Consider the following 115343-nt stretch of genomic DNA (forward strand, 5'->3'; position numbering starts at 1 on the left):
CCCATGTCGATCCGGCGCGGCTTGCCGTTGATCATGTAGGGACCGTCCATCAGCTTGAGCATGCGCTCGCCGGTGAAGGGCTCGCCCGTGTGACGCCACGCCTCGTCGACGAGGTTGGTCGGGTGAAGATGGGTATCAATGATCATTGTTCACTCCGTTCAAATTTACGCGGCAAGGACGACGCCGTGCTGGCGCAGATACGCCTCGGCTTCCTCGACGGTCGCCGGTGGCTTCGTCGCTTCCAGCCCGATCATCCGGGCGACGTTGTTGCCGAGGTAATCTTCGAGCGTATCCTCATCGAGGTTCAGGCCCTGCGGCGGCTCGTGGCAGAGGACTTCCAGGAGGTTGATCCACATGCCCGGCTCGTTCGGCGGTGTGTCGGAGCCGAAGAGGATCTTGTGCTTGGGCAGAACCTTGGCGAATTCGACGATGCGCGACTGCAGGCACCAGCCCGATTCCACGTAGACACTCGGGGTGTCGAGTGCCATCTGCATCGGCTCGAAGACGTAGACGCCACCGGTCTGGACGCCGAAATGCGCCAGGATGAAGTTCACTTCCGGGAACTCGCGGATGATCGGGTAGAACTCCGTCGGGATCGAGTACGGACCGTCACCGGTATGAACCTTCACCATCAGGCCGAGGTCGGCGCACTTCTTCATGGCCGGACGCAACCAGTCGAGCGCACGGTCCGGGCGATAAGCGTGCATGTTCGCCTGCAGCTGCACCATCTTGAAATCGAACTCCTTGGCGTAGCGTTCGATCTCTTCGGCGCCGTTCTGGGTGCCGTAGCGCGGGTTGTAGACGAAGCAGCCGAGGAAGCGGTCGGGGTGCTCGGTCACCATCTTTTCCGTGTAGGCCATGTACTGGCGGATGGCGGCCTTGCCTTCAAGATCCATCACCTCGTGGGTGTAGATGGTGTTGCCTTGCGGCGGCTGAATGAAGGCCTTGTCGATCCGGCGCGGCTTGCCGTTCACATAGTACGGGCCATCCATCATCTTCAGCAGTTTGTCGCCGGTGAACGGCGGTCCGTCGTGTCGCCAAGCCAGGTCCACCAGATCGGTGGGATAGCAGCTCAGGTCAATAATCATAGGTTTCTCCTGTCGTAGAGGGTCCGGTCGATGCGGGGCCGCGCGATGAACGCCATGCCGGCCAAAGCCAGGCGTGGATCCGCGATCTCAGGAAATGCCGAAGACGGAGGGAACGGGCCGGCGCATAAGCTCCCAGGGCGGGGCAACCGGGTGTTCCTTTGGTGATCAGCATCGACATCGCAGCCTCATCTTCCAACAGACGGTGAGCAATTGTCGGTGCTTCTACTCGCCTTCAAAGGAACCACTTCGCGCGATTCTTGTCAACGCAAAAAATGAGCTAAGCAATTGTTTTTAAAACGATTTTTGTCATTAGAAGCAACAGCGACCGCCCGCGCTGGAGGGGCGCGGGCGGCTCAGACAGAAAGGCTTACGCAAGCGCCGTCCGGCGTGGAGACTCGCTGCTAAGGCACCAGGCATGCACGCAAGTTTCTGTCGATGCTGTCACGGTCGAGATTGCGGCCAATGAACACGAACTTCGACTTCCGCTTGTCTTCGCCCCAGGCGTGGTCCGGGCGGAAATCGACGAGCTTGTGCACGGCCTGAAGCACGAAGAAGCGGTCGTCGCCGGCAACGGAAACGATGCCCTTCGTGCGGAAAATGTCGTCGCCGTGCTCGCCGAGGTAGCCCTTGAGGAAACCTGCAAGCTTTTCGCCGTCGAAGGCTTCGGGATAGACGAAGGAGTGGGATTTCACCGTCGCGTCATGCTGGTGCGGCCGAAGGGCGGTCGCGTGCTCGCGTCCATGGTCATGATGATGGTGCCCATGGTCGTGATGCGCATGATCGCAACACGGCTCCTTGCAGTCGTGATCATGATGGTGGTCGGCGTCGTGGTCGTCATCCATGTCGATGTCGAGGATTTCCGCCCGCTCGCGCACATAGGACGGCCGGAAGCCCTTGACGCCGAGGATGTTGGAGAGATCCACCTTGCCGTAGCTGGACCTGAGGATGGGTGCTGTCTGGTTTAGCCTGCGCAGAGATGTTTCCAGCGAACCGAGGGCTTCCTCCCCGGCAAGGTCGATCTTGTTGACGAGAATGCGGTCGGCCGCGACGATCTGGTTGACTGCCTGGTTGTCGCTGCCGTCGAGCACGGGATCGTAGAGGTGCTGGTCGATATGCATGGCATCCACCAGCGTCACGACGGCGTCGAGCTCCACTTCGTCGGCGACGCTACGATCAACGAAAAAGGCGGTGGCGACCGGCGTCGGGTCGGCAAGGCCCGAGGTCTCGACGATGATGTGGTCGAACTTGTCCTTGTGGCTCAGGAGCTTCTTCATCACGTCGATCAGATCGTTGCGCACGTCGACGAAGCAGCAGATGCAGCCGTTCTGCATCTGGAAAATTTCTTCGTCCGAGGCGAGCACCAGGTCGCTGTCGACGTCCACCTCGCCGTATTCGTTCTCGATCACCGCGATGCGATGGCCGTGACGTTCGGTGAGGATGTAGTTGAGCAGCGTCGTCTTTCCCGATCCAAGGAACCCGGTGAGGATCGTGATCGGGAGTTTCTGCTGGCTCGCAGGCTCGATATGCATGTTCATGCGCCCTTCTCCCTCAAGGCTTTCAGGATGTCTTCCGGCGTGATCGGATAGTGGTGGAAGCGAACGCCGATGGCGTCGTGGATGGCATTGGCGATGGAGGGGCCGATGGCGATGATCGGATCTTCGCCCACACCCTTGGCGCCCCAGGGACCGCCCGGATCGGGAGCTGCCTCGAGGATGATCGTCTCGATGTCGGGCATGTCCATTGACAGCGGCATCTTGTAGTCGACCAGGCCGGCATTGAGCGAACGCCCGGTTTTCTTGTCGATGACGTAGTCCTCGGTCAGCGTGTGGCCGATGCCCTGCTGGATGCCGCCCTCGATCTGGCCCTGCGCCGCAATTGGATGGATGACGCGTCCGACGTCATGCACCGGCACAACACGCTTGACCTCGACGATGCCCGTTTCGGTGTCGATATCCACCTCGGTGAAATGCGCGGCGAAAGAGTAGGATTTCGTCGGCTCGTAAGTGCCATTGGCGACGATGTTGGCGGCGGGAATGCCACGGGAAGGCCCCATGGCCTCCGACACCGTCATAGAGCGATCTGGCTCGGCAATGAGGAAGACCTTGCCTTCGGAAAGGTCGATCTCTTCCGCCGAGACCTGCAGCTTCATCGCGGCCCTGGCGAGCACGGCTGCGCGCACCTTTTCGGCCGCCATCTTGGCGGCCGTGCCGACCAGGTAGGTCGTGTGGCTGGCAAAGGCCCCGATGTCCCACGGAACCACGTCCGTGTCGCCATGAATGACGCCAACGTCCTCGAAGCGGACCCCGAGCTCTTCGGCAACGATCTGCGCCAGCGCCGTATGGGCTCCGGTGCCAAGCCCGGCAGCGCCAGTCAGCAGCGTCACCGTGCCATCCTCGTTGACCTTGACGGTGGCATTGCCCTGCTCCTTGATGCCTGGATAGGCGGACGAGCCGTGCATTTCGCAGCCGATGCCCCACCCTTTGCGGATATGCGGGCGCTTCGGATCCGGCGTGCGATCCCGGCCCCTCAGCGTCGTCCAGTCGAGCACGTCAATGCCGTGCTTGAGGCAGATTTCAAGCCCGTGACCGATGATGGGGTGGCCGGATGGCGCGATGTCGCCGGCGCGCACCACGTTCTTCAGCTTGAGCTCCGCCGGGTCCATGCCAAGACGTTCAGCCGCTTCGTCCATCTGGATGTCGAGCGCGTAGTAGCTCTGCACCACGCCGTAACCGCGGAAGGCGCCGTTGATCGGGGTGTTGGTGTAGACGCAGCGCCCCTCCAGCCGCACGTTCTCGCAGCGATAGAGCGAGGTGGCGGCGGTGGTTCCGACGATGGTTACGCCCGGACCGTGGGACCCGTAGGCGCCGGAATCGTAGACCAGCTTCATGTCGCGGGCGACGAGCGTGCCGTCGTTCTTGAAGCCCTGCTTCAGCCAGATCTTGCAAGGGTGACGCGACCGGCCGGCGACGAATGTCTCATGGCGGGTGAATTCCATTTTCACCGGGCGGCGGGTTTCCTTGGCCAAAAGCGCGCAGAGAAACTCGTGCTGGAACAGGTCCTGCTTGGCGCCAAAGCCGCCGCCCATATGGTCGACGAGCACGCGCACCTTGGTGAGCGGCAGGCCGAGCACTTCGGCAAGGATGCCGCGGACCATGAACGAGGTCTGGGTAGAGGTCCAGAAGGTCAGCTTGTTCGAGCCGTCCCAGTCGGCGACGCAGACGTTCGGCTCCATGTAGGCCGGATGCGGCCGCCCGCCGGCAAAGGTGCCTTCGAGCACGAAGTCCGCCTCGGCAAAGCCCTTGTCGATGTCGCCGCGGTTGACGCGCACGGGGTCCAGCACCAGGTTGCCGCCGGGGCCGACCTCGTGGATCAGCGGCGCTCCGAGCTGGACCGCATCCTCCGGTTCGAAGACGCCCGGCAGTGCTTCATATTCCACCTCGATCAGGTCGAGCGCCTCGTCGGCGATCTCCTCGCTGATTGCAGCGACGGCGGCGACGCCCTCGCCCCAGAACCGCACCTTGTGGTCGAGAATGTACTGGTCCTTGGTGCAGGAGGCCGAGCGGGGATGCGGCGAGCCGTAGTGCAGGACGCGCGGCACGGTCTCGTGCGTGAGCACGGCCTTGACGCCGGGATAGGCGAGCGCCTTGCTGACGTCGATCGACTTGATGCGCGCATGGGCGATCGCCGCGCGCTTGATCTTGCCGTGCAGCATGCCGGGCAGCTTGATGTCGCCGGTATACTGCGCCTCGCCCGTCACCTTCTCGAGCACGTCGTCGCGCTTGACGCTCTTGCCGACGATCTTGAACTCGCGCTGTTCAATGGGGGTGGTCATGTTCATGGTCTTGTTGCCTCCATCTCGCGCGCGGCCGATTTGATCGCGTCGAATATCTTGGTGTAGCCAGTGCAGCGGCAGATGTTGCCGGAGAGCCCGAAGCGGATGTCCTCGTCGCTCGGGTGCGGATTGTCGTCGAGCAGCTTCTTCGCCATCATCAGGATGCCGGGCGTGCAGAAGCCGCATTGCGAGGCGCCGTGCCGCATGAAGGCATCCTGCAGCGGATGCAGTCGATCGACACCCGGCTGGAGCCCTTCGACCGTCTCGACCGCACGGCCTTCGGCTTCCACGGCAAGCATCAGGCAGGCGTTGACCGGCTCGCCATCGACGAGCACGGTGCAGGCGCCGCAGTCGCCGACATCGCAGCCCTTCTTGGTGCCGGTGAGGCCGACCTCGTCGCGCAGCGCATCGAGCAGGGAGCAGCAGCCATTGACGGCCATCTCGCGCGCCTCGCCATTCACGGTGAATTCGACCATCCGTTTCATGCGAAAGTCTCCAATGCCTGTTTAATGGCGCGACCGGTCAGGACGCCGACCATGTCGCGGCGGTAGTCTGCGCTGGCGCGCACGTTGCTGATCGGCGTGCATTCCTCCATCGCCTTGTCGGCAGCACTCCTGACAGCCTCAGCATCGAGCCTCGTGCCACGCAGCATGGCTTCGGCTTGCGGCGCGCGCAGCACAGTGGCGCCGACCGCACCGAGCGCGATGCGGATGTCGCTGCAGACGCCATCGTCCATCGCCAGGCTGACGGCGACGCCGACAGTGGACAGCTCCATCGCCTTTCGACGGCCGTGCTTGAGATAGGCCTTGCCGGTATTGTCACCCGCCGGCGGCACGGTGATGCCGGTAACGATTTCGCCCTTGGCGAGAACGGTCCTGCCGGGGCCGGTGAAGAACTCGCAGATCGGCACCACACGCATATTGGTGCGGCTGTAGATGTGCACGAAGGCGCCGTCCGCCACCAAGGGCGGAATGGTATCGGCCGACGGCGAGGCGCGACAGATATTGCCGACGACGGTCGCGCGGTTGCGCACCTGGATGGAGCCGAGCGAGGCGAGTGCTGAACGCAGGTTCGGATATCGCTGGCGCACCAGCGACAGGTTCTCCAGCCGTCCGACGGTCACCAGCGCACCGAAGGTTAGGCCGCGCGTCTCGTTATAGGTGATGTCGGACAAACCAGGGATCTGCTTGATGTCGACGACGTTGCGCACGCGGCGCAGCCGTTCGCGGATCTCGACCAAAAGGTCCGTGCCTCCGTTGAACAGGAATGTGTCGTCGCCGAGCTCGGTGAGAAGACGGGAGGCATGCTCCAGCGTTTCCGCCCGATGATAGTCGAAGCGTCTCATGGAATCCTCTTGGGGTTGGGGGCTCCGGCGGCGCGCGGCCGCCGGACTAATGGTGTTCTCTAGGCAGGGTCGGCAGCCGGCGCGCCGTCCGCGAGTTCGGCCTCCTCCGGCTCATTCGCCGGAACGCCGTTGAAGAGAATGTTGAGCAGTGCCGCCGCAAAGGTGCCGACGAGCACGCCGCTGTGCAGGAACTTCTCGATCGCCGCCGGCAACTGATCGAAGATGTTTTCGGCAACGACCGGCACCATGGCGAGGCCGACGCTGACGGCGACGATGTAGAGGTTGCGGCGATTGGCCACGAAATCCACCTTCGACAGGATCTTCACCCCCGTCGCCGACACCATGCCGAACATCACGATTGCCGCACCGCCGACGACATAGCTCGGGATCGATGCGCTGACGAAGGCAACCTTCGGCAGCGAGCCGAGCAGGATCAGGATGGCGCCGCCGGCTGCCACCACGAAGCGGCTGAGCACTCCGGTGATCTGCAGCAGTCCGACGTTCTGCGCATAGGTCGTATAGGTGAAGGTGTTGAGCAGGCCGCCGATGATGTTACCGACACCGTCGGTTCTCAAACCCCGGGTCAGTTCTGCCTCGGTGATCTTGCGTCCGGCCATGTCGCCGACAGCCAGGAACTGGCCGGTCGATTCGATCATCATGACCGTCATGACCGCACAGAGCGACAGGATCGACCAGAACTCGAAGATCGGCCATCCGAAGGCGAGCGGGTGAATGATGCGCACCCAATCGGCTTGCGCCACGCCGTGGAAATCCACCTTGCCGGCAGCGATCGCGACCACGAAGCCGATCCCGATCCCGATCAGCACCGCAAGATTGGCCATGAAGCCCTTGAGAACGCGGGTGAGAAGCAGGATCGACATGAGCACTATGGCAGCCACGGCGAGCGCGAACGGCGCGCCGTAGGCCGGGTTCGGGATCATGCCGTCCGGACCCTTGATCATCGGCTGGCCGCCTGCCGCCCAGTTTACCCCGACGCGCATCAGCGAAAGGCCGATCACCAGCATCACCGTGCCGGTGACAACAGGCGGGAAGAACCGTACCCAGCGGCCGAAGAACGGCGCGACCAGGATCGTGAACACCCCGGAGCCGATGACCGCGCCGATGACGCCCGGCATGCCGAGATCGGGATTGGTACCCGTCGCGATAATCGAGGGTACGGCGGTGAACGAAATCCCCATCATGATCGGCAGGCGAATGCCGATGTTCCAGATGCCGAGCGCCTGGATGAGGGTGACGATGCCACAACAGAAGAGATCCGCGCTGACGAGCATCGCGATCTGTTCCTTGGGCAATTGAAGTGCGCTGCCGACGATGAGCGGCACGGCGACCGCTCCGGCATACATGACGAGAACATGCTGTAGGCCAAGGGCCATCAAACTCGGGATTGGGTAGGTTTTTTCGACAGGATCAGTCGTATCGGGGTTATGCATTCGCTTTCCTCCCAGCGAACAGCTTCCGGCGCGGTGGGAGGGCAACTTCGGCCTCATGATCTGGTCACCGCACGCCGTACAGGGCGGATCATGCGGCTGGCCAAATCAGTAAACAACCGGCATAATCATATTTATTCATATAGTAATTGAATGAATGGACCGGCATGGACATCACGCTAAAACAGCTTCGAGCCTTCGTCACCGTAGCCAATCTGGGGCAGTTCACCCTGGCCGCCGACAGGCTCGGCTCCTCGCAGTCGGCGGTGAGCACGCTGGTTCGGCAGCTGGAGCAGAATTTGAAGCTGCGTCTCTTCGACAGGCATACGCGTCTACTGCGGCTTACGCAGGCGGGCATGGACATCTTGCCGGTTGCCGCACGTGCCGTCGCCGACATCGACGGCATGGTGGAAAGCTCGCGCGAATTGAACGCACTGAGACGTGGAAAGGTTTCGATTGCAGCGGGCACCGTGCAGGCGGCATTGATGCTGCCGCAACTCGTCAACGCTTTCACCCGGCTCTACCCCGATATCACCGTCGCGCTCCATGACGTGGCGGAGATCGCCGTGCTGGAACAAGTGACCAACAGCTCGGTCGACCTTGGCATCGGAACCGTACCGGAGGACGATACCGAGTTGATGGGCACCCGGCTGACAACCGACGAATTCCTTATCGTCCTTCACCCGGACGACCCGCTGGTCAGGCTGCGTGAAATTCGTTGGACCGACCTGGTCGACCGCAAGCTGATCGGTCCGCAGCGCGGCAATCCGATAAGGGACCGCCTCGAAAGCGAGCTGGCGCGCAACGGTATCGTGCTGCCCTTCGACAAAGCGATGCAGGAGGTGGCCTTGCCGCTGACGATTATCGGCATGGTCGAAGGCGGGCTCGGCGTCGCGATCATGACATCGGCGGTCACACGGCTTGCGACGTCCATGGGCCTCGTCGTGCGAACGCCGACCGAACCGCATATCAAGCGCGAAGTCAGCCTGATCCAGAAACGCACGCGCTCCCTCTCTCCGGCCGCCCGGCGGTTTCGCGACTTCCTGCTGAAATCCGTGCACTAGACGTTTCCATGGAAAGACGTCTTGCATGCAGACGCGACCTTGCACTGTTTGACCACGCGCAATTTCCGGCGTTATCTGGGCGCGCTGCTGGACCGCGGAACGGCGGGCAGGCAGGGCGCAGCCTTCGCTGCGCGCGGCGGGCTTTCGGCCGGCCGCCGCTCCCAGCTCAAGCCAAACCAGGAGCACTCATGGCCCATTCCCTGAAGAGCAGCACCGAGACGGCACGGGCAAACCGGCCCGACCTTTCCACCGACGCCATTCGCAGCACCAGGGAAGATCTGGCGGCCTGCTTCCGCATGGCGGCACGCAACGGCTTCGAAGAGGGTATCTGCAACCATTTCTCGGCTGTCGTGCCCGGCCATGACGATCTCTTCATTGTCAATCCCTATGGCTATGCCTTTCGCGAACTGACGGCATCAAAGCTGCTGGTTTGCGATTTTGCCGGCACCGTCATCGACGGTGACGGTGAGCCGGAGGCGACCGCCTTCTACATCCATGCCGAAATCCACCGCCGGCTGCCGCGCGCCAAGGTCGCCTTCCATACGCACATGCCCTGTGCGACCGCCTTGTCCATGACCGAGGGCGCCCCCTTGATCTGGGCCGGCCAGACGGCGCTGAAATTCTACGGTCGCACCGCTGTCGACGAAAACTATAACGGCCTTGCGCTCGACCATCGGGAAGGCGCCCGCATTGCGGCAGCAGCAGGCGACGCCGATATCGTTTTCCTGAAACACCACGGCGTGCTGGTCCTGGCGCCGACGGTCGCCGAAGCCTGGGACGATCTCTACTATCTGGAACGGGCGGCCGAAGTGCAGGTGCTTGCGATGTCCACCGGTCGGGAAGTCCTGCCGGTCGCCCCGGAGATCGCCGAGGCCGCTTACCGGCAGATGCGTGAAGGCGATCCTCAGTCGGCACGGGCCCATCTTGCCGCCATCCGCCGGCAACTCGACGCTGAAGAACCGCAATACAGGCACTGAATGCGAACCGGGCCGATGCCGAAAGCCAATCGCATCGGCCCGTGCCAGATATCGCTCAACCAGTTGATCAGGCGTCTCTTTCCCTGACGTTGGCCATGCTCGAACGGTGCCCTGTGATCGGCAATTAATACGATCCATTTATCAAACAATTGAAATAATGAATTTGTTTGAATTAAAAGCACGTGCTTAGTCTTTCACCATAACAACAAGGTGGGGACGACATGGTACGTGAAAATCCAGCTGCGTTGCTAGCAAGACTGATCCCCGGTCAGTCCTTTGCTCTCACGGGCGGAACCGTGATCCACGACGATGGCTCGCAGTCGGCAAGCGACATTATCGTCGGCACCGACGGGCGTATCACCGTCGTCGAGCCCTTTCTCGACACCGGTTCCTGCGGCGCCTGCATCGACATTTCCGGCATGCTCGTTTCGCCGGGTTTCGTCGACGCGCACCAGCATCTCGACAAGACGGGAGTGCTGCGGTTTACGCCAAATCCCTCCGGCACGCTCCAGGGCGCCCGCGAAGCCTTTGCGAAATACGCCCGCACCGCCGGCCCCGACGACATTCACAAGCGCGCGACGCGCACGATCGGGCGATGTCTTTCGCGCGGCACCACCGCGATCCGCAGCCACATCAACGTCGACAAGGATGCCGGTTTCCATGGCATCGAGACGCTGGCCGCCATTCGCGATGCCGAAAAGCACCACATCACGCTTCAGCTCGTCGCCTTCATGACGCCGCATCCGGGCCAGGACTTCGAGTGGCTCGGCAACAACATCGACGGCGCCGTTGCGCTCGCCGATGCCGTCGGCGGAACGCCCGCCGTTTCCGAGGACCCGCCGCGCTACCTCGACATCCTGTTTTCCGCCGCCGTGAAATCCGGCAAGCCGGTCGACCTGCATCTCGACGAACACCTCAATGCCGGCGTGCATCTCATCGATGCCGCACTCGATCGCGTCGAGCGGTTCGGCATGCAGGGGCGCACAGTCTTCAGCCACGTCTCGGTGTTGAGCGCCTTGCCGCGCCGGGAATTCCAGCGGATAGCCGAGCGCCTGGACAAACTGAATGTCGGCGTGGTGACGCTGCCGGCCGCAAATCTCTATCTACAGGGCCGCGATTACGAGATGCTGCCGCCGCGCGGGTTGACGCGTGTCGCCGAACTCCATCGCGCCGGCATCACCATCGCCACCGCCTCGGACAATATTCAGGATCCGTTCGTTCCGACCGGCTCGGGCGACATGCTGGAAATCGCCCGCTGGACACTGCTTGCAGGCCATCTGCGCGGGGACGAGCTCTCAGCCGCGCATAGCATGATCACGACGGCCCCTGCCCGACTGATGGGGCTTGGCAAGGACTACGGTTTCAGACCCGGCGCGCGCGCCGACTTCGTCATTACCGACTGCATCGATTCCGACACGCTGATTGCCGGCGGGCCGGATCGGGCTTTCGTCCTTTCGAACGGGCGCCTGGTCTCGCAGAGCACTACTCAAAATATCCGCCTGAAGGAGGACGCATAAAGGGAACGACTGCTCCGGGGGGATTGGGACTTCAATCTAATGGGAGGAATGAAATGATCACTGAAATTTCGCGTCGTTTGCTGCTTGCGTCCACGCTCGGAATGGCCCTTGCCGGAACCCTCTGGCTCGACCATGCGCGGGCCGAAGACTTCAAGATGGGCCTGCTGGTGCCCGGCAGCGTTTCCGAAGAAGGATGGAACCGGATTGGCTACAACGCGCTGAAAGGCGTTGAGGAACAACTTGGCGCCAAGATCAGCTATGTCGAGCTGCAGCAGAACCCGGCCTCCTTCGAAAAGGCCTTTCGAGATTATGCGAGCCAGGGCTACAAGGTCATCCTTGGCCACGGCTTTGAGTTCCAGGACGCCGCACGGGACGTCGCGATCGACTATCCGGACACCTATTTCCTGGTTTCGTCGAGCGCGATCCACGAAGGCAACGTCATCGGACTCAACACCGATACCAGCCAGCCCTTCTACCTGATGGGCGTGATCGCTGCGAAAATGGGCGGCAAGGCCGGCCTTGTCGGCGGCATGGAAATCCCGCCGATCCAGCAGGCTTTCACCGGCTTCAAGAACGGTGCCAAGAGCGTCAATCCGAATTTCCCGATCAGCGAAGCCTATATCGGCAACTTCACCGATACGACGGCCGCCAAGGAAGCGGCGCTCAGCATGATCTCGCAAGGTGCTGATTTTGTCGTGCCGAACGCTTCGGGCGCAACCGTCGGCGGCTACCAGGCGATTGCCGAATCCGGCCCGGACGTACGCTCCTTCTCGATCTTCAGCGATTTCACCGAGGTAGCACCCAACAACATCCTCGGGCTTTACGTCGCCGACTACGCTCAAGGCGTGGTCGAAGTGGTTCGCTCGATCAAGGAAGGCCACCCACCGACGGAGAATGTCGTTTTCGGCCTGAAGGATCCAAAGGTCATCTCGTTTTCCTTCCGCGACGACGGCCCGGTCTCCGTGCCGGAGGATATCCGCGCCGAGGTGAAGGCGATCAGCGCCAAGATCGCCGCCGGCGAGATCAAGACCGGCGCAGAATAGCTGCCTCGGCGCTGCGGCAGGAAATCCGGCCGCAGCCCTTCCCGCGTCACACCAATTTCCGGACACACCCATGGCTGAGATAAACCAGGGAGTGCGTGAGACCGTGAATTCTCAAGCAGCCCAAGCTTTCTACAGGACACTCTCGCAGGCTGCGATCAGCGCCCTGACACCCATCGCGGCGGTTCTCGTCGCCCTCGCCTTCGGCGCCCTCCTGCTCTGGCTCAACGGCTTCAACGGCAGCGACGTCGTCACTGTCATGGTCTTCGGCTCGTTTCAGGACATGCGTTCGGTCGGAGAAATTCTCCTGAAGGCGACACCGCTGATCCTGATAGGCGCAGGTCTCTGCGTCGCCTTCCGCTGTTCGATCTGGAACATCGGCGCCGAAGGTCAGCTGTATGTCGGCGCGATAGCCGCAACTCTTGTCGGCACCAGCATCGACGGCCTTTCGGTCTGGGTGCACGCGCCGCTCGTGATGCTGGCAGGAGCACTGGCGGGCGCTGCCTGGGCCGGCATAGCCGGCTACCTGAAGGTGCGTTTCCAGGCGAGCGAGATCGTCACCACGATCATGCTCAACTACATCGCCCTCATTTTGACGAGCTATCTCGTCACCGGTCCGATGCGCGATGCGAGTGCTGCCTATCCGCAATCGGCAAGGCTGGTGCGCGAAGCCTGGACGCCACGCCTGGTGACCGACCTCAGGCTTCACATCGGCATCCTCGTCGCGGTGGTTCTGGCGGTTGGGCTCTACATTTTCCTGCGAAGAAGCAGCCGCGGCTTTGCGCTGCGCGTCGTCGGCCTCAACCCGCACGCCGCCCGCTATGCCGGCATGAATGTCGCCCGAAACGTGATGATCGCGATGTGCATCAGCGGCGCGATGGCAGGCCTTGCCGGCGCCTTCGAAGTCGCGGGCGTCACCCGTCGGCTCTACCAGAACATTTCGCCGGGTTATGGCTTCGAGGGCATCGCGGTGGCGCTCTTGGCCGGCAACAATCCCTTGGCGGCAATCCTGTCCGGCGGGCTTTTTGCGACGCTTCGCTCCGGCTCGGAAGTCCTCCAGATCACCTCACAGGTCCCGCAGGTCTTGGTGCTGGTCATTCAGGGCATCGTCATCCTCTCGGTCGTCGCCTTCGCCAAGCTGCGCGACATCCTCAGGACTGTGGCTTGAAAGCATGGAAACTCCCGCGGGGCCGTAGACCACCCGCGGGAAAACAAAACTTTGGCGCCATCCCTGGAGGGTCGAACCCATGGACGACATGATTTCTCTCACCTTTCTCGCAGCGCTCGCCAGCGCTGCCTGGAGGCTTGCCACCCCCCTGATATTCGCCTCGATCGGCGAGGTCTTTTCCGAGCGCGCCGGCGTGCTCAACATCGGGCTCGAAGGCACCATGCTCGTCGGCGCCTTCTGCGGCTTCGCCGCGGCCGCGGCCACCGGCAACATTCCGCTCGGACTTTTGGCCGGCGTTGCCGGCGGCATGCTGTTTGGGCTGGTCTTCGCCTTCTTTACGATCACCATCAAGGCGGACCAGATCGTGGTCGGCGCGGCCCTCAACCTGCTCGGCATGGGCCTGACGGCCTTCCTCTTCCGCACCTATTACGTTTCGACCGGCAAGGGCATCGAGATCGCCCAGCCGGTCCACATACCCTGGCTGAGCGACCTGCCCTTTCTCGGCGAGGCGTTCTTCCGCCAGAACCTCATCGTCTATTCGACCGTGCTGGTCGCCATCCTCGCCGCCCTTGTACTCTATCGCACCTCCTTCGGCCTGACGCTGCGCGCCGTCGGCGAGCACCCGAAGGCCGTCGACGTCGCCGGTCGCAGCGTCGTTGGCTACCGCTATGCCGCCGTGCTGGTCGGCACCGGGCTTGCCGGGCTCGGAGGCGCGTTCCTGACGCTCGGCCATTCCAACCAGTTCGTCGAAGGCATCACCTCCGGTCGCGGCTTCATCGCCCTTGCCGTCGTAGTCTTTGCGCGCTGGTCGCCGATCGGGGCTTTCTTCGTCTCGCTGCTATTCGGCCTCTTCTACGCCCTTCAGCTCATGCTCCAGGCGCAGGCGTCCATCGTCGTGCCCTACCAGGTCCTGCAGGCGCTTCCCTACATCATGACGATCGTCACGCTGGTCGCCTTGCGCGGCAAGGGTGCCGCACCCAGCAAGCTTGGCCAGCCCTACGAGATGAGGTGATCGACATGTCGACAAAACCGTTCCTGCGCATCGACAACATCCGTAAACGCTTCGGTCCCATCATCGCCAGCGACGGGGTTTCGCTCGAGATCGAGGAAGGCGAGATCCATTCGCTGCTCGGCGAAAACGGCGCCGGCAAGAGCGTACTGATGAGCATGATATGCGGCATGGTCCGGCCGGATGAGGGCGATATCGTCTACAAGGGGCAATCGGTGCGCTTTACAAGCCCGCGCGACGCGATCCGAGAGCGCATCGGCATGGTGCACCAGCACTTCATGCTGGTTCCGAACCTGACCGTGGCGGAAAACTACATCCTCGGCCAGGGTTCCGCGCTCAGTGTCATTTCCAACATGACCACGGTCCACCGAAAGATCCGCGCGCTTTCCGAGCGCTACGCCCTGGATGTGCGTCCCGAGGCAATCGTTGAAGACCTCTCGGTCGGCGAGCAGCAGCGGGTGGAAATCCTGAAGGTGCTGTTCCACGGTATCGACCTGCTCATCCTCGATGAGCCGACCGCCGTTCTCACCCCGCAAGAGACCGACCGTCTCCTTTCGCTGATGGGCGATCTCGTGAAGGACGGGAAGACCGTCGTCTTCATTTCGCACAAGCTGGACGAGGTCATGCGGGTCAGCAATCGCATCAGCGTCATGCGTGACGGACGCGTCGTCAATACGGTCAAGGTCGGGGAGACGAATGCGCGGGAGCTCGCGCGCATGATGGTCGGTCGTGACGTTCGCATGGAGCTGCCGCGCAGCCCCAAGCCTCCAGGTCGTATCGTGCTTTCGGTGGAAAACCTCACCTGCCGGGCCGAAACCGGTCTTCCGGCCGTGCGCGGCGTGAGCCTCGATGTGCGCGCCGGCGAAATCGTCGGCATCGCCGGCGTTTCCGGCAACGGCCAGACGGAACTCTCGCTCGCGCTTTCCGGCCTGCTGCCGGTCGATTCCGGGCGCGTCATTCTCAACGGAAACGACATAACCGGGCACGACCCCGCTAAGATCAATGCCAGGCGCTTTTCCCACATTCCGGAAGACCGCCACAAACACGGCATCGTCTTACCGCTGTCGCTGAGCGAAAACACCATTCTCCAGCGCTACAACCAAAAGCCGTTCGCGACGGGTGGCATGCTCAACCGCCGGGTCATTGGCGAGCACACCCGCGACCTGATCAAGCGGTTTCGCGTGAGGAGCCGGGACGAGAACCAGCCGATCGCAGCACTTTCAGGCGGCAACCAGCAAAAGCTCGTCGTCGCGCGAGAGCTGGCCCGCGATCCCGATTTCATCCTCGTCAATCAGCTTGCGCGCGGCATCGATATCGGCGCGATGGAATTCGTGATGGAGGAGATGCTGCGCCAGCGCGACAGCGGCCGCGCCATACTGCTGATCTCCACGGAACTCGAGGAACTGTTTGCGATCTGCGACCGCATCCTCGTCATGTTCCACGGCGAGATCCTTGGCGAATTGCCGCCGGACCGCGCCCGTCTCGACGAACTCGGCCTGCTGATGGCCGGCAACAAGGATCAACCGGCACTTGCGGGGTAGACAAGCCGAGGTCTGGCAGGCTTTGATGGGAGCGAGATAACGGGAGGCCGCGCGTCCATGAACATAACCCTGCGGCAACTCAGGGCCTTCATCGCAGTGGCGGAACTCGGACAGTTCAACATCGCCGCGCGCCACCTCCATCTCACTCAGTCTGCGGTCAGCATCCTCATCCGGGATCTGGAACAGGAGATGGGCGTGCGTCTGTTCGACCGGCACACGCGCATGGTCTCCCTTACCCTGGTCGGCCAGGAATTCCTGCCCCAGGCGCGAAAGATCATGAAGGACCTCGAGCTTGCCGTTGGCGACGTGCGCGACAACGCTTCCCTGAAGCGCGGCCAAGTGACTATCGCCGCGGCGATCGTGCTTGCCGCAACGGTCGTGCCGCCGATCATCGCCAGGTTCCTTAACAAGTATCCGGAGATCTCCGTCAACATTCGCGACATGCCCGAAGAGCAGATAACCCCGGCGCTCAAGCGCCACGAGGTCGATATCGCCGTCGGCACCCTTTCGGAGGAAGACCCCGAAATTGCCGCAACCCCGCTGCTGCGCGACAAGCTGATGCTCGTCTGCCGCGAGGATCACCGGTTTGGCGAGCGCAAATCCGTCCGCTGGGCCGAGCTCAAGGACGAGACCCTCATCACGCTTGCCGCCTCCAATCCACTACGCAACATCGTCGAACACAACCTCATCCGCGTCGTCCCGAACTACCGGCCAAAGTACGAAGTGCGTTTTTCGACGACCGCCATCAGCATGATCGCCGCGGGGATGGGCGTCGCTGTTTTGCCGGAAAACTCCGGACAACTCGCCTCTGCCGTTGGAGTGACCACGATCGATCTCATTGATCCGACAGTGATGCGAGACGTCTCCCTATTGCAGAGGCGCCACCACAGCCTTTCCCCGGCCGCTGAGCATCTGAAAGCCGCCTTCGTCGCGAGCGCTGCAAAGCGGACGAAGCTTTGAAGATCGGCGGCCACCGAATCTCCAGACAGATTATGCCGGGATCGACCGCAGGCGCGGAGGCGTGCGCGTTTGGACCAATCACTGGCTGGGGAGAATTCAACACGCGCCCTTTTTTCCACAATCCTAGGAAGTCAATTGGATGGCTCGCGCCGCCGGTCAAGCCCACAATCCCTGGCATTGGTCGTAATGCAGCGCAGTCGATGCTCATTGGATTCCTCCCGTCTAGCAGTGGTTCCGATGGAAGGACAAACTTTGGGCCCGGCCGTCGGTTCCGTGAGGCACGTCTCTCTTCGTGAGTTTCGGAGCGTATTCAGCAGCAAAAGGCCGCCTGCGTACTTCGCGCCATCCTCCCCAGCGTCTGGACCTGCGCGAGGTTGTCCTCGTGATCGCCTGTTTGACAGGCGACAGACGAGGCGGTCGCCGCTGACAGCGAAAACGACGGCCTTGCACGCGGGCCACGGGGCAGCCAGGCATCGCTCAAAAATGAAAGTCGAAAGATAGAATGTGCCGCATGCACGGATGCGACGGCCGCTAGCCCTCGGTCAACGGAATCGTTCTAGTTCGCGCGTGGATTAGACATCGCGGGGCAGGGAAACTGGAGGCTTCGCTCTCAGGCAACAAAAACGCGAGTTTGAAGGCAGACCAGTAGAACAACCTCCTGTCGCGAAAGTCCCTGAGATCTTATTAGTTAGACGTGAAACACACGGCAGAGTCAGGTACAATCTTCTGCGGAGAATTTATGTTCGGGGATTAAGACATGGAGCGCAGATTATCTGCAATCCTGGCCGCCGACGTAGTCGGATACTCCGCACTCATGGAGCAAGACGAAGCCGCAACCTTTGAGCGGCTTCGAACGCGACGAACTGAGCTCTTTGAGCCCGAGATTGCCGGGCATCATGGCCGCGTCTTCAAACTCATGGGTGATGGGCTGCTCGCGGAGTTTGGAAGCGTTGTCGACGCCGTCGAGTGTGCAGTCGCTCTCCAACGCGGAATGGCCGCGCGAAATGCTGCCGTCCCCCTGGAGGAGAGGTTTGACGTGCGGATCGGCATCAATATCGGAGAAGTAATTGTCGACGGCGAGGATCGATACGGCGAAGGTGTGAACATCGCTGCCAGACTGGAGCAACTCGCGCCTGTCGGAGGGATCTGTGTTTCAGGAAAAGTAGCGAAGGAGGTCGAGAAAAAGCTCGCGTTTGGCTTCGACTCCGCAGGGCGGCAGAAGGTCAAGAACATCGAAGAACCTATCGAAGTCTATCACGTGCGCCTCGACGCCCCGCCGCGCCGGCGCAGCCTGCACAAGCGCGGGCCCGGATGGCTCAGGTGGATATTTGGAGTTCCGGCAGCGGTCGGGGCGGCCGTGCTGGCCATATGGGTCGTTTCGTATGGTCCGCAATCGATTTCCTCTGGTGGAACCTCCGCAATCCCGTCTGTTGCCGTACTTCCCTTCAAGGATCTGAGCGCCGACAACAGTCTGGCGTACTTGGGAGAAGGCCTGGCGAACGACGTCATCGCCATCCTGTCGCGCTTTTCTGACATTGCGGTCGTATCGCGAACATCGTCCTTCGCGTACCAAGGCAAGGAAGGCGATATCCGACAGATGGGCAAAGAGCTGGGCGTCGGCTATGTCGTCGAAGGCAGTGTGCGAAAGGAAGGCAACAGGGTTCGCATCATCGCGCAATTGGTCAACGCCAACACGGGCGACCATGTCTGGGCAGACCGCTTCGACAAGGCAGGCTCCGATCCATGGGCGCTCCAAGACGAATTAACCGGAAAGATCGTGGGGGCGATGACGGGTGAATTTGGAGCCATTCGCAAAGCCGATTACACTCAGGCTTGGGGCAAGGACGGTACCAACCTCGCTGAGTACGACTATTACCTGCGCGCGGAAAGCCAGTTAAATCTGTTCACGAAGGAAGGCATCGAGCGATCAGGTGAGATCTGTCGGCAAGGTTTGCAGGAATTTCCAGGCTCGCCGCTTCTGACCGTGGAACTGGGATGGACTCACTGGTTAAACGTTGCGCTGCTGTACAGTGCTGAGCCGCAGATTGACCTGCTGGAAGCGGGGCGACTGGTCAATCAGGTCCTGGCAGACAAAAACCTGAGCCCGCAGGTCACGAGGCTGGCGAACTGGCTCAATGCTTGGCTACTCACACTCAAACGGGATCATGATGGCGCTGTCGCTGCAATGAACAGGGCGCTCGCCGCAGCACCCTACAACGCGTTCACCCTTACTGACGCCGGAAGCATCCTCCTCCAAGCCGGTCAAACAGAAAAGGCGCTCGAGTTGACCGACGCTGCGGCCGCGCGGGACCCCGGCTTGTCCTGGTTCGTCAACTATGTGCGCGGTTTCATCTACATCGTGATGGGCAAAAACGAAGAAGCTGTGGAGGCGTTGAAGTCCACCGAGTTTGCCGACGCTCCGTTGCAACTTGCCATCGCCTATGTGCGTCTCGGACGCGATGCGGAGGCCAGAGCTGCGGTCGTGAAGATGCTGAAGACAGTGCCTACCGCGACGATAGAGTCCTGGCGACAGACTTGGAACTTCCGCGATCCCTCGGTCCTCGAAAGGGGCGCCGCGGACCTTGGCCGTGCCGGGCTTCCAAGTGGCTTGCCCAGATAGCCACCAGCAACACCTTCGACGAGATCCTGCGGCTGACGACCCAAAAATGTTTCTGCTAAGGCAAGAACAGTTGCCGGCCGCCGTCTCCAAGATCCGCTACTTCGACGACAACGAACTCGCCGGTTTGTTGGCGCGGGCGCCTTGGCGTTGCTTGCAGGACTTGCGTTCTGGCGCACACGCCATAGATGCTCTGGAACCGAAATGATAGCGTGGGGTCATGATGTCGAGGATATTTCGTGACCGCTGGACATCCTGGATTGGCAATGGCTCAGAAACAAGCGATGTTCAAATCACCCCCAGAGGAGGCCGGCCCGGTTCTGGCGCGGGAACGCGAGGTCGCCAAAACTGCGGCGATCAACGCCATTCTTATCCGGCCTATTGCTATTCTCCCCGCCAAGCTCGGCGATCCGATCCGGCCGTTCGCGCGCGGGCTCTGGAACGACGTCCGCCCCCTCCTCAAACCGGAGATCAGCGTGACTGCTCTGCGGAAGGCCATGGCGACCTACGTGCACTCGCGGAGCTATCAGATCGCGGTCGCACGAACCGGTTCCCTGCGCCATGACATCAATGGCGAGCCGGTCGAATCGGTCTCGGATGCCGACCGTCTGGCTGCGCAGAAGGCGTACGAGGGCTTCAAGGAACGCGATGGATCCAGCAAACCAGAATCGGCATCGCCAGCCCAACTGTCAAAGACCGAGGCGATCCGCACGCTCTTTTGAGGCGGACGGAAATCTCGCGTTAGACAGATAGAGTAGCTTCTCGCAGCTGCTGGGCGACGAAGACCGCCGGCATTGAGAACCGTTTCAACACGAATATGAATGGGTCGAGCCCGATCGGTTCACAGCTCTCGTCGCGTGGGCGCGACTCTTCGACCATGATCATGCAGCCCTATCGCCTACATCGAACATAGCGACGCGACCCGTAACATTCGGCAGTAATCTGTTTGTTGAAATCTGCCTCACACGCCGCTGGGGACGGATGCTGTCCCGAGCACTGCCGCGAGTACGTTGGCCAGGCGGCGCCCCGCGCTGCCATCCTCATCAAGGCGCGGGTTGTAGATGGTAATCTCTAGACGAGCCCTTGATGATAAGATTGAGCGCCTGCTTCCGATCACGACTTCGTGGTTTCAGCGCCATTGCAAGCGAGCTCATTATCCGCCCTGCAAAGACATTAGGAAGGGCGACCGATGGCGATCACCCGGCGCACGGCCGTTCAGGGGCTTGGCATCGGCGCATTGCTGCCGCTTGCGCCGCGACTGGCCCTTGGCCAGCCGGCCGGCATCCTGACGAGGCCGATTCCGGCAAGCGGAGAGTTATTGCCGGTGATCGGCCTCGGCACCTGGATCACCTTCAATGTCGGCGACGATCCGGTGCTCATGGACGAGTGTGCCGCAGTGATCGCCGCCTTCTTCGATGGCGGCGGCCGCATGATCGATTCCTCGCCGATGTACAGTTCCTCCCAACCAACAATCGGTTACGGTCTGCGCAAGCTCGGCCATCCGAAGCGCCTGTTTTCCGCCGAGAAGGTCTGGATATCGCACCCGGAACAGGGAGGCGCGCAAATCGAGGCATCGCGCGGCTACTGGGGCGTCGACAAGTTCGATCTCGTGCAGGTCCACAATCTCGTCTCCTGGGAAAAACACCTGCCGGCTCTCATCGAAATGAAAGCGGCGGGACGGCTACGTTATGTCGGCATCACGACATCGGAGGGACGAAGGCACCGCGAGATCGAGAGCATCATGGCCAGCCAGCCCATCGATTTTGTCCAGCTCACCTACAACATTCTCGACCGTGAGCCCGAACAGCGCATCCTGCCCTTGGCCCGGGAAAAAGGTATCGCCGTTATCGTCAATCGCCCGTTCAGACAGGGTGACCTGGTCCGGCAATTCGAGGACGGGCCGCTGCCGGACTGGCGCGCCGAGACGGGCGCCCGCAACTGGGCTCAGTTCCTGCTGAAGTTCATCATCTCCCATCCGGCGGTCACCTGCGCCATTCCCGCGACCACCAGGGTTGACCACGTGCGCGAGAACCTTGAGGCCGCAAGCGGCACCCTGCCGGACGAAAAGATGCGCCGGCGCATGATCGACTATGTGGAAGCGCTGTGATCGGCCGCTCGGCTCCAGAGGGGAACTTGGCTGATGTCCGAATGGGGAACCTACACGCTCTCCGACTTGGTGATGTTCTCGCCGCGCGTCTATTTCCGCCTCGTAGAGCGCTACAACCAGCAATTCTGGCCGTTGCAGCTTGTCTGGATCGCCGGCGCAATTCTTATCCTCGCACCGGCAGCGACCGGCGTGCCGCGCGCCCGCGTCGCGGCCTTTCCGCTGCTTGCTGCGGCCTGGTTGTTCTGCGCGTGGCAGTTCTTCTGGGAACGTTACACCGCGATCCATTGGGGCATGTCCTATGCGGCAGGTGCTTTCCTACTGCAGGCCGGATTACTGGCTCTATCGCCAGCCCCAGCACGGCAGACGGATGGGCCCGCAAGCCGGTTGCGGCACCGTGGCGGCATCTGCCTCATGCTTTTCGGTTTGCTCGCCTATCCTTGCCTCGCCTGGCCGGCGGGGCGCTCCCTCGCCTCGGCCGAGATATTCGCGATGATGCCGGATCCCACGGCAACGACGACGCTCGGCACCGTATTGGCAGTGGCAGCCTCCGGAAAGCGGGGTTGGGTACTTCTGCCGATCCCCCTGCTCTGGTGCGCCTTCAGCGGCCTGACTCTCCTTGCACTGGAGGACCCCGGCGCCTGGGCGTCATTAGCCGTCATCGTCGCCACATTCGTACTTCTGCTGGCCGACCGGCGCTGACGACCTTTGGCAACGCCGCGGAAGGGCCATCAGGCTTCCATCCAGCGCTTATATTCCCTCATCTGCCTGGCCGCACCAGTGACCGGGCAATGTCGATGATATCGTCCCGTGATGCGGTCGGATCCTCCTTATTCCAGGCAACTCCAAGCCCGATCTTGAGATCGACGCCGCGCACGGGTTTGAGTTCGAAGCCACGGTTCGGCAGATCCTTCGTCCATTCCGGCGCAAAACCGATCCCGAGACCGGCTGAGACAAGCGACACCAGCGAGAAGGTGTCGTCACAGCTGTAGGCGATGTTGCCGGTCAGCCCATGGGTTTCGAACATCTCGGAGAAGTACCGCTCCGAATACGAGAGGTTCTGACGGGAAAAGGCGATGATCTTCTCTCCCCTCAGATCCTCGATGTCGATCTCGCTTCGAAGGGCAAGCGAGCTCGTCCTTTCAACCGCCAGCAGATAGCGTTCATGCGCGATCGAGAAGAAGCGCAAGGATCCGATGTTTTCGACCGGGCGGATGAAGCCGAGATTGATCTGGCCGTTCTCCAGTCCGCGGATGATGTCTGAGGTCGAGCCGCTTCTGACATGCAGCGCCACATCCGGAAACTTCCGGCCGATTCGGGCGAGAAACCCTGGCAGCACACCGGTGGTCGCCGGATAAACCGTCCCGATCTTGATCGTGCGCGCCGCCTTCCCTGCAGCCGACCGGGCCACGTCCATCGACAGCCCGACATCACCAATGATGCGCACTGCTCGATCGTAGAACACCTCCCCTGCCCGCGTCAGCTCGACCCGCCGCGTCGACCGCTCCAGCAGCCGAACACCCAACTCCTTCTCCAGCGCCTGGATGTGCGCACTCAGCGCCGGCTGCGCGATACACATCCGAGCCGCCGCCCGATTGAAGTGCAGCTCCTCGGCCACCGCAACGAAGAATGAGAGTTGGCGCAGTTCCATGTTGGCTCTCCAGGCAGCACGACACGTCGCTTTCGGCAACGATAGATGCCGCTGCAGAATAAGCGCTCCTCAGAAATATGTTGAATATATTCTATGGATTAACGCCACGCAAGGTGGTGGCGATGCCTTATGGACACCCGCGCGCGCATAGGCTGGAATCTTCGGCGAATTCGGACTTCGAAGAAGATTACGCAGGAGAATTTGGCTGTCGATGCGAATGTGGATCGGACGGCGATCAGTGGCATAGAGCGTAGCGAATACAACCCATCCGTTGACCTTCTGGATCGCTTGGTCGATGCACTCGGGATCGACATCTCGGAGCTATTTGTAATACCAGCGGAATCGGCCCTGCCGCCAGATCCGTTGAAGGCCGGCAGAAAACCGAAATAGCCTCTACTCGAACGGACAAGAGATCCGATCGATACATTATGCGATTATTTTGGCTCGAAAAGTGAACATCACAGCAACAAGGCTTGCAGGGCCCTAGGAAGCACAGTTCTGTCCGGCCCGTAAGCGCGTCGACGCTTAGGTCTGCAAACGACAACATTGCGCCCCCATCTCGGCGTAGAGATAAATTTGGCCTCGGCCCAGCAGCGCAATTCGGCTTCTTACCTGCGGGCGATGCAGCTATGATCGGGTCATGGATACCCGTGATTGCAACAAGATCGCCGCGTGGTTGGCTGAGGCCGGCCTGCTGGGGATTCGAGACGAGGCCTCGTTGACGCAGGCATTCTGCGAACGATGCGTCGAGGCTGGACTGCCGCTCGGCAAAGTCTTCGTGATGATCGACACGCTACATCCGATGTATGAGGCGCGCGCGTATTTTTGGGACGAGGGGCCCGAAAACCCTTTCCGCGAAGAAGAGTATGTCGGCAGTCGTGATCCGGAAGGTACGGCGCAGTGGTCGCGTAGCCCCTTCCTGCAGATGCTGCGCCGGCGCGAGACCTCGCTGCGCTGCCGGCTGGAGCACGGCGAAACCCACGGCTATTCGGCGATCCAGGAATTGTGCGACGCTGGTCAAACTGACTATCTGGCTTTCGTCTACCGTACGCGGCAGGCAGTCCGCGTCGAAGATGTCGATGCATTCTATGCGCGTTTCACCACGGCTCGGCCGGGGGGATTCAGCGACGTTGATGTGGCTTGCCTGGCGCAACTTACGCCGCACCTCGGCCTCGCCATCAGGTCCGCTGCGCAAACCCGGCTGACGAAGACGCTCGCCGAAGCCTATCTCGGCCGCGATGCCGGCCGGCGTGTGCTCAGCGGCGCGATTCGACATGATGCTGTGAGGCGTATCCGGGCCGTGCTCTGGTATTCGGACATCACCGGCTACACCCATCTCTCCGAGTCCGTGCAGGCCGATCAGTTGATCCCTCTGATCAACGACTATGCAGAGGCGGTGATTGGGGCGGTCAAGTCGGCCGGCGGTGATGTCTTGAAGCTGATCGGAGACGGCGTGCTGGCGATGTTTACGAGTTCCCGGCCGGAACATGCGTGCCGAGCGGCCATTGACGCGGAGCACGATCTACGGCTGCGGCTCGGCCAGCTTGCACGCCGCCGCAAAACAGAGGGCCTGCCTGTCGCCGACATCCATCTCGGTCTACATGCGGGCGATGTGTTCTACGGCAACATCGGCACACCCGACCGGCTCGATTTCACTGTTGTTGGCCAGGCAGTCAACGAAGTAAGCCGCATCAGCGATATGTGCCATTCCACAGGGCGAAACATGCTCTGCTCCTCGGAATTCGCCGACCTCCTGCGGGGGGAGGAACGAGACAAGCTCGTTTCCGTCGGGCGATTTGCGTTGAAAGGCGTTGGAAAAGCCAAAGAATTGTTCACGCTCGATCCAAGCCTTGCAGCCGCGGGTACGACACGAAAAAAATGACGACCTCTCGCCGACGGGCATCTGTGGCGAGGCCTTGATGGGTCAAGACCTGTCACTGCGTCTTGCAGCCCGCGACTCGCGGCGAGCCTTGAACGTCCGCTTGATAAGCGCCGAGACCAAAAGCTGACTGTCCGCTGACGGCCCCAATTAAGACGCTCGCCCTTATCCATCGCCTTGAAGAGAGTCGAACCGTAGGCCCGTGCCTGCAGCCCGGCATGAAGGATGGAGCTTTGCAACCCGGGGCTGTTAAAGACTCACGCATGACTACACCCACCTCTTCCTATGACGGCGACCGTTACGCCACGCTCCTTTCCGAGCTTAAGGAGCGAATCCGATCAGCGCGCCTCAAGGCAGCTGTTGCTGTTAACCGAGAACTCATTCTGCTCTACTGGTGCATCGGCCGCGAGATCTTAGCGCGCCAAAACCTCGAGGGATGGGGTACGCGAGTCATCGATCGGCTCGCGGTGGATCTTCGGCGCGATTTCCCTGAAATGACGGGACTTTCGCCACGAAACCTCAAATATATGCGCGCCTTTGCTGAGGCGTTCCCCGACGAGCAAATCGTGCAACAGCTTGTTGCACAATTGCCCTGGGGCCATAACGTCAAACTCGTCGAAGCCCTGAAAAGCGATGAAGAGAAGCTGTGGTATGCGCGCCAAGCCGTGGAACATGGCTGGAGCCGCAACGTTCTCGTGCATCAGATCGAAAGCGGTCTCTACCAGCGGTAAGGAAAGGCGCTGACGAATTTTGGTCGGACATTGCCAGCCCCTCAGTCAGACTTGGCGCAGGAGTTGATCAAAGACCCCTACAGCTTCGATTTCCTCGCTCTCGCGGAGCGCGAACTTGAGCAAGGCCTCATCGAGCACCTACGCTCTTTGATCTTGGAAGCTCGGGAAAGGCTTTGCATTCGTCGGCAGCCAACATCATCTCGAGGTGGGCGGACAGGACTATTATTTGGACCTCCTGTTCTATCATCTGCGGCTGCGCTGTTTCGTTGTCGTCGAGCTCAAGATTGAAGCCGGAGTTCGCCGGAAAGATGAACTTCTATCTTTCTGCGGTTGATGACCAACTGCGAAACGAGTCGGATGCTCCCAGCATCGGGATCATCCTGTGCAAGGGCAAGAATGAGATAATCGTCGAGTACGCTCTTCGGGATTCGGCAAAGCCGATGGGCGTTGCGGAGTACAGGTTGTCCGCCGCCCTTCCCCAACCGTTGCAAACAGAGCTACCGACCGAAGCGGAGCTTGCCCGCGAGTTCCCGTTGATGTCGCTGGTGAAGCTCCGCATCGAAATTGAGCGTGAGATCCGACTGTTGATGGCCAACCAGACCGACAGCGAGCGACCAACGGCTCTTGGCGCCATGCTGGTCGAACTCCAGCGCCTCGGGCTAGCATCACAATCGGCAGACCAATTGCAAGACGCCCTTTACGCGATGAATAGAGCTGCGCACGGTCTGGACGTCGCTCCCGCGGACGCATCGCAAGCGACCCGGGTAGCAGCCTCCTTCCTCGCCGAGCTTCAGATTATCCGCAACGGCCAATCTTCGTGATTGGCAAGGCCCGGCTGACGAGCAGTTCCAGCCGATACATTATGCGATCCTAAACGCACAAAGCCGGAAAAAACAATGCACAAGCTTCCTTTAGCCTCGCCCGCTTCGTGGCTCGCACAGTGGGGTAAACACCTATTGGATCAGCCTGCTGATCAGGGCGATCAGCTCCGTCTGACGCCGCACACCGGTTTTGGCAAAGATCGACCGTAGATGGGTCCTCGCCGTTTCATAGCTAATAGACCTAGCTGCCGCCGATTGTTGCAATGAAAGTCCGCCGGCCAGGTTCATAGTCAGTAAAGTCTCCGCCTGCGTCAAGCCAAGGACCTGGGCGAGCAACACAGGATCTGTTCTGGAGCGGGGGTTGAGATCTTCGATAAGGCAAACCCCGACCGAATGACTGAAAACGTCCGGAAGATTTCCGCCAAGCCGTTGGATCCTGAGGAGCAGCGGTCTTTGTTGCTCTCTTTCGATCAGGATGCGCTGGTTATCCGCGGGCTGCAGCCAGCCGGTACCCAGCACTGCATGCATTCGCTTACGAATCCTCGCTGTTTGCTCGCCATTCCTGCCGCGGAGTTCATTTTGGACGATAGTGAGGTGACCTCTCATGCTCCGGAATGCTTCAGTATTAACCGCTGTCACCTTGCCATGTCTGTTGAAAAAGACAGCGCCAATCACCGCCTTTTCGAATGCTTCGACCATGCCTTCGACCTTGGATGCCGACATGTTTTTCATGATTGTTGCCGAAACCATCAATCGGTCCCGCATTAATCTGAAAACATTCTCATGCTCCGTGCCAAAAGGGTCGTCATCCATCCTTCGGTGCAGGACGAAGCATGTGAGATCGTCCCCATTGTTGAAGCCGACGATACAAGTCCGCCCTAGGCCGAACTTGGATTGGGCGCGATAATATTCCTCAGTCTCGAATTGCGTTCGTGAGGTGTAATGCTGCTCCAAAACCGTTCCACGGGTTGCCAGGATAGGAAATCCCCGAGTCCGCCATTCCCTCTTGTCCCAGCCCCCATCAAAGTAGCCCTCGAGAGCCGGCTTCAGACTTTCAGTAGAAATGAGGCCGCCTGGGAATCTTCCCTTGACGGGCACGATATTGACCCCGAAAGCACTAGTCGCATCTGCCACGTGCTGCAGGATGCCCGGCCAAATAGCAGGGTTGAATGCGGCCTCAAGGGTCCGGTCCAACGCTCGATCAAGCTTATCTAAATCAATCAGCATGAGAAAACGGTCGAAAATCCGAGTGCTTTTGAGTACAATCTATACAAGAAATAAAGAATGAAAAGCGCAACAGAAAGTTCTGAATGTCGGCCTTCATCTGCCTCCCAAATCGACGCAATTCGGCATGCGGCTCTCAATCGCAGCCGCTTTCGTACCGCTGGATAACCACCTTGGCCTCCGATGCGACGTAGCATGGGGTGGCCGGCGGAGCAGAATCCGAACAGTCACCGAACCTCCCGCCACTTTATCGTGCGCTCAATTGCGTTCGCCATGGCGTGGCGAGCCGCTTCAGAAACGCGCCAATCGACAACTTTTTAGAGCATCCTCCAATTGGAGGATATGCAACCACCGCAAGTGCGATCAAAACTGGAGCCGGCTCTACTTACACTCCAACCAGTTGCAGGGATTTAATTTCATGAAAACCGTCAGTTATACAGCTGTTGCTATAACGCTTCTTTTCATCAATACAGCGAGTCCTTCGTTTTCACAGGTTGCTTGTCCAGCGGGTCTCACGTACGCAGGTTCAGCGAGTGTCGAGCACGATACGGGTCAAGGAAACGCTCTCGACATGATCCGGGTGGAAATTCCACATAATCGGGACAGGTCGTACGTTCAAGGAAACGCAACTGGAAAGCTTGTAGGCACGGATTCGAGCAACCAGCAAGCGCAGACCCCGTGGAATGGTCAGCATGGTATTCGAGGGATATCACTAGAAGCTGTCGGTAACTACTACTATGCGCTTGGTGTTGACGTAAACGGCCGCAACGGGCGGCCGCGCGTTGTCGCGGAATTAGACGCAAACGGCGAAATTTCCCACGAGTATCTTGAGATCGGCGCCTATTGTGGTCCAGGCGGAAATGGCGAAGGGTGCACAGCGACGATCCGTGTTTGCTATAAGCCAGCTTAGAAGCTCTCAGCCAGCCGGTGCAAGGCTTGGTCTCGGAGGCTGCCGACGGTCAGTGTCGAGCCAAACGGCAGCTGCAATCCCATTCAGCGCCTCCTTCGCAGCCTTGACGCTGGCCGCACTGGCACTCGTTCAGTCCGGCTGCAATCAGGATACTGGTTAAGCCGGAAAATACTGAACCGTCCCGATTTTGCTTCTCGACAATATGGGCCACAAGGCAGGTGGGACATTGACGTAAGGCGGTCCCCTCGGTCGTCTCGAAGCGGACCTCGTCGCCGGCGATCTCGCAGAGTTCTCGAATGTATCGAGATGGCTGGCGGCTGCCCGTAACAAGGAACACGCCTCGGCTGGCGCGTGTCAGCGCGACATAGAACAGGCGCCTTTCTTCGGCGTACGCGAACGTTTCGGGGCGAGGAATCACCAAGTTGAGTAGTTCATCGTCCTCGATGCGGCTCGGCACACCGTAGTTGCCCTCGCTGACATCAAGCAGCATCGTATAGTCCGCTTCGAGCCCCTTCGCCCGATGAAATGACTGGCCGGAAACCTCGAAGTTTGTGAACGTCGGTACGCTATCTCGGAACGGATCGACGTGGTTGTAACGCCATAGCACCATGACCTTGAGCTTACTGCCTGGTTCGGTCCGCCATTTGGAGGCAATGTCCTCCAAAAACATGTCGAGCCGCTCGAGTAGGCGCTGACAGCGCCAATCCAAAATCGGGCTTGTCACCTTTGCTTTCGATGGGGATTACCCTTATCGAGCGGGGAACCGCAGCACGTATCGATCGCACCGTTGACCTGCTTCCCGGCTCCAGGCACATCTTTATGTGGATTTTCCAGCTCAGCCGATCCAGAAACGGGAAGCAGGTCAGTTCGCGCGGCGCAGCAGGTTGTGACATGCAGGAACATCGGGCACCGTTCTTCTGCCCCTCTTGGGCCATTGCTAGGCGCATGCGCGGGCGTCGTTCTGCGGATGACTAGACTGCGGCACTTAGCGTTCCGCCGACTCAGTGCCTTCCCCTATGAGGCTGCGCGCAATCGCCTCCCTGATCGAGCGAATCGATATTCCTTCATTCGCGGCGTATGTCCCCTGCTTGCCGTTCAACTTTGGCATGAAGTCCGCCCCCGCATGGTGGAGACCGATAACGTCCCAATCAGCCGAGAATACCGGACTGCCGGAACTTCCCGGTTCGGTAGGAGCGCGGTAATGCAAGAGAACCCGCCCGGCAATCGTCGGCTTGCCGCTAGTCGGACCTTCGTGGTCCAGCAGTTGATTGTCTTGGAGAGAAAAGCTGAGCTCGCCTCCGAGTGGATGCCCGATCACGTAGACGCGCTGATCCTCCTCTGTGACCGGAAGCAATTCCGATACCGGACACGGCTCTAGACCGATCGGCGGTTCCACAAAACGCAGCAGACTGGCGTCCAGCAGTTCAGGTGGAGAGTTCCATACAATCTCACGCAAACGATGTCGTCGTGCAGTCCGGTCTACGTCGGCTGTTGCTTCGAAGGCCACGGATGCCTTGTCGCTTCGGAGCACTCCCCTCTGTTCCGCGGTGTCGCTCACCACGTGAGCATTGGTGAGCAGAAAGAGTTCGTCGCCGAAGGGTTCATAGAGATCGCGACCGCGGACCAGAAATCCGGTCCCGACGCCTCGCCCATCCGGCTGACGGATCAGCGCAACCGAACGTGCCCGGTTCATCGCCGTTCGCATCCACCAATATGTCTGAACTCCCGTATTTCCGAGAATCTTTTCGAAGCACACCATATCCGCTTCGGCTGTGCGTTGGACCTGCTGCGGTGTGAGGCTGAGCGTGCCGGACCTGTTTCGGAGCAATGCCGCTCTGAGAACGGCGATCACAGCCCCCGCTTCGCCCTCATCCGCGCGAAGCCTCCATACCTCGGTGAACTGTCGCAGGGTCCCCGCGATCTTGAAGGCGTCGACGTCGGCCGCACTCAGATACTCCTTTAACCAGCGCTGCACACCGTCCAGATCACCGCCTGCGAGTGACAGTTCCGCGGCGGAAGCATAGTCCCACGCCTCTAGCGTGCCTGCCAACCAGTGCTGCTCGATCTCGCGACTTAAACCCTCGATAAGGTCGTCTTTACGCGGGAAACCTGCAATCCTAACGCCGTCGCGTTCAGCCCGAGCTAACAATGCGACCAGGTTCACCCCGTGCCAGATTTGCGTTGGGTCACGGTCAAATACCTGACGATAGGCAACAATTGCAGCCTCCAACGCATCCTCTGCCATTCCCAACTTGGAGCCGCAGGCGTCAATATAAATCTGCTTGTAGGCGCGTCCAAGCAGCCCCTGAGCTTCGTTCCACTCGCTCGCTCCAGGCGTCGCTCTCCTGACCAGTCCCTGAAGAATCGCGACTGCTGCGATTAGTTCGCCGCTCTCGATCATGGCTTGGCTGTAATGCCGATAGACAACGTCCCCTCGAGATCCGAGGCGCAATAGATTGTCGGCCAACCGTTTGAGCGGGCCCATGTGTCGGTGCTTTCGAAGTCCATCCAGTACCTTTCGAGCGATCTCCGGTTCCGGAACCTCATTTCCGTCTCTCAGGCACTCGATCCAGGCGCTACATGCCGACTCAACCTGATTTTCCTCCAGGCTCGTGGCCGCCATGAGAACTTTCGTTGCCTCTGCCGAGCAGTTCATTGGCGTTCCCTATAGTTTCAGCAGTCTCCGGAGCTCCGTCCTGAACAGTTGCCCCTCGAAATACTTCCTCAGGTTGTGACGCCACAGACCGTTATTAGGCTCATGGATGTCCCTGACCACCTCAAGCCCACCGCGACGGAAATCGTTCGCCAGCACCGGATCGAGTGCGGCGACAACATCAAGGCGATCATAGATATTCACCCACTCGCCTCCGACCTTGTGGCTCGGGAACCCGTCTAACCGCGTCCATCCCGGTGTGAGCTTGTCCTGCACCTCGTCAATGCCGAGCGGACTCCCGAGTGTCACCAAGGCGTCAACGGCAGGACAGTCTGGTACCCGCATCAGACAGTCATAAGCGATCACGGTGCCCATGCTGTGGCTGACGACCACGTGGGGTCGCCCCTTTTCGGCGCCGGCCGCGACCTTCTCAACGAAGCGCCGCCGGATCTCGTTCTGAACCTGGTAGGTCGTGCCCGGACGGGGCGTCCAGGACACGTTGAAAAGATAATGGTGCACGTCGCGCAGAAAGGCTGCGAGGAAGCGTTGCTTAAGCGTCCAAGGGAGGGGAAAACGCTCCTCCATCCCCGCGTAACCAACCAAATCTTCTCGCTCGTCCAACGCCGGATCCTGCAGAAGCAGGCGTCCTGCCAGTCTGGCCAACCACTCGGGGTCAGCCGCCTCATCGACCGTTATCGTTTGCCCGATGTGGTCGACGTCGCTCTTCAACGCCTCCAGCTCATCTGTACTTTCGTGAGCCGCAACATTTGGATCGGGTGCCGGATAGAGCACATCGGCCCAGTAGACCATCGAACTGCTCACGCCTTTTGCGCCGAGATCGATGCGGGTCCCCTGTGGACCACCTGCCAGGGCGCGTCGCCAAATCCCCAGGAGGGCGGCCTCCTCTGGCTTCTGACCGATGCCATGGATCATCGTGACATGTGCCATGCGTCCCCCTCTCCTCCCTTCGGCCGCCTCCGCTAATCCCAGCGTTCCAATGGCGCGCCTTCCGGCAAATCAGGAATGCGAGCGATGTAGGGCATATCCCCGAAGTCTGGTTCCTGCGGAATGTTTTCGAAACCCGGTAGTCCGATCTCACGGCGAAGATCGTTCAACCGGTTCATCCAACCCCTTAGGAACTTAGATTGCCCTGGCGCCTGCGCAAATCTCCGGTATAGACCTTCCCGCATTTGAGTGTAATGAAGCAGCGTCGTACCGAGATCACAGGCATCGCAGGCGCGCTTTGTCGTGGGTCCGAACTGCCCATCAATACGCGTGCCGACAGCCTCTTGAAGAATCCGAATCGCGCGGCCAGCTCCCATGTTCACCGCTGTATCGAACTGCGCCAAGTCGAGCTTACGCCTCAGCACATCACAGCCCGCGGGGGTCCAGTAGTTGCCATCGTAGATGGCCTGGACCTCCTCATCGTCGATCTGCTTGACGTCGCGCGAAGGCTGGCCAATTCGGCTCCGCCAAGAATTATAGACCTTCTGCGTGATCCCTTTATTCGTGCGACCGCCTCGGTCATCGGGATCGTCAACGAAGCCGCCCTCCCACTTCATAATAAAGCGCATCGAATCTGGCAGACTTTCCCTCGCCATGCACACCCTCCTCCCAAGTCCAAAGCCGGAACGCGCCGACGGGAATCAATTGGCAGCCGCCCCTGTTATTCTCACTGATCTCACCCTGCATCGGTCTCTCCCGCATTACCATGCGCTTCAGTTCCCTGTTCACTAAGGACGAGCCTCAGCCCGAGGAGTACCCCAAGCAGTGCTTTGGCCCCAGCACCGGCTTATCCGCTACAGTCGCATTCAAATTTCTGGGCCAGCTTTTGCGACCACACCGCGATCCCGCCGGCAAAGGTTGGTCTCGCAAAATGGCTGGGCTTACTTGCCGAAGTCACTGACTTCCTGAAATTCACAGGTCGAATAACCTACCGTAACACGGCATATCCAAGCTCGCCAATGATCGAGCAGCGGCTGAATGGCCGAACATCAATTTCTATGCGGCAGATTGTCTGCCAAATGTCGCCGGGATCAAGACGAGGCTGTTAGTCCGGACTCGTCCGTCTCTCAGTTTTACTCTTCCGCCTCTAGTCCCGCCGGCGCAAATATGTCCAGCCTGCTCGCGATACCTACACGGTCCACGAGATCGGCGGTCCCGCCGGGCCCATCGCCGCGTTGGCCGTCCCATAGAGCGATCAAATGAACTTTGCCATGCTCCTGAGCGCGCCTAAGGAGGTGAACGTTGCAGGCGCGGTATGCTTCGTCCGACCGAGGCAGGTTCATTGTTTCACGCCGCGCCTCGGACGTCGTGGTCCACAACTGCCAGAAGCGTTGCTCCCAATCGCTCCCCGGAAGCCCTGCCACCGAGGTCTGGACAAAAAGTTCTGGACAGTATGGTAGCACGATAGTCGTCGGTATTTTAACGGCTCTGCATTGTTCGTGAAACAGCACGTCCCCACCCCGGGCGCAGCTTGCAAACCCCATAACAGACCCTTTGTCTATGGTTGCGTACGGTGCAATTGCTGTGGCAATGCGTGCTCCAGCCGCCGCCTCGAGCTCAGAGGGAAAGCGCGCCTTCGGCCGACCTGGCTGGTCTATCATGTGGCCGGTGAAAAGAATAGAAACCGCCATCGCCGCTCCGCTGCCGGGTTCTCCACGAGAACAGAATAGCTCAAACGCCGCACTGTGTACGAAAGATAATGAACTTCGTGCGCCGCCCCTAAGGATTCAGCCCACAATAGGGATTTCAAAGGCTCCTTCGCCTCACGTGAGAAATCCATCGTAATGTGTGGCAAGTACTTCTTGACGGCGGCCCCGATTCGTTACCAAACAACAAAGCCAGTTGGCGCTCCGCGTGGCATTCTCCCACTAAATTAGTGACTGTTGTTTTTATGCATCCTTCGGGTGCAATCTAGAGAAGCAGGCGGATAATGTATTGTCTTCCTTCAAAATGATGTGATCATCAACCCTGGGATCTGCGGCCAGACGATTTCCGTAGAAACTCTCGGATGAAAGCATCGATGAAGGCGACTACTTTATCTGTCGCATCGATGCGTCGGAGGAACCGGATGCAGCTAAACCGGACGTTTGCCATACTGTGTGCTTTCCTCTTGTTTTCGGACCGCGCGAATGCCCAGAGTACCAGTTTTGATACTTACAGCGATGCGCTGAGTTTTCTTTTGGGAGTTGGCGACGCCGACTGTGGTTTCGCACCACCCGGGCCAGGCGGTATTACTAACCCGGATCTTACTATACTTGACCCAAATGACGGCGGAGTGCCCCCGAAAACGGGTTTGATCGGTCCAAACCTTTCGCGTCACTGCTCTCCCAACACGAATAATAGTAATCTGTCGGGAGGGTCGGCCGTTGGCGGCAGCTTCTCCTCACTGCAATCCACTCGAACTGTGTCACAGTTTGATGTCAGCCGTCGGCCCGCTGAACAATGCGACCCGTCTGAAGACCCAAATTGTGAGGAATCAGAAAGCGAACCGATCTCGAACTACTTCTATCAGGGCGGTCTGTTTCCAACGACCCAAGTCTTTTCCAGCGTTCTTGGCGGCAGAGAGGGTGTACTCAACGCGAGCACACTTATTCCACTCGATGGATTTAGCATTTTTGGTGAGGTCCAGTATGACAACTATCGCCAATCTTCGACACGTTATGAGCCCTCGAGGAAGCTAGACATTTTCACCGGACAGTTCGGCGCAATATGGGACGTCTCAGATGACGCCTTGGTCGGCTTTAAAGGGGAATACTCGACTGGGAACGGTAAATCGCCGGCGACTAATAGCTTAATTATTCCAAATCTCGGCCCCGGTAACGCTGATGCACTCGCCGGCGACTTTAATGAGGTTTGCGGCATATCGAGCGGTGGCAGGTTAGATCAGGATGAATTCAGCGGCTCCGTATTTTACCAAACGCGGTTTAGAGGCGCTGGATTCTTCAGCGCTGAGGTTGGCGCAAGCAAGACCAAACTTAAATATCAGCAGAGTCTCTGTGTCGCCAACATAGGTTCGCCTGACGGGATCAACCTCGAGTTCCAAGATGTAACTGCTGGCATTATTAGTGGAAGTCCCGAATCGTATGGATTGTTCGCGAACCTTTGGACGGGTTACGACTGGGATCATAACGGAACCGCTTTCGGACCTCGTTTATCCTTGAACACCTCGTGGCAGACCGTCGATGGATATTCGGAATCAGAGCAAGCTGGCAGCTTGCATCCAATTACGGGCGCTGGTCTTCGGTACGATGACCAAGACCTTTCATCCGTTCAAACCCGAATCGGCTTTGCAGTGTCGAGGCCCGTCACGCTCAACAGCATGACGATCGTTCCGTTCGCGCAGTTGGACTACGTTCACGAATTCGCGAACGACCAACGCGCAATCCGGGCAACGTTCGTCGAGGATGGACGTCCCGATCCCTTCGACTTCACCTTCAAAACAAATTCTCCAGACCGCGACTTCTTTGAGTTGCGAGGCGGCGTGGTGGCCGAGATCTTCAATGGGGGGGTGGCGTACATCGATGGACGGGCGATCCTTGCGAATGATCTCGTAGATAATTACGGGGTCACAGGCGGATTGCGGGTATCTTTCTGAAGAAGAACTGCATGCATTACCTCACCGGGGATACCCCTGTGGGGCTCACTGCGGGAGTTTCGCAAGTTCAATTTGCCTTCTAGACAGGTATTCTTCATCCTGTCGATATTGAACAATGTCGGGAAATCTTTCTCGCAAGCTACGTATAAGCCTAATCGCCATCAGGTTCTCCGCCTGAGCCTTACCTGTGTTTCCCTGTTGCTGATAGAGCTTTGCCAGCATCGAGTGGACGTTGGCAACCTCGCGCAACCATATTGGCTGCACTTCATTGCTGCTTGTCAGCTCATCGAAGCGCAACAGCGCCTCTCGCAGTGAGCGTTCCGCCTTTTCGCTCTCGCGTCTTTCCAACGCAACTTCGCCAAATTGGAACAAGACCACAGCCAAATCGAGCTTGTGGAACGATCGGTCAGGATCCTCATTTAAGATCGCGCGACGATTGGCAATCGCTTTGGCATACCAACGCGCAGAGTCCGCCAATTTATTGGTATCTCCGCCGCGCTTGTAGGCCGCGAATGCCACTTGACCCCGTCTTTCCTCAAGCACGCTCCGATCTCTCAACCATTCTTTATTAGAGGAATCTTTGTTGAGAAGACCCTCGGAGATCTGGAAAGCATCCCGGACGAATTGATCTGCCTGGCGCAAGTTCTCCAAGGATACCGTGGTATCTGGACTATCTGCCAATCTGAGATGTGCGCTGGCCAGTCGCTCGAGTAAGAGTGAGCGGTCCCGCTGCCAATCGAGCCGCGACGGTTCGGACTTTGTAAGCTTGTCGGAAATGACCAAAGCCTGTTCATAGCGCTTTAGGGATCCGGCAACGTCTATTTCTACTGAAAGAACCATGTCGCCGAGCCGCGCCAACGTGACGAGGTGAGTTCGCTGGTATTCAGTGTTTTGAGGTTCGGCAGAAGCCAAAGCCTTTGCTGTCTCCGCAGCTTCCTGCTGTCGCGACAGCGCTTCTGAACGACGATCCATCTCGACAAGTGTCGTGGCCAGCGAGGAAAGGGCAGCCATCAGATCTCCGCGGTCCGACGGGGCGTGTCTCTTTTGCATGAGCGTTCTGGTTGTCTCCACGCATTTTTCGTACGCAACCGCCGAAGCTGCGAGCTTTCCCCATTGGTAATTATATGCTCCCAGCCGGCAATGTCCTTGGGCCAATTCACGAAGCCACGGCAAGCCACCCGTCTTGGATAGCCACGCCTCGGACAAGATAACCCTCGATTGCGCCGACGCGATTGCGCCATTGTAGTTTCCTGCATAGGTTCCTTCCTTGCCTTCCGCATCGAGCAGTTTCAGTCGCAACATTGCAATCGCCGCTGGATCCGGTGCCGAAGCCAGACCGATCCATTCCAAAGCCGAGGAGGACCTTTGCTCCAACCGATCCAAGACTGTGGTCGTTTCCGCGACTAGAGGCGCGACCTTCTGTTGCGATTGCTCATCGCCAACAAGATTGAACAGCTCGGCAAATTCCAGATTAAGGCGCGCGCGTTGAAACACGAGCATCGGCGCAGTGTCATCGTCCGAGATAAGCTTGCCGAAATCTACCTCCGCGGACCTCAGCAGCTCCTGGATTACGTCTGACGGTACGCCGTATCGATCTTTATATCGGACCGTGGCCCCTATCTGCCTAGCTGCACTTTCGACAGCGTTCTGAAGGCGTCGCTCTGCCGCCCGGCTTTGTTCCAAGGCTATCCATGCCCCTATAACCGCGACAACGGCAAGGACAAGCATCCCAGCGGCAACGGCTTGAGCTACGCGACGCTGACGTCGATCCACCTCGGCCTGTCTCTGCGTGAGTTCGGCAAGGGAAACACCAAGCAGAGTCGCAATAATTTTAAGCTTAGCCAGATTAAAGCCGTCGCCACCTCGTCCGTCCGCAGTCGCCTCCTGGATGTCGGCGGCCAAAGGCTCCGTCAACGAGTCATCACCGCTGCGTAGACCGACCAAGGCCTTTGGAAAAGCTCCCTGCGGCTCTCGGACGGGATCGTTAAGGGCAGGCACACCGCGCACGATCACCGCTATGATGTTGTCCGATCGGCCAAGCTCCCTGAAGAAGGAAATCTCCTTGTCCACCCACTGCGAGTTGGCGGCTGCGGGACTGCATAGCACTATCAGATACTCGGAGTTCTCCAGTGCCTCCTTGATTGTTAGCCCCAGGTCTGCAGAGGCCTTTAGATCAGATCGATCTCGAAAGATCGGCCAGAGTCTCTCGTTCCGATAAATCCCGGACCCGCGGAGTGGCTTAGGTATCCTGTATGACTCCAATGACCTTTGAAGCTTCTCTGCTGCTGCGCGATCCGAGGAGGAGTAACTGATAAAGGCCCTGTATCTATACCCCGCGCCACCCTCCCCGACCGGGATTGCGTCTGCAGATTTCTTCCCTATCAAGGACAGCGCTGCACACACGTTTAGCCCCTGTGCTCGTGCCGCAAGGTAAACCTCATTATACTAGCCTGCACTCCACCTAGGCGAGAGAAATTCTCAGGCTTCTCGACTGTGGCGGTGATCGTCATAACGTGCCGGATTCGAGCGGGTGGATTCTACACAACCTACCCGGTCGTCAGCGGAATCTGCTTCCTCAAACCCGTGATTGATATAGGCGACCTGCCCGACGGCGACCGTTACCGCGTGCAAGGGGGAGCCCCTGTCCTGCTTACCGTGCAACGGCCTGCGGCCGATCAACGGCAACGTTACAATTAACAGTTACGTACTTCCCCTCCGGCGCATAGACCCTAGGTAATTTTCCTCGACCGCAAGAACGGTTGTCAGAAAGCGCATCGACGATCTCGCAACATGCAGTCTCATCCGTGGCGCCCTCGTCGCCCCGCACTTTCATCCGAACAAAGCAGGAGAAGTGAGAATGCGTATTCAGCGATATCTATCGGGTCTCTCGATCATCGCGCTGGTAGCGGCCGGTGCCGTGTCGGCGCAGGCCCAGAGCCCGCAGAAGGACGCCACGGAGGCGACGAAAGCTGCGAACGCGGAACTGCTCAAGCAACTGCCGTTCAATGACACCAGCGATTTCGAGGACGCAAAACGCGGGCTGATTGCGCCGCTGCCGGCCGAAATCGTCAAGACCGAGGGCGGCGATCCCGTCTGGAACCCGCAGCAATACGGCTTCATCAAGGAAGGGGCGCCGGCGCCCGACACCGTCAATCCGAGCCTCTGGCGGCAGTCGCAGCTGATCAACATCAGCGGCCTCTTCGAGGTGACTGACGGCATCTACCAGCTGCGCAACCTCGACCTTTCCAACATGACGATCATCGAGGGCAAGGAAGGCATCACGGTGGTCGATCCGCTGGTGTCGGCAGAGACGACCAAGGTCGGCCTCGAACTCTACCGCAAGCACCGCGGCGACAAGCCGGTGAAGGCGGTGATCTACACCCATAGCCATGTCGACCACTATGGCGGCGTGCGCGGCGTCGTCGATGAAGCGGACGTCGCCTCCGGCAAGGTCAAGATCTATGCGCCCGAAGGCTTCCTGGAGGCGGCCGTCGCCGAAAACGTCATGGCCGGCACGGCGATGAGCCGAAGGGCAAGCTACATGTACGGCAACCTCTTGCCGCCCGATCCCAAGGGGCAGGTGGGCGCCGGGCTCGGCACGACGACTTCGGCCGGCACCGTGACCCTGATCCCGCCTACCGACATCATCACCAAGACCGGCGAGAAGCAAACGATCGACGGACTGACCTACGAATTCCTGATGGCGCCGGGCTCCGAGGCGCCTTCGGAAATGCTCTGGTACATCGAGGAGAAGAAGGCGATCGCGGCGGCAGAGGACGCGACGCACACGCTACACAACACCTACTCGCTGCGCGGGGCAAAGATCCGCGAGCCGCTGCCCTGGTCGAAGTACCTCAACCAGGCGCTGATCATGTGGGGCGACAAGGCGGAGGTGATCTTCGCCCAGCACCATTGGCCGAACTGGGGCAACGACAAGGTCGTCGCTCTCCTGTCGAAGCAGCGCGACCTCTACCGCTACATCAACGACGAGACCCTGCGCATGGCCAACCAGGGCATGACGATGCGGGAGATCGCCGAGGCATTCAAGCTGCCGGACAGCCTGTCGACCTTCTGGGCGAACCGCGGCTACTACGGCTCCGTCTACCATGACGTCGCGGCGACCTATGTGCTCTATCTCGGCTGGTTCGACGGCAATCCCTCGACCCTTCACGAACTGCCGCCGGTCGACGCCAGCAAGCAATATGTCGAGTTCATGGGCGGAGCGGACGCGGTGCTCGAAAAGGCGAAGAAGTCCTATGAAAAGGGCGATTATCGCTGGGTCGCCCAAGTGGCCAACCATGTCGTCTTCGCCGACCCCGGCAACCGGGCGGCCAAGGACCTGGTGGCCGACGCGCTGGAGCAGATGGGGTACCAGGCGGAATCCGGCCCCTGGCGCAACTTCTATCTGTCGGGCGCGCAGGAACTGCGCAATGGTCTGGTGAAGGCCGGAACACCGAGCACCGCAAGCCCGGACACGGTGCGCGCCATGTCGCTCGACCTGTTCTTCGACTATCTCGGCGTTCGCTTGAACCGCGAGAAAGCGGGCGACAACAAGATCACGCTCAACTTCGATTTCGGTGAGGAGGACGGCAAGTATCTCGTCCAGCTTGAAAACGGCGTGCTCAACAACACGCCCGACCGCCAGGCGGAGAAGGCGGATGCCACGATCACGCTGGAGCGTGCGAGCCTCGACAGCATCGTATTGGGAGAGACGACGCTCGACAAGGCGATGTCCGACGGCAAGATCAAGGTTGACGGCGACAGCGCCAAGCTCGTGGAGGTGATGTCGATGATGGACAACTTCGAGTTCTGGTTCAACATCGTCACGCCGTAACGGCGGTGCTAACGGCCCACCGTCCTTGGGCGGTGGGCGAGGACACCGTGGCCGCCCCTCACCTGCCCGGCCGCGCCAGCGACCGGGCAATGTCGATGACGTCGTCCCGTGACGCGGTCGGGTCTTCCTTGTTCCAGGCAGCCCCCAGCCCGATCTTCAGATCGACGCCACGCACGGGCCGAAGCTCGAAACCGCGGTTCGGCAGATCCTTCGTCCATTCCGGCGCAAAGCCGATGCCAAGGCCGGCGGAGACCAGCGACACCAGCGAGAAGGTGTCATCGCAGCTATAGGCGATGTTGCCGGTGAGCCCATGGGTCTCGAACATCTCGGAGAAATACCTCTCTGAATAGGAGAGGTTCTGACGCGAAAAGGCGATGATCTTCTCTCCCCTCAGATCCTCGATGTCGATCTCGCTTCGAAGTGCCAAAGGGCTCGTCTTTTCGACCGCCAGCAGATAGCGCTCATGCGCGATCGAGAAGAAGCGCAAGGAGCCGATGTTTTCGACCGGCCGGATGAAGCCGAGATTGATCTGGCCGATTTCCAGTCCGCGGATGATGTCGCTGGTCGAGCCGCTCGTCACGTGCAGCGCGACATCCGGAAACTTGCGGCCGATGCGCGCCAGGAACGCCGGCAGCACGCCGATGGTTGCTGGATAGACGGTTCCGATCTTGATCGTGCGCGCCGCCTTGCCGGCGACCGACCGTGCCACGTCCATCGACAGCCCGATATCGCCGATGATCCGCACGGCCCGATCGTAAAACGCCTCCCCTGCCCGCGTTAGCTCGACCCGGCGCGTCGACCGCTCGAGCAAGCGCACACCGAGCTCCTTCTCCAACGCCTGGATGTGCGCACTCAGCGCTGGCTGGGCGATACACATCCGCGCGGCCGCCCGATTGAAATGCAACTCTTCGGCCACCGCAACGAAGAATGAAAGTTGGCGCAGTTCCATGCGGCCCCCGATTTGATCGCGCGCGACATCGCAACCGCAGGTCTGTTGCGGTGTCGCGTATTGTTCGGTTTTAGGCATGCACAAACGGTAGGCCCCGCGATTGTTGCAACCGCTCGGTCCGAAAGATAGGTTGAAGGCGAGCTTGTCAGCGGCGGCCTCGGTGTCCGTTTCCGCAGCCCATCCGCCGCCGACGGTTCATACACCTAAAATCGATCGGTTTCCGGATCCCAGAGGAAATAGCTTCCAGTCGATACATTATGCGATAATTTTGGCCCAGAAGGTGAACATCACAGCAACAAGCGGTGCATGGCTCGTCGGAGCACGACTCCGTACCCCTGGGCGATGTCCACGCTTAAGGCTGTGAACGGCACCCTCGAACCGGCTGCGATGCCAGTGTTGAACCAAGCAACAGTGCTCTGACGCACGAGGTGTTAATGCACTTGCATTTGGCTCATGATCACGCGGTCGAACATGCGGTCGCCGAACCAGTTGCGGATCATGATCATGGGCTTCGCATACTTGCCCGCCACATACCGCGTGCGCGGCTTTCTCGCACCGACAGCCTTGGAGACGATATCGGCAATGACAACGGGATCGGTGCCTCGACCATGGCCAAAGGCTTCCCGCGTCGACTTGGCGACTGCCTGCGTCACCTTCGCGTAGGGGCCTTCGCCCGAACGCTTGAATAGCCCATCGGCAACAACATCGCCGAAGCCGGTCTCGATAAGACCGGGCGCAACCACCACGACCCGGATGCCGAACGGCGCAAGTTCGAGCCGGAGACTATCCGACCAGCCTTCGAGCGCATGTTTGGTGGCGTGGTACCAAGCGCCAATCAGGGTGTAAATCTTGCCACCCATGGAGGTGATGTTGACGATCGTGCCCGCGCCCTTCTTGCGCATCGCCGGGGGCAGCAGTTGTGTCAGCCGTGCTGGACCGAACACGTTCACTTCGAACTGATATCGGGCTTCGTCAATGCCTACATCCTTGACGGGGCCATAGAGACCGAATCCTGCATTGTTGACCATCACGTCAACGCCCCCTGCCTGAGCGAGGATCGTTTCGACGGCGGCCCTGATTTCGTCTTCGTTGGAAATGTCCATGCGCAAGGGCGTGGCTCCCATCCGGGCAAGATCGTCCATCCTCTCGACTTGGCGCGCGGCCACGTAAACCCGGTAGCCATCCGAAATCAGGCGCTTGGCGATCGCCTTGCCCATTCCGGAGGATGCGCCCGTGACAAGCGCGGTTTTCTTTCTGCTATCAATCATCTCGACCTCTCTTTGCTGTGAGATGATCTTATGCCTCGTTCAGCGGTCGATCATTGGCCAAGGATGCCAGGGCACTTGCAGATTACGCCGAACATGATTTCCTTTGCTGAACAAGCCGTCCAGTCTTTTTCGCTATCGGAGATAGGGTCGCCTGGGTTACACGCCGGGAATTTATACCTCACCCGTACTTGCGTACGCGGGCAAACCTTCGCGAAGCGCCGGATCACCCAGCCGCACGGAGGCGACCCAAAACCATCTAAAGAGCGATCCTCACCTAGAGTGAGGCCGACCGAACTCACTTCACGGGCCAGCCACGTCACTTGGGGAACGCTCTCAGAACTCCTCCCAATCGCTCGCTTTGGGGGCCGTATTGCCGTGAACGGCGAGGGTCCGTCGGTGGGGAGGCACCGGCCGCGCCGTTGGAAGCAACAAGCGTCGTTGAGTACTATCGCGGAACTGGGCGAGGAGATCGGCAAGCGAAACCGAGTCGCTCGCCAGCTTCTGACTGGCGGCGGAAGTTTCCTCCACCATCGCCGCATTCTGTTGGATCGACTTGTCCATGGCGTTGACGGATGAATTGATTTCGGTGAGCGCCGTCGCCTGCTCGCGGGCGGCCTCCACGATCGAGACGACGTGGCGGTTGATTTCCTGAACGCCCGAAACAATACCACTCAGCGCCGTACCCGTCTGGCCGACAAGGGATACGCCTGCGCGAACCTGTTCGCCCGAGCTGTTGATCAATTGCTTGATCTCTTTTGCCGCCGTGGCCGACCGTTGGGCCAGCTCGCGGACCTCCTGCGCGACGACCGCGAAGCCCTTGCCCGCCTCGCCGGCCCGGGCCGCCTCGACACCCGCATTCAATGCCAGCAGATTGGTCTGGAACGCAATGTCGTCGATCACACTGATGATGCTGTTGATCTCAGTGGACGAGCGCTCGATCTCACCCATCGCGGCTACGGCCTGCGCCACTACGTCGCCCGACTTTTCCGCATTGCGGCGCGTCTCTGCAACGAGAGCTCCTGCCTCCTCCGCCCGCTTTGTCGAGTCGGCCACGGTCGTCGAGATCTCATCCAGAGCCGCTGCGGTTTCCTCCACCGACGCTGCCTGCTGCTCAGTGCGGCGTGCGAGGTCGTTAGTGGCGCTGCTGATCTCGCGCGCACCTCCATCGACGGAACCGGCAATGCGGCCGATCGCCTCGACGGTCTCCTGCAACTTGCCAATCGAAGCATTGAAGTTCGCGCGCAATCTGTCGAGTTCGCCGTCGAAGCTCTGCGTGATTCTGTAGTCGAGACGGCCATTGGCCATCTCTTCGAGCGCAAGGCCGATCTCGTTAACGGCGGAAGCCGTGCGCTTGGACTGCAGCGCCCGGACATCGGCATCGGCCGCCATCCTGGCGTGCTCGGCGGCGGCGCGGTCCGCATCGCTGCGCGAACGCTCGTCGGCCTGGGATCGCGTCACATCGCGAACCTCTGCGACAGCGCGCGCCAGATCACCGATTTCATCCTTGCGGCCGTCGGTCACCGACTGGCTGTCGAGTTCGCCGCGCGCCATTGCTGCCAGCGTCGTCCTCAGCCGGGCCATCGGGCCGGTGATCGAGCGGCTCGCCAAAACCGCCGCAACCAGTGCCAGCAAGACGGCAAAAGAGAGTTCGATCATCGCCATTTGCTCGAAACCGCTTGCTGACGTGCGCACTTTCTCGCCGATCGTCTTGTTCAGGTTTTCTTGGTAGTCGATGAATTTGTTGACGGCGCCGAGCCACGCGACAAAGAGCGGACGCGCTTGTTCCAGCAGAACTGAATGGGCTTTCCCCGCATCTCCGCTCTCTGTAAGCGCGATGATCTCGGCAACGAGCGGGTTGGTTTTTGCCTGGATACCGGCGATTTCGGCGAGGATGGATCGCTCCTCAGCCGTAGCGCCCTCGGGTGCGGAAACCATGTCCGCCATCTTCGCCTCGTTTTCGGCGTAGGCAGCGGCCAGCTTGTCGATCAGCGCGACCGTCGCCTGGCGTTCGGCTTCCGATCCGACCAGCACTACATCGCGGATCGCGATCGCACGATCATGCACGCTGCCCCGATAGTTGATCGCAAAACGCTGCTTGACGCTGTTGACGTCGTTTATCCGGACCAAGTCGGCGTTGATCATGTTGACTTCCGAGATCGAAGTCCATGTCAGCACCATCATCAAAGCGACGAGGAAACCGAAACCGAGCCCGAGGCGAGCTGAGATACCAAAGCGGATTTTTCCCATTATCAGAATACCTCCCATGAATGGCTGTGCAGCGTCAGTGGCCTCAAGCCAGTTCGCGGCTACCATTCGGTATTGAGTTAAAAATCAAAGGATCGTCGCGGTTTATTGCCGCGCACGCTGACACTTCGGTCGCATCAGTGACTCGCCGAAACAGCAATCATTGCCGCCGCCTCATCCAATCAGACGGTGTTTCGCCATTCCTCAACTAATCTCAGAAGATAGTTAAGAATACACTTATAAACATGTGTCGGCGGGGATGTGACGCCTCAGAATCCTTCGATTGGGGAAACAACCAACGGAAATCGGCGTGTTGCACTTCAATTACGATCTCCCATGAATAGAGAGGCGTTGGCGCTCCTGGCTCAGCCAAGTGTGTGACTAGCGAGCCCGTAAATTCGGGGGTTGAGGTCTTTGCTATCGCTGGCCGGCGGCCAGTGTCGGCCCGACGACATTGAAGTAACCGTGTCGAAAACGAATAAGCCACTGCGGGCCAGAAATTCGGCAAAGGCTCCGCTTTTTTCACGTGTGTCTAAGCGCAGAAACGAACCAGCCTGTTCTGCCACATGAGGTCTGACGACGGCGATTGCATCAGCATCACACGGTGCCACAACCGGCCCAATGACATAGCCTCGTCCGAAACGCCTGCACAAGGAGAACGCTGAAATTTGCCCACCTCGAATGAGGACTATACCTTTTGCTTGTGAGAGGAGACGCCCCAGGAGAACGCTGCGGTCGGCACCAAATGCTTCACGATCCAGCACTGCGATCTCCGCAAGGTCGCTCAACTGGATTGGCCGAAACACCGATTCGGCGGGAAGGGCGACGACAGGCGGTTCAAGTGCTTCGCCCTGACATTGATAGACGGTCGCCTCCGCCTTGAAATCGAGCGACAGGTACAACCGGCGAGCCGCGCGGGTTGCGCTAAGACCGAGATCACGATCGCCGATTTTGCGAAACAGGTGTTCCATGAACCATTGGCCCGCTCCATTTGCCTGCAATCTCGGTGAGGTGATGACCATGCCTACCGTCGCGAAATCATCGCCATATGGAAACCACATCGCGGAGCCTAGCACGCGATCGATGTCATCCAGTGCGGCTATCCCCTTGCCGATCTCCAACAGGAACTGCCAGTCTTCGGAACGGTGCGGCCACCCGACGCTCATCGAAAGCGCATGTAACTTTTCGAGATCAACACTGGAGATGTCGCTCAGTCGCAGCGTGAAGGAATTTAGCTGCATTGAATCAATTGCAGGCGAGGTCACTACCCATTTCTCCAGCGTCAACAATGGACTTTTTCAGCAAATTTCCGGACGAAGCCGGAAGGTTCAGCCAGACTATGCCAAGTCGAACCAAACTTTCCGCTTCAAAGGCAGCCTAATTCAACACAAAGCGCTGAACCGACCGGGATTTCAGCACGAATTCGTCCGACAGGCCATTAACCTGGCAACTGCACAAAGGAGCAGAGCGGCTCCAATCAGGAGGACCGCGAATGAACGCCAAGGAGATACTCGAGCGACTGGTCGCCTTTCCGTCCGTCGTTGGTACTGCGAACGGCGAGATTGTCGGGTGGATCAAGGACTATCTGGAGTGTCACGGCGCGGTCGTGAACGTCTTGCCTGGGCCGGAAGGCGACCGAGCCAATCTCTTCGCCTCGATAGGTCCGAGGAGCAGGCCAGGCTACATTCTGTCTGGGCACATGGACGTGGTCCCGGCATCGGAACCCGGCTGGACATCTGATCCTTTTTGCCTGCGCGCCGATGGAGAGGTGCTCTTTGGCAGAGGCGCGTGCGACATGAAGGGCTTTCTTGCGGCCGCTCTTGCAACGCTTCCCGCCGTGGCAAAGATGCCATTGAGCCGTCCAATCCACTTCGCCTTTTCCTACGACGAAGAAGCCGGCTGCCGTGGCGTGCCGCACATGATCAGGCAGATCGGGAATCTTTGCGCCTCGCCTTTGGGCGCAATCATCGGCGAGCCGAGCAGCATGGTGGCGATCCGTGGCCACAAGGGAAAGGCGGCCGCCCGCGTGGAGGTTTATGGTACGACCGGCCATTCGTCGCGTCCGGATAGGGGATTGAACGCAATTCACGCCATGACCGCGGTGATGGACGTTGCTATGGAGACGATCGAGGGCTTGCGAAGCGGTCCCTTTGACCAAGCCTTTGAGCCCCCGTACTCCACCCTGCAGATCGGCACGATCGCGGGCGGCCGCAGCGTCAACATCATTCCGGACCTCTGCGCTCTGGAACTCGAGGCCCGCGCCGTGGCGGGCGTGTCGCCGACGGTCGTCCTGAATCCCATCAAGGTAGCCGTCAAGGCGCTGGAGAAAGACGGTTTCCGCACCACTTGGGAGACCAAGAGCGCTTATCCGGCGCTCTCGCTTGGCGCAGACGCACCGCTCGCCCGGCTCATAGAGGAACTGACCGGAACGCCAACCTTGGCTGCCGTCAGCTTCGGCACGGAGGCTGGCCTCTATCAGGCCGCGGGCATCGACGCCATCATCTGTGGTCCAGGCGACATCGCGCGCGCGCATCGCGCCGACGAATTCATCCGCATCGATGAACTCGCTGCCTGCGAGGACATGCTCGTGCAGCTTGCCAAAACCCTGCAACACTGAGAGGGCTCCATGGTTTTCTGGTTCAATTCGGATCGAGAAAGAGGCCGCGTCTTCGCCGAGGCTTTTGCCCGAGAGTTACCCGATTTGCCTTTCGTAATGGACGTCTCCGAGCGCCATCCGGATGAGATTCGCTACGTCCTCACCTGGACGGCTCCGGCCGATCTTCATCGCTTCAGAAACCTGGAGATCGTCTTTTCGATTGGCGCAGGCGTCGATCAGTTCAAGACGGAGACGCTTCCTTCGAATGTCATGCTCGTCCGCATGGTCGAGGACGGCATTGCGCGCATGATGCAGGAATATGTGACACTCGCCGTGCTTGCGCTGCATCGCAATCTCAAGGCCTATATTGTTCAGCAGGCCGCCGCGACCTGGCGCTCCCTTCCTGTGCGTCAGGCAGCCCAGCAGCGGATCGGTATCCTTGGGCTTGGCATGCTCGCCCAGGCCGTCATCGATCGCCTAAAGCCTTTCGGCTTTCCGCTTGCCGCCTGGAGCCGCTCAGAGCGACGGGTGGACGGTGTCGATTGCTATCATGGCTCGGACGGCCTGACACCGTTTCTGGCGCAGACGGATATCCTCATCTGTCTTCTGCCGCTCACGCGGGAGACGCAAGGACTCCTTGGCGGTGCGCTGTTTGCGGCCCTTCCAGCCGGTGCGGCGCTCGTCCACGTGGGACGCGGCGCGCAACTCGATCATGACGCACTCATTGCTGCTGTCGACGAGGGGCATCTGTCGGGCGCCGTGATCGACGTTACCGAGCCGGAGCCGCTGCCACCGGAGCACGCGTTCTGGCGACATCCCAAGATCATTCTGACGCCACACATCGCAAGCGTCACGCAGCCAGAGACGGCGGCCACCGCCGTCATCGACAACATCCAGCGTCATCGTGCCGGTCTCAAACCGATCGGTCTCGTTGATCGCAGCCGCGGCTATTGAGCCACAACCAGGAGAGCAAGGAGAAAACATGTCCCTCCTCAAGACCATCGTACCCATCAGCACCGAAGCACCGCGTGTTTCTAAGCCCGGCCCGGAACGTCTTATCTCCGGCGACCCGTCGTTCACGACCTGGGCCCAGGATGTCGCGCGAGGCGAGATGATTCACACCGGTGTCTGGGAGGCGACGCCGGGCCTCACACACTCCGTCAAGGGCGAGACCTTCGAGTTCTGCCATATCCTTGAGGGCGTCGTAGAAATCACCCCGGATGGCGGGGAACCCGTTACCTACAAAGCGGGCGACAGCTTCGTCATGAAGCCCGGCTTCGTCGGCACCTGGCGCACCGTGGAAACCGTCCGGAAGATCTACGTCACGGTCATGTAATGGGCGCCGAAGACCGGCGCCCATCAGCCCCGACGAATTATCGTCTGTGCCGCGGTGGTAAAAGAGGATTTTCCACCGCGGCGCAGCAAGAGACGAAGCATACTGCCGACGCTCGAGGGTTAACCTTGCCGATATCACCCGCAAGGACAAACCCATGCCTCTGAGTTTCGACCCCGATGCGATCCCCCTGCCGACAAGCCATTTCGTGGACGGGGCATATCTCCCGGCAGAAGGCGTGCTACCCATGCGCCGCCCGTCTGATGCACGCGACTATGCCGCCTGCCCGGTTGCCGATGCCGATCTCATCGATCATGCCGTCCACGCAGCAAAATCAGCACTGAAGACCAGCGGCTGGGCGAGCCGCCGCCCTCGTGAACGCACCAACGCCATGCACCGTTGGGCTGACCTGATCGAGGCAGAGGCGGAGACCCTGGCGCGCCTCGAAGCGGTTTCCTCCACGCGTCCGATCGGGCAACTTATTCAGGGAGACGTTGCGGTCACGGCCGAACAGATCCGCTTTTTTGCTGAGTTCGCCGACAAGGAAGGCAGCGACCTCGTGCCGACCGGCGAGGAAGGTCTCGGCATGGTGATGAGCGAGCCATATGGCGTGGTCGGGGCGATCACGCCATGGAACTTCCCGCTTTCCATGGCGGGCTGGAAGCTCGGACCTGCCCTCGCTGCCGGCAATGCGATAGTGCTGAAACCCTCGGAAATGACGCCATTTTCGACGCTCTATGTTGCTGAACTGGCAGTGCGCGCCGGCATTCCCGCCGGTCTCATAAACATTGTCCTCGGCGACGGTCCGACGACCGGCCAGGCAATCACCGCCCATCCGGAAATCAGCAAGGTGAGCTTTACCGGTTCCACTGCGGCCGGGTCTGCGATCATGGCCAATATCGCCCGCACAGGCGTAAAGCCCATGACACTTGAACTTGGAGGCAAGAGTCCACAGATCGTTTTCGCCGATGCCGACCTGCCACTTGCCGCCGACGCCATCGCCAACAGCATTCTCGGCAATGCCGGCCAAGCCTGCGTCGCTGGTTCGCGCGTTATCGTGGAGAATGCCGTCCTAGAACCGCTGATCCTAGCCCTGAAAGCTAACATGGCGTCGATCCGTCCGGGCCCGACATGGGACGCGGCCAGCACCTATTCGCCGATCATCTCAGAGCGCCAGTTGAACCGCATCGACGGCATCACCCGCGCCGCGGTCGACGCGGGCGCCGAATGCCTGACCGGTGGGCACCGGCTCGACCGTAAAGGCTATTTTTACGCGCCTACACTTCTGTCCGGCGTCGCTGCGACTTCCCCCGCCGTGACGGAGGAGATCTTCGGGCCGGTGTTGACCGTCCAGAGCTTCCACGACGAAGACGAGGCCTTGGCGCTCGCTGATCACCCGACCTATGGCCTCGCCGCCGGGCTCTTCACCCGCGATCTCTCGCGTGCCATCCGCGTGACGCGCAAGCTTCAGGCGGGAACCGTCTGGGTCAACCGCTACAGCCGGTCGAGAGACCATATCCTTCCGACAGGCGGCTACAAGCACTCGGGCATCGGCAAGGATCTCGGCCGCGAGGCCTACCACGCCAATCGCAAGAGCAAAAGCGTTCTCATCAACCTCTAGGACCATACTATGAAGACCTACTCCATCGCGCTACTGCCGGGTGACGGCATTGGCAATGCGGTTACAGAAGCTGCATGGGACGTGTTGCAGGCTGCTGCGAAGGCGTCCGATTTTGCGCTTGAGGGAACATTTTTTCCCTGGTCTTGCGACTTCTACAAGCAAACCGGCGCTATGATGCCGTCTGATGGTATCGAAACGCTCCGGCGCTTCGACGCGATCCTCCTCGGCGCGGTGGGCTGGCCGGCGGAAGTGCCGGATTCGGTCTCGCTACACGGGCTGCTGCTGCCGATCCGCAAGGCCTTCACGCAATACGCCAATATCCGGCCGCATCGTCTCCTGCCGGGCGTCTCCGGACCGCTGAAGTCCAGCGCATTCGACATCGTCTGCATCCGCGAGAACACCGAAGGCGAGTATTCCGGCGCGGGTGGGCGCATCCATCAGGGCACACTGAACGAAGTTGCCATTGAGACCTCGATCTTCACCTGGAAGGGGGTCGAACGCATCCTGCGCTTCGGCTTTGAACAGGCCCGCGCCCGGAACGGCCGGCTCGCATCGGTCACCAAGTCCAACGCGCAGCGCTATTCCATGGTCTTTTGGGACGAAATTACCCAGATGTTGGCCTCTGAGTATTCGGACATCGAGGTGACGAGTTACCACGTTGACGCTATGGCGGCGCGCATGGTGATGGCACCGGAAACACTCGACGTCGTCGTAGCCTCCAACCTCTTCGGCGATATCCTGACCGATCTCGGCGCCGCGATTCAGGGAGGGCTCGGTTTCGCTGCCTCCGCCAACATCAATCCCGATCGAACCGCGCCCTCCATGTTCGAACCCGTCCATGGCTCGGCACCCGATATCGCCCACCTCGGCATAGCCAACCCGATCGCCGCCATCTGGTCCGGCGCCATGATGCTCGACCATCTCGGCGAGAAATCCGCTGCCCAGCGCATTATGGCGGCAATCGAGGCGACGACGGGGGCGGGCATCGGCACCATTCCTGGAAACCATACCACGCAGACGATTACAAAATCGGTCCTGCAGACTATCGCCTGACAAGAGGAGAACGAACATGGACGACCTGAAAGATAAGGACCTTTTTCGGCAACAGGGCCTGATCGGCGGACAGTGGCGGGACGCTGCGTCTGGCAAAGCGCTAGACGTCATCGATCCGGCAACGCAACGCGTCCTCGGAACCGTTCCGGACATGGGCGGCGCCGAAACTCGCACCGCGATTGAAGCAGCCGAACTTGCCTTCCGCAGTTGGCGGCGCAAGACCCACGCCGAGCGGGCTTCCCTTATCGAAGCCTGGTATGGTCTGATGATCGAAAATCTCGAAGACCTCGCGCTTCTCTTGACAATGGAGCAGGGCAAGCCGCTCGCCGAAGCGCGCGCTGAAATCCGCTATGGCGCCTCTTTCGTCAAGTGGTTCGCCGAAGAAGCGCGACGCATCGGCGGCAATACCATCCCTTCGCCTACCGCCGACCGCCGGATCGTGGTGCTGAAGGAGCCGGTGGGGGTTTCCGCCATTGTCACACCCTGGAATTTCCCAAACGCGATGATCACCCGCAAGGTGGCACCGGCGCTCGCCGCCGGCTGCACCGTCGTCATCAAACCGTCAGAGTTCACCCCCTTTTCCGCACTCGCGCTTGGAGTCCTGGCCGAGCGAGCCGGCATCCCAGCGGGTGTGATCAATATTCTTACCGGCATGCCGGCCGACATCGGCGATGAAATGATGGCGAACGAAACGGTGCGGAAGATCTCCTTCACCGGCTCAACACGAGTGGGCTCCCTTCTCATGCGCGGCGCAGCCGACAGCGTGAAGCGATTGAGCTTGGAGCTCGGCGGCAATGCGCCCTTTATCGTCTTCGATGACGCCGATCTCGACCTCGCCGTCGAGGGCGCGATCGCCTCGAAGTTCCGCAATGGCGGCCAGACCTGTGTCTGCGCCAACCGCATCCTCGTCCAATCGGGGATCTACGACGCCTTTGCCGCCAAGCTTGCAGCGCGCGTCTCCCTTATGAAGGTCGGCCCGGGGACGGTCAGTGGCAACGAAATTGGCCCAATGATCAACACTGCGGCCATCGAAAAGATCAACCGTCATGTCGAGGATGCACTGGCCAAGGGCGCAACGATCGCCTCGACGTCGGCAGCCTTGCCGAATGGCCCGCAATATACAGCACCCGTCGTGTTAACCGGCGCCACGACCGACATGCTGCTGGCGCACGAGGAGACGTTCGGACCAGTCGCACCCCTCTTTCGCTTCGAGCGCGAGGAAGAGGCCATTGCCATCGCCAATGGCACGCCCTTCGGCCTTGCCGCCTACTTCTTTACGGAAAGCCTCAAGCGGTCGTGGCGTGTTGGCGAGGCGCTCGAATTCGGCATGATCGGTCTCAACACAGGCGCTATCTCCACTGAAGTCGCTCCGTTCGGCGGGGTAAAGCAATCCGGTCTCGGCCGCGAGGGCGCGCAGGTCGGCATCGATGAATATCTTGAACTGAAGAGTTTCCACATCGGCGGACTGGCATGAGATAGGCCGAACTTGCGCCGACAAGGCTCGGCAAGCGTTCGCAAAACAAATGGACCGGCAAGGCAGAACGCTTTGCCGGTCTTTTCGCGAGAGTGCCCGCCCTGGCCAAGTGATTGACGACAGAGACAACGCTGATCTCTCGCAAAAAAAGCGCGGGTCTCGCGACCCGCGCTAGGCATTCAGGGCTGGAGTGAGAATTACTGCAGCCGATCGAGGGCCTTGTAATAGAGACCCACCAGCGGGAGGAACCAGGGCTTGCCGAAGTGGCCAGGCACCGCGGGCCATTCAAGTCCTTTCAGCGGATTGCGATCTTTCTTACCCAGAATGGCGTCGGCCATGATTATGCCGAGCTGTGTCGACAGCTGGGCACCATGGCCGGAATAGCCCATGGCATACCATACGCCGTCATTGTAGCCGGCCCGAGGATAGCGATCCTTCGTCATGTCTACCAGGCCGCCCCAGCAATAGTCGATCTCCACTTTCGCGAGCTGCGGAAAGATCTCCGTCAAGCTCGCGCGCAGAATGGCGCCGCTCTTGGCGTCGGAGCGTTGGTCCGAGGTCGCGGCAAAGCGGGCGCGGCCACCGAAGATTAGCCGCTTGTCCGGCGACAGACGGAAATAGTTACCGATGTGCATGGACGTCACGCACGTCCGGTTTCCTGGCATCGTGGCGGTGATTTCCGCGTCCGTTAATGGACGCGTCGCGATCAGAAAGCTGCCGACCGCGATTAAACGGCGCTGGAAGTATCCAAAAGGCCCACCAGACGTGTAGGCGCCCGTGGCGACGAGCACGTGGTCGGCGACCACGTCCCCGCGCGGGGTCGTCAGTCGGTGCTTGGCTTCCGACTTGAGGTGCTGGGTCACGGGTGCGCGTTCATAAATGGTCGCGCCATGGCGAACAGCCGCTTCGGCGAGACCGACGACATATCGTCCCATGTGCATCATGGCGCTCTTTTTCGATAGCATCGCCCCATAGAATGGAGAGCCGATTTCCTCCCTGAGGTCGCCAGCCGTCAGCAGCACCGTGGCGGGATCGACTTCCCGATGCACCGCCTCGAAATTGCGAGCGATCGCTTCGAAATGCTTCGGCTTCGAGGCGAGCTTCAACTTTCCCGACCGGCGGAAATCACAATCGATGCCTTCCTCGCCTACAATGGCTTCTATGGTGTCGATGGAATCATCGAACGCGCGGTAGAGCGCTACCGCGCGTTCGGTTCCGAGTTCCGCCTTGGCGGCGAGGAAGCTATGGGCGAGTCCGTTGTTGAGGTGCCCACCATTGCGCCCGGATGCTCCCCAGCCGACGTGGTTCGCCTCCAGGACGACAACGCGAGCGCCAGACTTTGCAATCTGCCGCGCTGCGGCGAGCCCAGTGAAGCCACCTCCGATTACGGCGACATCGAAGCGGCCCTCCGGCGGGCCGATCTGGGCTCCGTGAAACCGCGACGCGGTATCGTGCCAATAGGATTCGAACCTCATCGTGCCGCTCCGCTAAAGTCCGACGACACCGGCCAAGCCGGAAATGTCCTTGATCTCGACGTAACCGTAATAGGGGTTCGCCGGCTCGTGGCCGCGATTGACCCATACCTTGTTTTTGATGCCGAGATCGTGTGCCGACATCAGATCGTAACGGAATGACGACGAGCAGTGCAGGATATCTTCCGGGCCGCAGCCAAGCATGTCCAGCATGTATTCGAACGCCTGGAAGCGGGGCTTGTAAGCCTGGGCCTGCTGCGCAGTGTAGACTTTATGAAAGGGCGCGCCGAGCTTCTCGACATTCGACATGATCTGCGAATTCATCGCGTTGGAAAGGATGACCAAGGGGATTTCCTTGGCGACCTTGGCAAGGCCCGCCGGCACGTCGGGATGCGGCCCCCAGGTCGGAACGCGCTCATAGACCATCTTGGCGTCTTCATCCTTGAAGGTGACGCCGTTGGCCTTGCAGGTCCGCGACAGCGAATTGTAGACCACCTCGGCATAAGGCTTCCACGCGCCCATGACTTCGTCCAGCCGGTACGCGGAGAAGTTGGCGATGAACTTTTGCATGGCATGCTCGTCCAGCCGATCGTGATAAAGATCGCGGGCCGCGCCCGCCATGTCGAAATTGATCAGCGTGCCGTAGCAGTCAAAGGTAATGAATTTCGGCCGGAACTGGGTCATGATGTTGGTCCTTGCTTTTGCCGTTGGGGGTCATCGTCGATCTTCATCATAGGCGGCGTCCGTCAGAGGGACCGGCCGCATTTACCCGTTGTGGAAGCAGAATCTTCCGTATGTCCCGCCCGTTTTGGCAGAGAGTTGTGCGCCGCCGCGGTGGCCCGATGCATTTCGAGCTCGTAACGGCGATGTCAGCATAAGATGCGGTGGGCGCCGCCGCATAAAGAGAAAGATGTTGGCGGGCCCGATCAGTTGGAACGATCTGCTGGCAAGCCAGGGCTATCTTTTTTGGAAAGCACCAGGGACGAACCAAATGCAGAAGAGCCAGTTCACCATCGAGCCATTTGCTCCTCATCATGTCGAGGGAGCTCACAATCTTTCGTGCCAGGCCAACTGGCCACACAGGCGGGAAGACTGGGAGATGGTCGCGGCCCTGAGCACCGGCGTCGTCGCAATCGAGGACGAGAGGGTGATCGGCACCACGTTCACCACACGCTACGGAGACGATTGCGCGACCGTAAATATGGTAATTGTCGATGAAGCCATGCGCGGGCTTGGTCTCGGCCGCAGGCTGATGGATGCGAGCCTGGAAGCGGCCGGAGATCTACCGTGTCGCCTGATTGCGACGGATGAAGGCCTGCCTCTTTACAGAAAACTCGGCTTTCGCGAGACCGGAACTGTACGGCAGCACCAGGGGATTTGCCCTGCGGTGAAATCAAACCTTGAGGTCGAATGGGCAGCGCCCGACGATTTTCAACATGTCCTCGCGCTGGACAAGGAAGCCTTCGGGGGCGACCGGCACGATCTTCTGGTCCAACTTCGAACGATCGGCCGTTTCGCTGTCCTGCGCAGACACGGTGCGCTGGTCGGCTATTCCTGCCTTCGCGCCTTCGGCCGCGGCGAGGTCATTGGACCGGTGGCGGCTGAAAATCTCGCCGATGCCAAACAACTCATCCTGTTCTTGATGGCAGCGCGGCCGGGCGCCTTTGTCCGTATCGACACCACCTCCGTTGACGAAATCTCGTCCTGGCTATCGCAGCAAGGGCTCCCGCATGTGGGCGGCGGAACGGCGATGCAGCGCGGCGAAACGATCCATCTATCCGGCAACGCGAAGATCTTTGCCCTCGCCAATCAAGCATTCGGCTGAACGGAGACCAAAATGCTCAGCAATTCGATCATTGAACTCGACCGCGCCCACCTTGTGCATCCAGTTGCCTCTTATCGCGGCCACGAAAAGCTCGGCGTCCGTGTCCTGTCGTCGGCCAGCGGCGCTACAGTCACGGACATGAGCGGCCGTCAGCTGGTCGATGGCTTTGCCGGTCTCTGGTGCGTGAATGCCGGATACGGCCATCACAGCATCGTCGAGGCTGCAGCCCGCCAGATGCGAGAACTCCCCTATGCCACGGCATATTTCGGTCTCGGCTCGGAGCCGGCCATCCGTCTTGCCGCCGAGCTTGCGGAACGGGCGCCGGGTGATCTGAACCACGTCTATTTCACGCTCGGCGGATCGGATGCGATCGACAGCACCATCCGATTCATTCGCTACTATAACCACGCCAGGGGAACACCCGAGAGAGACCAGTTTATTTCCCTCGAGCAAGGGTATCACGGTTCCTCGACGGTCGGCGCCGGACTGACGGCACTTCCGATATTCCATGCCGGTTTCGGCATCCCCTTCGACTGGCAGCACAAAATCCCGTCACATTATGCTTACCGGAACCCTGTTGGAACCGACCCGCAAGCGATCATCGACGCCTCCAAACAGGCGCTTCGCAGCAAGGTAGAGGAGATTGGCCCCGAGCGCGTGGCCGCCTTCTACGCCGAACCGATCCAGGGTTCGGGGGGCGTGCTGGTTCCGCCGCCGGGCTGGATGAAAGCGATGCGAGACCTGTGCCACGAGCTCGACATCCTATTTGTCGCCGACGAGGTCATCACGGGGTTCGGGCGTACCGGACCGCTCTTTGCCTGCAGCGAAGACGACATCGTGCCGGATTTCCTGACCGTCGCTAAGGGTCTCACCTCGGGCTACGTCCCGATGGGCGCGGTGCTGATGTCCGATCACGTCTACAATACGATTGCCGATGGCGCTGGCGCTGCGGCTGTCGGCCATGGATACACCTACTCAGCCCATCCGGTGAGCGCGGCAGTCGCGCTCGAGGTTTTGCATCTCTATGAGAGCGGACTTTTGGAAAACGGCCGCCGTGCGGGCAGACGACTTATGGCAGGCCTTCAGGAGCTCGCTGATCATCCGCTTGTCGGGGACGTAAGGGGGCGTGGCATGCTCGCAGCTGTTGAACTCGTCATCGACAAAACCGCAAAGACTCCCCTCCCAGCTGCGGCCGACCCCGCCCGCCGGATCTTTGACCGCGCCTGGGACAATGGTCTCGTTCTTCGAGCCTTCGGAAACGGCGTGCTTGGATACGCGCCGCCGCTTTGCTGCACCGACGCTGACATCGATGCAATCATAACAAGAACGCGCAAGACGCTTGATCAGACCTTGGAAGACCCGGACGTTCGAGTGTTGCTGGCATGATCGAGCTGGAGGCAGGCCGCGAAATTCCGCTTTTCTCATGAATTCGCAATTTTGTGCCGCGGCACCTCCTACTTTCAGCGACTCCCCTGCCCGGTTCCGGCGAAACTAGAGGCAGTGTCAGGCGATCGCTCAGCAGAAGGAGGCTGAGCACTACGACGCGAAACCGGCAAGAAAATAGCTCGGACGCAGACAACTTGAGATCAACAAAAAGGGGAATGCCATGAACGACTCCAAGCTGACGAACTGGACCAGTGCCGACGATACCATGGTCGAACGCGCAATCCGCAGCGGTGCGACACGCCGTGAACTCCTGCAACTGCTTCTAGCCGGTGGCGTCGCCGCCGCCGCTGGCGGCACCATCCTCGGCCGGGCAACCAGCGCCATCGCCGCCACGCCCGTCTCCGGCGGCAACCTTAAGGCCGCCGGTTGGTCATCTTCCACAGCCGACACGCTCGACCCTGCCAAGGCTTCGCTTTCCACCGATTATGTTCGGTGCTGCGCCTTCTATAACCGCCTCACCTACATTCAGGCGGATGGCACTCCGCGGATGGAACTTGCAGAATCGATTGAAAGCAAGGATGCGAAGGTCTGGACGATCAGATTACGCAGCGGCGTCACCTTCCATGATGGCAAGCCACTGACCGCGGAGGATGTGGTCTTCTCCATGAAGCGCCATCTCGATCCGGCAGTCGGCTCGAAGGTCGCAAAGATTGCCAAGCAGATGACGGGCTTCAAGGCCGTCGACAAACTGACGGTCGAGATCACGCTGGAAAACCCGAACGGTGATCTGCCAACGATCCTCGGCATGCACCACTTCATGATCGTTGCCGATGGCACGACCGACTTCTCGAAGGGCAACGGTACCGGTCCTTTCGTGCGCGAGGTTTTCGAGCCCGGCGTCCGCTCCGTAGGTCTCAAAAACAAGAACTATTGGAAGCCTAACCTGCCGAATATCGACTCTTTCGAGTTCTTCGCGATTGGAGAGGACAATGCGCGCATCAACGCGCTTCTCTCCGGCGACATCCATCTCGCCGCCAACATCAATCCGCGCTCTGTGCGCCTGATAGACGGTAAGGAGGGCTTCTTCCTCTTGAAGACCACTGGCGGCAACTACACGAACCTCAACATCCGCCTGGACCTCAGCCCTGGTGACAAGAGTGGCTTCGTGGAGGGCATGAAGTACCTCGTCAACCGTGAGCAGATCCAGAAGTCTGCTTTGCGCGGACTTGGCGAAATCGCCAATGACCAACCCATCTCGCCAGCGAACTTCTATTTTAATCCCGACCTCAAGCCGAAGGCCTTTGATCCGGATAAAGCAAGATTCCTCTTCGAAAAGGCCGGCCTACTGGGTCAATCTATCCCGATTGTCGCGTCGGACGCGGCGAACTCGGCCATCGACATGGCCATGATCGTGCAGGCGGCCGGCGCAGAAATCGGCATGAAGTTCGACGTCCAGCGCGTACCCCCCGATGGCTATTGGGATAATTACTGGCTGAAGTCACCGGTCCACTTCGGTAACATCAACGCGCGCCCCACCCCGGACATCCTGTTCTCGCTTCTCTACGCATCCGATGCTCCGTGGAATGAGAGCCAATTTAAGTCTGAAAAATTCGACCGGATGCTGCTCGAGGCACGCGGATCGCTCGACCAGGCCAAGCGTCGGGAAATCTACAACGAGATGCAGGTCATGGTGTCGGAAGAAGCTGGCACGATCGTTCCGGCTTACCTGGCCAACGTCGATGCGGTGTCCTCGAAGCTCAAGGGGCTCGAAACGAACCCGCTCGGCGGCATGATGGGCTATTCCTTCCCGGAATATACCTGGCTGGAAGCCTGATCACCAAGGGACCGGGAGGGGACTCCTCCCGGTCCATCCTCCCATTCTCGTGATAAACTGTCGGCCAACCGCCGACGGGAGGTTCAATCATGACAAATCCGGCTCTGCCTCTCATTGCCAGTCGGCTCGTTATATCGGCCATTACTCTGCTAATCGTCTCAGTCGCAGTGTTTTTCGCCACGACGATGCTGCCTGGCGATACGGCGACGATCCTGCTCGGCCAAGCCGCGACCCCTGAGGCGGTTGCCGGTCTGCGCAAAGCCATGCACCTCGACGAACCAGCTGTCCTGCGCTTTCTCTATTGGGCTGGTGGATTGCTGTCTGGCGACCTCGGCACATCCTATGCCAACGATATGCCAATCGCGGATTTGATAGCTGGTCGTTTCGTCAGTTCAATGAAGCTTGCGGGTATCACTGCGCTCGTTTCCGTCCCACTGGCACTCACTCTCGGCATCACCGCCGCCATGCTCAAGGGCTCGCTCTACGACCGTGCCGTTACCGTGTTGACGATTGGCATCATTTCCGTGCCGGAATTCATGATCGCGACATCCGCGGTGCTTTTCTTCGCCGTCTATCTCCAGTGGCTGCCCGCCATCTCCTTTGCAAATGAAACCGTGACCTGGAGCGATGTCTTGCGCGTCTATGCGATGCCAGTCCTCACGCTCACCTTTGGTGTGGCATCGCAAATGATCCGCATGACGCGAGCAGCCGTTGTCGAGACGCTCAACACACCCTACGCAGAAATGGCTCTGCTGAAGGGAGCGTCTCGCGGCCGCGTGGTGCTGCGTCATGCTCTGCCGAACGCGGTAGGCCCAATCGTCAACGCTATCGCGCTGTCGCTCTCCAATCTCGTCGGCGGCGTGATTATCGTCGAAACTATCTTCAACTACCCTGGCATCGCCAAGCTTATGGTCGATGCGGTCGCGACGCGCGATCTGCCCTTGATCCAAAGCTGCGCCATGGTCTTCTGTGTCGGCTATCTGATCTTGATAACAGCAGCCGATGTTATCGCCATTCTTGCCAATCCGAGGCTGCGATGACCACGATCGAAACTCCGGCGGCAAAGAGCCGCAAACCCGCCTACCGCACGAACCTGGTTGGTTTGGTCGGCATGGCGATCATAGCCTTTTGGGCGATCATCGCCCTCATCGCCCCTTGGATCATCCCCTACCCCGTCGGGGAGATCGTCGATCTCGACTACTTTGGCCCGATAAGCCAGCAGTTTTGGATTGGCTCGGACTATCTCGGCCGCGACATGCTCTCGCGCATCCTGATGGGCGCCCGGTACACGGTCGGCATTTCACTCGTCGCAGTGTCCATCTCCTGCTTCTGTGGCGTCGTTCTCGGAATGATCGCAGCGGTTTCGGGCGGCTGGTTGGATACACTGTTGAGCCGCTTCCTCGACGCGATGAACTCGATCCCGAGCAAGCTGTTTGGCCTCGTGGTCGTTGCCGCCGTCGGCTCGTCTATACCCGTGCTCGTGCTGACTCTCGCCATCATCTATATCCCTGGCGCATTCCGCTTCGCCCGTGCACTCGCGGTCAATATCAATACGATGGATTTCATAACGGTCGCCAGGACACGCGGTGAAGGCACGCTCTACCTGATCACGTCCGAAATTCTGCCCAACATCATTGGGCCGGTTCTCGCGGATCTGGGCTTGCGCTTCGTCTTCATCGTGCTGCTGCTCTCGGGCCTTTCCTTTCTGGGTCTGGGCGTCCAGCCGCCCTACGCGGACTGGGGTGCCCTGGTTCGCGAAAATATCGGTGGCCTGCCCTTCGGCGCTCCCGCGGTAATCTTTCCCTCGATCGCCATCGCCACTCTCACGGTAAGCGTCAACCTGCTGATCGACAACCTTCCTCAGAAAATCCGAGACCGGAGCGAATGATGACCAATCTCGTCGAAATCCGTGATCTGAAGGTCGAAGCCAAAACGGACTCTGGCCGTATAGTGGAAATCATCCGGGGCGTTAGCTTCGATGTGCAGGAGGGAGAGATCGTCGCCCTGATCGGGGAAAGCGGCTCGGGAAAGACGACGATCGCCCTGACCTTGCTCGGCCATACGCGCGCCGGCTGTCGCATCAGCGGTGGTTCCGTCGCTCTTGCCGGTCAGGACATGGCGCGCCTGCCCGAGCGCAAGAGGGCAAGCGTTCGCGGCACCCAAGTCTCCTACGTTCCGCAAAGTGCAGCTGCAGCCTTCAACCCGGCTCAGACGATTATGGAGCAGGTCATCGAGGTAACGCGGATCCACGACTTGATGTCGGCCGACGCTGCCCGCGCCCGCGCGACCGATCTCTTCAAGGCACTCTCACTCCCCAATCCGGAAACAATTGGTGATCGCTATCCGCATCAAGTCTCGGGCGGGCAGCTGCAACGCCTCTCCGCCGCGATGGCGCTGATCGGCGACCCAAAAATCGTGATCTTCGACGAGCCGACGACCGCGCTCGATGTGACGACCCAGATCGAGGTGCTACGTGCCTTCAAGTCCGTCATGCGCAAGAGCCGCATCGCCGGCGTCTATGTCTCGCATGACCTCGCGGTCGTTGCGCAGATAGCCGATCGCATTGTGGTCCTGAAGGGTGGAGAACTCCAGGAGATTGGCAGCACCGAGCAGATCCTGAATAGTCCGCAGCACCCCTACACCAAACAACTGCTCGGCGCCTTCAAGCAGGCGGCACGTGCCGCGTCAACCGCGTCGCAGGAAGGCCGCCCTCTGCTAGAGGTTCAGGATCTCGTGGCGGGTTATGGACCGATGCAAACCGACGGTACACCCCTGATCAAAGCGCTGCGTTCGGTCAGCCTCAAGGTTGAGCGCGGGCGCAATCTCGGGATCATCGGAGAATCGGGCTGCGGCAAGTCCACGCTCGCCCGCACCATCGCCGGTATTCTCCCCGCCGTGAGCGGCGCAATCACCTTCGACGGAAAGCCACTCGCGCCGGCCGCGCACGCGCGCACGCGCGAGGAGTTGCGCGAACTGCAGATCGTATTCCAGTATGCCGATACGGCACTTAACCCGGCCAAATCGATCAGCGACATACTCGGCCGGCCGCTGTCGTTCTACCATGGCATGGCGGGGGAAAAGCGCGCGCGGCGCGTTGATGAGCTGCTGGACATGGTGCGCTTGCCGCGGGCATTGAAGCATCGCCGCCCTGCTGAACTCTCCGGCGGTCAGAAGCAACGCGTCAACTTCGCCCGCGCCCTCGCGGCGGAGCCGAAATTGATCCTCTGCGATGAAGTAACTTCGGCTCTCGACACGGTGGTCGCCGCCGCCGTTATCGACCTCCTGAAGGAGCTGCAACGCGAGCTTTCGCTCTCCTACATTTTCATCAGTCATGACCTCTCCGTCGTGGAAGCGATATGCGACGAAGTGGCGGTCATGTACGCGGGTGAGAAGATTGAACAGCTGCCGCCGTCCGCGATGGGGAGCGGGGCGAGCCATCCCTATTCCAAACTGCTGTTTTCTTCCGTGCCCAAGCTTGATCCTACCTGGCTAGACAGTCTCAAACAGGATCCGGAATTGCTCAGCGCTTTTAGCGGGCGGTAACGCCCGCAAAGCCTACAACAAGGGCATTGAAGCATGTCTCCTAGAAGTACGCAGCGTTCTGCGCGACATTGCAATGTTTAACGACTTGTAGCGCGAGGGTCGCGTAGTTCGCGACCTGCATGACGGTCACTGCCCTATCCTAGGAAGAGTGTCCCCGCTTTGCGGAGACCTCAGAGAGGAAACAGGCTCGTTAATGGCAGGTGCGAGCGAACGATAGGCGATTTCAGCACTACGAAACTGAAATATTTGTCGATCCCAATATCCATGTCAGTCAAGCGCTCCATAATCTCCTGATACTCGGCGATGCCACTCGTAACGAACTTGATCAGGTAATCGTAGCCACCGGAAATCAGGTGGCATTCGATGACAGAATCGATCTTCTCGACGGTTGTTAGAAATCGAGCGAAATCGATTTGACGGTGGTTCTTCAGCGTCACTTCCGTGAAGACCGTCATGGTCTGGCCGAGCTTGGCCGTGTTGATATGCGCGGAGTAGCCGTCGATGTAACCTTCTGCCTGCAGCTTCTTCATGCGCATCAGGCACGGACTAGGCGAGAGATTGACCAATTCGGCGAGCTCGACATTGGTAATGCGCCCATTCTTCTGCAGTTCATAAAGAATTTTGATGTCGATCCGGTCGAGCTTCATACGGCCTCTCAGCAGATTATGCTTCTTTCAAGATAGCACAGCCTTCAAGGAAGTCTAATTTAGTAGAAATCCGGCTGTCAGCATAAAAGGTTGTCGCGCACTTAAAATGCAGTCGATAATTCTGCTGTTTCAAAACGTGCAGCCACCGCTTGCGTGCGGTTGGGGTAAAATATCACTGCCTCGATGGAGATAGTGATGCCCGCGCCCCTCGTTCGGATCGAAAGTTCAGACTCACAGCCCCAAACCGCCGATGCCGTGGTCATAGGCGGCGGCATTGTCGGGGTGTTTACCGCCTATTACCTCCTCAGGCGTGGACTGAACGTGGTCCTTGTTGAGAAGGGTCTGATCGGTGCAGAGCAATCAAGCCGGAACTGGGGATGGTGTCGGCAACAAAATCGTGACGCTCGCGAACTGCCGATCGCAACCAAAAGCCTCGATCTCTGGGACCAGTTCGCCGCCGAAACGGGCGAAGATACCGGCTTTCGGCGCTGCGGGCTGCTCTATCTTTCCAACAGCCCCAGCGAACTAGAGGGTTGGGCACGGTGGCGGGACTTTGCCCTTACCGTTGGCGTAACAACCCGTATGCTTTCGGCGGCCGAAGCAACCGAGCGTGGGGCGGCGACAGGTAAGCGCTGGACCGGCGGCGTCTTTTCTCCTTCGGATGGGACAGCCGATCCGTCAAAGGCTGCTCCGGCAGTGGCACGCGCCATTATCAAAGCCGGTGGCGCAGTCCTCCAGAATTGCGCTGCTCGCGGAATCGAGACAACCGGCGGAAGACTATCGGGCGTTGTCACAGAAAAAGGGACTATCCGAACGAAAATCGCCGTGCTTGCCGGTGGCGCCTGGGCCTCCTCCTTTTGCAACACGCTAGATATACGCTTTCCCCAAGCCTCAGTACGCTCGTCGATCCTATCCGTCGAGTCCGGCACCTCGGCGCTGCCGGATGCCCTCCACACCGCTGAGGTCTCAACGACCAGACGTGCCGACGGCAGCTACACGTTGGCGATCAGCGGACGGGCAAAGGTCGACGTAACGCCGCAACAACTGCGTTTTGCCCGATCCTTCATCCCGATGTTTGCACGCCGGTGGCGTAACCTTGCCCCTGGCGGACGCGAGGGCTGGCGCTCGGGCCATGAAACACTCAGCCGCTGGCGTCTCGACGCACCAACGCCAATGGAGCGCATGCGCATCCTGGATCCCGCCGTGGACGAAGGGACCATTTCCGAAATCCTTCGCCGAGCTCGCGCTTTGCTTCCCGGTCTCGCTAAGGCAAAAATCAGGGCGAAATGGGCTGGCTACATAGACAGCACACCAGACGGCGTTCCGGCCATTGGCGAAATTTCCAATATCCCCGGCTTCATCCTTGCGGCGGGCTTCAGCGGCCACGGATTCGGTATCGGTCCTGGCGCCGGTCACCTGATCGCCGACATCGTCACTGCATCTGATCCGATTGTTTCGCCCACGCCCTACCATCCGAACCGGTTCGCCGGAACGGCTTGGGGCAAAGTTGCTGAATTCTAGATAGCGAGCTGTTGTCAGTGAAATGACAACCAACTGGAGGGCTATGCATGAAAACCTTGCTGCTGAAGAAAGAAGACGTCAGCCGGTTGATCTGCATGACCGATGTTATCGGCGCGGTCGAAGAGGCCTACAAGGCTTTTAACAGCGGCCAAGTTGAACAACCCGACTACATGAGCATCCATCTCCCGCCGCCTCGAGGAGAGATCGATTTCAAGCTCGGCTATAACAAAGTCAATGAAGTGATCTCCATGAAGGCATCATCCGGTGGTTTCGTCGATAACCCAACGGTCTATGGGCTACCGGGCGGCATGGGAACCATTCTCCTGTTCGATGCCAGAAATTGTGCATTGATGTGCATCATGGATGGAAGCCTGATCACTGGCCTTAGAACCGGCGCGGCTGGTGCTGTGTCAGTGAAAGCTCTGGCGAGAAAAGGTGCGACGAAGATCACATCGATCGGGACTGGCAACCAGGCGAGAATGCAGATCCGGGCAATCACCGAGGTCATGAAGGTTCAGGAAATCTACGCATGGGACAGCAACCCCGACACGCTCGGTAACTACAAGCGCGATATCGAAAGCGAGTACGGCATTCCGGTGGTCATGGCCGGCTCAAAAAAGGAAGCGGTTGAGCATGCCGATATCTTGATCACAACCACCCGCGGCACGGGATCGCTTGTGGAAGCGCAATGGGTAAAGCCGGGTACGCACATCGTCGCGATCGGCACGGATCAGCGCGGGAAACAGGAACTGGATCCCGCGATCTTCAAGAATGCCAAGCTCGTCGTCGATTCAATTTCGCAGTGCACCGAAAAGGGCGAAACGTGGCACCCCTTGCATAAGAAGATCATCACCAAAGACGACATTCACGGCGAAATTGGCGAAATATTGCTGGGTAAAAAATGCGGCAGAGAGAATGAGGAAGAAATAACGATCTTCGACTCTACGGGCATGGCGATACAAGACAACACCACCTCCGTTCAAATCTATAACAATGCCATGGACCGGGATTTCGGAACACTGTTCGAATTCTTCGCTTCATAACGGTTAGAGTTCATTTACTCTCGAAAACAAAGCATCGTGCCGATGGTCAAGAAACGCAATCCGCCAATCTGAGAGGGCGAGGAAAACTATGCGCAACTACCCAACGATTGAGGATATTCGCCAAGCACGGGAAAGGCTTAGACCCCACATCAGACATACTCCGCTCTTGCGCGCAGATAAGATCGAAAAGGTCGTCGGTTGTCAGCTCTATCTCAAGCCCGAAACCCTGCAAGTTACGGGTGCGTTCAAAATTCGCGGCGCTTTAAACAAGGTCCTTTCGCTCCCCAGAGAAGAGATCGAATGCGGCATTATCGCAAGCTCCTCCGGCAACCATGCGCAGGGCCTCTCATATGCGGCCAGGATGATGGGGGTCAAAGTAATACTGGTACTGCCAGTGACGACCCCGAAAATCAAGATTGCAAATACGGAGGCCCTCGGCGCAGAGGTGGTCCTTTTTGACGGCGATACCGCTGCAAGATGGCAAAAGGTCTACGAAATCGCCGAGGGAAACAACTATGCGGTGGTTCACGGCTTTGAAGACCCCTGCGTGATGGCGGGCCAAGGGACAATTGGGTGCGAGATACTCGACGATCTTGAAACCGTGGACACGGTTATTGTCCCCGTAGGCGGTGGAGGACTTATCTCAGGGATCGCAACAGCGATAAAGGAAACAAAACCATCGGTGCGCGTCATCGGCGCAGAGCCTGCGTTGACACCGAAGTACTTTTACAGCCGGATTAACAAGGAACGGACATCGTTTCCATTGAAAAACACCATTGCGGATGGTTTGAGGATCAGTGTTCCGGGTCAGAATCCCTACCCGATCATAGAGAGGTACGTGGACGACATTGTTCTCGTTGAAGACGAGCACATTATCAAAGGCATGCGGACTCTCGCCTCGGACATGAAGCTTATCGCCGAGCCAGCAGCCGCGATCGGTGTCGGGGCTTTGCTGGCTGGCTCCATCGAAGTCCACAAGGATGAAAAAGTCTGCGCTCTATTGACCGGAGGGAACTGGGACCTGTGTGACCTCGCGAAGGTTTACGGGGAGTAACTTGGACGCTTGGCGCGCCGACGGCCTCAGGGAATTCCTGGACGGAGATTAAATGCGCTTTCGACATCGTACCGAACTAGCTCAAAGCCACCGGAAGGCGCGCCCTGGTTTTCGAGCAGTTGAAAGAGCTTTGGTCTGCGGAACAGATCGCCGGTCGTCTCAAGATCTGCGTTCGCAATTATCCAATTGGAGCTAGTCTCCAGACTTCCCCGCGGTGACCGTGAATTGCCTCACTTCAGCCGCCTCTCAAAAGCGGAGCGCAATTTTGAGAAATGCAGCGTAAGGGATCGACCAGCTATTCAGAATGCGAATACTGATCGTTTTCGCGCTGTTTAAGTCGGGATGCGACGCACCGTATATGCGACGCTCCCACTCCACAGCAGCCACCAATGATCGAGGCGCCGCTTTTCACCCAATCGGATGCAAAACTAGAATAGCGGTCAGCTGAGAGATCGTCTCGAACGTAATGTAACGTTTCGTCTGCCGCTCCCTCTTCATCGGAAGCGAATGCATTCGCATAAACACCCATATCAAGGGAAACGCCCAAATCGCCGAAGACCCCAGAGGCCTCCTCGACCGCTGCCTGCATAACTTCGGGACGGCTGCAATTGAAGAGGAGTGCCTGAGCTGCCGACGGCAACCCATCGCGCCGCATCGGCCAGGCGTTCCCCGGAACGCAGGGCTACCGAGTTTGACTCCGATCCGGGTCCGTCTTCAAGCGTGAAGGATATCCAGAACGGTTTACCGGTGCTCTCTATCGCCTGCTGCACTGCCTTGGCTTCGGCCGTGAGGCTCAGGGTTTCACCTAGCCACAGATCAACGTAGGGCGCGAGTTCTTCCACCAACAGGCCAAGATAGTCCTGCACCCGCTCCGGTCTGAGTTGCGGTTCGTACGAACCGAAGATCGGCGGGAAGCGCGCCGAACGATTAGCGCGTCATATCACGGACCAGTTTCGCAACGGGACCAGCGACGAGGCTGCTTTATTCGAGAACGCTATGTGGCTGGAGCAGCACTCCGGCGCCGCATGGCATCGACCGGACGCATAGGGAACGTTTCGGATCGGGGGCCGTTGTTGGATTTGCCGATGATCCACGAAGCCGGATGATCGATCGGCTCCAACGCCAAGCCGTTGTCGAGCGGAGCTGCCAGTACACGCTTGCTCCCCGTCGTCGCCTTTCTTTTGGGCTCGACACCGCCTCTTCCACTTCATCGTGCCGACCAAAGAGATGGCGCGCGGTTACTTCCCAACAGTTGCTAATTACATCCGCAAAGAAAGGCGGCAGCGCCTGAGGAAACTTGTGCGGTGAGCACGGGACTACGCCGCCTTCAGGGACAACTCGTGCTGTTCGGAGCTAACATTGACGCCATCGGCGGTAATAACTTCAGGGTTGGCAATGCCGATAAAGGCAAAGACGCTCTTGAGGTAACTGAGCGTGTGCTCGAAGTTCTCGGCGGGGCAACCCGGACCATAAAAGCCGCCACAGGCCAGGGCGATGATGACGCGTTTCGTTCCCACGAAGCTTTCAGCTCGCTTTGCTGTGTACCGGAAGGTCTTGCCCGGAACCGCGATGCGATCGATCCAGGCTTTCAGTTGGCTCGGAACCCTGAAACTGTAATGCGGTACGCCAAGCACAACCGTTTCCGCTGCAAGAAACTCTTCCAAAACGTTTCGCCAAGCTCAATTTCGGCCTTCGCTACCCCAGACTCCCTGCAAAGCGTTCCGGCCACTTTTCGCGCTGGAACGTTTCGACGAGGAAATCGATAAAAACACGGGTCTTGAGCGGCAGAAGTGTGCGGTTGGCGTAGTAAATCGAGATCGGCCCGGCATCGGCGTACCAAGCTGGTAACACCCGGACCAGTTCACCGCTTTCCAGATAGGGCAGCGCGTCGGGCTTGGCGATCATTGCGACCCCAAGCCCTAGCAACGCTGCGGACCGCATGGCGGCCGGATCGTTCACGACAATCGTTTCCCGCAGCAGGGCCGGCTGTTCTTCGCCGGCGACGTTCCGCATCTGCCACTGTCGAATACGACCGGTCCGCATCGACCGCATCACGATACCGTCGAGTTCCTGCAAGGCGGTGGGATCATGCGGTTGAGCCTGACTGTGCAAGTATGCAGGCGACGCCACGGCAATGATATGAGCGGCCGCGAGGGTCTTGGCGACTATGCCTGGGGTCAGTTCGAAGCCGCCCCCGATCGCCGCGTCGTAGCCTTCGGCTATCAGATCCACCTGCCTATTCTCAAACATCCATTCCGGCCTGACCAGTGGATAGCGTCTCATGAATTCGGGCAGAGTCGGCAAGATATAGTTCATTCCGAAGGTCGGGCTCATGCTCAGCTTCAATACGCCTGCCGGCTCTGATTGATCGCTCGTGGCTTCCGCAATAGCCCCCTGTAGGCTCGCTAGGTGATCGCGGATCGACACAAGGAACCGCTCGCCGGGTTCCGTGAGTGCCAGATGCCGTGTGCTGCGCTGAAACAGCCTTAGCTTTAGATTGCTCTCCAGCGCAGCCACGTTGCGGCTGACGGCGGCCGGAGTCAGCCCTAAGCGCCGGGCCGCCGCAGAAAAGCTGCCAAGTTCGGCGCTGCGAACGAACGATTCCAGATTGGCGAGCGTCTCCATTTCCATCACTTTCAACAGTTACTTGAAATAGATAACAGCTCACTTCCACTTTTCGCAAGAAAATAAGAAGCCGATATTGCCTCCATCAACCAACCTTGGAGGTATCCAAATGACCAACACTTCTCTGAAACTGGCCGGTAAGGCCGCTCTCGTAACCGGCGGCTCGCGCTCGATCGGCGCCGCAATCGCCAAGCGTCTCGCCGCCGATGGTGCCGCTGTCGCCCTCACCTACAGCGCATCGCCCGACAAGGCGGCCGCTGTCGTCACCGAGATTGAAGCCGCTGGCGGCCGCGCCATCGCCATTCACGCCGACTCGGGCAATCCGGAATCCGTCCGCGCGGCTGTCGCGAAAACGGAAGAGACCTTCGGTTCGCTCGACATTCTCGTCAACAATGCCGGCATCGCTCTTGGCGGCCCGATCGAAGAGATCAAGTTCGAGGATTACGAACGCATGATCGCCGTGAATGTCACGGGCGTCTTCGTCGGAACTCAGGAAGCCGCGCGGCGGATGAAGTCCGGCGGCCGTATCGTCCATATCGGCTCGTCGATGACCCGCTATGCCGCTTTCCCGACCGCCTCACTCTATACGCTCACAAAGGGAGCTGTTGCTGGTTTCAACCGCAGCCTCGTGCGTGACCTCGGTCCGAAGGGGATCACCGTCAACACCGTACATCCCGGTCCGACCGATACCGACATGAACCCGGATGGCGGCCCCGTTTCGAAGATTGTTGGCCCCGGGATGGCAATCGGCCGCTACGGCAAGGACTACGAGGTCGCCAGCGTCGTGGCCTACCTCGTTAGCCCTGAAGCGGCCTTTGTAACCGGCGCCGACATCGTCGCCGACGGTGGTTTCACCGCCTGATCCGCCACCGGCGCTCCAATGCCGGAGCGCCGGTTCCCCCTATTTCAAAGGAGAACCAGCATGTCCATCGGTATCATCGGAGCCGGCAATATCGGCGCGGCCTTCGCCCGCGCCCTTGCGCGCAACAGCATTTCCGCCACCATCGCCAACAGCCGCGGCCCGGCCTCACTTGCCGTGCTCGAAACGGAACTAAAGCCCTTCATCAAGGCAGGTACGCTTGAAGAGGCGGCGAGCGCCGACATCGTGCTGGTCGCCGTCAACTGGTCGAAGCTGCCGCAGGCGCTGAAGGGTCTGCCGGATTTCGGCGGCCGCATCGTCATCGACGCCAACAATCCCATCGAGGCGCCGCTGTTCAAACCGGCCGAGCTGAACGGTCGTCTTTCCACCGAGATCTTCGCCGATCTCGTGCCCGGAGCACGTGTCGTCAAAGCGTTCAACCATCTGCAACCGCACCTGATCTCGGGTGATCCGAAAGCCGAGGGCGGCTCGCGAGTTCTGTTTTATTCGGGCGACGATGCGCGCTCCAAGGCGGAAGTTGGCGCGCTGATCTCCAGGCTCGGCTTCACCGGCATCGATCTCGGCCCGGTCTCGGTCGGCGGCAAACTGGTGCAGTTCCCCGGCGGCCCCCTGCCCACCCTTAACCTCGTCAAGTTCGGTTAAACGATCGTCGGCGAACTGGAGCCCCCTTTCTCCGGTTCGCCCAATTCTTCACCAAGGAATCCTCCCATGGACATGCCAGTCTCCCGCAGTGTTTCCGTAAGCCATGCGGATAGCAAACCGCTTGCCTCCTGGGCGGCAGTCGCCAGTGTCGGCGTCGGGGCCTTCGCTCTGGTCACCACCGAATTCCTGCCGGTTGGCCTTCTGCCTCTGATAGCGGCCGACCTTGGCATCAGCGATGGAACGGCCGGACTGATGGTGACGACGCCGGGCTTCCTTGCAGCAATTGCGGCGCCGATGACCCTCGGATTTGCCGCGCGCTTCGATCGCAAGCATGTGCTTGTCGCACTGCTAGTGCTGCTCGTCGTCTCGAACGCCATCGTCGCAACAGCCCAGGGATTTGCCGCGCTGATGTTCGGACGGGTGCTGCTCGGAATTGCGGTCGGCGGCTTCTGGACGATTGGCGGCTCGCTCGGCCCCCGCCTGCGTCCGGGCGCGGAAGGCCCGCGTGCCACAGCACTGATCTTCTCAGGTGTCTCGCTGGGCACTGTCGCCGGGGTCCCCGCGGGCGCCCTGATTGGCGACCTGTTCGGCTGGCGTACCGCGTTCCTGCTCGTATCAGGGGTCGCACTGCTGGTCGTGGCGGCGCTCCAGCTTCTGCTACCGGTAATAACAGCGCAGAAGGGTTCAGGACTAAAGCAAGTTCCGGACGTGTTGCGGTTGCGGCGGATCCGGATCGGTCTGACGGCAGCCGTGCTCATTTTTGTCGGGCAATTCGCGGCCTATACCTACATTACGCCGTTTCTCATCGGTGCAACCGGTATCGATACCGCAACTCTCAGCATGGTGCTGCTCGGCTATGGTGCGGCGGGGTTTGCCGGAAACCTGTTTGGGGGCTGGGCCGCTGGCCGGAACTTCGTCCTCGCGCTTGCCGGTACTGCGTTTCTGATCGCCTTGTCGGTGGCGGGCTTGCTGCTGGCCGGCAGCAGTGCGCTTATCGCCATTGCCTGGGTTGTCGCCTGGGGTTTCGGTTTCGGCATGCTGCCGATCGCCATGCAAACATTCCTGTTCAGTTCTGCATCGGACCGACTGGAAAGCATCGCCGCCCTCTTCGTCTCGATCGCGCAACTTGCAATCGGGCTTGGCGCGCTGGTCGGCGGCCTCGCAGTCGATAATTTCGGCGTGCCAAGCGCTCTCTGGCTCGGTGCGGCAAGCGCACTACTAACCGCGAGCCTGATCGCAGTAACCAGAAAAGCTGATTGATCCAGGGCGGACGATCGTCATGGCATTTGGTTTCTTGCTGCCGTTTCGTGCGTCGAAGGCGCCGGGTTTGCTCTGCGCATCACGCAATGCTGCAATGCAGCATAAACAGAATTAAATCACGCGAAGTGATTTATGATGAATATGTCGAAGCGCAGCACCTCCTCCCGCTGCGTCAGATGCAGCTCGGCTCACCTCCTCCCGGGCCGATCAGATCCAGGGACCCCGCCCCCTCCTCCCGGGTCGGGGTCTTTTCTGTCTCGAGACCTCTGCGTAACGGTGGCCACCCCGTAGCCTCTCGCTATGGAACAGGGCGGGGCACGCAGGGGCGAAGGCGTCCAACTGGAGTTGCCGACACGAACAATGGCCATCAGTTTCCCGCTCCTGCTACCGAGCGACGAGATCGATGAGCTTTAGTTGTCTGAGCTCGCCAGCGCGATGTCTGTGAAGAGCTAACCCTCCGCCGTTGACCAAGGGCGCCGCCGCTCTAGTCCGGAACGCACTTTATCTTCGAATTGTGATTAGCGATAATGGGCGCATTACCTCTCTCCTTTACCCAGTGCGAGATCATGGCCCGGGATGTATGAGGCTACTTCAAATCCGCTGTCGGCAAGACTGGTAATAACTCGCGTACGCCGGGGACCTTGGCAAACTGGTATAGGTCTCAATGAAGCTGCGGATTAACCGGTACTAAAATGCGACCACGCACTTTACCCTCGAGGAACTGCGGGACGAATGCGACCACATCGGCGAGCTGGACTTCCGTCGTCATTGCATCGAGTCTCGCCATGTCGAGTTCCTTTGCGAGCCGTTGCCAGGCGATCAGCCTCTCGGGCTTTGAACACATGACGCTGTCGATCCCGACAAGCGTCACAGCGCGCAAGATGAAAGGGGCGACGGTCGTGGGGAGTTCCATGCCGCCCGCCAGTCCGCATGCGGCGACGACACCGCGATTGCGGATTCCAGGAATTAACCGGACGGGATTCCGATCAAAATCCGGACAGCGTTCCGATCTGAAGCCGGACAGCATTCCAATCAATTACCGGACGGTTTTTCCGTCCTGACGATGCCTTTGGGTCAGCAACCTTGGCATGAATCTCCTCAGTATCCACGAGGGGAATTTCATGCCGTCGAAGAGAAGGCTGACCATGCGACACATACGACAGATGCTTCGGCTCTCTGCCGGCGGGACAAGCGTACGCGAGATTGCGGTGGTGCTCGGGATCGCCCGAAGTACGGTGCAAGATAATCTGGATCGGGCTAAGGCCGCCGGGTTGAGTTGGCCATTGCCAGGAGAACTGACAGACGATGCTCTGGAGCATCGGCTTTTCACCCGCGCCGGCGTCAAACAGGGCCAGCGGCGACGTCACGAGCCGAACTGGGCGGAGCTTTCCATCGAGCTGAAGAAGCCCGGCGTGACGCTGCTGATCCTGTGGGAGGAATATCGCAGCGTCCATCCCGGTGGTTATGGCTATAGCCGTTTCTGCGAGCTATTCCGCGGTTTCGAGCAGCGCCTTTCGCCGACGATGCGCCAGGAGCATGCTGCCGGCGATAAGGTCTTCGTGGACTATTCCGGCAAGAAGGTGCCGATCGTCGATCGCAAGACCGGGGAGGTCCGCGAGGCGGAGCTGTTCCTCGGCGTGCTCGGCGCGTCGAGCTTCACATTCGCAGAGGTGACCTGGTCGCAGACCTTGCCGGACTGGATCGGCTCGCATGTGCGCATGTTCGCCTTCTTCGGCGGCGTGCCCCGCCTGATCGTGCCCGACAATCTGAAGTCCGGCGTCAGCCGCGCCAGCTTCTACGATCCCGAGATCAACCGCAGTTACGGCATGATGGCGTCCCACTACGGTGTCGGCGTTCTGCCGGCGCGGCCGCGGCGTCCGAAGGACAAGGCCAAGGTCGAGAACGGCGTGCGCTTCGCCCAGAGCTGCATTCTCGGTCGCTTGCGCAAGCAGACTTTCTTCTCGCTCACAGAAGCCAATGCCGCGATCGCCGGCGTGCTGGAGCGCATCAACAATCATGTCATGCGCCGGCTGGGCGTCAGCCGCCGACATCTCTTCGAGACGGTCGAACGCGCCGCGCTCGCAAGTCTGCCCGCCGAGGATTACGAGTTCGCCGAATGGCGTTTTGCGCGGGTGTCGACGGACTATCATGTCGAGTTCCAGAGCTTCTTCTATTCCGTCCCGCATGGCCTCATCCGCCAGCAGGTCGATATCCGGGCGACAGTGCGGATGGTCGAGATCTTCCATCGCGGCAAACGCGTCGCCGTGCATCAGCGCCGCTATGGTGGGCCGCGCTATGGAACAGACCCCGCGCACATGCCCAGTTCCCACCGCCGCTACGCCGAATGGACGCCGGAGCGCTTCCGGCGCTGGGGCGCGTCCATCGGCCCGCAAACCGAGGGGTTGATCACCGCCATCCTCGCCAGCCGGCCGCATCCCGAGCAAGGCTTCAGAACATGCCTCGGCATCCTGCGCCTTTATCGCGACATCACCGGCGACCGCGCCGAGGCCGTTTCGGCGCGCGCCGTCGAGATCGGCGGCCTGACCTGCAAGACCATTGCCTCGCTCATCGCCACCCACAAGGACGCAAGGCATTCCACCGAACCTGCTGCCGTCATGGAGCACGCCAATCTGCGTGGCCCCGGCTACTTTCATTGAGGAGACAACGAACGATGCTGACCAATCCCACCATCGACATGCTGCGCGAACTCGGCCTGACAGGCATGGCCAGCGCCTATCAGGAACTCGAGGCGCAACCGGAAGCCCGAAGCCTCGAGCATGGCGAATGGCTTGCGCTGCTGCTCGAACGCGAGACGACCACGCGCCGGCAGAAGCGCTTCGAGGCGAGAGCCCGCGCCGCGAAGCTGCGCCATGACGCCCAGATCGAGAACGCTGACTTCCGCGCCGCCCGCGGCCTGGATCGCAATCTCTTCATGAAGCTCGCCGGTTGCGACTGGATCAGTCAGCGCCACAGCCTGCTGTTGATCGGCCCGGCCGGCGTCGGAAAGAGCTGGCTTGCATGCGCGCTCGGACACAAGGCATGCCGCGAGGATTTCTCCGTCGCCTATCACCCCCTTCCAAGGCTGTTCGCCACCCTTGCCCTGGCGCGCGGCGACGGCCGATATCCCAAGGTCCTCAAGGCGCTCGCGAGAACCGACCTGCTCATCCTCGACGACTGGGGCCCGGAGAAGCTCAACGACGAGCAGCGTCGCGATCTCCTGGAAATCATCGAGGACCGCTACGAGAGGCGATCGACGATTGTCACCAGCCAGGTGCCCGTGGATCACTGGTACGACATGATCGGCAATCCAACCATCGCCGACGCCGTCTTGGATCGCCTTGTTCACAATGCCTATCGCATCGAACTCAGCGGCGAGAGCATGCGAAAACAGAAAGCCGTGAGCACCGACCAAACAACCCTGGCTTGACCGCGGAACGGGTTCAGGTCAAAAAAACACACGACCCAGGGGCACAGCCACTGTCCGGCTTCAAATCGGAATCGTGTCCGGCATGCGATCGGAATACCTGTCCGGCTTCAGATTGGAATAGCCGTCCGGCATCATCGGAATACGCATGAGAGATCCGCGCCGGTGCAAATCAGCGGATGATAAATGAGCGCGTTGAAGCGTTGCTCGATATCAGACAGAAGGTTTAGATGGTGCTCGTTTGTCGCTGTCTTAAGGCCAGACTGGACAAAGTTGCGTGCGAAGCGGTTCTGGGAGTCATTCGCGAAAGCATATTCACCCTCCCGGCCTGCTGTGATCATTTTAGTTAGCAGGTCTCTGCGATCACGCTCGCTGACTTCATCCAAGCCATCATCATCGAACAATGCCGCATTTTCCGAAGTGCTCGCAGGCAATGGAGCTATCTTCTGTAAACGATGCCTGATACTTGCGTAAACGATGTCGAACCTGTCGATAGGCTTACAAATGCTTAGATGGTCTGCGTCGATAGCGACCGGCATTACAGCATTTACACCCGGATCCGCGCTCTTTGGGTCGACCACAAGCGCAATCTTCGCCGTTTTGTGCATCTCATGGTAGACGGAGATCTGGATAGCTTGGCTCAGACATAAGGATCGAAAACTGGCATTGAGCTCATCAAGGTCAGAAGAGTCTTTTTGCAGTTTGTTGACGTGCGATGACGCGAAGCATCCAGAAAACATCTTCAGCAAGTCAGCAAGCGACGAGCCACTGTGTGGTGTGGCAAGGAAGAAAATCCCTACACAACTCTTTGCAACCTTCTTCCAATCCTCATCCGATGAATCATTTGCCGTGCGCAAAATTTGTTTGACGAGGAGACCACCGAGGCTGTGGCAAATGAATACGAGCGGGCGGCTTCCAAACCCGTATACTGACAACGTCTCAAGTGCGTTCTTCGCGCGATCAAAGAGATTCATCTCTTTTTTCGCCCATTGTGCAAATATGCTAGCTGGGTACCCGAGCGTGTAATAGTTCAGATGCTGGAGGTCGGCCGCGAGCCAATGAGGCCAATACTCGCCTTCAGGTTCGCTTGTACCTTTGGACGACCAAGTCTCCTTGGGGTCTCCGGTTAGACCATGAACAAAAACCACATCGGCGCAACCGCCGTTGGCGGAAATTTTAGCGAAGACTGGAACAGCTGACAAATTTTGGCCCTGAAAGTCGAATGCAAATCATCTTCTACAACCGTAAATATTCCATCGGTAAATTCAAGCGAACTAAAAAAGTCTGCCTTCTTCTCAACAATTTCGCGCCCCGATAGTATCGTCAACCTCAGAAACGAGTCGTTGGCAATTAGGATCACATCCCACGCTCGAAACCTCCCCCTCCCCGTCATCTTGCTGAGGCCGAGTTCGCCGACAATCCGCCGCGCCGCCTGCGGCGTGACCTCAAGCGTCTTCACGACTAGGCCGGCCGAGACCAGCGGTTTCGCAATGACGAGCTCGATCAGCTCCGGCAGTTTTGACAAGGCGCGCCGGCCGACCAGCTTTCGCGCCATCATCTGCCGTCCCATCTCCAGCCTGTCGTGTTCCTTCACGCCGAGTTCAGCGGCCTCGGCAAGGCCCTGGACGATGGCGAGCAACCGGGTCTCGCGATCACGATGCCGGCGCCGATCGAGCGGGATGGATTTCAGCCCGCGATTGAAAGCGGAGAAATGCGCCGCGGTGGTGATGCCGGCCTGGCGCAGGATCGACGCCGCCAGCGACCGGCCGAGCTACGGCGCATGCTGCGGCACGGCTAACTGGTGCCAGGCGTCGAGGGCAGAACCGCCTGAATTACCGAAGGCGTATCTCCCATCGTGGCGAACACACAGCGCTAGACGTCCATCTTCAGCGCACCCTTTCATGCGCCGCTAGACACCTTGGCTCCTTCGATCACCGCGAGCAAGCCGCAACGTCCGCAAAACGAACAAAAGCTCCGTCTACTTAAGCACGTGATTTACTTTCTTTCGCCAAAGCTCATTCTTCGCTGCGGTCCAGTTCTCCTTCAATACTGCCCTATGCGTGGTCACGTAGTCAAAATCGATCGCGACACCGACCCGCGCTAAGCGCGTGCAAAGTCGGCGCTCCATCTTATATTCCGCCGAGGCAGCTTTGCCGCCCAGAGGATTTACCATTAGCAGAATTGTGGTTGCTAGTCGCCGCGCCTGCATCTGAAGCCTGAACCGACGGATGTAGAGCGATCTCGTGCCTGGTTGCATCAACCTCTCCAATTCCATCATAACCTGATCAAGCTCAATGGCCGCTGCCTTGTATTGAGCATCCCACGCCAAACGGGCCTCAGCGATTTTCTGCTTCCCCGCCTTTTGAAGTTGGACCCAACCAAATGCACCGGCTCCAAGTGCGGTGAGCACAAGGAGGAGAAGAGAAACGAAACCAAAGACACCGTCATAGTCTTTCGCCGCTCCAGCGACAGTTGCGACATTCTCCATACAAACCCCCGAACTTTGCGAGGGCACTCTACTCCTCCGGAGTTTACCGTCGGTTATTGGTGCGAGAGATCGTCAGTGAGACTCCAGAACGGCAGGAGAATGAGAACTAGGCTGTCCACGGCCGATGGCCAAATTTGCTGAACAGAGTTCCGACCAGAAGTCCGTTCCAATAAGTCCCGCAGCGATTTCACTACTCATTAACCATATGAATTAACGTTTCAATTTTGAAAAACGGAAATGAATTTGCCTTACGCTTCCGCCATCCAGACGCTAAATTCCACTGCATCTCACTATCGATAGGTTTCAGGTATCGATAGTGATGTGGTCTACTGTTTGACCAATCAGCCACCACACTCTATCTTCGTGCAGAAGCAAGAGTTTGCGATCGCCCGCGATTTCAGCGGCGAAAGACATTTTTCAACGGAGTCTTCCAATGAGCGTCACCGTCAAGGTCGCCGAGGCCAAGGCCCATCTCTCTGAGCTGCTCGCACGCGTCGAAGCCGGAGAGGAGGTCATCATATCCCGCGGCAACGATCCGGTCGCCCGCCTTTCGCGGGTCCAAAAGGACAACGAGCTCACGGCACTGATCGCCGAGGTACGCGCAGCCAGGATGCGAGCAAAATCGGTTACGAATGACGAAATCCTCGACTGGAAGCGAGAGGGACAAAAGTTTTGACCGTCTTCGTTCTCGACGCATCGACCGCGGCTGCCTGGCTGTTGCCGGAGGAATACAGCGAGGCGGCCGAGCGTCTCATCGCTGGCATCTCCAGCCCCTGCCCGGTACCCAACCTGTTCTGGCACGAGACGCGCAGCATTTTGATCAGCGCTGAGCGCCGACAGAGGATCGCGCCCGGCCAGGCCCTGAACGCGATGGCTCGTCTCCGCCGGCTGCCTCTTGACGACACCGGCGCCGGTCAGGACGGATCAGTGCTGGAACTTGCGAGCGCACACGGCCTGAGCGCGTATGACGCCGCCTATCTCGACGTTGCAGTCCGTCAATCCCTGCCGCTTGCCACCCTTGACCGCAAACTCGCCGGCGCGGCCCGCGCCGAGCGGATTCAGGTGCTGGGGCCCTTCGAGAATGAGCACTGACCTTACACCGTCGAAAACAGAGCGGCGCGCCGAGGAACTCGACGCGCTGGATGCCATCGTGCCCTTCGATCGGCGCGATCAGCTCGCCGCCCTTCTGACCGACGAAGACGTCGCGACGCTCAAGCATCTCGCCAGCGAAGGCATGGGCGACAATACGCTCAAGGCGCTTGCCTCGGATCTCGGTTATCTTGAGGCCTGGTGTCAGCTCGCCACGGACAGTCCCCTCCCCTGGCCGGCGCCAGAAGGCCTGCTGCTGAAATTCGTCGCCCACCATCTCTGGGACCCTGCCCGACGCGCGGACGATCCAAGCCATGGCATGCCGCTCGATGTGGAAGCCGGCTTGCGTTCCGTGCGGCTCCTGCGCGCCGACGGGCCGCACGCCCCCGAGACGGTGCGGCGTCGCCTGACGAGCTGGTCAATCTTGACCCGTTGGCGCGGACTGACAGGTGCCTTCGACGGTCCCTCGCTCAAGTCGGCGCTGCGGCTTGCGGTTCGCGCCAGTGCCCTGCCGCGGCAACGAAAGAGCAAGAAGGCCGTCACCGGCGACGTCCTGGAAAAATTGCTGCTCGCCTGCGCCGGTGAACGTCCTGTCGATCTGCGCGATCGGGCGCTGCTTCTGACCGCTTTCGCCTCCGGCGGCCGCCGCCGCTCCGAAGTAGCCGCGCTCCGTGTCGAAGACTTGGTTGACGAAGAGCCAGTGCGAGCGGATCCGGCCGATAGCGCCTCCCCTCCCCTTCCCTGCCTCTCAATTCGTCTCGGCCGCACCAAGACGACGACCAGTGATGACGACGAGCAGGTGTTTCTGATCGGTCGGCCGGTCGTGGCGCTGAGAGGGTGGCTGGAACACGTGGGCATCTTGGAAGGCCCGGTCTTCCGTCGCATCGACCAGTGGGGAAACGTCGATCGACGCGCTTTGACGCCGCAGTCCGTCAATTTAATCCTGAAGGCACGTTGCAAACAGGCCGGACTCGACTCGACACTGTTTTCGGCGCATGGGCTGCGATCAGGCTACCTGACCGAGGCGGCCAATCGCGACATACCGCTGCCTGAAGCGATGCAGCAGTCGCGGCACAAGTCCGTCACGCAGGCGGCGAGCTACTACAACAATGCGGAGCGGAAACAGGGGCGAGCGGCGCGGTTGGTCATTTAGTACCCCCTTGCTCAGGCGTGTTCGACTGAGCACACGGGGTCGACCGAGGACGGCAGCCCCAACGGTCGGTCGATTTTTCGTCTTGAGGTGGCCGCTTCGCCGCAAGCCCCGCAGCACTCTATTTAGTTGGTCGAGCGGTAAAACAGAACCCGGCCGGTCGGCATCAGTTGCAGTAGGTAATCGAAGTCGCTGATGTTGGCGGTAAGAACGGCAAGGCCCAGTTTCTGCGCCTGGAGAAACAAGACGCTGTCGTGAAGAGCTCGCAGCCGAGCGTCACGGTGGTAGCCCTGCAGCCGACACAACATCCCGGACAGCAAAGCGGCCCGGCCCAAAACGTCCGCATCAGGCGTGAAAACGCGATGGGCCGGCATTGCCCTAACCGTGGCTCGGATCTGTTGAATAGCTGTTTTCGTGCCTTTATGGGCCGGCTCGAGCACACCGACGGTATGCATCAGCTCCTGGATGGCGATTGTCGAGTGGTTGCTGTGGCGGATATCAAGCAGGTCCGCCACGAGCTCTGGGGCTCGACCTTGCAGTCCATCGATGTAGACGCACGTATCAAGTAGCAGGTCCAGCCCGGCTTCAGCGGGCTCGTCAAGGAAAGGCAGCTCGCTGTCGTTGCGCCTTGAAAGGGTCCGTCCTGGGTCAAACCTTCCCCAACGAACTGCGGCGTCGAAATCAAAGTCTGACAAGTTAGAAGCCGAGTTTCAGGTCAGGATCGACCGTCCCGCGGGTCTTGCGAAAAGCCGATCCAAAATCGTCGTCAAGTGCGACGGCGGCCAAAGCGAACTCGATCAAATCAGTATCGGTCTCGATGCCCGTGTGCTTCTTGGCTTGTTCGATAAGAGCCGGACTGATCCTGCCGCCGATCCTTTTGCTCTTTTCGCCCAACAGGCCGGAATGCTCAGCCGCTTTCATGACCGCATCAATCCGCGCCTTGCTGCCAGAAGTAAATTTGCCGACCTTCGCGTTGCGCACGGCCTTTGCAAGCAACGGCTCTTTTGCCGCTGGCCGTTCTCCCATTCCACTGTGCTTTACCATGACGGGTCCCGTGTCTGACAAAATGTAATTTCGTCCAACATAGTGCCGATCCACCTCGATATCAAGTTTGCGCGGCGCAGCGGTGGCGTGTCGCCGCGCTCCTCGAGCGCCTGCCGTCCTGCGAAGGCGCCCTCGCTCTCGGACCCGCTGTCGGCTTTCATGTTACACCTCCAAATGTTTCACATCACACGGCGACAACGAACTGCAGGCAATCACGGCGCATCGCAAACGTTCGATCCTCCGCCTTCAAGAGGCCTTACGTCCGGATCCGCCGTTCGTCCGCATCAGCGCCATCAACATTGGTCCGAGCGAAAACTCCTCGCGCTCGGCCCTTCGTGTCAAGTCGCGCAGATAGCCGCCGGCCGACTTGATGTGCCCTGCCCTTTCGAGAATGCACGCCATGACGGCAGCTGCATTCTCCGCCCCAAGGATTGCGCAGGCCTCCTCATAGGCGCTCGGACTGACGCCGAGCATCGATCGAACCACCACGGCGGCCGACAAAAGATCGCGCCAGCTCTCGATCGCACCGTTCGGCCCATAGTCGCGGATCCCTGGGCATGCCTGCAGCACCATACCCAACGGAAACGCCTTTATCGGCTCCCGCACCGGCCGGATGTCTGGGCTCGGCTTCGCCCCCTGCTCTTTTCGAGAGCTAGGTTCAAGTTCATGGATGGATTCGGTATTTGAATTCTGTATGTGGCATCCGTTTTGGACAGCATTGCTATCCGTATTTTGGGAATTTTCCTGAATTTCCAGCCGGTTGATGATCTCGTCGCGCAACATTTGCATTTCCTCGAGGATCGGCTCTATATCCGCAGCCGTCGGCGTGCGGGGAATGCGGCCGGTCAGCTCGACGAACATGTCCTCGATGCGTCCCCAATCGCCGGCAGCGCCCTCTTCCATTGCAGCCGTGAGCAGCTTTCGAACGTCACGTCGGCAGATCGAGAGGGCTTCCTTCATTGCGCGGAAACGCTTGCGCTCCGCAGCAACCTTTTGCGCCAGGTGCGCAAGCTCCTCGGCGCGCGCAACCAAGGGCGCCAGGCTGAAGCCGAAAGCCTCCTCGATCGTTCCCGCATCGCCCTTCCGCGCATAGCGCTTGCCGTTGGCGCTGTCCTTTCGCTGGATCAAACCGGCCTCGACCAGGGTGGCCAGATGCCGGCGCAAGGTCGTTCCGGCAATACCGTGAGCGCGAACAGACAGCTGGTCGTTCGAAGGGAATACGACCAGACCACGGTCTTCGCAAAGCTCACTCTTCGGATAGAACGTCAGCAATGCGTCCAACACTGCCAGGGCGCGGTCTTGTACACCAAGCGCGGTCCTCGCCTCGCAAGCGTCGCGAAACACCTTCCATTTGTCGACGGACTTTCCGGATTTGATCTCGGCCGTCCGCAACTGCCCTCTCACATGGGCAAGCGAAATCGGCCGCCGCCCAAAGGGCGTCGTCACATTTCCACCTTGCATCTTCCTTCACCTCTCTGCGAAGGCAAAAGAAACCTGCTCACCAAAAACGGTGCCAAAGACTCTTGACGGGGATTCGGGGAAATGCGATTCTCGGTTTGCTACAACACAGAGAAGGGCTTCCACGACGGCAACGTTTGGGGGCCTTTTTCTTTTGCGGTTACCCTCCAGCTTCCTGCTTCACGCCCTATCGGGCATTCCTCTGCATGAACTGATCATGCAGGTGTTCGATCTGTTCGGCCACGAAATCGACGAAACCACTCGGAACGGACTTGTTGAATGCAAGCTTCGAACCGGACTTTCCATGACTTACCTGCCTAAGCACGAGACCGTGCGAGACGAGTTGTGGCGCGTCAACGGACAAAAGTGTCCCCTCTGCTTTACCGGAAAGTGCTTCGAAGACACTTGCAAAACGGGCATTGGTGTCAGCGCTGCGAACGCCTTCTTTCGCCAGGACCGACCGGACAACTTTGAGCGGTGCGCCATGGGATGACCACTTCGCTTCGAAATCCACCCAACGCCGCCGGCCGACCTCAGGCGCGGCGCCGATTTCCTGCAGCACGTCGTGGGGCAATGCGCTTGCCAGACGGATCATCTCCGAGACATGGGACTTTCCGGTGTTGAGCGACTTGCTAATGACGCCGCGGCTGAAGCCGGCGACCTCTTGCGCGCGCGCAAACAGGCACCGCTCGATAAAGGAGAGATCGAAGCGGTTGCTATTTTCTTCGCCCTGCAGAACAATTGCATCTTCATCGTTCAAATCCCGGGCTATCGCCTTGAACTTGACACCCAGCAGTCTGGCGGCGGCAAGACGGCGGCGACCGAACACGATCTGGAACGGCTTCGGTGCGCCCTGAACCGAACGAACGAGGCCCGGGTGCTTTGTCCGTGCTCAGCCATCGAGTGAACAAGTTCTGCAAGGTTGGCCGCCTCATAGGCCGAGGCGAAGCGATCGGGAATGGCAGAATCAAGGACGTCGTCCGGATCGATCTCAATGACCTGTCCGCCATCCTTCAAGAGCCGCTCTGCAAGCTCGCTACGCTCCTGGATCTGCCTGACCCCGGCTGCGACTTTCAGCAGATGCGGAGACGTCGTCCTTTGGCCCCTTCCCTGTCGGGCGAGGTGTCGAGCTGGTTGAGGACGTTTGCAAAAAGACCTTTGGAATCCTTACGGCTCATTCTCTCCCCCATGCCTTCCAGAAGAGAGCTTCCAGCTCCGCATTGGCTGCATTGATGGACTCGATGGCGCGGTCATAGGTCTTCGGTGCGGAGAAGCGCGCCCGTTGCACCTCGTAGAGGCTTTGCTTCCACGTGAGCGCATCTGCGACAGCAGTCGACTTGATGACGGAGTTCAAAAGCAAGTCCTCACCGAACACCTGGCGCATGAATGCGGACATGTTGGCCTGGGGATGGTCGTTGGGCTCAAACTTGGTGACCAGGAACTTTGCGAAATCCCACTGAGCCGAAGTTCCCACTTCGTCGAGGATCTGCATGTAGGAAGCGGCAAGCTCGAGGAACTTCGCCGTGGAGTCGACGTCCAGCATGTGGGCCGGAACGGAGATGACGACGCCGGTCGCCGCGGTCAATGACGAAAGCGTGAGGAAGTTCGGCGACGGAGCCGAGTCCATGAGGATGAAGTCATAGTCGTCGGCAACCTGTTCGAGGGCCTGCGAAACGCGAAGCAGGAAGCCTGTTCCACCAGCCCTCCGCATTTCCAGCGCAACTGCCGTCTCAAATTCGGTCAGTTCGAGACCGGCGCAGATAACGTCGAAACCAGCAATATGCGTTTGATGAATGATAGATCGGGTTGGGATCGGATCCTCGAACCGGATTGCGGAATAGAGTGTGTCCCCTCCCCGGTAGTCGAAGTTCGGCAGGTTGCCGTGGAGTGCCGTCAGGGACGCCTGCGGGTCAAGATCGACGGCGAGCACGCGGTAACCACGCAGCGCCAGATAATGGCCGAGGTGGATGGTCGTCGACGTCTTGCTTGAACCGCCCTTGAAGTTGGTAACTGCGATGATCTGGCACTGCTCGTTTTCGGTGCGGCGCGGGTTCATCCACTTCTTGCGGCCATTGGCGGCGAGCACCATGCGCAACTCGAGAACCTGCTCCAGCTGGTGGTTCCAGATTGAATGCAACGATCGCGAGAAACCTACATGCTTTGACCCTTCATAGCCAACAGGTACTGGCTGAAGATCTCCTTCGGCGTCTGGAACCCCAGGCACTTGCGCGGGGTGGTGTTGAGACGGTCGCACAATGCTCGGATCTCCCGATTGCTCACATCCAGGACGACGGTCTCTGCCGGCAGGTAACGCCGAACACGCTTGTTGGTGTTCTCGACCGTGCCTTTCTGCCAGGGCGCTTGTGGGTCGCAGAACCAGACCGATGTTCCCATGCCCTTTTCCAGCTCGCGCCACGAGACGAATTCCAAACCGCGATCGAACGTCAGACTTTGCCGTGCTTGCGCGGGTAGGGCGCCGAGATGGCTGATCAGCTGCCCCACGATCGGCTTCGAACGCCTGTCATTGTTCCGAAACAGAACCGTGTAGCGGCTCTTGCGCTCCACGACAGTGGCCACGTTGGCCGATCCATGTTCCTTCCTGAAGATCATCAGATCCGCCTCCCAATGACCAAAATCGCTGCGGGAGTTGATGCTGTCTGGCCGATGACGGATGGCGCATTCAATTGGAAAGACGAGACTTCTCGGCTTTCGCGCATATCGGGGGCGTCGCTTGCGTCGTCGTTCCGGCAAGTGACGTCCCAGCTGCTGATCCTGACCTTCCGGAGAGTAAACGTACTGATAGATCGTCTCATGGCTCAGTCGCGACGAGGACCCGTTGATGAGCCTTAGGCGACCTGAAATCTGTTCCGGTGACCACCCATCCTTCAAACGATCGATGACCGCGGCGCAAAGCTGCGGGTCGAGCAAAAGCTTCCGGTAGCGCCGACGCCGGTCCTCAGCCATCTGTTGAGCCGTCACGTGCCAATAGCCCTCGGCAATGGGGACTTCACGGTCGTGCCAGAAATTCCGTCGTAGCTCGCGGCAGATGGTCGAACGGTCGCGACGAAGCGTCCGCGCGATCTCCGCCTGGCTGATCTCCTTCTCATGCATCCGCGCAACGACGCGGCGTTCATCCATACTCAACTGCACAAAAGAGCGGGCCACATCCATCCTCCTGAAACGATGGCCAATTTGCCTCCGTTGCATTTGAAAATGGAATCCGCCCCCGCTACAAACAATGTGGCGGCGAAGTTGAACTGTCCTTCGTGGTGCAAAGTAGAAATGTCACGTTGAGCCGTCGCAAGGCACGACGACCAGCCCCGATCTGACCGGCTCACCCGGTTGCAAGATCAGATCGGGGCGGGTGAAGGGCACCCCTTCGGCTTTAGCTTTGAGAGCCAGATCAATGGATCATTCCGCGGCATCAAGCCGGGACAGGGCCTGCTCGCGCCGCGCAATCACCCCCGGATCGTTCATGAAATCCGTCCGCTTGCCCGGCTTGCGGCCACGCGGTTTGTAGCCATTCTTCTCGCTGTTCGTCTTCACCGCCGGCTGCGTCTGCTGCTCCTGGCGTTCCTTGATATAGGCCAGGACATCACCGAGCCGCTTGTTCTCGGTGATCGCCGCATGCGTCACCCGCTGGTCCTTGTCGAATAGTCTGTAGGGCAGGGAATGGCCTTTCCAGCGCACATCCAGTCGACCATCGGCATAGGCATAGGTCTCGACATGGCGACCAGCCAAACCACGTGTCACCTCGGTCTCCTCAAGCATGATCCGCCGGCGCTCGAACGAAAACGTCAGCTGCGCTCCGACATAGCGCTGCTCGCGTTTGCACAGGACGTCGCGCAACCGATCCGGGGCGAGATTCAGCGGGCGGTGCAGGTCATCGGGTCGGGCAGGGACGATCGCAAACCGCGCGTTGTAGTGTTCTGTGAAGCCAGGCAAAAAGGCATTGCCAGCCTCCATGTCGTCGATACCCGCCAGCCTTAATTCCTTGATCAGGCGATCTTGCAGCGTCCGGTTCATCCGTTCGACACGACCTTTGGCCTGACTGGAATTTGCGCAAAGAATCTCGATGTTTAGCTCGCAAAGTGCACGCCCGAACTGGGTCATGCCCTGGCCACCCCTGGCATCCTTCTTCGCCACCCGAAACACCGAATGCTTGTCGGAATAAAAGGCGACAGGTGCCCCATGATGCTCAAGGTAAAGCGCCAGCGCTTCAAAGTAGCTGAAGGCGCTTTCCGAGCGCACAAACCGCAACTGCATCACCTTGCCGGTCGCGTCATCGACGAACACCAGAAGCGAGCACGGCGGCCCGCGATCCTCAAACCAGCGATGCTCCGACCCGTCGATCTGCACCAGTTCGCCATAGGCCTCGCGCCGCAACCGTGGCTGATGAAACGTCCGCCGCTGCCTGCGCGACAGCCAAAGTCCGGCTTCTGCCATCCATTGGCGCAGCGTCTCGCGCGACACCCGCAACCCATCGCGCTCGGCCAGCTTCTCGGCTGCCAAGGTCGGACCAAAGTCCACATAGCGTTCGCGAACGAGCGTCACGGCATAATCCCGAACACCGTCGCTGATCCGATTGTTCGAGGGCCGGCCGATCGCCTTATGCCGGATCGAAGCCGCACCGCCGGTGTTGATCCGCTCCAGCAACCGACGCACCTGGCGGGTGCTCAGCTCAAGCACGCGCGCCGCCGACGCCAACGTCATGCGGCCGGCGATCACTTTCGACAAAACCTCAATCCGCTGCAGATCGCGTTCGCTCATCGCAATCAATCCCATCCGCAATCTCCCAGGTCAGCAAAACCCGGGGAGAGTGACATTCCAACTTTGCAGGATCAGGACACTTTAACTTTGCGGCTACAAACAAAGATCGCGTAACCTGAATTATGGAACTATCTCGTCGCCTTTGAACGCAGAAGTATTTTGCCTGACATTTCGCGCTGCACCATATAGGTTCCCGCACCTTGGCAGCAGGATTCCGGAGAACATATGCGCCCTCTTAACGAAGCTTCCGAACGTCAAACGGAGATGCGAAGCTTTCTTGTTCTCCTCATCGGGTGCGTCGGCGTCGTCTATGGCGACATCGGAACGAGCCCGCTCTATGCCTTTCGTGAGGCACTTCGCCCCTTCTTGAGCGACGGTGCACAGGCAAACGAGGTTATCGGCCTCATCTCGCTGATGGTCTGGACGCTGACGATTGTCGTGACGTTCAAATACGTGCTCTTTCTCCTTCGCGCCGACAACGACGGCGAAGGCGGGACCTTGTCGCTTCTCGCGCTCCTGATGAAGAAGACGGGCAGCTTCATGCCGGTGCTGTTCTTTGCGGGATTGATCGGGGCGGCTCTGTTCATCGGCGACGCGATGATTACGCCTGCCCTTTCGGTCATGTCGGCGCTTGAAGGCATGAAACTCGTCACGCCGGCCCTTGACGACTATGTGCTCCCTCTGGCCGCGGCCGTTATGGTCGCGCTGTTTGCCGTCCAGTCGAAAGGCACCGAAGCGGTCGCCAAGTTCTTCGGGCCAATCACCGTGGTCTGGTTCCTCGCAATGGCGTGGGGTGGTCTCATCCACATTGGCGACGACTGGACGATCCTTGAGGCTTTGAACCCGATGAATGCCCTTTGGTTCATCACGCATGCGGGCTGGGCAGGCCTGGTCGTACTTGGTGCGGTGTTCCTGACGGTCACGGGAGCGGAAGCCCTCTATGCGGACCTCGGTCATTTCGGACGCAAGCCGATCAGCACCGCCTGGTTTGTGCTGGTGTTCCCGGCGCTGGCGTTGAACTACCTCGGCCAGGGTGCGCTCGTGCTCAGTCACCCGGATGCGGTGCATAACCCCTTCTACCTTCTCTATCCCGATTGGGCTCTGCTACCGATGGTCATCCTCGCCACGATGGCGACAATCATTGCCAGCCAGGCCGTCATCACCGGAGCGTTTTCGCTGGCGCGGCAAGCGGTCCACTTGGGCTTCCTCCCGCGCCTGCTGATCAAGTTCACCTCCGAAACCAACACCGGCCAGATCTACGTGCCCGCGGTAAACGCGCTCCTGTTCGTCGGCGTCATCACGCTGATTTTCTCCTTTGGCGACTCGGAATCGCTTGCCACCGCGTACGGGATCTCGGTGACCGGCGCGATGGTCGTGACCACCCTGATGGCATTTCAGTTCCTTCGCTCGGTTTGGGGCTACTCGACCCTTCTCGCGGGCATGCTACTGGCGCCGTTGCTTGTTATCGAGAGCATCTTCCTGATGGCGAACCTGCTCAAGATCCATGATGGTGGCTGGGTCCCGGTGGCGCTGGCACTGGCAATCATGATTGTGATGTGGACCTGGACGCGCGGATCGCAAATGCTGCGCGAAAAGACCGCGCGAAACGACATACCCTTGGAGACGTTTATCCGTTCCATCGAGAAATCGACCCATGGGCCCCAGACGGTTCGCGGAACCGCTGTCTTTCTAACCAGCGTGGGCGACAAAACTCCCGCCGTCCTCCTTCACAACATCAAGCACAATCACGTCCTTCACGAGCAAAACGTCATTCTGACCGTCCGGACGTCCGAGCACCCGTATGTCGCAGAGAAGGACCGTGTTTCGCTGACGGAGCTTTCGGACAGATTTGCAAGACTCGAACTCTGCTTCGGATTTATGGACGAGCCGAACGTTTCGAAAGCGCTCTCCCTCTGCAAGAGAGCCGGTTTCAAGTTCGAGATCATGCAGACGTCGTTCTATCTGGGGCGGAGAACGCTTCTCAGTGACCCCAACTCCGGTCTGCCGGGCTGGCAAGACAAGCTCTACATCGCTCTTTCAGGGCTTGGCATCGACCCATCGTCCTACTTCAAGCTGCCAGCCAATCGTGTCGTCGAGATCGGCGAACAGGTCACAATCTAAATTTCGGTGACGTCTGCAATGAGATGGCCCGCATCCACAGGATGAACCTCCAAAACGTGCCGGAACTGGCGACCCGCTGGGCTATTTGTCGTCCTCGGCGTCTTCAGGCTCTAAATGGTCGGCCGGCGATCGAGTGCCAGCGTCAAAATGCTCCTGACAACATCGATCAACGTCTCCGGGGCATCGGGGCGCCCCGCGGCGTCGAATGCAAGGCCAAGCACGGCGCGCTGATCGGACGCCGTTGAAACCGGCCAAAAGTCAAAACGCGACTCCGGATAAACCTCCGCAAGTTGTACAGTCCCTGTCGCTGCCGACGACAGGGCCGCGTCGAGCTCGGCCGCCTGCGGTGCGATGTCCCCAACGCTCTCGAAAAAGCTCACCTTGTCCCCTGAAACGAGAACAACGATCGCAGGAACGTCAAAGAGAGCGGCAAGCGCCTTGGATGTTATCGTGGAAATCACCTTCGCATTTCCCGCCCCTGCGATTTCGCGGCTATAGTCCTTGAGCAGCAGCGCCTGGCGCCGCAGATGCGCCGCATCGGTGCCCCGATGACGGGAAGTATGGGCGACACCGCTGACGATGATCCCGATGACAAAAAGCAGAGCAATCGCCCAAATGTTTGCGGGGTCGTCGACCATCAACGTGTATCGGGGCTCCGTCAGGAAGAAATTGTAGGCGAGAGACCCCAATATTGCCGAGCAAAGTGACGGACCCAACCCAAAACACACACCCGCGACAACGACTGGCACCACAAACACGAGAGACAGGTTCGGGATCGCGACCCCGCTGTCGACGCCAATCGCCACAACGGTCGCGACAGCGGTCATCACAACCGAGACGACATAGCCCACAGCAGCCGACGGTAACGACGGCGCCCCGTCCAGCAACGCCTCCGCATCCAGCAGCGGTGGGACATCTCGAGACATCTTCGACTTGGCGCTCGCCATCGTTGCATCTCCTGCCAAACAGCATGGCATCCGACACGGCAGAGTCTCGGCGCAAAAGAACGGGCGACAGAGAGGAAGCCGCGGCCGTGAGCGGCGCTGCAATTATACGCCTGCTGCACCGACAATTAACCGCCGGCATGCGGATCGGACGTTCGCATAAGCCGATGAATTTCCTGACGATCGCGACGACCATGACGACGATGACGGCCGCCACAACGACCGGAACAAGTCCCTGCAATTCTCTCGCCATGCCCGATTGCGGCAAGGACGTCCTGAGTAGCTGCTCGAACCCGTGAGTTTTGAGAGTCCTGTTCACTCCCAACCGGTTGGCCTCCATTTTCGCCTTTGGCAGCGGCGAGCAATTCACGGCCGAGTAAGTGGGGAATTCCTGCTGCCGGTATCACGCAGGGTAACGGCGCCGGCATAAGTTTTCGATTGCGAAGCCACGTCCGCCACGTAAGAATTTCATACAGCCCCAACGGTCGCTGCTTTCCGCCAAGCGATCGGGAACCAACGCCCTCTTGTGAACCAGACGGGATCATGCGCGTTCTCCTTCTTTCGAGAAGGAGGTCGTTGATATGCTGACTGTTGAGAAAGCGAAGCATCGCACGGTCGAAGTCGACGGCGTGAAGCTATTTTATCGTGAGGCAGGCCGGCGCAATGGGCCCGGCGTGCTCCTGCTCCACGGCCAACCCAGTTCATCGTACAGTTTCCGCGAGGTCATCGGCCCACTGGCCAGCGTGGCGCGGGTCGTGGCCCCTGACCTGCCGGGGTTCGGCTTTACCGAGGCACCCGGCGATTATGAGTACACGTTCGAGGCCATGGCGCGCACGATCGATGCCTTGACCCGGCAGATAGGATTGGAGCGCTTCTTCCTCTACATTCATGATTTTGGAGCGCCGGTTGCCTACTATCTTGCACTCGCCCGTCCCGATCGCGTGCTGGGGCTCATCATCCAGAACGGTAACGCCCACGAGGAGGGCCTCGGTCCAGATTGGGAAGCGAACAAGGCCTACTGGGCGGACCCCACTCCGCAGAACCGCGCGAAGCTCCCAGAATGGCTGAACTTCGAAGGCGTGCGCCACACCTATGTGGGCGACATTCCGGATCGGCTGCAGCCGCTGTTCGCACCTGAGGGGTGGCATCTCGACTGGGAACGGATGAGCCGACCGGGGCTGGTCGAGATACAGTTTCGCATCTTCGCCGACTATGGGCGCTACGTCGCCCGTTTTCCGGAGATCTCAGCCTATCATCACGAGCACCAGCCCCCCGCGCTGCTCATCTGGGGTCGTCATGATCCCTACTTTGAACTTGAGGAGGTGCTCGCCTATGCTCGCGAGCTAGACCGGCTGGACATGCACATCTACGACGGGGCGCACCTTCTGCTTGAGACGCATCATCGGGAATGCGTGGCCCTGATGCGCGAGTTCATTCTGGATGCACAACCAAGCTGAACCGAACCCGTCAGCCGCTCGTCTCGGTCATTCGCTGCGGCGACCGGCTAATGCGAGTTCGCCGAAAACGCGAGACTGGCGCTTGACCTCACTCCGCCGCCTGGAGAGGCGCGGGCCAACGGCCTGGCAATGTTGCATCCGGTCCGCGCCGGCGAATGCCGGCGCAAGATACACCTCTTGTGAGGACTACTCGTCGATATCGACCTTGTCGAAACGATGCGACCCCAAAGGCTCCATCACGTAGCCCTTCACCTTCTTCGACATCGGCAGCACGACGGTCGAGTGTGCGATCGGCACCCAGGGCGCCTGGTCGCTGATAATCGCTTGTGCTTCTTCGTAGAGCTTGGTCCGCTCCGTCTGGTTCGAACTGGCACGCGCCTTCTGGAAAATCTCGTCCAGCGGCTTGTAGCACCAGTTGGCATTGTTGCTGCCGCCAACGCCGGCGCAACTGAAGAAGTAGCTGAGCAGGTTGTCGGGGTCGCCGTTGTCGCTCGTGCCGCCGAGGATGATGGCGCCATCGCGCGCCTTGTCCCGCGACTTCTTGAGGTATTCGCCCCATTCGTAGGAGACGATTTCCACCTTGACGCCAACCTTGGCGAGATCCGCCTGCATCAGCTCCGCAGCCCGGCGCGCGTTCGGCATGTACGGGCGGCTGACCGGCATCGCCCAGATCTTCATGCTCAGATCCTTGACGCCGGCCTCGTCGAGCAGCTTCTTTGCCGCTTCGACGTCATAGCTGTAGCCGTCAATGCTGCCGTTATAGCCCCACATGGTCGGCGGCAGGACGCTCTGGGCGACCTGGCCCATGCCCTGATAGACGGAATCGACGATAGCCTTCCGGTCGATCGCCATGTTGATGGCCCGGCGCACCTCCAGCTTGTCGAACGGCGCGACCAGCGTGTTCATCGCTAGATAGGAAACGTTGAGGCCCGGTTGCTCCAGCACGTTCAGGTCCGGATTGGTTTTCAGTCCGGCCACGTCGGCCGGCGCGGGGTAAGGCGCGACATGGCACTCACCAGCCTGCAGTTTCTGCATGCGCGTCGTCGCATCGGTGGTGATAGCAAAGATCAGGTTGTCGATCTTCGGGGCCCCTGCCCAATAGTCGGCGTTCGCCGCAAAGCGGATCGCCGCGTCCTGCTGATAGTCGACAAGGCGGAAGGGGCCGGTACCGACCGGCTTGCGGTCGAGGTTTTCACGCCGGCCTTCCGCCGCCAGCTTGTCGGCATATTCCTTCGATACGATCGAGCCGAAGTTCAGCGCGAGCTTCGACGGCAGCGACGCATCCGGCTGGTTCAGGACGAACTTGACGGTCCTGTCATCGACCTTGACGATGCCCTTGATGGCCGCCGGCATCTCCATCGCATTGAACATTTCCCAGTTCGCGCCGGGGAAGTAGCTGTTCCACGGATCGTTCTTGTCGAGCTGGCGGTTGAAGGTGAAGAGCACGTCGTCGGCGTTGAAATCACGTGTCGGCGTAAAATCGTCCGTTGTCTGGAACTTCACGCCCCCACGCAGCGTCAGCGTATATTCGAGATTGTCGGCGGAAATGGTCCAGCTTTCGGCGAGGCCCGGAACGACATTGGTCGTGCCGGGCTCGAACTCGGTGAGGCGATCATAGACCGTCTCGGCCGAAGCATCCCAGGTGCTGTTGGCCGAGTAGAGCGCCGCGTCGAAGCCCTCCGGCGAGCCCTCCGAGCAATAGACCAGCGTTTTCGCCATGGCCGGCGTCAGCGCGACGCCGGAAAGCATCGTCGCTGCAAAGAGCGACACAAGGGTTTTGCGCGTCCGCGCGAATCTCAGGTTCATTGACATCTCCTCCCTCGGGAATGGAATGCGAGGTGCCCGGCGGTTTTGCCGCCGGACCACTCAGTCGGCCCTGCCGGCCGTCGTGCCGAGGCCGCGGCCAGGCGTCCAGACCGGGTCCGGCGCGGTCCAAAGCACGTCGTTGCGGATCAGCTTCACCAGTTCGTTCGCCTGGAAGTCGAGGAAGCGCTCGCCCTTTTCGGCCGTTGCGCTGCGCGGATCGCCCCAGGTGCCGGTGACCGGCGCGCGTTCAGCGAAGGAATAGAAGCGCGACACATCCGCGGGCACATCGACGGGATGCTCCTGGTTGCCGAAGGCCTGGCCGAACATCTCGGTCTTCACCGCGTCCGGGACGATCGCGAGCATCACCGACGCCTCGCCTTCGCAGGCATGGTGGGCACCGGTATCCACCTCGAAGATCTTCCTCGCTTCCTCCGGCGCCAGCATCCACGGCGTCGTGGCAACGATCGGCATGGCGAACTCCACCGCCAGTTCACGCACGGCAACGGCGAGCGGATCCATGTTGCCACCGTGACCGTTGACGATGAACAGCCGCTGGAAGCCAAGCGTTTTCAGCGAACGGACGATACAGCGGATAACCCGGCTCAGCGTCTCGTAGTCGAGCGTGATCGTGCCTCCGAACGGCAGGTGATGCTCACTCATGCCAAGCCACAGGCCCGGAAGAACGGCAACCGGCACGTCGTCGGCCACCCGCCGGGCGGCACGGATGGCCGCAGCCGACGCGCTTGCGGTGTCGGTAATCACAGGCAGATGTGGCCCATGCTGCTCCAGCGAGCCGATCGGCAGGATCGCAAGTGCCCCTGGCTTGCCGGCAAGTTCACGCAGGCTGGGGGCGGTCATACGCGCCCATTCAACTTCCTTCGTCATGTCAGATCTCTCTCATCTCATTGGTCAGGTTCTTGGCTTCCGCACCGATTTCACACACGCCATCAGGTCTGGCGGCCCCGGGCGTCGACGCGAAGCGCCACCGCGCGCCCATCCGACCGCCGCAACGTGACGCCATCGAATTGCGCGACCACGGCGCAGGAATGGTTGGGAAAAATGCGGACCCGGCTGCCGATCGCAGGGGGCGTGTCGAAGAAGCGAACGAAGCCGTGTTCCTCGGAAAGCCGCTCGACCTCCCAGGCCGCCCGACCCTCGCCGTCCGCGCTGATAGCAATACCGAAGCCGTTGCCGCCGGACCCATGCGCGCCGAGATCGGAAGACAGTGATTTGGAGCCAGCATCGACAATGAAATGCTTGTCGTTGTGCGCCACGACGGTCGCCACCACCGAAAGCGAAATGTCGTCGGGCGTCGCAATACCGAGGCGCAGCGCGGTGCGATCGAGAAACGCGTAGTTCCCGGGGCGGATTTCCGTGACACCCTGCGGTATGGGCGCTCCGAGGCAGGTAGGCGTGGCGCCGACCGAAATTCGGGGCACATCGGTCCCTGATTGCCGCAAACTCCCGGCCAGATCGAGAAGTGCCCGCGCCTCCGCCGCGGCAATTTCAGACAATTCCTCCGTGCTCTTGCTGCCGTAGGCATGGCCGGCGTGAGAGAGCAGGCCAGCGAAGGTCAGGTTCGCGTGTCGTTCGATCTGCTTTGCCAGCAGGATGGCCGCCGGGTCCTGCGGTTTTACGCCGACACGGCCAAGGCCCACATCCACCTTCACGAACACGCCGAGCGTCACGCCGTGCGTCTCAGCCGCGGCTCCAATCGCTTCGACACCCGTCTCATGTGCTGCGATCAGCAGGAGTTCGGTGCCGTGCGCCTTGGCACTCCGGACAAGACCGTCGATCCTTTCCGGTCGAACGATCGGATAGGCAAGCGTCACGGAAGCAATTCCGGCCTCGACGAAGACGCGCGCCTCTTCCGGCTTCGATGCCGTCACGCCGACTGCGCCAAGCTCAAGCTGGCAGCCGGCAATCGCCAGGCACTTGTGGGTCTTGATATGCGGACGCAGCGCCACGCCGGCGGCACTTGCTCGCTCCTGCATGCCACGCAGATTTCGCATCAGCCGGTCTTCATCGACTTCGACGTACGGTGTCGGCAGGTTGGCCGGTTCCGGTCGAAGGAAAGCCGCGATCGGCGCTGCGTCAGTCAAGGTATTCTCCTGCAAGGCAGCGGGCGCGAGCGAGGCTCGTCCCTGGTGGCGAGAGCCACCGGAGGGCGGCTGGCGCACGTTTGCACACCCGGTAATATCAATCAAATTATTTTTCCGATACGAAAATAATATTTCTTAAAATACGGAGACTGTGCATCAAAAGGCATGGCGGCTCCCGCCGCGGGTCGGCCGAAAGGTCGCGGAATCCACCCGCCCCTTCGGCTTAGCCCAATGCCAGATGACATCTGATTTGGCGGGCCCCGGCGCGTCGCAGAACCTGGGGTGTCTCGCAACCTTCGGCCGCCTGGCCGCATCGCTCCTTGTAGAAGCAACTGGCGGGCAGTCTCCGATTGTTTGGAAGCTCGCCCGTCCGCGCTTCGGCGATGGCGGGCAAGGGACTTTCGAGGCTGGGAGCGGCCGCCAGCAGCGTTTGCGTGTAGGGGTGCCGCGGATTGCGCAACACCTCCCCGGCCGGCCCCGCTTCAACGATCTGGCCGAGATACATCACCGCCACGTCGTCGCAGAAGTGGCGCACCAGCGCGACGTCATGCGAGATCATGAGGTAGCTGAGGCCACGGTCGCGCTGCAGCCGCAGAAGCAGGTTGATGATCTGCGCCTGCACCGATACGTCAAGGGCGGAGGTCGGTTCGTCCAGGACCAGAAGATCGGGATCGGTGCTGATCGCACGGGCGATGGCGATGCGCTGGCGCTGCCCGCCGGAGAATTCATGCGGCAGACGATCGAGTTGCTCCGGCCGCAGACCGACCGAGACGGCCAGTTGCTCAGCCTTGGCGTGCAATTGAGCCTTGCTGTAGCCGCCGCGAATATGCAGCGGTTCGCTGATCAGCCGCCAGACCGGCAGGCGTCGGTCGAGCGAGGATTGCGGATCCTGAAAAACGATCTGCATCTTCTGCCGCAGCGCGCGCCTTTCTCTCCCCTGTGCGGCCTGAAAGTCCTGACCGTCGATCGCCACCCTACCCTGCGCGTGAGGCGCAAGGCCGATGATCGCCTGGGCGAGCGTGCTCTTGCCGCAGCCGGACTCGCCGACAATGCCGAGACTTCTGCCGGCGTGCACCACGAGGTTGACGCCGTTGACGGCGTGCACATGCGAGGTGGGTCGGCCGAGCCAGTTGCGGGACGCCGGAAAGCGTACATGCAGGTCGGAAACCTCCAGAATCGGCCGAGCCGTGTGAACGCCCTTGGTCATTGCCGGCCCTCCTGCCCTGATGTTTCCGACGCGACACCGCGCCGCCAGCACGCCACCTGCTGGCCCTCGGCTCCCGCCAGTCGCGGAGATCGAGATCGACAGAGGTCCACCGCTTCCTTGCATCGCGGCTGGAAGTAGCATCCGGCAGGCGGGTGCAGAAGGCTCGGAACCGCGCCAGGGATCGCTTCCAGTTCCTGCTTCGGCGCCACCCGCTCCGGCAGGCAGCGCAGCAACGCCTGGGTATAGGGATGCTGCGGCGCTTCAAGCACGGTGCGGGTCGCTCCATGCTCCACGATCCGGCCCGCATACATCACGTAGAGCCGGTCGCAGAGTTGCGACACCACGGCGACATTGTGCGAAATGAAGACGACGGATGTCCCGGTGCGGCGCGCGCGGTTCTGGATCAGCCGAAGGATCACGGCCTGGACGGTGACATCGAGCGCCGTGGTCGGTTCATCGGCAATGATGAGGCCCGGCTTGCAGGAGAATGCCATGGCGATCAGAACGCGCTGCCGCATGCCGCCGGAAAGCTCGAACGGATAGAGGTTCATCACCCGCTCCGGCTCGCCGATCAGCATGTCGGCGAGAATGTCGCGTGCGATGCGCCTGGCATCCGGCAAGCTCGTCTCCTCGTGACGCATGATGACATCGGTCAGCTGCTTGCCGATGCGGATGGTCGGGTTGAGCGCGTTCATCGGCTCCTGAAAGATGGTCGACACCACCTTGCCGCGTACGTCCTGAAGTTCGCCGTCATCCATAGCCAGCGTGTTGCGGCCAAACAGACTGACGGATCCGCTGGTGATGTCATAGCGGCCTTTCGGCAAGAGCCCGGTTGCCGCCATGGTCGTCACCGACTTGCCGCAGCCGGATTCCCCAACAATCCCGACGATCTCCGCCTTCCCGACGTCGATCGACACATTGTCGAGCGCCTTGATCGCACCGCTGAAGGTAGGAAACTCCAGTGACAGGTTGTGAATGGCCAATGCGTGGCCGCGTTCTAAAGACAAGCCGGTCATCATCTGCCCCTCAAGCGCGGGTCGAGCATGTCGCGGATGCCGTCGCCGACGAGATTGCACCCCATGGCCGTGATCAGAATGGCAAGACCCGGGAAGGTCGCGTACCACCATTGATCGAGCATATAGCTGCGGCCGCTGCTGACCAGCGCACCCCATTCGGCAGTCGGCGGCTGGGCGCCGAGACCGATGAAACTGAGGGCGGCTGCGATCAGAACGACGCCGCCAAGATCAAGCGTCGCCTGGACGATGATCGGCGACATGGCGTTCGGCAAGATATGCCAGCGCAGGATGTAGAACGGCGAGGCCCCATAGGTGCGTGCCGCCTTTACGAACACCTGCTCTCGCAAGGAAAGCGTTTGTCCTCGGGCAAGTCGGACGTAGGCCGGGATCCGCACGATCGCGACGGCAAGCATAGAGTTGAACAGGCTCGGGCCGAGGGCTGCGGCCAGCGCCATGGCCAGCACCAGTGCCGGCAGGGCGAGCACGACATCCATCAGACGCATGATCGCGGTATCGACACGTCCGCCAACCACGCCGGAGAAACAGCCGATCAGCACCCCGGCTGCCGTTGAAATCAGCACGATCATGAAGGCTGCGCCACAGGACGCTCGCGCGCCGTAAATCACGCGCGAAAACAGGTCGCGGCCGACTTCATCCGTGCCGAACCAGTGCGCAGCACTCGGTGGCAGCAGGCGCGATGTCAGCGAAACCTTGTCGGGATTGTAGGGCGCGATCCATGGTGCAGCGACGATCATCACCAGGACCATGAGGATGATCGCGACGCCCAGCAGCGTCAGCGGGCTGCGGCGGCTCAGATACCAGAGATAGCGCAACCGCTCGGAGAGGGGCTTGGGCCTGCGGGTAGCGGCAGTCGCCGCAACTGGGTCAGTCGGCATGACGGCGGACATGATCAGACCTCCCTGATCTGCGGATCGGCGAGCATGTAGGCGAGATCGACCAGCAGGTTGATCAGCACGTAGCCGATGGATGCGACGATGGTGAAACCCATGATGGCGGGAAAATCGAGCGTCTGGATGGAGGTGACGACATAGGTCCCCATGCCGGGCCAGGCGAAGATCGTCTCGGTCAGCACCGCGCCGTAGAGGAGATCGCCAAGCGCCAATCCAAGAAGTGTAATCGACGGGATCAGCGCGTTTCGGAGCGCATAGTTGAAGATGATCACGCCCTTGCGCAGGCCGCTGGCGCGCGCGGTTCGGATGTAGTCTTCCTGCAGCACGTCCAGCATCGAGGCGCGGATCTGCCGTGTGATCACGCCCATATTGGCAAAGGCCAGCACGAAGCCCGGCAGGATGAGATGATAGACGGCACTGCAAAAGGCGTCGAAGCGGCCCTGAAGCAGCGTATCGATCAGCAGGAACCCGGTGATGCGTTCAGGCGGGACAATGCCCATGGCCAGGCGGCCGCTGCCCGGCAGGATCTGGAAGTGGGCATAAAAGACATAGATCAGGATCAGGCCGAACCAGAACACCGGCATCGAGATGCCGCAGACGGAGACGGTCCGCGCGATCTGGTCGATCGGACCGTCCTTGTAGACGGCCGAAAGAACACCAAGCGGTACGCCCAGACAGAGCGCGATGAAGAGTGCGACCGTGCCAAGCTCGAGCGTCGCCGGCAGGAAGGTGCGGATGTCGGCTGCGACAGGACGATTGGTCCGCAGCGACGTGCCGAGATCGCCCTGAAGGAGATTGCCAATGTAGATCGTGAACTGTTCGACGACGGGGCGGTCGAGGCCCAGATTGCGCCGGACGTTTTCAAGCGTTTCGGCACTCGCCCGGTCGCCCGCGATCATGCGCGCGGGATCGCCGGGGATCAGGTGCGAGATGGTGAAGGTGATGATGGCGACCCCCAACACCACGAAGAGCAGCAGGATCAGACGGGGGAAAATGATGCGGGTGATTGCCATGGACGCCAGCCCTTTCGGCAGGGAAACCCTGACTTAGGTTTCGGGAGTGAGGATCCCTGCCGCGAAGCCTTGCGGCGCGCGGCAGGCGTTCCGTCGATGGAGACCTCTCTCGGATCCGTTCGATCCGCCGGGCTCACTCCGTCTTCGACATCGTCCCGAAGTTGTAGACCTGGATCAGCATGGGGTTATACACATAGCCCTTCACCGCCGCGCGGCGGGCAAAAATGTCGTTCTTTTCCATGATGTAGAGATAGGGCGCATCTTCGGTCGAAAGCTTCTGCGCCTCGACATAGAGGGTCTTGCGCTTGGCTTCGTCGACGATCGAGCCCGCTTCCCTTACAAGGTCGGTGACCTTGCTGTTGCTGTAGAAGGAACGGTTTCCGGGACCGCCCATCTTATCGGCGTCGAACCAGTAGTTCATGAACATGTAGGGATCGGCGAAATCGGGCGTCCAGGCGCCGGGCGCCAGATCAAACTTGCCATTGGCGGCCAGCTCGCGCTTCGTCGTATCGGCGACCGACTGCAGATCAAGCTTGATGCCGATTTCGGCGAGAGAAGCTTGGAGCGCAAGGCCGACCGGCTCCCAGGCGGGGTCGGCCTGCGAGAAGGTGTAGGTCAGGTGGATGTTGCTCTTGCCGGATTCGGCAAGCAGGGCCTTCGCCTTCTCGATGTCATAGGTGTACTGGAAGCCTTGGGGGTCGTGGCCCCACATGCCGCTCGGCACCGCACCGCGCATCTGCTTGGCCTGGCCGAGCATGATGCCGTCGATGATGCCCTGATAATCAACGGCGTAGGAGATCGCCTGGCGCACCTTTGGGTCGTCCAGCGGCGGCTGGCGGTTGTTCATGTATATGTAATTCACATACATGCTGGGATTGCTCTCGACCACGACGGAGGCGTCTTTCTGCAGCGCTTCCGCCTGGTCGAGTGGGATCTGCTCGATGATGTCGGCATCGCCGTTTGTCAGTTGAAGGCGGCGAGCCGACACGTCGCCGACGATGCGGATGACGACCTGCTTCAATGCCGGCTTGGCGCCTGCATAGTGTTCGTTGCTGTCGAGCACGATGCTCTGGTTGCGCTCCCAGGATGCGATGCGATAGGGACCGCTGCCGGCCGAATGTTCGGCGAGCCAGGCCTTCGCCATGTCGCCGTCCTTCTCGTGCGCCATGACCTTCGGATTGATGATCGCAGCGCCGGAGACGGCGAGCGTCGAAATGAAGGGCGCAAACGGTGCCGTCAGATGAAACCTCACCGTCTGGGGGTCGACGACCTCGACCTCCTTCAGAACAGGAAACGCGTCCGATGGACCTGCCTTCAGCTTCATCAATCGGTCGAAGCTGAACTTGACCGCCGCGGCATCGACTGGCGAGCCGTCGTCGAACTTGTGGCCGTTGGCGATCTTGAACGTCCAGACAAGCCCCGCATCGTCGGCGGTCCAGCTTTCGGCCAGCTCGGGCCCGACTTCGGTCGAGGCACCCTTATAGGCGACCAGCCGTTCGTAGGCGGCATAGATCAGTGTGTAACCGCTGTTGCTGATTTCAACGCCGGGATCGGCGGTCGGCGGGTCCTCCGCCCGTGCCAGAACCAGCACGTCTTGTGCTGCGATCGCACCTGACAACGGCGTCGAGGCCAGAAGCAATGCAACGCCGATCGATTTCCACTTGGAACCGTTCATCTCGTAGTCCTCCCCAGAACTGCGGCGCACGATGCCCTCCCGGCATTCACCGCAGCCGTAGACTAGGAAGGGATTTTCCGAAGCGCAAGATTTTTTCCGATCATACGATATTTTTACGGAACTTAATCCCTGTGCTTGATCGTCTGCGTGCTCTCCAGCGTGGAAACCAACTCAGTCTCCGGGGTAGAGCACACGCAGATGATCTGGGCCGGCTCTTCGCCGACACTCAGGTAGGCGTGACCCATCGTGGCGTCAAAGTAGGCAGATTCGCCCTTCTTGAGCCGGAGCGGCGCGTAGATTTCGGTATGCAGCTCCAGTTCGCCGTCGAGAACATAAAAGAACTCCTCCCCCCCGTGCCGAATAAGCGGACCGAAATCCTCCAGCGTTCGCGCGCGCACGACCGCGAAGATGGGAACCATCGACTTCTTCGAGATCTCCGTACAAAGGTAGAGGTAGTCGTAGTTTTGCGTGATGATCGCCCGGCCGTCGCCGGTTCGGTTGTATGTGCGCCGTCCCAGCAGGTTCTGGGTATCCCCGCTTGCGATCGCCGTGCCGAAAAGCTCGACGATGTCGACTTTCAGGCCCTGCGCAAGCTGGATCAACCGATCGTAGGTCAGCTGCATCTGGTTGTTCTCGACCTTGGAAAGGGTCGACACGGCAAGCCCCGTCATCGAGCTTACCTCTGCCAAGGTCCAGCGATTGCGGTTGCGAATGTCCTTCAGGATCTCGCCGAGGCTGGATTTCGCGTCTGTCATAGGTGGCGTCTCCAATTTTGCCTGCGGCCAGCCCGGACGGCCTGACGGTGTTTATCGCTCCCACAACACGCAAGAATCCGATTACACGATAGGAAAACCATTTCCTATAATACGCGGCCAAAATCAACATCGCCTTGAAGGCGTTCTCAGATCGCCACGTACGGCCACTCGTGCCCCAGAGTGCCGCGGCGCGATGTGAACAGGCATTTTCTCCGGCGTCCCCCTACCCTGCGAAAGGGTCGGAGACCCTGGGCCAGTAGGGTCGCGTCAGCTTGGTGAAGGGCAGCGCCTCGAAAGACGGCTGCAAGGCGCCAGGACCGCCCACATAGAGGATTTCACCCGCGATGGGTTCGAAGCCCGCGCGAAAGTGGTTGCTGGACTTCACCACGACAATCTTCTTCTGCGCCGGGTCCAGACCCAAGGCCGTCATGCATTCGGGATGGAAGGTCTGTGTGCGCACAGTGTTCAACACAATGTCGACGCTGCCCGCGCTCACCCAAACCGCGTCGCCGATGCCGAGCGGGGTCGGCCCGAAGCGTTGGGTGATGCCGGAGGCGATGCGCCTGATCGTTACGGTCAGGTCCACCGGGTCGCCCGAGGCCGGCCCGATCTTGCCGCCGATCCGCAACGGCAATGTGGCGCCCTCACCTGCCTCGCGGCACATGCGCACGGCAATCGGGTCCCAGTAGAGGCAGGTCGCCACGTCTTCTATGCCGCGCTCGATGATCCGTCGCAGGATGAAGGTGGAATCGCCTGGTGCGCCGCCACCAGCATTGTCTGAGACGTCTGCCAGTACGATCGGACCGTTCGCCGCCGCCACGGCCCGGTCCAGGGCCGCGTCGATACTGAGATAGGTGCCGCGCATTTCCTCGCGCGCATCGAATATCTCACGGCCGAAAATCTCGGCCGTGCGAGCTGCCTTTTCCGCATCGTTGTCGGTCACCACGAGGATCTTGGCGCCGACGTCTTCGACGTCACCCCAGGGAAAGCCGTGCCCGAACGAGACCGAGAGGATGCCGTCTTGGCCCTCGGCCGCCTTCATCCGGTCGACGATGCCGCGCAACGGAGCGCGATGCGGGTGGAAGGTGCCGATCATGCGGCAATCATAAAGGCCCATCGTCGGCCGCACCTGGCCCGCAAGCGTACGTTCCATCAGCCGGAACAGTTGGCCGGCAACCTCCTCGATGTCGGTGTGCGGATACTCCTTGTAGGTGGCGATCATGGTCGCGTTCGCAAGCATGCGGTCGGTTATATGGCAATGCAGGTCGAGCTCGGCTGCAATCGGCACGTTTGGCCCGACCAGCGCTCGCACGCGCTTGAGCAGGTCCCCTTCGACATCGTCATAACCTTCCGCGACGCAGGCTCCATGCAGGGCAAGCATGACGGCATCGACCGGCATGGCGGCCTTCAGATCGCGAAGGATCGTGTCGCGGAAACCTTCATAGACCGCCCGTACGGTCCTGCCGCCGGGCTCGGCCACGGCGCAAAGGCTCTCCGCCACCACCCAGCCGCGCTCCTCGGCGGCGCTACGCCAGACGAACATCTGCGACGAACAGCAGTTGAGCGGTTTGCTCGTGCCGTCGCCATAGGCGATCAGATTTTCCTGGAAGGCCTCAATGCCGGTCTGCATCGGCGAAAAGGTGTTGGTTTCGGTGTCTAGTCCGGCGACGAACAGCTTCATTTTGTTTCCCGCACAACAAGAAAGTTATTTTCTAATCATAAAACTATGTTTATCGTCGGAAAGTCAAATGCATTATCCGCGCCAGGACGCGGCTGACGGGGGGAGGCAGGAATGCGCCTGTATATATCTGCTGATATCGAGGGAATCGTCGGTGTGGTTAGCCGCGACCAGTTGATGCCGGAAGGGTTTGAATATGAGAATGCGCGACGCTGGATGACCGATACCGTGGTCAATGCCTGCGAGGCGGCCCATGAGGAAGGGGTGGAGGAGGTTATCCTCAGCGATTCCCACGGAAATGGCGAAAGCATCCTGATCGACCGCCTGCCCGACTATGTGCAGATCGTCCGCAGCTGGCCCCGGCCCTTGATGATGATGCAGGGCGTCGAGCTCGGCTCGTTCGTCGGCGCCATGCTTTTAGGCTACCACGCCGGCGCAAGTCATATCGGAGGCGTGCTATCGCACACGATCGGCGGCACGGCGTTTGCCGAAGTCCGGATCAACGGCATCGTCATGCCGGAGGCCGGCATCAACGCCGCCATCGCCGGCCATTTTGATGTGCCGGTGCTGCTTGCTTCGGGCGACAACGTCGCATTGGAAGAAATAAGCCAGGTCATCGGCGGCGATATCGTTAAGGTGCCGGTCAAGCAGGTTTACAGCACCCAATCGGCGATCACGCTGACACCGGCCGTCGCCCATCGCCGCGTCCGTGAGGGTGTCAAGAAAGCCCTGTCGAGGGCGGGGTCGGCGAAACCGTTCAAACTGGACAATCCGGTCCTGGAAATCGTGTTCCGCAACCGCCTGCCGGCCGAGTATCTTTCCTATCTCAAGGGCATCGAACGCACCGATGGCTATACGATCCGCTACCGGGCCGACGACATGGTCGACGTCTCGCGTTTCATCGAGTTCGTCGTCGGTTACAACTCGCGCCTCACCTTCTGAAGAAGCCTTCCGCGGAACTGCCCCATGACCACCTCAATCGTCCTCGGCGCCGGCATGGTCGGCGTCTCAACCGCGCTCGCCCTGCAGGAAGCAGGCCACCAGGTTGTGCTCATCGATCGCAACGCGCCGGGGCGTGAAACCAGCTATGGCAATGCCGGCATCATCCAGACCGAGGCCGTCGAGCCCTATGCCTTTCCGCGTTCCATGCGCGAAATTGCTTCGGTTGCCCTGAGGCGGGGTAACGATGTCGACTGGCGACTGCGCGACCTACCGCAGCTGGCAGGCCCCCTCTGGCGCTATTTTTCGCGATCGGCGCCCGCTCCTTACGCGGAAACCGTTGCCACCTACTCGCGGCTGGTTCTTCGCGCGAGCGTCGATCATGCCCGCTACATCAAACCGGCCGGCGCCGACGAGCTGATCGTGCGCCGCGGCTGGCGGGCGGTCTACCGCAGCGCTGCGAAATATGAAGCGGCGGCCATCAACGCGGAGCGGCTGAAAAACACATACGGCGTTCAATCGGAGGTGCTTGGCCCGAGCGAACTCACCGCGAGCGAACCCGCCTTGCGCCGGCGGCTGGCAGGGGCCGTGCATTGGATCTCGCCCTGGACTTGCCGTGATCCCGGCGAACTCGTCGCTCGCTACGCGGCGCTTTTCGCCGCGCGCGGGGGAGCACTGGCCCGCGGCGACGCAACGACGCTTGCGCAGGACGGCGCCGGATGGCGCGTGATATCCCAGGATGGCGCGGTGACCGCACAAAATGCCGTCGTCGCCCTGGGGCCTTGGTCTCCCATACTCCTCAAGCGGTTCGGCTATAACGTGCCGATGGTCTTCAAGCGCGGATATCACAGACATTTCGCAACTCATGACGGACCAAGCATTTCGATGCTGGATGTTGACAACTCCACCGTCATCTCGCCGATGAACGCGGGATGCAGGGTCCTGACCGGTGCACATATGGCGCCGCCAGGCGCCCCGGTCGCCTCTCGGCAAATCCGTCGCGCGGTCGACGCAGCGTGCGAGCTTTTTGCGCTGAGCGCTCCACTCGAGGAAGTGCCATGGTCCGGCACGCGCCCTTGCATGCCGGACATGCTGCCCGTCGTCGGGCCAAGTCGGCAAAAGGGCCTATGGTTCCATTTCGGGCATGGACATCAGGGTTTTACATTGGGTCCGACAACGGCGCTTCTCCTGGCGGAACAAATCGCTGGGACATCCACCAATCCGCTTGCCCAGCCCCTGTTGCCTTCAGCGCGAAACTGGGCGTAACCTGCGAAGGACGCACGCTCTGCGCATTCGTTGACAACACGGAAGATTGGCACCGGTGCAATGACGATCGGCAAGCAGGCCGGCGGCAGCACGAAGATCGGCGGCGTCCAACAAGCCACACGACCAAACTCCGGCCCGCCTTACGCTTAACCGGCCGCGGCAAGCTCCAGCGCCCGGCGATATGCGGCAGCGGCTGCCCCCTTCAGCAAAGCCGCCAGACCCGGCTCCGCCATGAGAACGTCAAGCGCTGCGGCAGTCGTGCCGTTCGGGCTGGTTACCTGCTGGCGCAGCTCCGTCGGAGAAAAGACGCTGACGCTGGCAAGAGTCGAGGCACCGTCGACCGTCTGCTTCGCCAACGCATGCGCAGTCTCGGCCGGCAGACCTACGGCGATACCTGCTTCGGTCAGGCATTCGATGAAATGGAAGAGGTAGGCCGGCCCCGACCCCGATATTGCGGTCGCGGCATCGATGAGCTTTTCTTCCGGCAGCCAATGGACGCTTCCGACAGCCGCCAGAAGATCGGTCACATAGGCCATCTGAACGTTGCCGGTGTGCGCGTTGGCAAAGGCGGCAATCACCCCCATGCCAATCGACGCCGGCATGTTGGGCATGGCGCGCACGATCGCCACTTCACCAAGCGTCGCCTCGAAGGTCGCGATCGGCACACCGGCGGCGATGCTGACGAAGGCGGCGGTTGCGCTAAACCGCCGGTATGCCGCAAGCATCGAGCCGATGACCTGCGGCTTGACTGCGATGATGACGGCGCGCGGCTGCAGCGTCCGCGGCAGGTCGGACGCATCCGCGTAGGCCTCCACGCCCGCTGCCGCTACGCGCCGGCGGAGGGCCTCCGCCGGCTCGACCACATGAATTCGGTCAGCGGCAATGCCGGACCGGGCCACCCAGCCTTCAAGCAGCGCGAAACCCATGTTGCCGCAACCAACCAGCACGATTTCGCCAGACTGACCCATATCGTCGTTTCCCTTCATGTGCGCCGCAGTCGGCCCAAAGCACCCAAGCCCTATTGCTGCGCCAGCCGGTCCCAGCAATCGTCGAGTGCGACAGGCAACCGATGCTTCATGATCCGTTGGCTCGGCGTGCGTTCGAACTCGTCGATGACGGCGATGTAGCGCGGGTTCTGGTAGGGCGCGAGCCGATGGGCGAGCCATCCTGACAGGTCGATCGGATCGATTGCGCTGCCGGGCTTGGGCTTGACGAAAAGCTTGATGTCCTGCTCGCCGACATCGGCGGCAACACCGATCATTGCGCAATCCTCGACCGCCGGATAGGCGGCGGCGACGTGTTCCACCTCCCAGGCGGAAACATTTTCGCCCTTGCAGCGGACACTGTCGGTGAGCCGGCCGTGGAACCAGAGATTGCCGTCGGCATCGAACGAGCCGGTATCGCCGGTGTGCAGGGCGCCGCCCCGAAGGGCCTTTTCGGTCGCTTCGGGATTGCGCAGGTAGCCTTTGAACAGCGCGCCCTCCAGCGAAGTGCGCACGACGATCTCGCCCTTGCCGCCCGTCGGCACCGGCTCGCCCTTCTCATCCAGGATATCGACCGAGAACCACGGCATCGGCTGACCGACGGCACCGACGACACCGGTTGCGTTGCAGGTGGTGATGCTGGAGGCTTCGGTCATGCCGTAGCACTCGCGCATCTCGACACCGAAACGCTCCTTGAAGAGCGGCCACACCTCCTTCGGGCAGCCGCCGCCCCATGCGATCCGCACGGGATGCTCGCGATCACCTTTGCTTTCGGGCTGCTTCAGCAGGATCTGCAGGATGCCGCCGAGGTAGTGGATATGGGTGGCGCCATAGGTTCTCACCTGATCCCAGAAGCGGCTGGCGCTGAACCGATCCACCATGGCAAGTGACAGGTCCTCGATGATCGGCAGAACGATCAACTGCGCGCCGCCGATATGATAGAGCGGCTCCCAGACAAAGAAGACGTCGCCCGGACCGGCTACCGAGAGCGTACGCACCGCTTCGCCGGCAAGCCGGATCATGCCGTGGGTCACCAGCACGCCCTTCGGCCGGCCGGTGGTGCCGGAGGTATACATGATCGCAAACAGATCATCGGCGACGGGCGGCGCCTCGTTGAAGGCCGCCCCTGAAGTCAGGATCGTTTCAAGCGATGCCGCGCCCGTCGCTTCCCCCGCGAGAATAATTCCGGTCTCAGGCAGAGCGGCACCGCTTTCGGCGATGGTTTCGGCAAGTTCGGCGTCACAGATGAAGACGCCCGGCTCGCAATGTTCCAGGATATAGCGCAGGCCCTCGCCGCGCAGCTGGGCGTTGACCGGAACCCAGACGACGCCGGCCCTGGCAAGGCCGAAGAGGACGGCAAGCGACAGGCGTGAGTTGCGCATCATCACCGCGGCGCGATCGCCAGGTTTCAGGCCACGCTGGCGAAGCTCGGCTGCAAGCGCTGCCGACATTGCATCAAGAGCGCCAAAGGTGATCGGCTCGCCGTTGAAGCGGGCGAAAACCTGTTCCGGTTTGCGGGCAGCCTTCATCATGAAGCTTCCGAGGAAGCCTTCGAGAGAAACAGTCATGGGGAGATCTCGGATGTGGGGTCAGGAGGAGCGGCGGAGTTTTTCCGCCGCCAGGAGAAGTGATGTCACAACGACGAAGACGACGACCGAAACTGCCGCGAGCGTCGGGTTCAGCTGAAGGATCATGTCGTCCCACATCTGTTTCGGCAGGGTTGTCTTGACGCCGCCGCTGACGAAGATTGCCACCGTCAGTTCGTCGAACGAGGTGATGAAGGCGAACAGGAACGCTGCCGTCAGGCCGCTCTTGATTTGCGGCACGGTGACGAAGCGCAAGGCTTGGACGCGGTTTGCCCCGAGCGTCGCGGCTGCCTGGTCGAGCCGCCAGTCATAGCTTTTCAGCACGGCGGCGATGGCGACGAAGGCAAAGGGCAATGCCAGTACCGTGTGGCCGATCACCAGGCCTATATCAGTCGCGACCAGGCCTATCTGGGCAAAGAGATAGAACAGGCCGACGGCAATCACGATGCGAGGCACGATCATCGGCGCCAGGAAAAAGGCGAAGATGATGCCGCGCCAGCGCGAGCGCGAACGGGCAAGCGCCAACGCCGCAAAACCGCCGATCACCGTTGCAACGATGGCTGTTGCGAAGGCGACGCCGAACGAGCGGACGGTGGCTGCCACCCAAAGATCGGAAGTGAAATACGTCCTGAACCATTCCGGGCCATAACCCGGTGGCGGGAATTCGAGGAACTGCGAACTGGTGAAAGCGATCGGCAGCACGACAAGCGTCGGCAGCATCAGGAAGGCGAACATCAACAGGCTATAGATGCCGAGCATCCGGCTCGAAACCGCAGCCCCGAGCAGCCGATGGCTGCCATCCGCGACGGCGCTGCTGATGCCTGCAAACCGATCGAGGATCGCCAGGCCGAGCGCACGCAATATGCCCTTGCGGCCGGTCTTGCTGTCAGAAGGTTCGCCAGACAGGCTCGAAAGGCCAAACACCCGATCGTAGAGCCCGCACGTGACCAGTGCTGCAGCCAGCATCATGGCAGCCAGTGCCCCGGCAAACGCCCAGTTGAGGATCTCCTGCACCTGCACAATGATCAGCTGCGCCAGCATCGTCTGCTGACGGCCGCCGAGCAGCGCCGGGACAATGAAGAAGCCAAGCGAGGAGATAAACGTCAGCAGGCCAGCAGCTGCAGCGCCAGGCAGCGAAAGTGGGAAATAGATGAGCCAGAACCCCATAGCGGGCGCCGCACCCAACGTCCCCGATGCCTGCGTCAATCGACGGTCGACGCCGGTCATCACGGGCAGCATGGTCAGAACCGCAAGCGGAACCATGGCATGAACCATACCGATCATCACGCCGAACTCGTTGTGCAGCAGTTCGAGCGGTTGGCTGAGGAGACCGGTTCCAAGTCCGATCTGGTTGATGATCCCGGTGCGTCCGAGCACGATCACCCAGGCAAAGCTCTTGACGAGATAACTCGTCCAAAACGGAACCATGACGAGCAGTATCATCGTTCCGCGCGTCCGGTCCGGCAGCCGCGACAGCCAATAGGCCAGGGGATATCCGAATAGCAGCGAGAGAAGCGTCGTGAGGCCGGCGATGCGGAAGGTGATCAGCAGCACCCGAAAATAGACGTCGGTCTCGAAGATCCGCGCATAGTGGCCTGCGGTCAACGCGCCGGTGTCGGCATCTTCGACGCTCAAACCCATCAGCCTTGCGACCGGAACGAGGAAGAAGATCAAAAGAAACGCGATCCCCGGTGCGGCAAGCCAGAGCGGTCCAAAGCGGAAACGGCTGGCGCGCGCAGCGCCTGTTGTAGAAACGGTGGTCGCGGTCATGGCATCACCAGAACGGCGGATTCCGGCGCCCAGCTCAGCGTGATGTTTTCGCCGAGACTCGGCAATGGCTTGCCGGGAAGGACACGAACTGTCACGAACTGCTCCGCCGCGATATCAACGAGCAGTCGGGTTTCTGAACCGGCATAGACCAATTCGACCACCCGACCTCTGATCTCGTTCGCCCCGCTCGATCCGAGTTCGAGATGCTCGGGACGGACCACGAGCGCCATCTCGGCATTATTCGAGAGGCCCGCGCCATCGATCCGGAAGCGGCCGCTTGCCGTGGCCAGATGGGCGGCACCACCCGATCCGAGTTCGACGCGGCCGCGGAAAATGTTGGAGATGCCGATGAAATCGGCGGCAAAGGCGGTTCGCGGCCGGGCGTAGATTTCCTGCGGCGGACCGATCTGCTCGACCATCGCGTGGTTCATCAGGCAGATGCGGTCGGAAAGCGCCAGCGCCTCCTCCTGGTCGTGGGTGACATAGATGATCGTTGCGCCCGTCTGCCGGTGCAGCTGCTTGATTTCAAACTGCATATGCTCGCGCAACTTCTTGTCGAGTGCCCCGAGTGGCTCGTCCATCAGGATGATCGACGGCTGGTAGACGAAGCAGCGCGCAAGCGCGACGCGCTGCTGCTGGCCGCCCGAGAGTTCGCGCGGGAACCGCCCGGCCAGATGGCCGAGCTGAACCATATCCAGGGCTCCTTTGACCTGACGGTCGATCTCGGCCGAGGTCTTGCCGCGCATTTTCAGGGGAAAGCCGATGTTTTCGGCGACTGTCAGATGGGGAAACAATGCGTAGTGCTGGAAGACCAGGCCGATGTCGCGCTTGTGCACCGGGGTGTTCGTCTCGTCGCCGCCGTCGATGAACAGACGACCCTCCGTCGGCGTGACCAACCCGCTGATCATCTGCAGCAGGGTGGTCTTGCCTGAGCCCGAAGGCCCGAGAAGCGTCAGGAACTCGCCGGTCTTGACCGCGACATGGGTTGGCTTGAGAGCGATGGCGGCGCCGTAGCTCTTTGCCAATCCATCGACAAGGAGTTTTGGGCGAGTGGCTTGTTCGGGCTTCGCGAGCATCGGTTTTCCCCTTAACCCAGGATCCAGGCGTTGAAGCGCTCGGTCATTTCGGAGCGATTGGCGCTCCACCAGTCTTCGCGCGCAATCGTCATGACCTTGAGGTTTGCCTCGGAGGTCGGCAGGGCCGCCGCGCGTTCCGCGGGGATATGCTCATAGGCCTTCAGGTTCGTCGGACCGTAGGCAAGGAATTCCGTAAACAGCGCCTGCTGTTTCGGGTCCGCGCAGAACTTGACGAACTGACGGGCGATATCGGCCCGCGGCGATCCCTTGGGAATGCCCCATCCCTCAATCGAGTAGAGCCCCTGGTTCCATCCGATCTTGACCGGAGCGCCACCATCGATAACCGCCTGGGCGCGCGCGTTCCATAGCGCGATCAGGTCGACTTCGCCGCTCTGGATCAGCTGGCTCGACTGCGCCCCACCGGTCCACCAGACGTCGACATGCGGCTTGATCTTCTCGAGGCTGGCATAGGCGCGCTCGATGTCGAGCGGGTAGAGCTCGGCCAGGGGCACGCCATCGGCGAGCAGCGCCTGCTCCAGGGTGTCGATCGGGTTCTTGCGCAGGGCGCGACGGCCCGGGAATTTCTCGACGTTCCAGAAATCGGCCCAGGAGCCCGGACCATTGGCAGCGTCGAAGCGGTCGGTGCGATAGGCCATGATGGTGGAGTAGACGTCCACGCCGAGCCATAGCTCGGTGAGAGCGTCAGGCATCAATCCGGGAACGTCGGCCGCCGGCAGGTTGATCGGCTCCAGCAGGTCGCGCTTTTCCAGGATATCACGGGCCGACAGCGTCAGCGTGCAGACGTCCCAGCTATAGGATTGCGTCTCGACCATCGCCCTGAACTGCGCTGTCGGCTCGGCATCCCGTGCAACATTGATGACCTTGATGCCTGTTGCCTGTTCGAAGGGGTCATAAAACGCCTTGCGGTATCCGGGGCTATAGGGACCGCCGGGATCCGCGACGGTCAGCTGCTCGGCGGCAAATGCCGATCGCGTGAAGACGGCAGGCGCGGCCAGGGCGACGCCCAGGCCTCCGCCGATTTTCAGCAAGGTGCGACGATCAATCATTATGCGTTTGTCGTTGGTCATTTGTTCTACCCTCTTGTTTTGGATTGTTCGCCGCCTCCCATGAGCGGCATGGCCTTTGTCAGGCTTTGCTGGCTGCACGCCGGGCGAGGAACTGTTCCATCATCCGCGCTGGCTCGCCGGAGGCATAGGCTTCGCGCTGTATGCGAGCGCCGGCTTCGAGGCAGTCGCGGAAACCAGCTTCTGTCATCTCCCTGAAGCGCTGTTTGTCAAGCCGCATGGCGACCGGCGGCTTGGCGCCGAGTTCCTGCGCCAGCGAGAGGGCTTCCTCCATGACGCGCTCCTGCGGAACGATGCGGTTGATGATGCCAATGTCCTTGCATTCGTCTGCGTCCATGAGACGACCGCTGAGCGTCAGGTCGATCGTGCGGGAGAGGCCGATCATTTCGCGCATCATCCAGGGGCCCGTGGTGCTGGCGATGCCGGAATTGATTTCCGGCTGCCCCATGCGCACGCCGGGATGAGCAACGCGGAAGTCGCACAGAAGCGCCACCTGGAACGCCGAACCGGCGGCAACGCCGTTGAGTGCCGCGATCAGTGGCTTCGACAGCGAGCGCATCGCATCATAGAGCCGCTCCCATTCACCGACCCATTCCTGGCCGCGGGCGCCGTCAAACGTGCGGGCCTCGTTCAGATCCTGGCCTGCGCTGAACGCGCGGTCGCCGGCACCGGTGAGGATAATGGCGCGGACCGCCTCGTCTTCGTCGAACGCCTTGAAGGCGGCAACCAGCTGCTGGCGCATCTGACTATGCCAGGCATTGAGGATTTCGGGGCGGTTCAGCGTGATGACGCCGACCTCGCCACGTCGTTCTGTCAGGATGAAGCGGTCCATGATTTTCTCCGTTGCGATGAAACAACTATTGCAATGCGATAATTGTTATGTCATAGTGTGATTATGTTTATTTTAGCTGTCAAGCAGCTTTTCCGATGCTTGGCGATTCTGTTATCGATATGTGGGAAACCGCGGGAATCGGGGATACATGGCACGCAAGGCGAGCAAGGCTGCGACGGACGACAACGAAGCGCCGGGGGAAGACCGCGATCCCTTGCTGGTGCAGTCGGTCGAAAAGGCCTTCAGGGTTCTGCGGGCCTTTGACGGTCGCCGCCCGAATCTCAGCCTGTCACAGATCGCCGAAGAAACCGGGCTCGACATGAGCGCCGCCCAGCGCTTCACCCACACGCTTTCCAAGCTCGGCTATCTCGGCAAGAACCCGGACACCAAGCGCTTTGAATTGACGGTGAAGGCG

Annotated in this window: 95 protein-coding genes and 4 pseudogenes (2 of these 99 cut by a window edge); 46 read left to right on the top strand and 53 right to left on the bottom strand. The window is 60.3% G+C overall.

The window, feature by feature from the left end:
* The 7 genes from XB14_RS29415 to XB14_RS29445 form a co-directional block, all read right to left on the bottom strand.
* Nucleotides 1-146 carry the 5' portion of an amidohydrolase family protein gene (locus XB14_RS29415; protein ID WP_077967318.1) on the bottom strand. Its footprint begins 799 nt before the window's first position, so only the first 146 of its 945 coding nucleotides appear in the window; it begins with the start codon at nucleotides 144-146; its stop codon lies beyond the left edge, outside the window.
* A gap of 18 nt (nucleotides 147-164) precedes the next feature.
* On the bottom strand, nucleotides 165-1088 hold the full coding sequence (locus XB14_RS29420) for an amidohydrolase family protein (protein ID WP_077967321.1): 924 nt from the start codon (nucleotides 1086-1088) through the stop codon (nucleotides 165-167).
* Nucleotides 1089-1489: 401 nt separating this feature from the next.
* Nucleotides 1490-2617 carry a CobW family GTP-binding protein gene (locus XB14_RS29425; protein WP_419178648.1) on the bottom strand — a complete coding sequence of 376 codons (1128 nt, stop codon included), beginning with the start codon at nucleotides 2615-2617 and terminating at the stop codon, nucleotides 1490-1492.
* A gap of 2 nt (nucleotides 2618-2619) precedes the next feature.
* Nucleotides 2620-4926, bottom strand: coding sequence for a xanthine dehydrogenase family protein molybdopterin-binding subunit (locus XB14_RS29430; protein ID WP_077967344.1), 2307 nt, complete (start codon nucleotides 4924-4926; stop codon nucleotides 2620-2622).
* Nucleotides 4923-5405, bottom strand: coding sequence for a (2Fe-2S)-binding protein (locus XB14_RS29435; protein WP_077967346.1), 483 nt, complete (start codon nucleotides 5403-5405; stop codon nucleotides 4923-4925). The genes XB14_RS29430 and XB14_RS29435 overlap by 4 nt, the downstream gene beginning before the upstream one ends.
* Nucleotides 5402-6265, bottom strand: a complete 864-nt coding sequence (locus XB14_RS29440) for an FAD binding domain-containing protein (RefSeq protein WP_077967349.1) — start codon at nucleotides 6263-6265, stop codon at nucleotides 5402-5404. The genes XB14_RS29435 and XB14_RS29440 overlap by 4 nt, the downstream gene beginning before the upstream one ends.
* Before the next feature lie 59 nt (nucleotides 6266-6324).
* Nucleotides 6325-7716 carry a nucleobase:cation symporter-2 family protein gene (locus XB14_RS29445; RefSeq protein WP_077967352.1) on the bottom strand — a complete coding sequence of 464 codons (1392 nt, stop codon included), beginning with the start codon at nucleotides 7714-7716 and terminating at the stop codon, nucleotides 6325-6327.
* A 164-nt stretch (nucleotides 7717-7880) separates the two neighbouring features.
* Between XB14_RS29445 and XB14_RS29450 the strand changes: the two genes are divergently transcribed.
* The 12 genes from XB14_RS29450 (at nucleotide 7881) to XB14_RS29510 (ending at nucleotide 22412) form a co-directional block, all read left to right on the top strand.
* Entirely contained in the window at nucleotides 7881-8777 is an 897-nt protein-coding gene (locus XB14_RS29450) for a LysR family transcriptional regulator (protein WP_077967354.1), read from the top strand.
* Between the two features lie 188 nt (nucleotides 8778-8965).
* Entirely contained in the window at nucleotides 8966-9754 is a 789-nt protein-coding gene (locus tag XB14_RS29460; RefSeq protein ID WP_077967359.1) for an aldolase, read from the top strand.
* Nucleotides 9755-9975: 221 nt separating this feature from the next.
* Nucleotides 9976-11271 (top strand): amidohydrolase family protein, encoded by a 1296-nt coding sequence (locus XB14_RS29465; RefSeq protein ID WP_077967361.1) that lies wholly within the window; start codon nucleotides 9976-9978, stop codon nucleotides 11269-11271.
* A gap of 53 nt (nucleotides 11272-11324) precedes the next feature.
* The gene (locus XB14_RS29470) at nucleotides 11325-12314 is read left to right on the top strand and encodes a BMP family protein (RefSeq protein ID WP_077967362.1); all 990 of its coding nucleotides are present in this window, start codon (nucleotides 11325-11327) and stop codon (nucleotides 12312-12314) included.
* A gap of 70 nt (nucleotides 12315-12384) precedes the next feature.
* On the top strand, nucleotides 12385-13479 hold the full coding sequence (locus tag XB14_RS29475; protein ID WP_077967366.1) for an ABC transporter permease: 1095 nt from the start codon (nucleotides 12385-12387) through the stop codon (nucleotides 13477-13479).
* Between the two features lie 79 nt (nucleotides 13480-13558).
* A complete protein-coding gene (locus XB14_RS29480) occupies nucleotides 13559-14491 on the top strand; it encodes an ABC transporter permease (RefSeq protein ID WP_077967367.1) in 933 nt (310 codons plus the stop codon).
* 5 nt (nucleotides 14492-14496) lie between these two features.
* Nucleotides 14497-16029, top strand: a complete 1533-nt coding sequence (locus XB14_RS29485; RefSeq protein ID WP_077967851.1) for an ABC transporter ATP-binding protein — start codon at nucleotides 14497-14499, stop codon at nucleotides 16027-16029.
* A 57-nt stretch (nucleotides 16030-16086) separates the two neighbouring features.
* Nucleotides 16087-16989, top strand: coding sequence for a LysR family transcriptional regulator (locus tag XB14_RS29490; protein WP_077967369.1), 903 nt, complete (start codon nucleotides 16087-16089; stop codon nucleotides 16987-16989).
* Nucleotides 16990-17746: 757 nt separating this feature from the next.
* Nucleotides 17747-19609, top strand: coding sequence for an adenylate/guanylate cyclase domain-containing protein (locus XB14_RS29495; RefSeq protein ID WP_077967371.1), 1863 nt, complete (start codon nucleotides 17747-17749; stop codon nucleotides 19607-19609).
* A gap of 263 nt (nucleotides 19610-19872) precedes the next feature.
* The gene (locus XB14_RS29500) at nucleotides 19873-20328 is read left to right on the top strand and encodes a ProQ/FINO family protein (protein ID WP_234804176.1); all 456 of its coding nucleotides are present in this window, start codon (nucleotides 19873-19875) and stop codon (nucleotides 20326-20328) included.
* Between the two features lie 467 nt (nucleotides 20329-20795).
* A complete protein-coding gene (locus XB14_RS29505; RefSeq protein WP_077967382.1) occupies nucleotides 20796-21713 on the top strand; it encodes an aldo/keto reductase in 918 nt (305 codons plus the stop codon).
* Nucleotides 21714-21746: 33 nt separating this feature from the next.
* Nucleotides 21747-22412 carry a DUF6064 family protein gene (locus XB14_RS29510; RefSeq protein ID WP_077967384.1) on the top strand — a complete coding sequence of 222 codons (666 nt, stop codon included), beginning with the start codon at nucleotides 21747-21749 and terminating at the stop codon, nucleotides 22410-22412.
* Between the two features lie 58 nt (nucleotides 22413-22470).
* On the opposite strand, the gene XB14_RS29515 is transcribed toward XB14_RS29510, so the two are convergent.
* On the bottom strand, nucleotides 22471-23361 hold the full coding sequence (locus XB14_RS29515) for a LysR family transcriptional regulator (protein WP_077967386.1): 891 nt from the start codon (nucleotides 23359-23361) through the stop codon (nucleotides 22471-22473).
* A gap of 129 nt (nucleotides 23362-23490) precedes the next feature.
* Between XB14_RS29515 and XB14_RS29520 the strand changes: the two genes are divergently transcribed.
* The 4 genes and pseudogenes from XB14_RS29520 to XB14_RS33695 all read left to right on the top strand — a co-directional run bounded on the left by XB14_RS29520 (nucleotide 23491) and on the right by XB14_RS33695 (nucleotide 26792).
* A complete protein-coding gene (locus XB14_RS29520; RefSeq protein WP_077967387.1) occupies nucleotides 23491-23751 on the top strand; it encodes a helix-turn-helix domain-containing protein in 261 nt (86 codons plus the stop codon).
* Between the two features lie 250 nt (nucleotides 23752-24001).
* Nucleotides 24002-25243 carry an adenylate/guanylate cyclase domain-containing protein gene (locus tag XB14_RS29525; RefSeq protein WP_077967389.1) on the top strand — a complete coding sequence of 414 codons (1242 nt, stop codon included), beginning with the start codon at nucleotides 24002-24004 and terminating at the stop codon, nucleotides 25241-25243.
* Between the two features lie 260 nt (nucleotides 25244-25503).
* Nucleotides 25504-25971: a DUF1016 N-terminal domain-containing protein gene (locus tag XB14_RS33690; RefSeq protein WP_234804177.1), complete on the top strand. Its 468-nt coding sequence runs from the start codon at nucleotides 25504-25506 to the stop codon at nucleotides 25969-25971.
* A 205-nt stretch (nucleotides 25972-26176) separates the two neighbouring features.
* Nucleotides 26177-26792, top strand: a pseudogene (locus tag XB14_RS33695) (PDDEXK nuclease domain-containing protein).
* Between the two features lie 132 nt (nucleotides 26793-26924).
* Here XB14_RS33695 and XB14_RS29535 read toward each other — a convergent pair.
* From XB14_RS29535 to XB14_RS29555, 5 genes are all read right to left on the bottom strand, one after another.
* The gene (locus XB14_RS29535) at nucleotides 26925-28019 is read right to left on the bottom strand and encodes a helix-turn-helix transcriptional regulator (protein WP_077967390.1); all 1095 of its coding nucleotides are present in this window, start codon (nucleotides 28017-28019) and stop codon (nucleotides 26925-26927) included.
* Between the two features lie 956 nt (nucleotides 28020-28975).
* The gene (locus XB14_RS29540) at nucleotides 28976-29650 is read right to left on the bottom strand and encodes a 3'-5' exonuclease (protein WP_234804178.1); all 675 of its coding nucleotides are present in this window, start codon (nucleotides 29648-29650) and stop codon (nucleotides 28976-28978) included.
* A 261-nt stretch (nucleotides 29651-29911) separates the two neighbouring features.
* A complete protein-coding gene (locus XB14_RS29545; RefSeq protein WP_179119701.1) occupies nucleotides 29912-31549 on the bottom strand; it encodes a S1 family peptidase in 1638 nt (545 codons plus the stop codon).
* Between the two features lie 42 nt (nucleotides 31550-31591).
* Nucleotides 31592-32527: an alpha/beta fold hydrolase gene (locus XB14_RS29550; protein ID WP_077967395.1), complete on the bottom strand. Its 936-nt coding sequence runs from the start codon at nucleotides 32525-32527 to the stop codon at nucleotides 31592-31594.
* A gap of 32 nt (nucleotides 32528-32559) precedes the next feature.
* Nucleotides 32560-33180, bottom strand: coding sequence for a glycoside hydrolase family 108 protein (locus XB14_RS29555; RefSeq protein ID WP_077967397.1), 621 nt, complete (start codon nucleotides 33178-33180; stop codon nucleotides 32560-32562).
* A gap of 1412 nt (nucleotides 33181-34592) precedes the next feature.
* Between XB14_RS29555 and XB14_RS29565 the strand changes: the two genes are divergently transcribed.
* Nucleotides 34593-36179, top strand: a complete 1587-nt coding sequence (locus XB14_RS29565; protein ID WP_077967410.1) for an autotransporter outer membrane beta-barrel domain-containing protein — start codon at nucleotides 34593-34595, stop codon at nucleotides 36177-36179.
* Between the two features lie 45 nt (nucleotides 36180-36224).
* On the opposite strand, the gene XB14_RS29570 is transcribed toward XB14_RS29565, so the two are convergent.
* Nucleotides 36225-38582: a toll/interleukin-1 receptor domain-containing protein gene (locus XB14_RS29570; protein WP_077967412.1), complete on the bottom strand. Its 2358-nt coding sequence runs from the start codon at nucleotides 38580-38582 to the stop codon at nucleotides 36225-36227.
* Between the two features lie 454 nt (nucleotides 38583-39036).
* Between XB14_RS29570 and XB14_RS29575 the strand changes: the two genes are divergently transcribed.
* Nucleotides 39037-41013, top strand: coding sequence for an alkyl/aryl-sulfatase (locus tag XB14_RS29575; RefSeq protein ID WP_077967414.1), 1977 nt, complete (start codon nucleotides 39037-39039; stop codon nucleotides 41011-41013).
* Between the two features lie 58 nt (nucleotides 41014-41071).
* On the opposite strand, the gene XB14_RS29580 is transcribed toward XB14_RS29575, so the two are convergent.
* From XB14_RS29580 to XB14_RS29595, 4 genes are all read right to left on the bottom strand, one after another.
* The gene (locus XB14_RS29580; protein ID WP_077967416.1) at nucleotides 41072-41962 is read right to left on the bottom strand and encodes a LysR family transcriptional regulator; all 891 of its coding nucleotides are present in this window, start codon (nucleotides 41960-41962) and stop codon (nucleotides 41072-41074) included.
* Nucleotides 41963-42393: 431 nt separating this feature from the next.
* The gene (locus XB14_RS29585; RefSeq protein ID WP_077967418.1) at nucleotides 42394-43230 is read right to left on the bottom strand and encodes an oxidoreductase; all 837 of its coding nucleotides are present in this window, start codon (nucleotides 43228-43230) and stop codon (nucleotides 42394-42396) included.
* A 333-nt stretch (nucleotides 43231-43563) separates the two neighbouring features.
* Nucleotides 43564-45477 carry a HAMP domain-containing methyl-accepting chemotaxis protein gene (locus XB14_RS29590; protein ID WP_077967420.1) on the bottom strand — a complete coding sequence of 638 codons (1914 nt, stop codon included), beginning with the start codon at nucleotides 45475-45477 and terminating at the stop codon, nucleotides 43564-43566.
* 362 nt (nucleotides 45478-45839) lie between these two features.
* The gene (locus XB14_RS29595) at nucleotides 45840-46715 is read right to left on the bottom strand and encodes a GNAT family N-acetyltransferase (RefSeq protein WP_179119711.1); all 876 of its coding nucleotides are present in this window, start codon (nucleotides 46713-46715) and stop codon (nucleotides 45840-45842) included.
* A 251-nt stretch (nucleotides 46716-46966) separates the two neighbouring features.
* Between XB14_RS29595 and argE the strand changes: the two genes are divergently transcribed.
* The 6 genes from argE (at nucleotide 46967) to XB14_RS29625 (ending at nucleotide 53551) form a co-directional block, all read left to right on the top strand.
* Nucleotides 46967-48091, top strand: a complete 1125-nt coding sequence (gene argE, locus XB14_RS29600) for an acetylornithine deacetylase (RefSeq protein WP_077967436.1) — start codon at nucleotides 46967-46969, stop codon at nucleotides 48089-48091.
* A 9-nt stretch (nucleotides 48092-48100) separates the two neighbouring features.
* The gene (locus tag XB14_RS29605; protein ID WP_077967438.1) at nucleotides 48101-49024 is read left to right on the top strand and encodes a 2-hydroxyacid dehydrogenase; all 924 of its coding nucleotides are present in this window, start codon (nucleotides 48101-48103) and stop codon (nucleotides 49022-49024) included.
* Between the two features lie 28 nt (nucleotides 49025-49052).
* The gene (locus XB14_RS29610; RefSeq protein ID WP_077967441.1) at nucleotides 49053-49406 is read left to right on the top strand and encodes a cupin domain-containing protein; all 354 of its coding nucleotides are present in this window, start codon (nucleotides 49053-49055) and stop codon (nucleotides 49404-49406) included.
* Between the two features lie 154 nt (nucleotides 49407-49560).
* The gene (locus XB14_RS29615) at nucleotides 49561-51024 is read left to right on the top strand and encodes an aldehyde dehydrogenase family protein (protein WP_077967443.1); all 1464 of its coding nucleotides are present in this window, start codon (nucleotides 49561-49563) and stop codon (nucleotides 51022-51024) included.
* Nucleotides 51025-51033: 9 nt separating this feature from the next.
* Nucleotides 51034-52077, top strand: coding sequence for a tartrate dehydrogenase (locus tag XB14_RS29620; protein WP_077967445.1), 1044 nt, complete (start codon nucleotides 51034-51036; stop codon nucleotides 52075-52077).
* A gap of 16 nt (nucleotides 52078-52093) precedes the next feature.
* Nucleotides 52094-53551: an NAD-dependent succinate-semialdehyde dehydrogenase gene (locus XB14_RS29625; protein WP_077967447.1), complete on the top strand. Its 1458-nt coding sequence runs from the start codon at nucleotides 52094-52096 to the stop codon at nucleotides 53549-53551.
* A 197-nt stretch (nucleotides 53552-53748) separates the two neighbouring features.
* Here the strand turns inward: XB14_RS29625 and XB14_RS29630 are convergent, their stop codons facing one another.
* Together XB14_RS29630 and XB14_RS29635 are read right to left on the bottom strand one after the other, a co-directional pair.
* Nucleotides 53749-55026: an NAD(P)/FAD-dependent oxidoreductase gene (locus XB14_RS29630; RefSeq protein ID WP_077967449.1), complete on the bottom strand. Its 1278-nt coding sequence runs from the start codon at nucleotides 55024-55026 to the stop codon at nucleotides 53749-53751.
* Between the two features lie 12 nt (nucleotides 55027-55038).
* On the bottom strand, nucleotides 55039-55707 hold the full coding sequence (locus XB14_RS29635; RefSeq protein ID WP_077967459.1) for a haloacid dehalogenase type II: 669 nt from the start codon (nucleotides 55705-55707) through the stop codon (nucleotides 55039-55041).
* Nucleotides 55708-56014: 307 nt separating this feature from the next.
* On the opposite strand from XB14_RS29635, the gene XB14_RS29640 reads away from it, so the two are divergent.
* The 6 genes from XB14_RS29640 (at nucleotide 56015) to XB14_RS29665 (ending at nucleotide 63611) form a co-directional block, all read left to right on the top strand.
* A complete protein-coding gene (locus tag XB14_RS29640; protein WP_077967461.1) occupies nucleotides 56015-56848 on the top strand; it encodes a GNAT family N-acetyltransferase in 834 nt (277 codons plus the stop codon).
* A gap of 12 nt (nucleotides 56849-56860) precedes the next feature.
* Nucleotides 56861-58234 carry an aspartate aminotransferase family protein gene (locus XB14_RS29645; RefSeq protein ID WP_077967463.1) on the top strand — a complete coding sequence of 458 codons (1374 nt, stop codon included), beginning with the start codon at nucleotides 56861-56863 and terminating at the stop codon, nucleotides 58232-58234.
* A 220-nt stretch (nucleotides 58235-58454) separates the two neighbouring features.
* A complete protein-coding gene (locus XB14_RS29650) occupies nucleotides 58455-60068 on the top strand; it encodes an ABC transporter substrate-binding protein (RefSeq protein ID WP_077967465.1) in 1614 nt (537 codons plus the stop codon).
* 89 nt (nucleotides 60069-60157) lie between these two features.
* Entirely contained in the window at nucleotides 60158-61108 is a 951-nt protein-coding gene (locus tag XB14_RS29655) for an ABC transporter permease (protein WP_077967467.1), read from the top strand.
* Complete coding sequence (locus XB14_RS29660) at nucleotides 61105-61956, top strand: ABC transporter permease (protein WP_077967469.1); 852 nt, start codon at nucleotides 61105-61107, stop codon at nucleotides 61954-61956. Before XB14_RS29655 ends, XB14_RS29660 begins: the two co-directional genes overlap by 4 nt.
* Entirely contained in the window at nucleotides 61956-63611 is a 1656-nt protein-coding gene (locus XB14_RS29665) for an ABC transporter ATP-binding protein (RefSeq protein WP_077967471.1), read from the top strand. The genes XB14_RS29660 and XB14_RS29665 overlap by 1 nt, the downstream gene beginning before the upstream one ends.
* 170 nt (nucleotides 63612-63781) lie before the next feature.
* Here XB14_RS29665 and XB14_RS29670 read toward each other — a convergent pair whose 3' ends face one another.
* The gene (locus XB14_RS29670; protein WP_077967473.1) at nucleotides 63782-64258 is read right to left on the bottom strand and encodes an Lrp/AsnC family transcriptional regulator; all 477 of its coding nucleotides are present in this window, start codon (nucleotides 64256-64258) and stop codon (nucleotides 63782-63784) included.
* A gap of 195 nt (nucleotides 64259-64453) precedes the next feature.
* On the opposite strand from XB14_RS29670, the gene XB14_RS29675 reads away from it, so the two are divergent.
* From XB14_RS29675 to XB14_RS29685, 3 genes are all read left to right on the top strand, one after another.
* Nucleotides 64454-65779 carry an NAD(P)/FAD-dependent oxidoreductase gene (locus XB14_RS29675; protein WP_077967475.1) on the top strand — a complete coding sequence of 442 codons (1326 nt, stop codon included), beginning with the start codon at nucleotides 64454-64456 and terminating at the stop codon, nucleotides 65777-65779.
* A gap of 47 nt (nucleotides 65780-65826) precedes the next feature.
* Entirely contained in the window at nucleotides 65827-66822 is a 996-nt protein-coding gene (locus XB14_RS29680; protein WP_077967477.1) for an ornithine cyclodeaminase family protein, read from the top strand.
* 88 nt (nucleotides 66823-66910) lie between these two features.
* Nucleotides 66911-67876, top strand: a complete 966-nt coding sequence (locus XB14_RS29685; RefSeq protein ID WP_077967479.1) for a threonine/serine dehydratase — start codon at nucleotides 66911-66913, stop codon at nucleotides 67874-67876.
* A gap of 295 nt (nucleotides 67877-68171) precedes the next feature.
* Here the strand turns inward: XB14_RS29685 and XB14_RS33985 are convergent, their stop codons facing one another.
* The 4 genes from XB14_RS33985 to XB14_RS29700 all read right to left on the bottom strand — a co-directional run bounded on the left by XB14_RS33985 (nucleotide 68172) and on the right by XB14_RS29700 (nucleotide 70501).
* Nucleotides 68172-68465 (bottom strand): homocysteine S-methyltransferase family protein, encoded by a 294-nt coding sequence (locus XB14_RS33985; RefSeq protein ID WP_419178635.1) that lies wholly within the window; start codon nucleotides 68463-68465, stop codon nucleotides 68172-68174.
* Entirely contained in the window at nucleotides 68407-68742 is a 336-nt protein-coding gene (locus XB14_RS33990) for a homocysteine S-methyltransferase family protein (protein ID WP_419178636.1), read from the bottom strand. The genes XB14_RS33985 and XB14_RS33990 overlap by 59 nt, the downstream gene beginning before the upstream one ends.
* A gap of 450 nt (nucleotides 68743-69192) precedes the next feature.
* Nucleotides 69193-69540 (bottom strand): FMN-dependent NADH-azoreductase, encoded by a 348-nt coding sequence (locus tag XB14_RS29695; protein ID WP_077967481.1) that lies wholly within the window; start codon nucleotides 69538-69540, stop codon nucleotides 69193-69195.
* 31 nt (nucleotides 69541-69571) lie between these two features.
* Nucleotides 69572-70501 carry a LysR family transcriptional regulator gene (locus XB14_RS29700; protein ID WP_077967853.1) on the bottom strand — a complete coding sequence of 310 codons (930 nt, stop codon included), beginning with the start codon at nucleotides 70499-70501 and terminating at the stop codon, nucleotides 69572-69574.
* A 109-nt stretch (nucleotides 70502-70610) separates the two neighbouring features.
* On the opposite strand from XB14_RS29700, the gene XB14_RS29705 reads away from it, so the two are divergent.
* The 3 genes from XB14_RS29705 to XB14_RS29715 all read left to right on the top strand — a co-directional run bounded on the left by XB14_RS29705 (nucleotide 70611) and on the right by XB14_RS29715 (nucleotide 73283).
* A complete protein-coding gene (locus tag XB14_RS29705; protein ID WP_077967482.1) occupies nucleotides 70611-71363 on the top strand; it encodes a 3-oxoacyl-ACP reductase family protein in 753 nt (250 codons plus the stop codon).
* 60 nt (nucleotides 71364-71423) lie between these two features.
* Nucleotides 71424-72023, top strand: coding sequence for an NADPH-dependent F420 reductase (locus tag XB14_RS29710; RefSeq protein ID WP_077967483.1), 600 nt, complete (start codon nucleotides 71424-71426; stop codon nucleotides 72021-72023).
* A 66-nt stretch (nucleotides 72024-72089) separates the two neighbouring features.
* Nucleotides 72090-73283: an MFS transporter gene (locus XB14_RS29715; protein ID WP_077967484.1), complete on the top strand. Its 1194-nt coding sequence runs from the start codon at nucleotides 72090-72092 to the stop codon at nucleotides 73281-73283.
* 661 nt (nucleotides 73284-73944) lie between these two features.
* Here XB14_RS29715 and XB14_RS29720 read toward each other — a convergent pair.
* Nucleotides 73945-74310 carry a hypothetical protein gene (locus XB14_RS29720; protein WP_143348599.1) on the bottom strand — a complete coding sequence of 122 codons (366 nt, stop codon included), beginning with the start codon at nucleotides 74308-74310 and terminating at the stop codon, nucleotides 73945-73947.
* A gap of 118 nt (nucleotides 74311-74428) precedes the next feature.
* Between XB14_RS29720 and istA the strand changes: the two genes are divergently transcribed.
* Nucleotides 74429-75940: an IS21 family transposase gene (gene istA / locus XB14_RS29725; RefSeq protein ID WP_419178637.1), complete on the top strand. Its 1512-nt coding sequence runs from the start codon at nucleotides 74429-74431 to the stop codon at nucleotides 75938-75940.
* Between the two features lie 14 nt (nucleotides 75941-75954).
* A complete protein-coding gene (gene istB / locus XB14_RS29730) occupies nucleotides 75955-76710 on the top strand; it encodes an IS21-like element helper ATPase IstB (RefSeq protein WP_077967492.1) in 756 nt (251 codons plus the stop codon).
* Between the two features lie 131 nt (nucleotides 76711-76841).
* Here the strand turns inward: istB and XB14_RS29735 are convergent, their stop codons facing one another.
* The 3 genes and pseudogenes from XB14_RS29735 to XB14_RS29745 form a co-directional block, all read right to left on the bottom strand.
* Entirely contained in the window at nucleotides 76842-77909 is a 1068-nt protein-coding gene (locus tag XB14_RS29735; RefSeq protein WP_179119702.1) for an ABC-three component system protein, read from the bottom strand.
* A 152-nt stretch (nucleotides 77910-78061) separates the two neighbouring features.
* Nucleotides 78062-78552: pseudogene (locus XB14_RS29740) on the bottom strand (DUF1612 domain-containing protein); the annotation flags it as partial.
* 133 nt (nucleotides 78553-78685) lie between these two features.
* Nucleotides 78686-79195 (bottom strand): hypothetical protein, encoded by a 510-nt coding sequence (locus tag XB14_RS29745; RefSeq protein WP_077967496.1) that lies wholly within the window; start codon nucleotides 79193-79195, stop codon nucleotides 78686-78688.
* Between the two features lie 433 nt (nucleotides 79196-79628).
* Here XB14_RS29745 and XB14_RS29750 point away from each other — a divergent pair, with 433 nt between their 5' ends.
* From XB14_RS29750 to XB14_RS29760, 3 genes are read left to right on the top strand one after another with little or no spacing between them, the layout of a single operon-like run.
* A complete protein-coding gene (locus XB14_RS29750) occupies nucleotides 79629-79871 on the top strand; it encodes a type II toxin-antitoxin system Phd/YefM family antitoxin (RefSeq protein ID WP_077967498.1) in 243 nt (80 codons plus the stop codon).
* Nucleotides 79868-80287 carry a type II toxin-antitoxin system VapC family toxin gene (locus XB14_RS29755; RefSeq protein WP_077967500.1) on the top strand — a complete coding sequence of 140 codons (420 nt, stop codon included), beginning with the start codon at nucleotides 79868-79870 and terminating at the stop codon, nucleotides 80285-80287. The genes XB14_RS29750 and XB14_RS29755 overlap by 4 nt, the downstream gene beginning before the upstream one ends.
* Entirely contained in the window at nucleotides 80277-81437 is a 1161-nt protein-coding gene (locus tag XB14_RS29760; RefSeq protein ID WP_077967502.1) for a tyrosine-type recombinase/integrase, read from the top strand. The genes XB14_RS29755 and XB14_RS29760 overlap by 11 nt, the downstream gene beginning before the upstream one ends.
* A gap of 122 nt (nucleotides 81438-81559) precedes the next feature.
* Here XB14_RS29760 and XB14_RS29765 read toward each other — a convergent pair whose 3' ends face one another.
* The 7 genes and pseudogenes from XB14_RS29765 to XB14_RS29795 all read right to left on the bottom strand — a co-directional run bounded on the left by XB14_RS29765 (nucleotide 81560) and on the right by XB14_RS29795 (nucleotide 88721).
* On the bottom strand, nucleotides 81560-82129 hold the full coding sequence (locus XB14_RS29765; RefSeq protein ID WP_077967504.1) for a type II toxin-antitoxin system VapC family toxin: 570 nt from the start codon (nucleotides 82127-82129) through the stop codon (nucleotides 81560-81562).
* A gap of 1 nt (nucleotide 82130) precedes the next feature.
* The gene (locus tag XB14_RS33700; RefSeq protein WP_234804180.1) at nucleotides 82131-82478 is read right to left on the bottom strand and encodes a hypothetical protein; all 348 of its coding nucleotides are present in this window, start codon (nucleotides 82476-82478) and stop codon (nucleotides 82131-82133) included.
* 246 nt (nucleotides 82479-82724) lie between these two features.
* Nucleotides 82725-83939 (bottom strand): plasmid replication protein RepC, encoded by a 1215-nt coding sequence (gene repC, locus XB14_RS29775; protein WP_077967506.1) that lies wholly within the window; start codon nucleotides 83937-83939, stop codon nucleotides 82725-82727.
* A 184-nt stretch (nucleotides 83940-84123) separates the two neighbouring features.
* Nucleotides 84124-85114: pseudogene (gene repB, locus XB14_RS29780) on the bottom strand (plasmid partitioning protein RepB).
* Nucleotides 85111-86055: pseudogene (gene repA / locus XB14_RS29785) on the bottom strand (plasmid partitioning protein RepA); the annotation flags it as partial. The pseudogenes repB and repA, both read right to left, overlap by 4 nt.
* A 32-nt stretch (nucleotides 86056-86087) precedes the next feature.
* Nucleotides 86088-87101, bottom strand: a complete 1014-nt coding sequence (locus tag XB14_RS29790) for an IS30 family transposase (protein ID WP_419178638.1) — start codon at nucleotides 87099-87101, stop codon at nucleotides 86088-86090.
* Nucleotides 87102-87347: 246 nt separating this feature from the next.
* Nucleotides 87348-88721, bottom strand: a complete 1374-nt coding sequence (locus tag XB14_RS29795; RefSeq protein ID WP_077967510.1) for an ISNCY family transposase — start codon at nucleotides 88719-88721, stop codon at nucleotides 87348-87350.
* Between the two features lie 249 nt (nucleotides 88722-88970).
* On the opposite strand from XB14_RS29795, the gene XB14_RS29800 reads away from it, so the two are divergent.
* On the top strand, nucleotides 88971-90827 hold the full coding sequence (locus XB14_RS29800) for a potassium transporter Kup (protein ID WP_419178639.1): 1857 nt from the start codon (nucleotides 88971-88973) through the stop codon (nucleotides 90825-90827).
* Between the two features lie 110 nt (nucleotides 90828-90937).
* Here the strand turns inward: XB14_RS29800 and XB14_RS29805 are convergent, their stop codons facing one another.
* Entirely contained in the window at nucleotides 90938-91774 is an 837-nt protein-coding gene (locus tag XB14_RS29805; protein WP_077967513.1) for a DUF4118 domain-containing protein, read from the bottom strand.
* 578 nt (nucleotides 91775-92352) lie between these two features.
* Here XB14_RS29805 and XB14_RS29810 point away from each other — a divergent pair.
* On the top strand, nucleotides 92353-93228 hold the full coding sequence (locus XB14_RS29810) for an alpha/beta fold hydrolase (protein ID WP_077967515.1): 876 nt from the start codon (nucleotides 92353-92355) through the stop codon (nucleotides 93226-93228).
* A gap of 186 nt (nucleotides 93229-93414) precedes the next feature.
* Here the strand turns inward: XB14_RS29810 and XB14_RS29815 are convergent, their stop codons facing one another.
* The 10 genes from XB14_RS29815 to XB14_RS29860 form a co-directional block, all read right to left on the bottom strand.
* On the bottom strand, nucleotides 93415-95034 hold the full coding sequence (locus XB14_RS29815) for an ABC transporter substrate-binding protein (RefSeq protein ID WP_077967517.1): 1620 nt from the start codon (nucleotides 95032-95034) through the stop codon (nucleotides 93415-93417).
* 60 nt (nucleotides 95035-95094) lie between these two features.
* Nucleotides 95095-95919, bottom strand: a complete 825-nt coding sequence (locus tag XB14_RS29820) for a creatininase family protein (RefSeq protein WP_077967519.1) — start codon at nucleotides 95917-95919, stop codon at nucleotides 95095-95097.
* 62 nt (nucleotides 95920-95981) lie between these two features.
* Entirely contained in the window at nucleotides 95982-97136 is a 1155-nt protein-coding gene (locus tag XB14_RS29825) for an alanine racemase (protein WP_234804181.1), read from the bottom strand.
* 223 nt (nucleotides 97137-97359) lie between these two features.
* Nucleotides 97360-98343, bottom strand: coding sequence for an oligopeptide/dipeptide ABC transporter ATP-binding protein (locus tag XB14_RS29830; RefSeq protein ID WP_077967523.1), 984 nt, complete (start codon nucleotides 98341-98343; stop codon nucleotides 97360-97362).
* Nucleotides 98340-99359 (bottom strand): ABC transporter ATP-binding protein, encoded by a 1020-nt coding sequence (locus XB14_RS29835; RefSeq protein WP_179119703.1) that lies wholly within the window; start codon nucleotides 99357-99359, stop codon nucleotides 98340-98342. Before XB14_RS29835 ends, XB14_RS29830 begins: the two co-directional genes overlap by 4 nt.
* Complete coding sequence (ddpC, locus tag XB14_RS29840) at nucleotides 99359-100267, bottom strand: D,D-dipeptide ABC transporter permease (RefSeq protein ID WP_077967527.1); 909 nt, start codon at nucleotides 100265-100267, stop codon at nucleotides 99359-99361. The genes XB14_RS29835 and ddpC overlap by 1 nt, the downstream gene beginning before the upstream one ends.
* Nucleotides 100268-100269: 2 nt before the next feature.
* The gene (locus tag XB14_RS29845) at nucleotides 100270-101283 is read right to left on the bottom strand and encodes an ABC transporter permease (RefSeq protein ID WP_077967529.1); all 1014 of its coding nucleotides are present in this window, start codon (nucleotides 101281-101283) and stop codon (nucleotides 100270-100272) included.
* Between the two features lie 133 nt (nucleotides 101284-101416).
* A complete protein-coding gene (locus XB14_RS29850) occupies nucleotides 101417-102988 on the bottom strand; it encodes an ABC transporter substrate-binding protein (RefSeq protein WP_234804182.1) in 1572 nt (523 codons plus the stop codon).
* Between the two features lie 92 nt (nucleotides 102989-103080).
* On the bottom strand, nucleotides 103081-103713 hold the full coding sequence (locus XB14_RS29855) for a helix-turn-helix domain-containing protein (RefSeq protein WP_077967533.1): 633 nt from the start codon (nucleotides 103711-103713) through the stop codon (nucleotides 103081-103083).
* Nucleotides 103714-103936: 223 nt separating this feature from the next.
* Complete coding sequence (locus XB14_RS29860) at nucleotides 103937-105394, bottom strand: M81 family metallopeptidase (protein ID WP_077967535.1); 1458 nt, start codon at nucleotides 105392-105394, stop codon at nucleotides 103937-103939.
* 111 nt (nucleotides 105395-105505) lie between these two features.
* On the opposite strand from XB14_RS29860, the gene XB14_RS29865 reads away from it, so the two are divergent.
* The gene (locus tag XB14_RS29865; protein ID WP_077967537.1) at nucleotides 105506-106333 is read left to right on the top strand and encodes a M55 family metallopeptidase; all 828 of its coding nucleotides are present in this window, start codon (nucleotides 105506-105508) and stop codon (nucleotides 106331-106333) included.
* A 24-nt stretch (nucleotides 106334-106357) separates the two neighbouring features.
* Nucleotides 106358-107596 (top strand): NAD(P)/FAD-dependent oxidoreductase, encoded by a 1239-nt coding sequence (locus XB14_RS29870; protein ID WP_077967539.1) that lies wholly within the window; start codon nucleotides 106358-106360, stop codon nucleotides 107594-107596.
* 146 nt (nucleotides 107597-107742) lie between these two features.
* Here XB14_RS29870 and proC read toward each other — a convergent pair whose 3' ends face one another.
* Genes proC through XB14_RS29900 form a run of 6 tightly spaced genes read right to left on the bottom strand, consistent with a single transcriptional unit; the run spans nucleotide 107743 to nucleotide 114928 of the window.
* Nucleotides 107743-108564, bottom strand: coding sequence for a pyrroline-5-carboxylate reductase (gene proC / locus XB14_RS29875; RefSeq protein ID WP_077967542.1), 822 nt, complete (start codon nucleotides 108562-108564; stop codon nucleotides 107743-107745).
* A gap of 50 nt (nucleotides 108565-108614) precedes the next feature.
* Complete coding sequence (locus tag XB14_RS29880; RefSeq protein ID WP_077967544.1) at nucleotides 108615-110147, bottom strand: AMP-binding protein; 1533 nt, start codon at nucleotides 110145-110147, stop codon at nucleotides 108615-108617.
* Between the two features lie 21 nt (nucleotides 110148-110168).
* Entirely contained in the window at nucleotides 110169-111935 is a 1767-nt protein-coding gene (locus XB14_RS29885) for an ABC transporter permease subunit (RefSeq protein ID WP_077967546.1), read from the bottom strand.
* Nucleotides 111932-113011, bottom strand: coding sequence for an ABC transporter ATP-binding protein (locus XB14_RS29890; protein ID WP_077967548.1), 1080 nt, complete (start codon nucleotides 113009-113011; stop codon nucleotides 111932-111934). Before XB14_RS29890 ends, XB14_RS29885 begins: the two co-directional genes overlap by 4 nt.
* An 11-nt stretch (nucleotides 113012-113022) precedes the next feature.
* Nucleotides 113023-114099: a polyamine ABC transporter substrate-binding protein gene (locus XB14_RS29895; RefSeq protein ID WP_077967550.1), complete on the bottom strand. Its 1077-nt coding sequence runs from the start codon at nucleotides 114097-114099 to the stop codon at nucleotides 113023-113025.
* Nucleotides 114100-114157: 58 nt separating this feature from the next.
* The gene (locus XB14_RS29900) at nucleotides 114158-114928 is read right to left on the bottom strand and encodes an enoyl-CoA hydratase/isomerase family protein (RefSeq protein WP_077967552.1); all 771 of its coding nucleotides are present in this window, start codon (nucleotides 114926-114928) and stop codon (nucleotides 114158-114160) included.
* A 148-nt stretch (nucleotides 114929-115076) separates the two neighbouring features.
* Here XB14_RS29900 and XB14_RS29905 point away from each other — a divergent pair, with 148 nt between their 5' ends.
* Nucleotides 115077-115343: the beginning of an IclR family transcriptional regulator gene (locus XB14_RS29905; protein WP_077967561.1), read on the top strand. It continues 558 nt past the right edge of the window; only the first 267 of its 825 coding nucleotides appear in the window; its start codon is at nucleotides 115077-115079; its stop codon lies off the right edge, out of view.

Source organism: Ensifer adhaerens, from assembly GCF_002007205.1.
Taxonomy (GTDB): Bacteria; Pseudomonadota; Alphaproteobacteria; order Rhizobiales; family Rhizobiaceae; genus Ensifer; species Ensifer adhaerens_D.

Excerpts from the sequence above, each read along its gene's own strand:
- argE (WP_077967436.1), top strand. The coding sequence starts at position 46,967 with ATGAACGCCAAGGAGATACTCGAGCGACTGGTCGCCTTTCCGTCCGTC.
- XB14_RS29750 (WP_077967498.1), top strand. The coding sequence starts at position 79,629 with ATGAGCGTCACCGTCAAGGTCGCCGAGGCCAAGGCCCATCTCTCTGAG.
- XB14_RS29800 (WP_419178639.1), top strand. The coding sequence starts at position 88,971 with ATGCGAAGCTTTCTTGTTCTCCTCATCGGGTGCGTCGGCGTCGTCTAT.
- XB14_RS29830 (WP_077967523.1), bottom strand. The coding sequence starts at position 98,343 with ATGACCAAGGGCGTTCACACGGCTCGGCCGATTCTGGAGGTTTCCGAC.
- istA (WP_419178637.1), top strand. The coding sequence starts at position 74,429 with ATGCGACACATACGACAGATGCTTCGGCTCTCTGCCGGCGGGACAAGC.
- XB14_RS29710 (WP_077967483.1), top strand. The coding sequence starts at position 71,424 with ATGTCCATCGGTATCATCGGAGCCGGCAATATCGGCGCGGCCTTCGCC.
- XB14_RS29505 (WP_077967382.1), top strand. The coding sequence starts at position 20,796 with ATGGCGATCACCCGGCGCACGGCCGTTCAGGGGCTTGGCATCGGCGCA.
- XB14_RS29795 (WP_077967510.1), bottom strand. The coding sequence starts at position 88,721 with ATGGGATTGATTGCGATGAGCGAACGCGATCTGCAGCGGATTGAGGTT.
- XB14_RS29675 (WP_077967475.1), top strand. The coding sequence starts at position 64,454 with ATGCCCGCGCCCCTCGTTCGGATCGAAAGTTCAGACTCACAGCCCCAA.
- XB14_RS29655 (WP_077967467.1), top strand. The coding sequence starts at position 60,158 with ATGACAAATCCGGCTCTGCCTCTCATTGCCAGTCGGCTCGTTATATCG.
- XB14_RS29810 (WP_077967515.1), top strand. The coding sequence starts at position 92,353 with ATGCTGACTGTTGAGAAAGCGAAGCATCGCACGGTCGAAGTCGACGGC.
- XB14_RS29440 (WP_077967349.1), bottom strand. The coding sequence starts at position 6,265 with ATGAGACGCTTCGACTATCATCGGGCGGAAACGCTGGAGCATGCCTCC.
- XB14_RS29545 (WP_179119701.1), bottom strand. The coding sequence starts at position 31,549 with ATGGCGGCCACGAGCCTGGAGGAAAATCAGGTTGAGTCGGCATGTAGC.
- XB14_RS29615 (WP_077967443.1), top strand. The coding sequence starts at position 49,561 with ATGCCTCTGAGTTTCGACCCCGATGCGATCCCCCTGCCGACAAGCCAT.
- XB14_RS29510 (WP_077967384.1), top strand. The coding sequence starts at position 21,747 with ATGTCCGAATGGGGAACCTACACGCTCTCCGACTTGGTGATGTTCTCG.
- XB14_RS29525 (WP_077967389.1), top strand. The coding sequence starts at position 24,002 with ATGGATACCCGTGATTGCAACAAGATCGCCGCGTGGTTGGCTGAGGCC.
- XB14_RS29425 (WP_419178648.1), bottom strand. The coding sequence starts at position 2,617 with ATGCATATCGAGCCTGCGAGCCAGCAGAAACTCCCGATCACGATCCTC.
- XB14_RS29720 (WP_143348599.1), bottom strand. The coding sequence starts at position 74,310 with ATGCTGTCCGGCTTCAGATCGGAACGCTGTCCGGATTTTGATCGGAAT.
- XB14_RS29595 (WP_179119711.1), bottom strand. The coding sequence starts at position 46,715 with ATGCAGCTAAATTCCTTCACGCTGCGACTGAGCGACATCTCCAGTGTT.
- XB14_RS29760 (WP_077967502.1), top strand. The coding sequence starts at position 80,277 with ATGAGCACTGACCTTACACCGTCGAAAACAGAGCGGCGCGCCGAGGAA.
- XB14_RS29475 (WP_077967366.1), top strand. The coding sequence starts at position 12,385 with ATGGCTGAGATAAACCAGGGAGTGCGTGAGACCGTGAATTCTCAAGCA.
- proC (WP_077967542.1), bottom strand. The coding sequence starts at position 108,564 with ATGGGTCAGTCTGGCGAAATCGTGCTGGTTGGTTGCGGCAACATGGGT.
- ddpC (WP_077967527.1), bottom strand. The coding sequence starts at position 100,267 with ATGTCCGCCGTCATGCCGACTGACCCAGTTGCGGCGACTGCCGCTACC.
- XB14_RS29550 (WP_077967395.1), bottom strand. The coding sequence starts at position 32,527 with ATGGCACATGTCACGATGATCCATGGCATCGGTCAGAAGCCAGAGGAG.
- XB14_RS29860 (WP_077967535.1), bottom strand. The coding sequence starts at position 105,394 with ATGAAGCTGTTCGTCGCCGGACTAGACACCGAAACCAACACCTTTTCG.
- istB (WP_077967492.1), top strand. The coding sequence starts at position 75,955 with ATGCTGACCAATCCCACCATCGACATGCTGCGCGAACTCGGCCTGACA.
- XB14_RS29445 (WP_077967352.1), bottom strand. The coding sequence starts at position 7,716 with ATGCATAACCCCGATACGACTGATCCTGTCGAAAAAACCTACCCAATC.
- XB14_RS29900 (WP_077967552.1), bottom strand. The coding sequence starts at position 114,928 with ATGGACCGCTTCATCCTGACAGAACGACGTGGCGAGGTCGGCGTCATC.
- XB14_RS29610 (WP_077967441.1), top strand. The coding sequence starts at position 49,053 with ATGTCCCTCCTCAAGACCATCGTACCCATCAGCACCGAAGCACCGCGT.
- XB14_RS29855 (WP_077967533.1), bottom strand. The coding sequence starts at position 103,713 with ATGACAGACGCGAAATCCAGCCTCGGCGAGATCCTGAAGGACATTCGC.
- XB14_RS29430 (WP_077967344.1), bottom strand. The coding sequence starts at position 4,926 with ATGAACATGACCACCCCCATTGAACAGCGCGAGTTCAAGATCGTCGGC.
- XB14_RS29620 (WP_077967445.1), top strand. The coding sequence starts at position 51,034 with ATGAAGACCTACTCCATCGCGCTACTGCCGGGTGACGGCATTGGCAAT.
- XB14_RS29650 (WP_077967465.1), top strand. The coding sequence starts at position 58,455 with ATGAACGACTCCAAGCTGACGAACTGGACCAGTGCCGACGATACCATG.
- XB14_RS29495 (WP_077967371.1), top strand. The coding sequence starts at position 17,747 with ATGGAGCGCAGATTATCTGCAATCCTGGCCGCCGACGTAGTCGGATAC.
- XB14_RS29460 (WP_077967359.1), top strand. The coding sequence starts at position 8,966 with ATGGCCCATTCCCTGAAGAGCAGCACCGAGACGGCACGGGCAAACCGG.
- XB14_RS29890 (WP_077967548.1), bottom strand. The coding sequence starts at position 113,011 with ATGCTCGCGAAGCCCGAACAAGCCACTCGCCCAAAACTCCTTGTCGAT.
- XB14_RS29845 (WP_077967529.1), bottom strand. The coding sequence starts at position 101,283 with ATGGCAATCACCCGCATCATTTTCCCCCGTCTGATCCTGCTGCTCTTC.
- XB14_RS29670 (WP_077967473.1), bottom strand. The coding sequence starts at position 64,258 with ATGAAGCTCGACCGGATCGACATCAAAATTCTTTATGAACTGCAGAAG.
- XB14_RS29880 (WP_077967544.1), bottom strand. The coding sequence starts at position 110,147 with ATGACTGTTTCTCTCGAAGGCTTCCTCGGAAGCTTCATGATGAAGGCT.
- XB14_RS29565 (WP_077967410.1), top strand. The coding sequence starts at position 34,593 with ATGAAAGCATCGATGAAGGCGACTACTTTATCTGTCGCATCGATGCGT.
- XB14_RS29435 (WP_077967346.1), bottom strand. The coding sequence starts at position 5,405 with ATGAAACGGATGGTCGAATTCACCGTGAATGGCGAGGCGCGCGAGATG.
- XB14_RS29635 (WP_077967459.1), bottom strand. The coding sequence starts at position 55,707 with ATGACCCAGTTCCGGCCGAAATTCATTACCTTTGACTGCTACGGCACG.
- XB14_RS29895 (WP_077967550.1), bottom strand. The coding sequence starts at position 114,099 with ATGACCAACGACAAACGCATAATGATTGATCGTCGCACCTTGCTGAAA.
- XB14_RS29515 (WP_077967386.1), bottom strand. The coding sequence starts at position 23,361 with ATGGAACTGCGCCAACTCTCATTCTTCGTTGCGGTGGCCGAGGAGCTG.
- repC (WP_077967506.1), bottom strand. The coding sequence starts at position 83,939 with ATGCAAGGTGGAAATGTGACGACGCCCTTTGGGCGGCGGCCGATTTCG.
- XB14_RS29520 (WP_077967387.1), top strand. The coding sequence starts at position 23,491 with ATGGACACCCGCGCGCGCATAGGCTGGAATCTTCGGCGAATTCGGACT.
- XB14_RS29555 (WP_077967397.1), bottom strand. The coding sequence starts at position 33,180 with ATGGCGAGGGAAAGTCTGCCAGATTCGATGCGCTTTATTATGAAGTGG.
- XB14_RS29490 (WP_077967369.1), top strand. The coding sequence starts at position 16,087 with ATGAACATAACCCTGCGGCAACTCAGGGCCTTCATCGCAGTGGCGGAA.
- XB14_RS29870 (WP_077967539.1), top strand. The coding sequence starts at position 106,358 with ATGACCACCTCAATCGTCCTCGGCGCCGGCATGGTCGGCGTCTCAACC.
- XB14_RS33700 (WP_234804180.1), bottom strand. The coding sequence starts at position 82,478 with ATGGTAAAGCACAGTGGAATGGGAGAACGGCCAGCGGCAAAAGAGCCG.
- XB14_RS29625 (WP_077967447.1), top strand. The coding sequence starts at position 52,094 with ATGGACGACCTGAAAGATAAGGACCTTTTTCGGCAACAGGGCCTGATC.
- XB14_RS29835 (WP_179119703.1), bottom strand. The coding sequence starts at position 99,359 with ATGACCGGCTTGTCTTTAGAACGCGGCCACGCATTGGCCATTCACAAC.
- XB14_RS29580 (WP_077967416.1), bottom strand. The coding sequence starts at position 41,962 with ATGGAACTGCGCCAACTTTCATTCTTCGTTGCGGTGGCCGAAGAGTTG.
- XB14_RS29685 (WP_077967479.1), top strand. The coding sequence starts at position 66,911 with ATGCGCAACTACCCAACGATTGAGGATATTCGCCAAGCACGGGAAAGG.
- XB14_RS29480 (WP_077967367.1), top strand. The coding sequence starts at position 13,559 with ATGGACGACATGATTTCTCTCACCTTTCTCGCAGCGCTCGCCAGCGCT.
- XB14_RS29535 (WP_077967390.1), bottom strand. The coding sequence starts at position 28,019 with ATGCTGATTGATTTAGATAAGCTTGATCGAGCGTTGGACCGGACCCTT.
- XB14_RS29605 (WP_077967438.1), top strand. The coding sequence starts at position 48,101 with ATGGTTTTCTGGTTCAATTCGGATCGAGAAAGAGGCCGCGTCTTCGCC.
- XB14_RS29470 (WP_077967362.1), top strand. The coding sequence starts at position 11,325 with ATGATCACTGAAATTTCGCGTCGTTTGCTGCTTGCGTCCACGCTCGGA.
- XB14_RS29815 (WP_077967517.1), bottom strand. The coding sequence starts at position 95,034 with ATGAACCTGAGATTCGCGCGGACGCGCAAAACCCTTGTGTCGCTCTTT.
- XB14_RS29630 (WP_077967449.1), bottom strand. The coding sequence starts at position 55,026 with ATGAGGTTCGAATCCTATTGGCACGATACCGCGTCGCGGTTTCACGGA.
- XB14_RS29805 (WP_077967513.1), bottom strand. The coding sequence starts at position 91,774 with ATGGCGAGCGCCAAGTCGAAGATGTCTCGAGATGTCCCACCGCTGCTG.
- XB14_RS29700 (WP_077967853.1), bottom strand. The coding sequence starts at position 70,501 with ATGGAGACGCTCGCCAATCTGGAATCGTTCGTTCGCAGCGCCGAACTT.
- XB14_RS29705 (WP_077967482.1), top strand. The coding sequence starts at position 70,611 with ATGACCAACACTTCTCTGAAACTGGCCGGTAAGGCCGCTCTCGTAACC.
- XB14_RS29745 (WP_077967496.1), bottom strand. The coding sequence starts at position 79,195 with ATGGAGAATGTCGCAACTGTCGCTGGAGCGGCGAAAGACTATGACGGT.
- XB14_RS29465 (WP_077967361.1), top strand. The coding sequence starts at position 9,976 with ATGGTACGTGAAAATCCAGCTGCGTTGCTAGCAAGACTGATCCCCGGT.
- XB14_RS29585 (WP_077967418.1), bottom strand. The coding sequence starts at position 43,230 with ATGATTGATAGCAGAAAGAAAACCGCGCTTGTCACGGGCGCATCCTCC.
- XB14_RS29645 (WP_077967463.1), top strand. The coding sequence starts at position 56,861 with ATGCTCAGCAATTCGATCATTGAACTCGACCGCGCCCACCTTGTGCAT.
- XB14_RS29680 (WP_077967477.1), top strand. The coding sequence starts at position 65,827 with ATGAAAACCTTGCTGCTGAAGAAAGAAGACGTCAGCCGGTTGATCTGC.
- XB14_RS29575 (WP_077967414.1), top strand. The coding sequence starts at position 39,037 with ATGCGTATTCAGCGATATCTATCGGGTCTCTCGATCATCGCGCTGGTA.
- XB14_RS29820 (WP_077967519.1), bottom strand. The coding sequence starts at position 95,919 with ATGACGAAGGAAGTTGAATGGGCGCGTATGACCGCCCCCAGCCTGCGT.
- XB14_RS29715 (WP_077967484.1), top strand. The coding sequence starts at position 72,090 with ATGGACATGCCAGTCTCCCGCAGTGTTTCCGTAAGCCATGCGGATAGC.
- XB14_RS29485 (WP_077967851.1), top strand. The coding sequence starts at position 14,497 with ATGTCGACAAAACCGTTCCTGCGCATCGACAACATCCGTAAACGCTTC.
- XB14_RS33690 (WP_234804177.1), top strand. The coding sequence starts at position 25,504 with ATGACTACACCCACCTCTTCCTATGACGGCGACCGTTACGCCACGCTC.
- XB14_RS29420 (WP_077967321.1), bottom strand. The coding sequence starts at position 1,088 with ATGATTATTGACCTGAGCTGCTATCCCACCGATCTGGTGGACCTGGCT.
- XB14_RS29640 (WP_077967461.1), top strand. The coding sequence starts at position 56,015 with ATGCAGAAGAGCCAGTTCACCATCGAGCCATTTGCTCCTCATCATGTC.
- XB14_RS33985 (WP_419178635.1), bottom strand. The coding sequence starts at position 68,465 with ATGCAGGCAGCGGTCGAGGAGGCCTCTGGGGTCTTCGGCGATTTGGGC.
- XB14_RS29590 (WP_077967420.1), bottom strand. The coding sequence starts at position 45,477 with ATGGGAAAAATCCGCTTTGGTATCTCAGCTCGCCTCGGGCTCGGTTTC.
- XB14_RS29885 (WP_077967546.1), bottom strand. The coding sequence starts at position 111,935 with ATGACCGCGACCACCGTTTCTACAACAGGCGCTGCGCGCGCCAGCCGT.
- XB14_RS29500 (WP_234804176.1), top strand. The coding sequence starts at position 19,873 with ATGGCTCAGAAACAAGCGATGTTCAAATCACCCCCAGAGGAGGCCGGC.
- XB14_RS29665 (WP_077967471.1), top strand. The coding sequence starts at position 61,956 with ATGACCAATCTCGTCGAAATCCGTGATCTGAAGGTCGAAGCCAAAACG.
- XB14_RS29450 (WP_077967354.1), top strand. The coding sequence starts at position 7,881 with ATGGACATCACGCTAAAACAGCTTCGAGCCTTCGTCACCGTAGCCAAT.
- XB14_RS29865 (WP_077967537.1), top strand. The coding sequence starts at position 105,506 with ATGCGCCTGTATATATCTGCTGATATCGAGGGAATCGTCGGTGTGGTT.
- XB14_RS29660 (WP_077967469.1), top strand. The coding sequence starts at position 61,105 with ATGACCACGATCGAAACTCCGGCGGCAAAGAGCCGCAAACCCGCCTAC.